Below are 109748 nucleotides of genomic sequence, written 5' to 3' on the forward strand. Positions count from 1 at the left end.
GCGATCGAGCTGCGCGCGGATCGCGCCGACCTCGGTGTCGAAGCGGTGCCACAGCACCGCGGCCTTCGAATCGAAGTAGCGGAAGAACGTGCGCCGGCTGACTCCCGCGACCGCCGCGATCTGTTCGACGGTCGTCTCCTCGAAGCCCTGCGTCGTGAACAGCCGCAGCGCGACGAGTTCCAGTTCGCGGCGGCTGGTGCCGCGGGGACGGCCCGATCTTGTTTCTGACACACAATGACATTATCGTAATTGGAGAACTATATTTCCATTTCGTCACTCCGTGACGAAAGCGCACTGCCCGGGAGTCCTCATGATCGACGACGCTGTGGAGACGGAGCGCGGTTCGGTACGCGACGCGGGGTCGTACCGGATCCGAACCCGGTGTGCGGGACGGCTGTCGCGGGTGCTGTCATGAGCCCGCGATACCGGCTGGCCGACCTGACGTGGCCGGAGATCCGCGATCGCGCGGCGGCCGGTGCGCTGCTTGCGGTTCCGGTGGGCGCCACCGCACCGCACGGACCGCATCTGCCGGTGTCCGCCGACACCGATGTGGCGTCCGCGTTGTGTGAGCGACTGGCGCGGTCCCGCACCGACGTGCTGGTCGCGCCGCCCGTGGCGTACGGGTGCGGCGGCGCGGCCGGTGCGCTGTCGATCGGGCAGTCGGCGTTGGAGGCGGTTCTCACCGAGTTGGGGCGTAGTGCCTGCGAGACGTTCGGGCGGGTGCTGCTGGTGTCCACCCATCACGGCAGCGCCGAACCGGTGGCCCGCGCCGTCGACCGGTTGCGGGCCGAATCGCGCGACGTGCGGGCCTTCGCCCCGCACTGGAACGGTGACCCCCATGCCGGGCGCACCGAGACGGCGTTGATGCTGGCCGCTCGTCCCCTGGCCGTGCGGGACTACCGTGCGGTCGCGGGCGGCGCTCGTTCCGCGCCGGAGCCGTGGCCGCCGTTGCGTTCCTGCGGCGTGCGCGCGATCAGCGACGCGGGCGTCCTCGGCGACCCGGCCGGTGCGACCGGAGCGGAGGGCGGCGTCCTGGCCGAGGCGCTGGTGCGGGCGCTGTCGGAGAAGATCGAGCGATGGCACGAGACGGCGGCGGCATGAGGGCGATCGGGGCCGGAAGCGAGGTAGCGCCGTGGCGCGGGCTCGAAATGTAGCCAATTCCAGCGGGCATCGCCGGGTCGCCGTGGTGACCGGCGCGGCCCGCGGCATCGGCGCGGCCACCGTGCTGGCGCTGGCGGACCGGGGGTGGTCGGTGCTGGCGGTGGACGTGGCCGCGGACGATCCGGTGCTGCCGTACGCGATGGGAACGAAACAGGAACTGCTCGCGGTCGCCACCGAGGCGGGCGGCCGGGTGAACCGGGTCGGGGCGGTGAGGCCCTTCGTGGCCGACGTCCGCGACCCCGACGCGTTGCGAGCCGCCGTGGCGGAGGCGGTCGATGCCTGGGGCGGACTGGACGCGGCGATCGCCGCCGCCGGTGTGATCGCCGGGGGAGTTCCCCTGTGGGACATGCCGATCGAGCAGGAGCGGGCGGTGCTCGACGTCTGCCTGGGCGGCGTGACCAACCTGGCGCGCGCGGCCGTCCCGGCGCTCCTGGACCGCCCCGCCCCGCGATCGGGCCGATTCCTGGCCGTGGCATCGGCCGCCGCGACGAAGGGGCTGCCGCAGCTGGCCGCCTACTGCGCCGCGAAAGCCGGTGTGGCGGGACTGATCCGGGCGCTGGGCGCGGAGCTCGGCGGCACCGGCGTCACGGCGAACGCGGTCAGTCCCGGTTCCACCGACACCGCGATCCTGGACGAGACCGCACGCCTCTACGGCTTCTCCGAATCCGATCGCTTCGGTCGGCAGCAGCCGGTGGGGCGGCTGCTCGAACCGGGCGAGATCGCCTCGGTCCTCGCCTTCCTCGCCGGGGCCGACAACAGCGCGATGACCGGCGCGGTGATCCCCGTCGACGGCGGGCTCGCGCTGTGACCGGGCGAGACAGGAGTCGTCATGGCGGGGCTGCCGCTGCTGCCCGGATTCGGTGAGCCGCTGCGCTATTCGGCCGTGGACGCGGCGGCGGCCGTCGGCATCCCGCTGGTGCAGGCACGCCAGTACTGGCGTGCACTCGGCTACCCGGCGACCGGTGACACCGCGGTGGCGTTCGGCGCCTCGGATGTGCAACTGCTGCGCACCATCAGCGGCTACGTGTCGGAAAACGTGCTGACCGAGGCGGATACGCTGCGCATGACCAGAGTGCTGACGCGGGCGATCGCGCATCTGGCGCACCTGCAGGTGGAGATCCTGGCCAGTCAGCGGGCGCGGGCGCGGGCCGGTGGGATCGATGTGGTGGAGCAGATGATGCACCGGATGCCCGAGGTGCAGCGGGTGCTGGGGCAGATCTGGGTACGTCAGTTGTCCGGCGGCGAGCTGACCCGCATCGTCGGGCGTTTCGAATTCCGTTCCACCCAGGTGATTTTCGAGTCGGGTGGCAGTGTGGTGAAGACGCTGGGCGACGAGGTGCTGTTCACCGCGCACGACGCGGCCGCGGTGGCCGACATCGCGACTCGGCTGATCGCGCAGTTCGCCGCCCACCCGGACTTCCGGCTGACCACCCTGCCCGACACCGAGATTCGTGGCGTCGGGACGGTCGCGCCCGTGGTGGTCGACCGGCGATGAGAGACAGCGAGAGGTGAATGGTCGAATTCTTTCTGTTCATTCCGCAGATCCGGCTCCCGATGGCCGACATCGTGGAGCGCGCGCGGACAGCGGAGTCGGTGGGCTTCGACGGGGTGGCATTCATCGATCACCTGGTCGCGCCGGGCGCGGAGCAGCAACCGCTGTGGGAGGCGATGACCGTGGCGAGCTGGGTGGCGGCGCGGACGAACCGGCTGCGGGTGGGGCACCTGGTGCTGTGCGACGCGTTCCGGCATCCCGCGGTGCTCGCCAAGCAGGCGGTGACATTGCAGGAGGCGTCCGGCGGCAGGTTCGAACTCGGGCTCGGGTCGGGTTCGATACCGGCGGAGCTGATTCGGTTCGACATCACCCGGGCGCGCGCGGCCGAGCGCCGGGAGCGGCTCGAGCGCACATTGGCGTCGTTGCGAGTCTACTGGGGTGCGACGGCGCAAGCCCAAGTCCCCCAACCTGCTACGCCGATTCCACTGGTGCTGGGCGGGACCGGGGCGAAGACGCTGGAGTTGGTCCGGGAGTACGCGACCTGGTGGAATCTGCCCGCGACGGAACTGGGCCGATTGCCCGATCTGCTGCCCTCGATCGGGTCGGCTGGTGCCTCGATTCAGCAGATGATCGGTTTCGTGGGGGCGGGGCGGTCCGCCGAGGAGGTGCGGGCGGTGAGTGCGCGGCGCTTCGGTTATCTCGGGGACGGGTTGCGGTGCGGGGACGCGGAGGATCTGGTGGAGCATTTCCGCGGGCTGGCGCGGCTGGGCGTGGGCCGGTTCTATGTGTGGTTCGCGGATTTCGCACCGCCGACGACGCTGGCGGAGTTCGGGGAGTCGGTGGTGCGGGCGGTGCGCGATTCCGGCATCGGCCACGCATCACGTCAGGCCCGGTAGACCGGCTCGCCGTCGACTACGGTGGCGGCTACGAGGTCGGCCGTGGGAGTACCGAGGACCTCGTCCGGGGGTGTGCGCAGCAGGGTCAGATCCGCGACCCGTCCCGGCTCGAGGGTGCGACGGCGGGCCGGGCAGTGCGCCGTTCCGAGGAACAGCGCGACGGCGGCGTCCAGGGGTACGGCTTCCGAGACGGCCGCGTCCGAGAAAATTCCTTCCGCGCCAGACGATTCCGTGCGTCGATCGACCGCGGCCCGGACGACGGCCCAGGGGTCAGCCGCACCGAACGGTGCGTCGGTGCCCGCGGCGACCGTGACACCGGCATCGAGCAGTGACCGCAGCCGCCACAGGTCGTGCTGTTCGTCGGCAGGCACATCCCGGGCGTACTGCTCGGCGCGCTCGACCGGGAAGTGTGGTTGCGTGATCACCGGTATCCTGCGGTCCCGCAGCCACGGCACGGTCTCCGCCGGGATGATCGCGCCGTGCTCGATACGGTCGCCTGGGCGCACCCCGGCGGCGTCCAGCGCGGCCATGGTCACCACCAGCTGTATCCGCGTGACACAGTGCACCGCAACAGATCTGCCCGCGGAGTGGGCGGCGCGGAACTGCTCGGCGAGGTCGTCGAGCGGCGGCAGCGCGGTGTCGTCGAGCAGGAACTTGGTGGGCCCCACCGTGAATCGCGGCCCGGAGGGTTCGGCCGTGCCGGGCGGGGCCATACAGTGCATCCGCTGCACGATGCGCCGGTCCGCGACCAACCCGGCGAACCCGTCGATATCGGCCTGCCGCAGCGCCGGGGTGGCGTCGGTGAAGCCGGTGATCCCGCACGCCGCCGCGGCGGCACTCACCGCCGCCGGGTCGGGCGGCACGGACCGCAGGCCGTCCGCCAGCCACGCGTCCATCCGCCACAACCGGCCCGTAGCGCGCCCGGCGGCATCGCGTTCCACACCCGGTAGCGTGCAGTCGTCCACACCCAGGAGTTCGCAGGCGCGGGAATTGAGGACCCACAACGCCCCCGAGCGATGCTGGACCCGCACCGCCCGGCCGCTCACCATCCGATCCAGTGCCCACCGGTCCAGCGGCTCCTCGCATCCTTCGTGATACCCGACGGCCCGAATCCACTTCTGCCCGGCGGTTTTCCGATCGGCCCGCCGCAATCGCTCGGTCAGTTGCGCGCGGTTGCGTACCGGAGGCTCGTCGAGCCGCACCGATTCCGCGAGGGCCGCCGTGGCCCGCAGATGCGTGTGATGATCGTGCAGCCCCGGCAGCAGCCATCCACCCCCCGCATCGATGTCCTCCTCACCCACTCTCGCCCGTAAGCCCCGCCCGCACTCGGTAATCCGCCCCCGCGACCACCGCACATCCGTACCCGCACTCCCGAAGACCGTCGCGTTGCGAATGAGCATGAGCGCTCACCTCTGGCCTTCGGTCGCGAAAGGCGTTGCGCAGGAGTGGTTCCCACGCCAAGCCTGCAGTGAGGTCGCCGTTGCGGACATGGCTCGGACCGCCGGTGCGCTGACGGGCGCCGGGATCGGCGGGGGGAGTACGGGTTGGGTGCGGTGGAGGTGTTCGCATTCGACGGTCCACGCGCCGTGGTGGCGTGCGAGGTGGTGTGGGCCGTGGGGCAGGACGGGCGCGGTGGCGAAGGCAGCGGCGCAAGCGCGCATGGACAGGTCGATGAGCAGGCCGCCGCCGGCGTGCACCGCACCCGCTACGGCCAGGGCGGCACACAGTCCGGAGAGCGGGTCGCCGATGGCGTCGGCGCAGAACACCGGCTCGCCGTCGTGCCAGCCGACCAGGCCGCCCGCGACCGCCGCGTCGTCACCGAACGCGACGCGCATCGGGTGGTCGCGGCCGTAGCCGGTGAGGCTCAGCCAGATCCGCCCGGGGCGGTGCGGACGGTCGGCGGGGCCCAGGCCGAGTTGTTCGAGCGCGCGGGGCCGGGATGCCTCCAGGACGATGTCGGCGGAGTCGATCAAGTCGGCCAATTCGTCTCGGCCGGAAGTGGTTCGGAAATCGAGGGACCTGAGTTCGTGACCGGCGTGCAGCCGGTCGAAGAACCGCGGGGTGCTCCGCCCCGCGTCGGGGCGATGGACGCTCTCCACCTTGATGACCCGCGCTCCGGCCCGTCCGAGCAGCTGCGCGCACAACGGTCCCGCCCACAGTGACGACAGATCGACCACCACGCGGTCGCCGAGCCCGCGTCCTCCCGCGCGGTCGGCGATGCGGCTGGTCCGCCACGGCACGCAGCGGCGCGCAGTGGCCGGCAGTGCCGCCGCCGGGACGCCCAGCAGTTGCGCTCGCTCCGCCAATTCCGTTGCGGTCCAGCGCGCAGCAGCGATCTCGAGAGCGGTCCACGCGTCCTCGTCGCACGGCTCACCGACGAGCGCGGGCACCGCCTCGACATCATCGGGCCGACTCAGCGAGACCGCACACCACCCGTCCCCGGCTCGCAACAGCCGCCCCGCCCCGCCCGCCGTCCGCTGCCCATCCCGCCGCAACCCGCGCAGTCCCGCCCGCTCGGCCAGGATCGATCCCGGATCCGCAGCCACCCGCCGCCCCACCCGCTCGGTCAGGTCCCCGAAGACCCGCGCAACCTCTCGCAAGAGCCCGTATGCCGGTGCGGGCGACAGCACCGGCGGACCGTCGGCGAACCCGGTGAGATCCATCGCACCCGACGCGGCCCACCCCAATGCGGCACAGTCGGCCGAGTCCGCATCAGCCGCCGCCGGGACGCGCGTCCGCCATTCGACCGCGCCGGTGCCTGCCCGAGCCTCGTGTTCGGTCGCCGATCGAGAATCGTGCGGTGCACTCAGCCAGCCGCGGACGACGTCGGCGGGCGTGTCGGGCCGCGGGTTCGCGGTCACCGGACCGCCCTCGACAGCAGGTTCCGTTCCGGTGGAATACCTTGTGGTCGTGGACATTCGGTGAGCCGGTCGGCCAGCCCCCACTCGACGGCGGTGTGGGCGGGCAGGGGCTCGCCGGTGAGCATGAGCCAGGCGGCGCGCCAGCGGCCGATGCGGCGGGGAACGCCCACCGTGCCGCCCGCGCCGGGGACCAGGCCCATGCTCAGTTCCGGGAACCGGAAATAGGTGTCGGGGGCGGCGATCACGGTTCCGGCGAAGGACGCCATCTCGGCGCCGGCGCCGATGCAGGCGCCGTGCACGCGGGCGGTGAGGCGGCCCGCGATGCGGTCCATCACCGCCCACGGTGCTCTGTCGAGCCGGACCAGGTAGGCGGCCACCAGGTCGGTGGCAGTGCCGAATTCGTCCAGGTCGCCGCCGCTGCAGAAGGCCGGCCCGGTGCCGGACAGCTCGACGGACGCGAGGGCCGGGTCGGCCTCGGCGACCGCCAGCGCCGCCAGCAGCTCCTCCCGCATCCGGGCGTTCAGGGCGTTGCGGCGGTGCGGCCGGTCCAGTGTGACAGCCAGCGTCGCGCCGTCCCGGTGCACGCGCACCGTGTCGCCACCGGGCGCGCGATCCGTTCGCGCCGGGCCTCTTTCGGTGAGCCAGCGGCCGAATTCGCTGCCGCCCAACAGCATCGAGTACACCGCCGCCTCCGCCGCGAGCGCGGGCGTGGTCGCCGGCAGCGTGGTCTGCCGCAGCAGCTGCCCGCAGGCGACGGCGGCGCGCGGTGCGTGGGTCACGGCGCGGCGCAAGGTCTCGAGCGCCGCATCGACATCCGGGACGGTGACGATCTGCTGCCAGCGTCCCGACACCGGCCGATCGACGAGAGTCAGGGTGGAAGCACTGAGCAGCGGCCGCAACTGCGGCGGGGGCGGTTCCCGCAATACCGTCACCACCAGGGGTACGGCTCGTTCCACCTCGGCCGCCAGCCGCACGGCCGCTGCCGCAGACATGTCGTGGGGCCGCCGAGGCTCCAGCACCACCAGCGGCTCGCCGGGCTGCCCGTCGGCACGGAGGTCGATATCGGTGAGTCCCGTCATGGGCGGGTATCCCACGCGTGGCCGGGTGGGCGCGGGCACGGGATCTGGGGGTAACGGCGGATTCCGAATCCCGTGCGCGCCCTGCTGTGGCGCCGATCGCCGCGACCCATAGGGGGTTGCACTGGAATGGCCGACGGCGATCGCTCCGTGGGGACTACCACAGCTGGTCCTTCATCGCCCGCGGGGCCGCGGACGGCAGGCGGCGGGTTCGCACGAGACAGGGCACGCCCACATCATAATGAGATCCTCCTTACCTGACTGTGAGAATGATATTCTCTCGATCGATGCGTGGCAATGCCGCCGGTTGCGGGAACGGCGGGCCGGAAGGAGTGGCAGCGATGCCGACAGGGAGCACGCGGGCCGACATGGTGGCCGCGCTGCGAGAGGAATTGCGGGTCCAGGCGACCCGCACGGTGGTCTTCCACTCGGCGGTCGCCGCGCGGCTGGGTATCACGGTCACCGACCTGTCGTGCCTGAATCTGTTGCGGATGCGGGGCCCGCTGACACCCGGCGAGCTGGCCGACCTGCTCGGCATCGCGCGCGGTGGGGCCATCACCACGGTGGTGGACCGCCTGGAACGCGCCGGTTACGTGCGCCGCAACCGGGACGCGCGGGATCGGCGGCGGGTGCGTGTGGAGCCGGTGGCGGTGCGGGCGGAGGTCGCGGTGGCCCCGCTGTACGGGGAACTGACCGCCCTCGGCGACAGCCTGCCGGGCGACGACGAGACGCTGGCGGTGCTGTTGGCCTTCGTGCAGGACTACAACGCCGCCCTCGCCCGCGCGACCGACCGGGTGTCCGAGGCCGACGCGGTATGAGCCACCTCGGTCGTAAATGAACTCTCCTTGTAAGAGAATGTTATTCTCTTACCCGGGTTGCATGTGAGGCTGCGAAGGAAGGGAGGCCGCGATGCTCTTCGAGTTCGACGCCGACCAGCGACTGTTGCGCGACACGGTGCGCGAGGTGACCGCCAGGGCGTGCCCGCCCGCGCTGATCAGGGATGTGGTCGACAAGGACGTCGAACCCGGCACGCTGTGGCGGACCTACGTCGATGTCGGCTGGACCGAACTGGCCGATCCGGCGCTGTCGGTCGAACTGGGCATCGTGTTCGAAGGGCTCGGCCGCGCCACCGACCCCACCCCGTTCCTGGCGACGATGTCGCAGTTCGCACCGCTCGCCGGGGAGACCGGCACTCTCGAAGAGCCCGGCGCCGCAGTGTATTCGGGCGTCACCGCGACCGCCGACGGGTCCGGCTGGCGGCTGGACGGCACGGCCCGGCACGTGCTGGACGGTGATCGGGCACAGCGGCTGGCCGTCGTGACCGAGGCCGGTGTGTTCGTGGTGCCCGCGACGGTCGTCACCGCGACCCGCACCTCGGTGTTCGATCCGGTGCTGCACATCGCCGACGTGGGTTTCGACGCGGTGCGCGTCACCACCGCCGATCGACGCGAGGTCGATGCCGAGCGAGCCCGCCAGCACGCGCTCACCGGGCTCGCGCTCACCACGGTGGGAGCCTGCCAGCGCATCCTCGACATGGTCCTCGACCACGTGCGCACGCGCCGCCAGTTCGATGCCGTCATCGGGTCGTTCCAGGCCGTGCAGCACAAGGCCGCCGATATGCACATCGCCATCGAACGTGCCCGCGCCCTGGGCTATTTCGCCGCGCTGTGCCTGGCGGCCGACGACCCGCGACGACGGCTGGCGGCCTCGATGGCCAAGGCCGCAGCGGGCGAATGCCAGTCCACGGTCTTCCGGCACGGTCTGCAGCTGTTCGGCGCCATGGGCTTCACCTGGGAAAACGACCTACAGTTCGCGCTCAAACGGGCCAAGGCCGGTGAGCTGATGCTCGGCGGCGCGGCCCAGCACCGGGCATTGATCGCCGAGGAGTACCGTGCAGCTCACGTTTGATCCCGACGTCGAGGCGTTCCGCGCCGAGTTCGTCGCCTTTCTCACCGAACACCTGCCCGACGCGTCGGAGACCGCCGAGCGCTCGCGCTCCAGTTCCGATGTGCCGCAATGGGCCAGGCGCTGGCAGCGGCTGCTGTTCGACAACGGCTGGCTGCTGCCCGCCAACCCGCCGGAGTTCGGCGGCCGCAATGCCTCGGTGCTGCAGCAGTACGTCCACCTCGAGGAACTGTCCAAGCGCCGGATCTACCACAGCTTCAACCCGCAGGGCGTCGGAATCGTCGCGGCGTCGCTGCTGACCTTCGGCACCGAGGAGCAGAAGCGCCGCTGGGCGGTGCCGATCCTGCGCGCCGAGATCACCGCGTCACTGGGGATGAGCGAGCCGGGCGCGGGGTCGGACCTGGCGTCGCTGCGCACGCGCGCGATTCGCGACGGGGACGAATTCATCGTCGACGGCCAGAAGGTCTGGACATCCGGGGCCCACGACGCCGACGTGCTGCTGACCTTCGTCCGCACCGATCCCGACGCGCCCAAGCACCGGGGGATCAGCGTGCTGATCATCCCCACCGACCTGCCCGGAGTCACCCGGCGGCCGTTCGCGTCGGTGGCCTCGCCGGACGACCTGGACTTCAACGAGGTCTACTTCGAAGGCGTCCGGGTGCCGGCGGAGAACTTGGTCGGCGAGCTGAACAAGGGCTGGTCGGTGGCCAATGGCTCACTCGGGCACGAGCGCACGATGCTGTGGCTGAGCTATGCCGACCGGTTGGACGACCTGTTGCGTGACTTCCGCCCGCGCGACACCCACGACAGGGACGCCTACGCCCGGTTGGTGATGGACACCGAGGCGCTGCGGCTGCTGGGCTCGGCGGCGCTGTCCCGCGAGGCCCGCGGCGAACAGGACGTCCCGTCCCTGTCGGTTCTCAAGGTGCTGGGCTCGGAAGCCATTCAGGCGGCCTCGGAGCAGGCGCTGAATTCCATCGGCACCGAAGGGCTCCTGCATCCGGCGCGGAGTTCGCAGCCGAGTCCGTGGACCCTGGATCACTACTGGTCCAGCTGGTTCGAGCGCTATATCCGCAGCTTCGCCGGCACCATCGCCGGGGGCACCTCCGAGATCCAGCGCACCATCATCGCCGAGCGGGTGCTCGGACTGCCACGCGGCTGAGTCGCCGCGGGTCACCACGGGCCGCGCGGCCCTCACCATCGGGACGGAAACCATGGCTGCTCACTCTGCCGCATCGGGCGCAGCGGAACTCGATGCACTGCAATCGGTTTCGGGCTGGCGGGCGCACTCTCGCGAACATCTGCTGCGCTACCGGCTCGCCGTGGTGGCCACCAACGCCGTCGAGGCCGTGCGGCATGTCGGCGGCTTGGTGTGCGACCGGACGATGGCGGGCTGGGAGGTGACCGTGCTGCTCGCCGACGCCACCGACGTCCGCGCCCTGCGGATACTCGGCGCCACCGTGCTGGATCTGGAGCGGTCGCTGGCCTCGCCGGTGCACGACACCTGGCCGCACGCCGTCGCGGTCGATCCGCGGATGTTCGTCGCCGACGCGCGGGTGCGGCGGGGCGTGCTCGAATGCCTCGACCACGAACTGATCGAGGTCGCGCTGTGGGGCGAGGAGCTGCCCCGCGAACTCGACAACAGGCTGGGCACAGTGCAGCACCGGCTCAGCGGCGCCGCGCGGGCGTTCAAGGGGGCGGCGCTGACGGCCGCGGGCGCCCCCGACGCCGAAACCGGTGGCGCCGAGGTGTTCCGGTGTGGCGAACTGCTGCTGACCGGGATGTGGGGCGGGTCCGACCTGGTCGCGGCGGGCTGAGCTACCGGTGAATATGATATTCTCTCTGAGAGAGAATGGCGATATCACAAACGCCGCCGACAAGTTTCCCGCCCGCCGCGCGGGTGGGGCGGAGGCTCGCGGAGAGGGTGCGAATGAGCCGACGGGATGAGCGAATCGCGTGGGACGGCGCGTGGCCGCCGCGGGCGAACGGGGCCGCGTCATGACCGTGTCGCTGCTGCTCGACATGGCGGTCTCCGGCGACCCCGAACGCACCGCCCTCGTCTGTGACGAAGTGCGCTGGAGCACAGGCGAATTGCAGACCCTGGCGCACGGCGGCGCGGGGGTCGTGGCGGCCTCGGGAGCGCGCAGCGTGGCCTACGTGGGGACCGGCGGGCACATGCTGCCGCTGCTGATCTTCGCGGCCGCGAGCGCCTCGGTGCCCGTCACGCCGCTGAACTACCGGCTGAGCGGTGCGGCGCTGGGGGAACTGGTTGCGCGCCTGGATGACCCGCTGCTGGTGTGCGACGACGAGTATCACGACGTCGTCTCCGGCTTCGGGCAGCGGGTAATGCGTTCCGGCGATTTCGTCGCGGCCGCCGCCGCGGCCGACCCGGTGTCGGAGTCACCCGATCCGGATCGGGTGGCCGTGGTGCTGTTCACCTCCGGGACCACCTCGGCGCCGAAAGCGGTCGAACTGTCGCATCAGAACCTGCTCAGCTACATCACCGGGACGGTCGAATTCGACTCGGCCGCACCCACCGACGCCGCGCTGATCTGTGTGCCGCCCTACCACATCGCGGGCATCGGCGCCGCGCTGTCGAATCTCTACGCCGGTCGGCGGATGGTGTATCTGCGCAGCTTCGACGCGGCGCGCTGGATCAGCCTGATCGGCCGCGAGTCGGTGACGACGGCGACGGTCGTGCCGACCATGCTGGACCGGATCGTGACGGAGCTGGAACGGACCGGGGCGACGCTGCCGACGCTGCGCAACGTCGCCTACGGCGGGTCGAAAGTGGCGCTGCCGCTGGTGCGCAAGGCGCTCGACCTGCTGCCGGAGGTGGGTTTCGTGAACGCCTACGGGCTGACCGAGACCAGCTCGACCATCGCGGTACTCGGCCCGGAGGATCACCGGGCGGCGCGCGCGGCCACCGATCCGGAGGTGGCGCGGCGGCTCGGCTCGGTCGGGCGGCCCGTGCCCGATATCGAAGTGCAGATCCGCGACGAGCGCGGGCGGGTGCTGCCGCCGGGGGAAACGGGTGAGTTGTTCGTGCGCGGGCCGCAGGTGTCCGGGCGCTACACCGGGATCGGCTCGGTGCTCGACGCCGAGGGCTGGTTCCCGACCAGAGACGTCGCGACGCTCGACGCCGACGGCTACCTGTACATCGGCGGGCGCTGCGACGACACCATCATCCGCGGCGGCGAGAACATCGCGCCCGCCGAGATCGAGGACGTGCTGGTGGAGCATCCGGCCGTGCGCGAGGTCGCGGTGATCGGCGTCGAGGACGTGCAATGGGGGCAGATCATCGTGGCGGTGGTGGTGCCGGAGCCGGGCGCGACGCCCGACCCGGCCGAACTTCGCGAGTTCGTCCGCGCCGCACTGCGCGGCTCCCGCACCCCGGACCGGGTCGTGTTCCGGGACTCGCTGCCCGCCACGCCGACCGGAAAGGTGTTGCGGCGCACCCTGGTCGAGGAATACGGACCCGCGGTGGACGCGGCGACGAGCAGATGATCGCCGCCAGGAAAGGATGACAATGGTCAAGAACGGCACGCGGCTGCGCAGCCAGGTGTGCGACACCGAGGTGATCGTGGTGAAGGCGACGGATGGTCTCGACGACCTCCGCGCGGGCGGTGTCCCGATGATCCCGCTCGACGGCGAACCCGCGGCGGGCGCCACCCCCGACCCGAACCTCACCGACGGCAACCAGCTGGGCAAGCGGTACGTCGACGAGTCCGGCGCCGAGGTGCTGGTGACGAAGGCTGGCGCCGGCACGTTGAGCGTCGGCGCCACCCCGCTCACGCTCAAGGAAGCCAAGCCGCTGCCCGCCAGCGACTGACCGGAAGGTGTTGCGCACATGGCGAACTCGAAAATGCTCGTCTTCTCCAACGCGGTAGCGGGACAGGACGACGCCTTCAACGAGTGGTACGACACCCGGCACCTCGCCGATGTGACCGCCGTCCCCGGCGTCCGCGGCGGCGAGCGCTACGACCTCGTCCCCGGCCCTGGCGACCCGCCCCACCGCTATCTCGCCGTCTACGAGCTGAGCGGCGACCCCGGCAAGGTGCTCGAGGCCTTCCGAGCCCGAGCCGCCACCGGCGAGATAGCCCTCAGCCCCGCCCTCGACATGTCCACTCTCGCCGTCTCGGTCTGGCGGGCAAGGGGTTCCGTGGACTGACGGCCACCTGTCAGCGCGTGGTCCGGAGCGGTGCGCGCTCGAGTTCGCGAAGAGCGGTGCGAAGTCCTCTGCGTCTGCCGTCGGGCCCGGGGCCGAAATGGGTTCGCAAACCCTCGCGGACGGCGAAGCGCAGTTCCGAGGCGGTCTCCGGGGCGTCGTCGGGGGTGGCGGCGAGCAAGGCGTTGGGGAGGGCGAGTTTGGCGATGGTGCGGAACGTCTGCAGGTATTGGTGGCCCAGCGAACCGGTGGTGTAGGGGAGATCGTATTTGTCGCACAGTTCGCGGACTCGGACGGCGATCTCTTCGTACCGGTTGCTCGGCAGATCGGGGAAGAGGTGGTGCTCGATCTGGTGGCTGAGATTGCCGCTCATGAAACGCATCAGCGGTCCGGCGCGGAAGTTGGCCGATCCCAGCATCTGTCGCAGGTACCAGCGCGGGCGGTCCTCGGCCTCGAACTCGGCCGTGGTGAATTTCTCGGCGCCGTCGGGGAAGTGGCCGCAGAAGATCACCAGATACGCCCAGTAGTTGCGGACGATATTCGCGGTGGCATCGGCCGTCAGCGTCGTCTTCCAATTCCGGCCCGACAGCGCGGGGAAGATCAGGTAATCCTTCGCCGCCTGCTTGCCGACCTTGGTGCCGATGATGCGCAGATCCTTGAGCGCCTGCCGCCAGGTCTTCTCCTTGTTGCGGAGCTTCTCGACCTCGAGATGGTGCAGTGCGACGCCCCACTCGAAGAAGGTCGCGAGCACCAGGTTGTAGATCGGATTGCCGATATTCCACCACTCCCACCGCTGGTCGCGGGTGATGCGCAGCACGCCGTAGCCCACATCGTCGTCCATGCCGACGACGTTGGTGTACTTGTGATGGACGAAGTTGTGCGAATGTTTCCACTGCACGCTGGGACAGGTGGTGTCCCACTCCCACGACGAGGAGTGGATTTCCGGGTCGTTCATCCAATCCCATTGCCCGTGCATCACATTGTGCCCGAGTTCCATGTTCTCGATGATCTTCGCCAGCGAGAGCATCGCCGTGCCCGCGAGCCAGGCGGCCCGGCGGTTGCTGAACATCAGGGTCGCGCGCCCGCCGACGGCCAGCAGGCGCTGCAGCGCGATGGCGCGCCGGATATAGGCGGCGTCGCGTTCGCCGCGGGATTCCTCGATATCGCGGCGGATGGCGTCGAGTTCGGCCCCCAGCGCCTCGACGTCGTCGGGAGTCAGGTGCGCGTAGGCGTCGATGTCGGTGATGGCCATTTACCCTCCTACAGATCGAGAGTGCAGTCGCCGGACACGCTGCTGATGCATGTCTGGATTCGTTCTCCTTCGCGCCGCTCCACACCGGTGCGCAGATCGCGCACATAACCTCCGGCCAGTGGGACGACGCAGGTTTGGCAGATACCCATCCGGCAGCCGAAGGGCATCGCGATGCCGAGCTTCTCGCCCGCTTCGAGAAGAGTGGTGGCGCCGTCGATCCGGGCCTCCTTGTGCGAGACGGCGAAATGGACCGTCCCGCCCTCACCGCCGTGATCGGTGCGGGCGATGGTGAATCGCTCGACGTGCAGGCGGTGGCGCAGCCCGCCCGCCTCGTAGTGCGATTCCAGCGCGTCCAGCAGCGCCGGCGGACCGCACGCCCAGCATTCGCGTTCGCGCCAGTCCGGCACCCATTCGTCGAGCCGCGCGGCGTCGAATTTGCCCATCTCCCTGGTGAGTTGGAGATTCAGGTGATAAGCGCTCGAGTCGTCGGCGAGGGCTTCCATCTCGTCGAGGAAGATGACGTCGTCACGGGTGGGGGCGGAATGGATGTGACAGATGTCGGGTGTCTCGCCGCGGGCGGCGAGCGCTCGCAGCATCGCGATCACCGGAGTGATGCCGCTGCCGGCCGTGACGAAGAGAATCTGTCCCGGAACAGGTTGCGGCAGATGGAAATCCCCCTTGGGCGCCGCCAGCCGGATGATGGTGTCCGGCTTGACGCCGTCGACCAGATGCGTCGACAGGAAACCGTCGGGATTGGCCTTGACCGTGATCGAGATGGTCTTGTCGCGCTCCGAGCCGATCGAGGTCAGCGAATAGGACCGCCAGTGCCATCGGCCGTCGATCTGCAGGCCGATACCGACGTACTGCCCGGGCTCGTACGAGGCCGGAAAGCCCCAGCCCGGACGGATTGTCACGGTGGCCGTATCCGTGGTCTCCTTGACCACGTCGACCACCTTGCCGCGCAACTCGCGGGCGGTCCACAGCGGGTTGGCCAGGCGGAGATAGTCGTCCGGCAGCAGCGGTGTGGTGGCGCGGGCCACCAGCCCGCGCAGGATGTTGACTCCCGGATTGCGCGCGCCGACCCCCGCGGCGGGACGCTTGCTCCACTTCAACAGGTCCAAGGCGATTCCTCCTCCTGTGTACGAACGTACACTGGAATCGCCGCGATGCCCAGTGGATCCCGACCGCTACGCCCGCAGAATGGGTGCACGATCGTTCACTCACCGGCGGGCGGATGTGGCTACCGCCGGGCCACCGCGAGCATCTCCTCGACGGAGACGAATTTGACGCGGGGCCGCGCCGTGGCCGTGCCTTGTTCGCGTTCGGCGGCGTCGATGGCTCGCCACTGGGGCCAGCCGATCGCAGGTACGCCGCGCTCGGACATGGTGGCCCGCAAGGATTCTCGATCACCGACCGGGCGGTGCAGGGTCCCGGCGGCGAAGTCGGCGAGAAGGGCGGTGACGGTCTCGGCGGCGCAGGCGCGGTTGGTGCCGATGACGCCGCGCGAATACGCGGCGACGGTCAGGTGAGGCCGTGCGCGCAGAAGCTCCACACCTCGTCGGCGGTGATGGGATGCGACTCCGACTCGATGACGGCCGGTTGCGCGATGAACATGACGGTCTGCATGGTGATCGCGGCAACGCGGCGGGGATTCGCGCCCGAGACCAGGCGGCCCGCGCCGTGCGCCTCGGTGAGCAGCTCGGTGAACAGGGTGAACAGTGCCGCGTGCGCCAGCCGGATCTGGGCGGGATGCGAACTCAGCAGCTGCGGCGCGAACTCGGTGAACAGCGGCCGCCGGGCGTGCGGATCCGGGCGGCACAGCTGGAACAGCAGCTCCACCGCGGTGCGGACCTTGTCCAGGGGATGCACGCTGTTGGCGGTCGCGGCGCGGATCTGATCGGTGGTGCGGCCCAGGGCATCCTCGTACAGCGCCAGCAGCAGGTCGTGTTTGCCGTCGAACTGCAGATAGAAACTGCGCAACGACTGCCGCGAACGGTCGACCACCTCCTGGACGGTGAAGTCGGTGCTGCCCTTCTCGGTGATGATGGCCTGCGCCGCGTCCAGGAACCGCTGCACCCGCTGTCCCGCCCGCGCTTTGGCGGAGCGCAGCGACCGGTCCACCGCCCGCTGCTTCCAGGCGGGTAGGTCGGCGGCGTCGGGCGGGCTGTCGTCGGGATCGGTCATGGAGTGGGCCCCCGTTCGGACGTCGGGGCGTCGGAAGGCGTTGTGGCGGCGTTCGATTCGGCGGTCGGCAGTTCGGTGATGGCGTGGACCGGGCAATCCAGCAGTGCACGCAGCACGCTGTCGCGGTCCGCCGGAGCGACGGTGCCGTCCCCGTCGATGGCCGCGTAGCCCCAGTCGTCGAGGGAGAAGTGCCGCGGCGCGTGCTTGGCGCAGATGCCGAAGCCGTCGCAGAGTGTCCGGTCGAGACGAATTTTCACGAGACCAGCACCGCCTGCGCGTCGAAGGGCCGCTCTGCCAGATAGATTCCGTCGCCGCAGGCGGCGCACCGCCCGCCGAGATGCGCGTCGACCTCGGCGGGGAACCGGGCGAGCAACGTGGCAGCGGTGTTGGCCGCGCCGTCCAGAGTGCCGCAGGCGCCGCGGCCGCGCAGCACCACCGACCAGCGCCGCAATCTCTCGACATCGGCCATGGTGGCCCGCCCGTCGCGCAGGGCCGATGCCGAGGCGGCCATGGCGGCGGTGCCGTTGAAGCAGGAGCCGCATTGCCCGGCATTCTCGCGATCGAAGTAGCTCAGCACGCCCGCCGCGACGGCGACCGGGCATTCGCGTGTGAGCAGCGAGATCGCACCGCAGCCCAGCCCGCCGCCGAGGCCGCGCATCGACTCGTGGTCGAGCGTGGCGCCCAGGACCGCGCGGTCCACCATGCCCGCGAAATAGCCGCCGGTGAGCGCGCCGCGCACGGCATCCGGCGAGACACCGTGCAGCGCGAGCAGGTCCGTGACCGGGGTGCCGTGCGGGAGTTCGTACAGGGCGGCGGGGCGGTCGCCGCCGGTGACCGTGGCGAGGAAGGTGCCGGGGGAGGCGTCGGTGCCGACGGCCCGGAACGCCGCGCCGCCGTACCGGTGCACGAACGGCAGATGCGCCAGGGTCTCGACATTGCTCACCACTGTCGGCGCGCCGCCGACGCCGTGCTCGAAGGGGCGCGGCGGTTTGTCCGAGGGTTTCGCCGGGCCGCCGTCGATCGCCCGGATCGCGGCGGTCTCCTCGCCCGCGACGTAACCTGGTGCGACCGTGACCAATTCGACCACGACGTCGGTGACCGCCGCCGTGTCGAGTTCGGTGAGCGCGGCGTCGACCCGGCGCGCGGACTCCGGGTCCGAGACATAGACGTACGCCCGCCGCGCCCCGGCGATCGCGGCCGCCAGCCGCAACCCGTCCAGCACCAGGTGCGGGCGGCGGCGCAGCAGCCACTTGTCCTTGACCGAGGCCGGTTCGCCCTCTTCGCCGTTGGCCACCACGACCGTCGCTCGACCACGCGACCACGCGTCACGGACGGTGGTCAGCTTGACCGCGAGCGGAAACGCCGCACCGCCACGCCCCCGCAGCCCGCTGTGCCGCACCTCGGTCAGCAGCGGATCCGGGGCGCCGAGCGGCGCGTACCCGCCCGCGGCCCGATACGCCGCCAGGTCCTCGACCGCGCCGCCCGGCCGCAGCAGCCGCGGCGCGCAACCGGGCAGCGCGCCCACGGTGAGCGACCCGATCGCGTCCGAAGTCTCTTGCATGGCAACCTCTTTCCGCTGAAGTCGACTCGCGGGAAGTGCACCCGTACCGCTACGCTGGCGAGCATGAGAACGGCGGTGGTGCGGATCGATGTGGATCCGGCCGGCGAATCGACCGCGGCGCGGCTGGCGGCGGGCGTGCGCGCGCTGCGGGAGAGTGCGGCGGCGCTCGGGGCCGAGGTGCTCGACAACGATGTGGCGGGAGAGCCGCCGCATCGCCGGGAGGTCCAGCTGCTGGTCACCACCGACGACCCGGAGGCGACCGTGCGCGCCGCGGTGCGGTTGTGCGCCGCGGCGTTCGGCACCGAGCCGGTGCCGGGGGTCGTGACTTTCGTCAGCCGCGGCACCGACGACGACGCGCACGGTGTGCTCGCCGGGTTCGGCCTCAGCGGCGAGGTGGTGCGCGAACCGGGCGGCGACGGCTTCGACATCGTCTATGTCACGCTGTCCGAGGCCGACCTGGCGCGGATACCGGAGAGCCGGATCCACACGGCCCTGGAGGCGTCGCTGAACTGCGAGGTCCGGATCCGCACTCGGTAGCGGGCGCCCGTCCATCAGCCGTCCAGGAACGACAGGATCGCCGGGGCGGCCAGCACCCAGGTGTCGAAGAGGTTGTAGCGCTGTACCTTTCCCGACCCGCGCGCCTCGACGGCCCGCTCCCAGGCGTCCTCCGGCCACGGCGGATCGATCAGTGTCGAGCCCTCGATCAGGCAGCTCACCTCGAGGGAGGTGCGCTTGGGATGGTCGATGTCGTGCTCGCCGCCGCGAATGATCAAGGTGGGCACCCGGATTCGATCGAACAGTTCGTCGTCCACCCCGGGGATGGTCTGTCCCGGCTTCGGCACGTAGGCGTTGAGCCACCGCAGCGACAGCTTCACGAACTCGTCCCGATCCAGCTCCAGCAGGCGCTGCTCGTTGCGCGGGTTGCGCTCGACGGCCTCTCGCCACTCCCGCATCCGCAGCAGCCCCGCGTTCCCGCCGCCACGCATGGCCTGCAGGCTGGGCAGCACGTAATACGCGCCGAGATTGAACATGCCGTAGACCCCGCCGACGATGTTCCACAGCACCAGCCTGGTGACCCGCTCGGGGTACAGGATCGTGGTCAGGATGGAGTCGCGCGCACCGCCCGAACCGCCCGCCAGCACGCACGGCCCGGCGTCGAGGGCGGTCAGCAGCCCGTCGAGTGTCTCGGCCCGCATATGCGACTCGGTCTGCCCGTAGAACTGCACATCGGACGCGCCGCAATTGGGCCGGTCCCACAGCAGCACCCGGTAGCCGCCCGCGACGATCGCCTCGGCCAGCGGGCGCAGTCCCGGCACGTCCATGCCGAACCGCCCGCCCGGCGTCAGGACGACGAGTTCCCCCGCGTCACCGACGATTTCGTAGACGACCTCGCCGCCGTTCACCCTCACGGTGGGCATGCGACCTCCTTCCTGTTCACCGGCTCGGATCAGGCCAGCACGACGACCGAGTCGCCGACGATGCGCACCGGATACGTGCGGATGCTCCATTCGGGCTTCACCGCGGTGGTCCCGGTCGCCAGCTCGAAACCCCACTGGTGCCACGGGCAGTAGATGAACTCCTGGTCGCGCACCATCACCTGGTCGCCGGGCACGGATTCGTCGACGACGGTCCGCCCCCGCGCGCGCCCGGCGCAGAGCGGCCCGCCCTCGTGCGGGCAGTAGTTCGCGATGGCGTAGAACGTCCCGTTGACGTTGTACACGCCGACGCCGTGCCGCCCGATCGGCACCACTTTCGAAGTGCCGGGCGGGATTTCGTCCACCGTGGCGACGACGTGCTCACGTCCCTGGGCGAGCCGGGGCTGTTCGGGGTCGGCCATCACAGCACCCGCCGCTGACCCTCGATGGCGGGCACCGACTCGGGCAGATGGTAGGTCTCGATGCCGTTCAGATACATGACCCGGTCGCGGGCGTGCACGGGCAGATGCTTCATCAGCCAGCGCGGGTCGTCGAAGGTCCAATGCGGGTAGTCCGAGGAGTACAGCAGGATCCGCTCCGCCGACATCCACTCGAACGCGCGGGTCAGCTCCGTCTTGTCGTCGGGGTAGTCCAGCGGCTGGGTGGTGAACTTGATGTGCTCCTCGACGTACTCCGAGGGCTTGCGGCGAATCCCGGTGAAGGAGCGGCGCGCCGTGTAGACCGCGTCCATCCGCCACATCAGCGGCAGAATCCAGGTGAAGGCGTGCTCCACGAACACGATCCGCAGTGTCGGGAACCGGTCGAAGACGCCGTCGAAGATCAGGCTCATGATCTGATTGGCCGCCAGCAGCGAGTAGGTGACCATGAAATCGTGGTTGTAGCTGGGGAATCCGACCGGCGGCATGGGCATGGTCTCGTACGCGCCGCGGCCCAAATGGCAGCTCACCACCAGATCGTGCTTGGTGGCCGCCGCCCAGATCGGATCGTATTTCGGGTCGCCCCACGACGGGCGCGGCTCGGCCTTGATCAGGATCTGCGCCATGAACGGGTGCCCGGCCCAGTGCTCGATCTCGCGCACCGCGCCGCGCGGATCATCGATGGCCGCGCAGATCGACCCGCGCCAGCGCTGATGCCAATTGTTCTTCGAGTCCAGCCAGTGGTTGGCGAGCCAGTGGTTGACACCGGTCGCCATCGCCGCGGTGGCCTCCGGCAACCGGGTCGCCTTCACCGTCGGTTCCAGGATCGCGATATCCGACCCGGCGTCGACGATCAGCTGCCGGAACGCCAATTCCGGGTCACTGCCGGGGAATTCGCCGCCCTCGGGGAACGTGTCGGCCCGCATGGCGTAGGTGTGCGCGTAGTCGGGGGCGTCGTAGATGATCGTGTCGCCGACGCGGTGGCTGAGGAAATAGTCGGTCCGGAACGGCTCGGGAATGTACTCCACGAGCTCCCCGCGCCGCGGCACGGGATGCACGTCCGAATCGACCACCCGGACGGCGACCTGCTCGGGTGCCGGGGCACGTTGCTGCCCGTGTGCCAGGGTCGTGCCGGGTGCCGGGGTTTTTTGTTGCCTGTGTGCCAGGGGCATGTCGGGTGCCGGGGTTTTTTGTTGCCTGTGTGCCAGGGGCATGGTCGTCTCCCTCTCGTGGACGGGCTAGGTGGTGGCCGCCGCGGCCGGGATGTCGATGCCGTAGAGCCGGGACGCGTTGCGCCACAACACCTTCTCGCGTTGTTCGGTGGTGAGCGCGGACGGCAGCGCGGTGGCGTCACCGCAATGCCAGTGCGGGTAGCTGGAGCCGAACATCACCATGTCCTCCTTGCCGGTGAAACCCAGCCATTCGGAGGCGAATTCGGTTTCGCCGGGCCCGTCCAGGCTGCCCTGTACGAAGTAGACGTGGCCCGGCAGGTAGTCGCTGGGCATGCGGGGCGCCCACGGGGTCTGCTCCAGATGCGGCCGGCCGAAGGTGTCCATCCGCCACGTGAACGGCGTGAGCAGGTCCGCCCCGCCGTCGGCCCAGACGAATCTCAGCTCCGGCATCCGCTCGAACACGCCCTCGGCGATCATGTTCATCAGGTGGTACACGTAGTTCAGCGACATGAACCCGAGGTACTGCTCGTAGGTGCGGGTGTGACCCGACGGGGTGGGCGGGAAGGCGATGCTCTCCCCGGTCTCGATGTGCGCGGCCACCGGCAGCCCGGCCTCGGCCGCCGCCTCCCACAGCGGCCAGAACTGCGGCTTACCGTAGAGCTCGCGCGACTGCAGCGGAATGCCGACCTGCACGATGCCGGGATGACCTGCGTACCTGCGGATTTCGCGCAGCGCCCCGGGAATGTCCTCGGGATTGACCCGGATCGTGCCGCGGTATCGCGCGGCGAATCGGTTCGACTCCAGCCAGCGCGTCACCATCATCTCGTTGTGCGCGGCCAGCACCGCGGTGGTGAGGTGCCGGTCGGGCAGGATGCCGCGGGTCATCGGATGCAGCACCGCGATGTCCACGCCGCGCTCCACGAACAGCTGCTCACCGACGAATTCCGGATCCGAGCCCGGATAGCCCCTGCCCGGCCCGCGGCTGCTCGGTCCGCGGGTGCCCGCGGCGTACTCCCCGCCCGGTGCGCCGTACCAATCCATCTCGGCATCCGGGATGCCGCGGCTGGCGAACGGCTCGCGCAGGAAGCCGCGCATATCCCGGTTCGAGGTGAAGAAGATGTGCACGCTGGCGTCGATGACAGGCGTGCCGGTGCCGACGGTCACCACTCGATGCGCGCTCGTTCGGGCCGCTCCGTCACCGGCGCGGCGAGTTCCTGCTTGTCACAGACGCGCTGCAGCTTCTCGATGGTCTCGTCCAGCCCGGGTCCCAGCCGCGGACCGGGCGTGAAGGTGGCGGGCAGTTTCCGCATGCCCTGGATGACGCCGATGGTCTCGTAGTGCACGGTCCCCTCGGGGTCGCAGCGGTAGTCGGGCATCCGGTCGAGCACGGCGGTGAGCATCGCCTTGAACACGGTGCGGGCCACGTTCGAGCCGATGCAGCGGTGGATGCCGAGCCCGAAGCTGAAGTGCCGGTTGCCCCTCCGATCCAGCACGACCTCGTTCGGGTCGGGGAAGACCTGCGGGTCCCGGTTCGCCATCGCCCACGACAACCACAGGCGCTCACCCTCTTTGAACCGGGTGTTCACCAATTCCATGTCCGCGGAGATGGTCCGGCCGTCGCCCGGCGCCGGGGTGAAGTACCGCAGGAACTCCTCGGTCGCGGAGTCGAGCAGGTGCTCGCGCTCTTCGCTGAGCAGTTCGCGCTGATCCGGATGCTCCGACAGCCATTCCAGTGAATGCGCGGTGAGCGCGGTCGTGGTGTCGAAGCCGCCGCCGATGATCAGGCCCAGCATGCCGAGCACCTCGAGGTCCGGCGCGGGCTCGCCGTCGATGCGGAGCTTGACCAGGCCGTCCACCAGACCCGGGCGCGGATTCTCCTTGATCTCGATCAGATTGTTCAGCAGATCCAGACCCATGGCCCGATGCATCTCCGCGACCCGCGGCGCCTCCGGCGAATCCTCGGGGGTGTACACCGCCGCGTGTACCGGCTCGCTGTACATCGACCACTGCCGCAACGGAATTCCGAGCATGGCCAGGGTCAGCACGGCCGGGACGATATTGGCGAGGTCGTCGACGAAGTCGATCCGGCCGCTCTCGATCTTCTCGTCGAGGGCGGCGCGGACGATCTCGTCGATCACCGGCTCCCAGCGGCGAACCGCGGCGGGTGACAGGTAGGGGTTGATCGCCTGCCGATAGATCCGGTGCTCGGGATCGTCCATCTCCAGAATGCCGCCGCGCACCGCCTGCACACGCTGGGCGGTGGGTATCGAGATGCCCTTGTAGCCCTTGCGTTCGCCGCGCAGATCGTGGTCGTTGGAGACGTGCGGGCAGCGGGCGAGCTCGAACACCTCGGTGCTGCCCGCGGCGACCCAGTGCCCGTCGTAGGTGTCACTCCAGGCCATCGGGCACTTGGCCTGCATCTCCTGGGTGATCTCCACGAACCGGTGCCGGTATTCGGGCGTGTGCCGGTCGAAGTGGTACCGATTCTTCTTACGGTCCTGGTCGGCGAGTGCGTCGTCGATGCTCACGATAGTCTTCCTGGGCTGCTCACGGATCTCGTTGCCGCGCCGCGGGTTTCCCCGGCGATCAGATGTGGTAGTCGTAGGACTTCAGATAGCCGCCGCCGTCGACGCGCATCTGCGTGCCGGTGACGTACCGCGACTCCTCGGAGGCCAGGTAGACCACCGCGTTGCTGATGTCCTCGGGCTCGACGTAGGGAATGCGCATGGCCTGCTGCACACCGAACACGGGCTCGGCGTCGGCGCGGGTCGGGTGCTCGAGGTCGGGGCGGAACGAGCGATACATCGGCTCGCTCTGCAGCATCGGGGTGTTGCAGTTGGTGGGATGCACGACATTGGCGCGGATGCCGCGCGGTGCCAGCTGCCGGGCCAGCTCGTAGACGTACGCGGTCAGCGCGCGCTTGGAGTGCACGTAGGCCATGCCGCCGGGATCGTTGCCCGGGTTGTCGATCTTGGAGATATCGATCAGCGAGGCGGTGGAGCCGGTCGCGATGATCGACGCGCCCTCCTTCAGGTGCCCGAGCGAGACCTGGATGGCGTTGATGGTGCCGATCAGGTTCGTGTTGATCACGTCGATCCACGCCTGCATGGCCGGCTGGCCCTTCATACCGGCGATGCCGGCCTGCGCGACGACGATGTCGAGCTTGCCGAGTTCGCGAATGCCGTTGTCCACCGCGGCCTGCAGCTGCTCGGCGCTGCGCACGTCGGCCTTCGCGGTGACCACGCGCCGGCCGGTCTTGCTGACCAGGTTCGCGGTCTCCTCCAGGTCCTCCGGGCGCGCGAGCGCGTATCCGATGGTCGAGATGTCCTCGCACAGATCGACCGCGATGATGTCGGCGCCCTCCTCTGCGAGGCGGACCGCGTGGCTGCGGCCCTGCCCGCGCGCGGCGCCGGTGATGAAAGCGACCTTGCCCTCGACACGTCCCACAGCTGACCCTTTCGTTCTTCTCGGTGACCACGGCGGCAGTGCCGCGGCGGATCGCGCGCCCGCTGGATGCCGTGGCGCCGACTGTGCACGACCGCGGTGTCGCGGCCGTGGCATGGAGCAAGAATTTTCCTTGCAGTAGATGAGAACGTTACTCTTGCACAACTCTCGCCGCAAGGTCGCGCGGCCCCGCGGAATCTCCGGCGCGCGCCTGGCTCGATCCGCCGAAAAGCGGATTCACCACGGACGATTCCGTCGAACCTCGGTGAATCTCATATTTCCGTTGGATGAGAACGGTATTTTCATCAATGGTCGAGGAGATCGTCGGGCGCGGCTGCCGCGGCCCGGGTACATCGAGGGGCGCGCAACGCGCCCACCTGCGGACACGAGTGAGGCCAGATGCGAACCGTCCCCGAGGAATTGCGCGACCGCTACGAGACCGCGGGCTGGTGGCGGCGAGAAACGCTGGGCGATCTGCTGAGTCGCGCCCTCGCGTCGGCGCCCTCGGCCGAATTCCGGGTGCACTCCGACGTGCGCCCCTGGTCGGGCAGCGTCGGGGAGGTGGAGCGGATCGCCCGGCGATTGGCGGCCGGGCTCCGGGCGCGCGGCGTCGGGCCGGGTGACGCGATCGCCTTCCAGCTGCCCAACTGGATGGAGGCCGCGGCGACGTTCTGGGCCTCCGCCTACCTCGGCGCGGTGGTGGTGCCGATCGTCCATTTCTACGGGCGCAAGGAGGTCGGGCACATCCTGACGACCGTGCGGCCCAAGGTCTTCGTCGCCGCGGAACGCTTCGGCCGCACGGCCTTCGATCCCGAGGTATGCGCGGCGGTGCCGATCGTCGGGGTGGTCGGCCGCGATTTCGACGACCTGCTGGCCGACGCGCCCATGCCGGGTGTGGTCGCGGCCGATCCGGCGGACCCGGCGCTGATCGCCTTCACCTCGGGCACGACCAGCGCGCCCAAGGGCGTGGTGCACAGCCACCAGACGCTGGGCTGCGAGGCGCGTCAGCTCGCCGCGCACAACGCGCTCGATCGCGGCACGATGCTCACCGCCACGCCGGTCGGGCACTTCATCGGGATGGTCGGCGCCTTCCTGTTACCGGTGCTGCACGGCAAGCCGGTGCATCTGCTCGACGTGTGGGACGCGGGCCGGGTGCTGGCGCTGATCAAGAGCGACGGGTTGACGGTCGGGGGCGGGCCGCCCTACTTCGTCACCAGCCTGCTCGACCACCCCGACTTCACCCCCGAATATCTGGACAACTTCCGCTTTGTCGGGCTGGGCGGCTCCACCGTGCCCGTCGCGGTCACCCGGCGGCTCGCCGGCCTGGGCTTGGTCCCGTTCCGCGCCTACGGCAGCACCGAGCATCCCTCCATCACTTCCTCCCGTTACGACGCGCCGGAATTCGAGCGCCTGTCGACCGACGGGCGGCCGATGCCCGGCGTGGAGATCCGGCTGGCCGACGACGGCGAAATCCTCAGTCGCGGACCGGATCTGTGCCTGGGCTACACCGACGACGCGCTGACCGCGCGGGCCTTCGACGCCGACGGCTGGTACCACACCGGCGATATCGGCGTCCTGCATCCGGACGGGCATCTGACCATCACCGACCGCAAATCCGACGTGATCATCCGCGGTGGCGAGAACGTCAGCGCGCTGGAGGTGGAGGAACTGCTCGCCGAACTGCCGGAGGTGGCCGAGGCCGTGGTGGTGGCCGTACCGGACGAGCGCCTGGGCGAAACGGTCGGCGCGGTACTGCGGTTGCGGCCCGGACACCGACTGCCCGAGCTCGCCGCGGTGCGCGAGCACTTCGCGGCCGCCGGAGTCGCGCGGCAGAAGTGGCCGGAGCGGTTGTTCCAGGTCGAGGACTATCCGCGCACCCCCAGCGGCAAGGTCCGCAAACATCTGATCCGCGAGCGGATTGCCACATCCACCTGACGAGAATATGATTCTTGTCATTCGCGAATGGAGGTCTCATGAATTCTCCCGCACCGTCCACTGCCACGGGGGACGGCGAGGTCGCTGTCGACGTCGTCGTGCTGGGTAGTGGTGCCGCGGGCCTGACCGCCGCGCTGACCGCCGCCGTCCGCGGCGCGTCGGTCGCTGTGTTCGAGAAGGCGGACACCGTCGGCGGGACCAGTGCGGTATCCGGTGGCATCGCGTGGATCCCGGCGCACGACCGGGCGCCGGACGGCCCGCTGACCGTGGCCGACGCGCTGGCCTACCTGCACGCGCAGTCGCTGGGCTCGATGGACGACGAACTGGTGGAGATCTTCGTCCGCACCGGCGCGGCGATGGTGGATTTCGTCGAGGCGCACAGCGGGACGCGATTCGAGATCGCCGATGGTTTCCCGGATTACAAGCCGGAACTGCCCGGCGGCCGTCCCGGCGGCGGGCGGTCGCTGAGCCCGGTCGCCTTCGACCTCACCCGCCTCGGCGAGTGGCGCGACCGCATCACCTCCTTCCCCGCCGACTGGAGCAACGTCGGCTTCGACGCTGAGACCCGCGCCCGCCTGCACGCGCAGACCGGCAGCGACTCGGCCGACTTCTGTGTCGCCGGAACGGCTCTCGTCGCCGGGCTGCTGCGCGGCGTGCTCGACGCGGGCGTGGTGCCGCGCACCGGGGCGCGTGCTGTCGAGTTGCTGTCCGAGGGGCGCACGATCACCGGCGTCCGGTTGAGCACGGCCGACGGCGAGCGAATCGTGCGCGCCCGCAAGGGCGTCGTGCTGGCCACGGGCGGTTTCGAATGGGATGCCGGCCTGGTCCGCGCGTACCTGCGCGGCCCGATGCACGGCCCGGTGTCACCGCCGAACAACACCGGTGACGGCCTGCGCATGGCGATGGCGCACGGCGCGGACCTGGGCACCATGAGCGAGGCGTGGTGGGTGCCGGTGGTACGGATTCCCGGCGACACCATCGGGGGCGAACCGCGCAGCCGCAGTGTGCGCCTGGAACGGACCCGGCCGCGCAGCATCATGGTCAATCGCGCCGGGCGGCGGTTCGTCAACGAGGCGTCGGAGTACAACTCGATGGCGGGGGCGTTCCACTATCTCGACCCCAAGGGCGGCTACGTCAACGATCCGGGCTGGATCGTCTTCGACGCCGAACATCTGCGGCGCTACGGCTTCCTCGGCATCGCGCCGGGCGACGCGGTGCCCGAATGGTTCTGCGAGTCGGCCGATTTCGCGGAACTGGGCGCGAAGACCGGCATCGACCCGGCCGGGCTCGCCGCGACGGTGGCGGCCTGGAATCGCACCGTGGCCGACGGCGTGGACCCGGACTTCGGCCGCGGCGCCAGCGCCTACGACGGCTGGTGGGGCGACGAGAACGCGGACACCGTCGCGGGCCGCACGCTCGGCCCGGTGGACACCGCGCCGTACTACGCCGTGCCGGTCACCGTCGGCGCCATGGGCACCAAGGGCGGACCGCGCACCGACCGCGACGGCCGGGTGCTGCACGTCGACGGCCAGGTCATCCCCGGCCTGTTCGCGGCCGGCAACGCGATGGCCGGTGTCACGGGCCGGGCGTACGGCGGCGCGGGCGGCACCATCGGCCCCGGCATGGTGTTCGGCTTCCGCGCCGGTCACGCCGCCGCGACCGGCAAATCGGCGGACATCTGAGCACGGTCCCGGGGTTTACGGAGGTGACGAGTTTGTCGGAGTACGAAAGCATCTGGAGCGATCTGCAGGGCGTCGCGTTCACGCAGGGCTACCTGGAGGCCGGTGGCGTGCGCACGCGCTATCTGCACGCGGGCGACCCGGGCAAGCCGGCGCTGGTGCTGCTGCACGGGTCCGGCGGGCACGTCGAGGCGTATGTCCGCAATCTGGAGGCGCACGCCGAGCACTTCTCGACCTGGGTGATCGACATGCTGGGCCACGGCTACACCGGCCGCCCCGGTCATCCGCTCGAGGTGAAACACTATGTGGCGCACCTGATCTCCTTCCTCGATGCGGTGGGCGTGCGGAAGGCGCACGTCAGCGGCGAATCGCTCGGCGGCTGGGTGGCCGCGCGCCTGGCGATCGACCATCCGGACCGGGTCGAGCGGCTGGTGCTCAATACCGCGGGCGGGTCGCAGGCCGACCCGGAGGTGATGCGGCGCATCGTCACGCTGTCGATGGCCGCGGTCACCGACCCGACATGGGAGACGGTGCAGGCGCGCATCAAGTGGCTGATGGCAGACAAGTCGAAGAGTTACGACGACGTGGTGGCGAGCCGCCAGCGGATCTACCGGCAGCCCGGTTTCGCCGTCGCCATGCGCGACATCATGGCGCTGCAGGATCCGCAGATCCGGCAGCGGAACCTGTTGGGGCCGGAGGATTACGGCCGCATCACCGCGCCGACGCTGGTGCTGTGGACCAGTGACGACCCCACGGCCGATGTCACCGAGGGGCGGCGGATGGCGTCGATGATTCCGGGCGCGCGCTTCGAGGTGCTGCCCGACTGCGGGCACTGGCCTCAGTACGAGGACCCCAAGGCGTTCAACGCCCTGCATCTCGACTTCCTGCTGGGTGGCTGACCGTGCCGAAGCGAAACGATTCCGCCGCAACGACATCGGACGTCGATGTCGATGTGCTGATCGTCGGCGCGGGCCCGGTGGGTTTGACGCTGGCGAACATGCTGGGCATGTACGGCGTGCGCACCCGGGTCGTCGAGGAGCGGCCGACGCTCATCGACTATCCGCGCGGCGTCGGACTGGACGACGAGGCGCTGCGGACCTTCCAATCGATCGGGCTCGTCGAGCGAGTCCTGCCGCACACGACACCGAACCAGATCATGCGGTTCGTCGACGGCAAGGGGCGGCTCCTCACCGAGATCGCCCCGAGCGACGCCCAATTCGGCTGGCCCAAGCGCAACGGCTTCGTACAGCCACTGGTCGACGCCGAACTGCTCGCCGGGCTGGACCGGTTCCCGCACGTCGAAGTGGCGTGGGGCACGGCCATGGTCTCCTGCGCCGATTCCGGTGCGCGGGTGACCGCGGAACTGACCACCGACTCCGGGTCCACCACCGTGACCGCGCGATACCTGGTCGGCTGCGACGGCGGACGCAGCGCCACCCGCCGGCAGCTGGGCGTGACCTTCGAGGGCACCACCTCACCGACGCGCTGGCTGGTGGTGGATCTGGCGTCGGATCCGCTGGGACACCCCAACAGTGAGGTCGGCGCCGATCCGGCGCGGCCGTATGTCTCGGTGTCGATCGCGCACGGCATCCGTCGCTTCGAGTTCATGATCCACGATCACGAATCCGACGAACTGGCCGAGGATCCGGCGTTCGTGGCGCGGATGGTGGCGCCGTTCGTCCCGCATCCCGACCGCCTGGAGGTGATCCGCCGCCGGGTGTACACCCATCATTCGCGCATCGCGGGCGCCTTCCGGAAGGGTCGCCTGCTGCTGGCGGGCGACGCCGCGCACCTGATGCCGGTGTGGCAGGGCCAGGGGTACAACAGCGGCATCCGGGATGCGGCCAACCTCGGCTGGAAACTCGCCGCGGTGGTGCAGGGCCACGCCGGTGACGCGCTGCTCGACAGCTACGACCTGGAGCGCCGCAAGCACGCCCGCGCCATGATCGACCTGTCGACGATGGTCGGCAAGGTGATCTCGCCGACCGACCGCACCGTCGCCGCCGTGCGCGACGTGCTGGTCCGGGCGGCCGCCGCGGTGCCGCCGGTGCGGCGCTACGTGCTCGGCATGCGGTTCAAGCCGATGCCGCGCTACGAACGCGGCGCGGTGGTGCACACCTGGTCCAGGTCCCCGAAGTCGGCGGTCGGCACGCTGTTCATCCAGCCCCGGGTGGACACTCGCGACCACGCCGACGTCGCGCTGGACGACGTGCTCGGCCCCCGGTTCGCCGTGCTGTGCTGGAACAACCGGCCCCGCGAGGTGCTCGGGGCGGCGGCGTTCGAGGCGTGGAAGGCGTTGGGCGCCAGGTTCTTCGAGGCGCGGCCCGCGACTCAGCTGCACTGGACCGGTCACGACGATCCGGACGTCGTGGTGCTGGGCGACCGCGGCGGCGCGCTGAAGCGGTGGTTCGACGGCCAGCGCGACTCCGTGCTGTTCCTGCGGCCCGACCGCTGCGTGGCGGGCGCGACCATCGCGCAGCTGGCCCCGGAGTTGAGCGCGGATCTGCTGCGCACCCTCGCCCTCCGGCCGGGAGGAGGACACGATGCCGCTGGCCCTGTGCTGCGTCTCGCACAGCCCTCTGCTTGATCTCCCCGGCCCCGACCGCGAGCTGCTCGACGACATCGAGTCGGCGCTCGACCGGGCCGCGGATTTCGTGCGCGAGTTCGATCCCGAACTGGTTGTCACGTTCTCCCCGGATCACTACAACGGCTTCTTCTACAAGCTCATGCCTCCGTTCTGCATCGGCACGGCGGCGGCCGGAGTGGGGGACTACGGCACCCACGCCGGGCCCCTCGACGTGCCCGCCGACCTGGCCCGCGAACTGGCCGAGTCGGTGCTCACGGCGGGAGTCGACGTGGCCGTGTCGATGACGATGGCGGTCGATCACGGCACGGTGCAGCCGTTGCAGCGGCTGCTGGGCGCGGCCACGGCCCGCCCGGTCGTGCCGATCTTCGTGAACTCGGTCGCGGCGCCGCTCGGTCCGCTGCCGCGCGCGGCCGTGCTGGGAGCCGCTGTGGGGCAGCACCTTTCGTCGCTCGGCCGCCGCGTGCTGGTACTCGGCTCGGGCGGTCTGTCGCACGATCCGCCGGTGCCAGCCCTGGCGACCGCGACCGGTCCGGCCCGCGAACGGATCGTGCACGGCGGCACGATGACGGCGGACCAGCGGCTTGCCAGGCAGGAGCGGGTGATCGAGGCCGCCCGCGAGTTCGCCACGGGCAGTGGGTCGTTGCGCCCGCTGAACCCGGACTGGGACCGGCGTTTCCTGGCCGCGCTCGACGAAGGCCGTCTCGGGGAATTCGACGGCTGGGACAACGCCTGGATCACCGAGGCCGCCGGGAACTCGGCGCACGAGGTGCGCACCTGGGTGGCGGCCTTCGCCGCGCTCGCGAGCCAGGGACCGTACCGGACCGGGGTGCGCTACTACCGGCCCGCGCCCGCGCTGATCGCCGGATTCGCCGTGCGTACCGCGCTGCCGGAGCGCGATACGGATTCGATCGGGAGGCAACCGTGACAGCAGGGGCGGACGGCGCGCCGGGTACCGCCGAAGAGTTCGACCGCACTGTCGACGTGCTGGTCATCGGGTCCGGCGGCGGCGGGCTGACCGCCGCGCTCGCCGCCGAGGCCGCGGGGCTGGACACGCTCGTGGTCGAGAAGTCCTCGCACTACGGCGGATCCACCGCGCTGTCGGGCGGCGGCATCTGGGTGCCGGGCGCACCGGCGCAGCGGCGCGACGGCTACGAGATCGACCCCGAGGGCGTGGTCGAGTACCTGCGCCGGATCACCGAGGGCCTGGTCAGCGAGGAACGGCTGCGCGCCTACGTGGAGCGCGCGCCGGAGATGATGGAGTTCCTCGAAAACCGCAGCGACTGGCTGGAATTCGTGTGGAAGCCCGGCTATGCCGACTACTACCCGGAACTGCCCGGCGGCTCGCCCGACGGCAGCACCATCAACGTGCCGCCCATCGACTTGCGCGAGCTCGGCCCGGACGAGGAACTGCTGCTGCGTCCGCTGGCGCTGGCGCCCAAGGGAATCTGGCTGGGCCCCAAGGACCTTCGGCTGTTCTACCAGGTCCGCCAGCACTGGCGCGGCAAGGTCGTACTGGTGAAGCTGGTGTGGCGGATGTTCCGCGCGCGGGTGTTCGGCGACCGGATCGCCGCCATCGGCCAATCCCTGGTGGCCCGGCTGCGACTGGCCTTGCGCGAGCGTGACATTCCGCTGTGGCTCGACGCCCCGATGACCACCCTGATCACCGGCGCCGACGGCGCGGTGGTGGGCGCGGTGATCGAGAAGGACGGCCGCGAACTGCGCATCCGCGCCGGGCGCGGCGTGCTTCTGGCGACCGGCGGCTTCGAGCACGACATGGCCCGGCGCAAGGAACTGGAACCGGTCATCGACCAGGACTGGAGTTTCGGCAATCCGGCGTCGATGGGCGACGGCATCCGCGCGGGGGAGCGGGTGGGCGCGGGCACCGACCTGATGGACGAGGCGTGGTGGTTCCCCGCCATCCAATGGCCCGACGGCCGCATGCAATTCATGCTCAACGAGCGCATGATGCCGTCCCAGTTCATCGTCAACGGCGCGGGGGAGCGGTACATCAACGAGGCCGCGCCCTACATGGACTTCGGGCACGCGATGATCGCGGGGCAGAAGTCGGGCGTCACGCACATACCGAGCTGGCTCATCACCGACACCCGTTCGTGGCGCCGGTATGTCGTGGCGGGACATCTGCCGATTCCCAAGGTGCCGTTCGCGCCCGTGCCGACCGGCCGCACGATGCCGCGCGCGTGGCTGGAGTCGGGCGTGGTGCGGACCGCGAACTCGTGGGAGGAGCTGGCGGCGAAGATCGACGTCCCGCCGGATCGCCTGCGCGCCACCGCCGAACGCTTCAACGAACTCGCCCGCAAGGGCCACGACGACGACTTCGCCCGCGGCGACAGCGTGTACGACAACTACTACGGCGATCCGACGCTGCCCAACCCCAATCTGTATCCGATCGGCGAACCGCCGTACTACGCGTTCCGGATCGTTCCCGGTGACCTCGGCACCTCGGGTGGTCTGCGCACCGACGAGCACGCCCGCGTGCTGCGCGCGGACGGCACCCCCATTCCCGGTCTCTACGCGACCGGCAACACGTCCGCGGCGGTCATGGGCCGCAGCTACGCCGGCGCGGGCGCGACCATCGGGCCCGCGATGACCTTCGGATACATAGCGGCCAAGCACATGACGTCTCGTTCCAACGGAGGAAGTACATGAAGATCTCGCTGTTCTACGAATTCGCGCTGCCGCGGCCGTGGACCCACGACGACGAGCGCGAAATGTTCCAGGACGGCCTGGACGAGGTGGAGGCCGCCGACAAGGCGGGGTTCTCCACGGTGTGGCTCACCGAGCACCACTTCCTCGAGGAGTACTGCCACTCCACCGCGCCGGAGATGTTCCTCGCCGCGGCGAGCCAGCGCACCAAGGACATCCGGCTCGGCTTCGGTGTGATGCACATGCCGCCCGCGATCAACCATCCCGCCCGGGTCGCCGAGCGGATCGCGACGCTGGACCGGATCTCCAACGGGCGCGTCGAATTCGGCACCGGCGAATCGTCGTCGGTCGGGGAACTGGGCGGGTTCAACATCGATCCCGCCGACAAGCGCGGCCAGTGGGAGGAGGCGCTCGATGTCGCCATCCGCTGCATGATCGAGGAGCCGTTCACCGGCTTCAAGGGCGACCACATCGAAATGCCCGCGCGCAACGTCATCCCCAAGCCGCAGCAACTGCCGCACCCGCCCGTCTGGGTGGCCTGCACCCGGCCCTCCTCGGTCCAGATGGCCGCCCAGAAGGGCATCGGCGCACTGAGTTTCGCCTACACCGGGCCCGGACCGCTCGCCGAACGCGTGCGCGGCTACTACCAGGAGTTCGAGGACAAGGCCGAACCGACCATCCCGCAGCTGAATCCGAACATCCTCGCCATCGGCGGCGACCTGTCGATGATGGTCGCCCCGACCGACGAGCAGGCCCTGCAGCGGCTCGACGTGGGCGGCGGCTTCTTCTCCTTCGGCATCATGCACTACTACATGACCGGCCAGCACACCCCCGGCCGCACCAAGGTCTGGGAACGCTACCTCGACGCGGTGCGGGAGGACGAGACACTGGCCTACGGCCCCGGCCGCGGCGCCATCGGCTCGCCGGACACCGTGCGCGAATTCCTGCGCGGTTACGAGGAGAGCGGTGTCGACGAGATCATCCTGCTGCTCAACCCGCGCAGCCACGAGGGCACGATGGAGTCCATCGAGCTGATGGGCAAGCACGTGCTGCCGGAGTTCATCGAACGCGACGAGAAGGCGGTCGCGGCCAAGGCCAAGCGGCTCGAACCGATCATCGAGAAGGTGGAGGCGCGGCGCAAGCCGCTGGCCTCGCCCGCCTTCGACGAGTCCTACGCCTTCGGCGGCCTGCCGACCGGCCGCGGCGGCAAGTTCACCGCCAGCGAGATCCCCGAGGCGATGGCCGAGATCAACGAGGGCCGGGTGCAGGCGGCGCAGCGCGCCAAGGACGAGCAGTAGCCCGAGGACGAGGTGCCCGACGTGGGACGTGTGGAGGAACTGTGGCGCTACGACGGCCGGCGGGTCGTCGTGACCGGTTGCGCCTCCGGGATCGGCGCGTGCGTGGTGGAGCAGGTCCGTGAGCTCGGCGGCGAGGTCGTGGGCCTCGATATCGCCACGCCCGCAACCGAACTCGACGGATTCCACCAGGTCGACATGTCGGACGCCGCGTCGATCGACCGGGCCGTCGAGGCGGTCGGCGGTCCGGTGGACGCGCTGTTCAACGTCGCCGGGGTCTCCTCGGGTATCGGGGACCCGCTGCGGGTCGTCACGATCAATTTTCTGGGTCTGCGCCGGTTCACCGACGCGCTCACCGCGGCGATGGCGCCGGGGTCGACGGTCGTGAGCGTGTCCTCGCTCGCGGCCGCCGGGTACCTCGAGCACCGGGAGCAGGCCCTCGGGTTGGTCGGCAGCACCGACATGGCGGACGGAATCGCTTGGTGCGAGGGCAATCCCGAGGCCCTCGCCGACGGCGGTTACCGGCTGTCGAAGGAAGCGATCATCTACTACACGATGCGGCAGGCCGTGCCCCTCGGGGCACGCGGCATCCGCATCAACTGCACGGGACCGGGTGTCACCGAGACGCCGATCCTGGACCAGCTGCGCTCGCGGTACGGGCCGCAGTATCTCGACACCATCCCCAAACCGCTCGGCCGGGTCTGCGAACCGGACGAGCAGGCGGCCGTCCTGGTGTTCCTCAACAGCCGGGCCGCGAGCTATGTGACCGGACAGGTGCTGTGGGTGGACGGCGGCAACGTGGCCGCGCGAATCACCGAAGGAGAACTATGGCCAGCCTGACCGAATTCCGGCGCGTCGCAGCGGAAGTGAGCAACTGGGGCCGGTGGGGCGCCGCCGACGAACTCGGCACGCTCAACTTCATCACCCCCGACAAGGTCGCCGCGGCGGCGGGGCTCGTGCGGCACGGGCGGGTGTTCCCGCTCGGCATCGACTTCGACTCGACCGGGCCGCAGGGTGCGTTCAAGTTCCGGCAGAACCCGGTGCACGTGATGACCGTCGACGGCGGCGACGCGCGGACGATGGCCGAGTACGGTCCCAAGTGGGCGGGCAACGGCTTCGGGCAGGAGTTCGGCGGCTTCTTCGCGGGCGAGGACAACCCGTTCCGGTTCAACGACGACATGATCATCATGCCGCTGCAGGCCGCCACGCAGTGGGACGCGTTGTCGCACGTGTACTACGACGAGCAGCTGTACAACGGCTTTCCCGCGGACTCGGTCACCAGCGCCGGTGCGTTCCACTGCGGTATCGAGAAGGTCGACGGCAAGGGCATCACCACGCGCGGGGTGCTGCTGGACCTGGTCCGGCACCGCGGCGCCGAGGTGTTCCTGGAGCCGGGCGATCCCATCACACCGGACGAGTTGGACGAGGTCGCGCGCGCCCAGGGCGTCGAGGTCGGCCGCGGCGACATCGTGCTCGTGCGCACCGGCTGGCAGGCCCGCTTCGCCGAGACCGGCGACGGCGCCGAGCCGTACTCGGGCCTGGACTGGATGTGCGCCAAGTGGTTGCACGAGCGCGAGGTCGCTGCGGTGGCGGCGGACAACCTCATGGTGGAGGACGTCGTCTCCGGGGTCGAGGGGACCTTCCTGCCCATGCACATGCTCTGCCTGCGCGACATGGGCCTGATGCTCGGCGAGTACTGGGACCTCACAGCGCTCGCCGCCGACTGCGCAGCCGACGGCGTCTACGAATTCCAGCTCGTCGCACCGCCTTTGCGCGTGGTCGGGGCCGTGGGTTCGCCGATCAACCCGATCGCCATCAAGTAGGCCAACCAGGAGGTTCCGGCTGTGATTGCAAGTACGACCAACGCGACCACCGCCGTCGGCATGGACGAGGGACGGCCGTTCGTCGTCGGCGTCGGCGGCACGTTGCGCGCGGACTCGTCGACCGAGCGGGCGTTGCGGCACTGCCTCACGGCGGTCGAGCGCCAGGGTGGGCGCACCGCGCTGTTCTGCGGGGCGGCCCTGGACCTGCCGATGTACAACCCCTACGACGCGAGCCGCACGCCGGGCGCGACCGAGCTGGTCGACGCGCTGCGCCGCGCGGACGCCGTGGTGATCGCCTCACCCGGCTACCACGGCGGCATCTCCGGCATGGTGAAGAACGCCCTCGACTACATCGAGGATCTGCGTGGCGATCCCACGGTCTATCTCGACAACAAGCCGTGGGGCTGCATCACCTGTGCCTTCGGCTGGCAGGCCGCCGTCGGCACCCTGGGCCAACTCCGCGCGATCGGCCACGCCCTGCGCGCCTGGCCCACGCCCCTGGGCGTGGCCATCAACTCCGCCGAACCGATCTGGGGACCCGACGGCGCCCTCACCGACGACACCGTCGGCGCCCAACTGGAAGTCCTCGCCACGCAGGTGCTGACCTTCGCCCCGACAGGCGGAGTGCGGGCGTGAGCGACCCGATCCCGGACTGTTCCGCGACCTCGGCACCCGGAGGCGCGGCCGCGTCGGCGACAGATCGCCCGAACTCGCCTGCGATCCCCGCCTTTCCGATGCAGCGCCCCGTCGGCATACCTGCGGTGGACGAGAACTCGGCGCGGTGCTCTACGGAGGTCTCTGCTGGTTCGGAGCGTGGCTGTGCGGAAGCGACCGCTGGTTCGGAGCGAGGCTCTGCGGAGGTGCCTGCTGGGACGAGGCGCGGGTGTGCGGAGGTGTCTGCTGGTTCGGGGTGTGGGTGTGTGGAGGTGCCTGCCGGTTCGGAGCGTGGCACTGCGGAAGCGTCTGCTGGTTCGGTCGGGGTGGCGGCGGGTTCGGTGCGGGCTGCTGTGGGTGCGCTGCGGGATGGGCGCATGGTGCTTGTGGTCGGTGCCGAGGGCGGGGGGTATCGCGGGCATCTGGTGCTGGCCGCGGAGCACGCCACGGCCGAGGCGGTCAATGCCATGACGACGGTCGGGCGTGGGCTGGTGCAGGTGGCCGTGCCGTCGGAAGCGCTGGACCGGCTCGAGATTCCGCCGGCCGATCCCACCGCGACGGGGCCGGGGCGGAAGTTGTTCCGCATGCCGGTGGGGCTCGCGGGCGCCGGTGCCGGGGTGCGGGCGTCGGAGCGCGCGAGAACCGTTCGGGCACTGGCCGATCCGGCCAGCCGCCCGGGGGACTTCACCCGGCCCGGCCAGGTCTTCCCGCTCGGCTGCGCGGACGGGGGAGTGCTGGCGGTGCCCGCGCCGCCGGAGGCCGCTGTCGATCTCGCCCGGTTGGCGGGAGTGGCGTCCGCTGCCGCGATGTGCGAGGTGTGTGCCGCCGACGGTGAGCCGGCGGAGTTGCCCGAGCTGCACGAACTCGGACGCCGCCATCGACTGCCGGTCGTCTCGATCGACGACGTCGTCGAGTATCGCCGCCGCGAACTGGCCCGCGTGCACCGCCGCGGCACCGCCCGTATCCCATTGCCGGCGGGCGAGTTTCGTGCGTACGGCTTCACCGATGGGCTGGGCCGCGAGCACATCGCCTTCGTGTACGGTCACCCCGTCTCCACCATCACCCCCCTGGTCCGAGTCCACGGTGAATGCCTGTTCGGCGATGCCCTCGGTTCCCTGCGCTGCGACTGCCGCACCGGCCTCGACCACGCCCTGCGCCGCATTGCCCGTGCGGGCCACGGCGTCCTGGTCTACATCCGCTCACGCGAGGGCTTCACCCGAGAGCCGACACGACCGCCGAGCAGCGGAACAGGCCACCCCGCAACACATCCCGTGGATTACTGGGACCTCCGCACCGCCTTCGACATCCTGGACGAACTCGGCATCCACGAGATCCGACTCCTCACCGACCCCGCGCTTGCCTCGCGTCCGTTGCGTCCGGCTGTCGAGCCGGTGCGCATCCTCGGACTGATCCCGCTGTGGGAGACCGTGTCCCGCGCGGACACCGAGCCTGTATCGCGCGTCGGCGGGATCGGTCGGGCTTCATGAACGCACAGCGCAGAACCCTGGTTGTCGACGGCTCGGCAACCAGCTACCTGGAGGCGGGATCGGGCGAACCGGTCGTGCTGCTGCACGGCGGCGAGTTCGGGGCCGGAGCCGAAATCGGCTGGGAACACACCATCGACGCGCTGGCCGAGCGCTATCGCGTGCTGGCACCGGACATGCTGGGCTTCGGCGGGTCGGCGAAGGTCGTCGACTTCACCGACGGCCGCGGCCTGCGCATCCGGCACATCGCGCGATTGCTCGCCCTGCTCGGTATCGAGTCGGCGCATTTCGTCGGCAATTCGATGGGCGCGATCAACCTGCTGGTCGACGCGACCTCGGACACGCCCCGCCTGCCGATGCGGAGCCTGGTGGCGATCTGCGGCGGCGGCGAGATCCAGAGCAACGAACACGTGCGCGCGCTCTACGACTACGACGCCACGCTCGACGGAATGCGGCGCATCGTCACGGCTCTGTTCCACTCCCCGTCCTACCCGGCCGACGAGACCTACGTGCGGCGGCGCTACGAGGCGAGTATCGCCCCGGGCGCGTGGGAAGCGTTGGCGGCGGCCCGTTTTCGCCGCCCCGGCGCCGAACAGCCGCCGACCCCGTCGAGCCGACGCGCCTACGAACGCATCACCGTCCCGGTCCTCGTCGTCGAGGGAGCCCGCGACAAGCTCCTCCCGCAGGGCTGGGCCGCGCAGATCGCCGAACAGATCGCGAACGCCCGCCACGCGGTGGTGCCCGACGCCGGGCACTGCCCCCAGATCGAGCAACCCGAGACCGTCAACGACCTCCTCCTGACCTTCCTCGCGGAACTCGAAAGGAACAACATATGACCGACGAACTGACCGGCAAGGTCGCCGTCGTCACGGGCGGCGCGTCCGGAATCGGCGCCGCCACGGTGGCGCGGTTCGTCGCCGCGGGCGCCCGCGTCGTCGTCGGCGACCTCGATCCCGAGCGCGGTGCCGCAGCGGTGGCCGGCTACGGCGACGCGGCGGTGTTCCACCGGACCGACGTCGCCGAACCCGAACAGGTCGAGCGGCTGGTAGACGTGGCGGTGCGCACCTTCGGCGGCCTGCACGTCATGTGCAACAACGCGGGCGTGCCGGGCACCATGCATCCCAGCCTGCTGGTCGACGATCTCGCCGACTTCCACCGCGTCCTCGGCGTGAATCTGCTGGGCGTGATGGCCGGCACCAGATTCGCTGCCCGGCACATGGCCGACCATGGCGGCGGCTCCATCGTGAACCTGTCCTCGATCGGCGGCGTCCAGGCGGGCGGGGGAGTGCAGACCTACCGGGCCTCCAAGGCCGCGGTGATCCACTTCACCAAATCCGCGGCAATCGAGTTGGCACAGTACGGCATTCGGGTCAACTGCATCGCCCCGGGGAACGTGCCGACCCCGTTTCTCGCGGCGTCGGCCACCACGATGTCGGCCGAACGCATCGAGCGGTTCACCCGGTCGGTCCGGGCCTCGATGAACGAGGACCGGCCGCTGCCGCGCGAGGGCACGCCGGAGGATGTCGCGGAGGCGGTGCTCTACTTCGGCAGCGACCGCTCGGCCTACGTGACCGGAACGGTGCTGCCCGTGGACGGCGGCACGGTGGCCGGTAAGCCGCTCAGGCCGCGCAAGAAGCCCGCGCAGTCCACCGAAGCCCGCACGTGATCATGCCCGCGTTAATTCAACTGCTTGACTTGAACGGCCGCGCGGCGTTGACTGGAAGTGCCGGTATTCGAAATCGAGAATGCGATTCTGACGCGGCCGCGCCCCTGATCGCACGGGCGGGCCGAGCCGGTCATCCGGAGGAACCAGAAATGGCTACTGTCGACAGATCCCGCGCCGGGCAGGCCACCACCACCCGGGAGGCGATCCTCGCCGCCGCGGAACGCCTCTTCGCCGAGCGCGGCATCGCGGCCGTGTCGAACCGGCAGGTGAGCGAGGCCGCCGGGCAGGGCAACAACGCCGCGGTCGGCTACCACTTCGGCACCAAGGCCGATCTGGTCCGGGCGATCGTGCGCAAGCACCACGCACACACCGAACAGCTGTGCCGGGAGCTGGTGGAGCGGATCGGCACGTCCCGTGACCTGCGGGACTGGGTGGGCTGCCTGGTTCGCCCGGTCACCGAACACCTTGCCGCCCTGGGCAATCCGACCTGGTACGCGCGGTTCAGCGCCCAGTTGCAACCGGATCCGGTGTTCCGCGATCTGATGTCGGACGAGTCGCTGGCCTCCCGGTCGCTGGTGCGCGTCGTGGACGGCCTGCAGCGCAGCCTGCCGGACCTGTCGCCGGAGCTGCGGCGGCAGCGAAACTCCATGGCGCGCTTGCTGATCGTGCACACCTGCGCCGAACGCGAGCGCGCACTGGCCGACGACACGCTACTGCGTCCCTCGAGCTGGGAAGAGACCGCGACCGGCCTGGTCGACGCGATCACCGGGCTGTACCTGGCGCCGGTGTCGCGATGAGCGCCGACACCGGGCAGAGAGAAAGGCCGCACATGACGAGAGCTCTGCCGCACCGGATGGCGGGTACGCGATGAGCCGCCGCACGGACGTGCTGATCGTCGGCGCCTCGGCCGCGGGCCTGGCAACCGCGGAAGCGTTGCGCCGCCAGGGCTTTCGCGGTGCCATCACGATGCTGGGCGCCGAGCCGCATCTGCCCTACGATCGCCCGCCACTGTCCAAGCAGATCCTGTCCGGCGCGTGGCGGCCCGAACGCACCCTGCTGCGCGCCCCGCGGATGCTGGCCGAGCTGCAGGTCGACCTGGTCCTGGGGCACCGAGCCCTCGCACTGGATGTCGCCGGTCGCACGGTGCGTTCGACGGCGGGCCTCTTCACCGCCACCGAGGCGGTCGTGATCGCCACCGGGGCCACGCCGAGGACGTTGCCCACCGTGCCCGGCCTGCGCGGCGTGCACGTGCTGCGCACCCTCGACGACGCCTTGGCGTTACGTGCGGAGCTGACGCCCGGTGGCTCGGACCCGGCGCGACCCCGCGTGGTCGTCGTCGGTGAGGGCGTCCTCGGTACCGAAATCGCCGCGACGACAAGGCAATTGGGAACCGACGTCACCGTTGCCGGTCCACTGTCCGCGCCGATGGTGACCCAACTCGGCGAATTCGCCGCGGCCCGGCTGGCCGAGCTGCACGCGAGCAGGGGAGTCCGGCTGCGGCTGGGCGCGGGCGTCGCCGGCCTCACCGACCGCGACGGCGCGGTCACCGGCGTGACGCTACGGACGGACGAGACGCTGCCCGCCGACGTGGTCGTCGTCGCGATCGGCGCCGGGCCCGCCACCGACTGGCTCGCGGGCAGCGGGCTGACCCTGGCCGACGGCGTCGTCTGCGACGACAGCTGCCGCGCCGCGGCGGGCGTGTACGCCGTCGGTGATGTCGCCCGCTGGCACGACCGAGACGCCAACGCCCCAGTGCGGCTGGAGAATCGGACGCACGCCGCCGAACAGGCGGGGGTCGTGGCGGCCAATATCGTCGGCGCCGATCGCGTCTACCGCCCCATCCCGTACTTCTGGACCGACCAGTTCGACACCAAGATCCAGGTGCACGGCACCATCACGCCCGACGCGCGGGTCGCGGTCGTCGACGGCGATCCAGCGACCGGCCGCTTCGTCGCCCGATACGAGCGGAACGGGGCGATCACGGCCGTGCTCGGCTGGAACATGCCCAAACAGGCTCGCGTGCACCGTGAGCACCTCGTCACCGCGCGGCGCCCGCACATCGAGTCCCGCACCCCAGCGCACTCCCCGTAGGAAGAAGGTCCCGATGAAGGTGACTGTCGAACAAGACAAATGCATTGCCGCCGGGCACTGCGTCATGCACGCGGCGGCGGTGTTCGATCAGCGCGACGACGACGGTGTGGTCGAACTGCTCGACGCGAACCCGCCCGCCGAACTCGCCGCCGACGTGCGAGAGGCGGCGGCGGTCTGCCCCGCCATGGCCATTCACGTCGAGGAATAGGAGTCATCGTGTCCGAAACTTTGACCGACGCCGGCGCCGCGACGGCGGGCATCCCCGACTATCCGATGCCGCGATCCGCCGCCTGCCCGTTCGCGCCACCGGAGCAGGCGCTGCGGCTGGGCCGGGACAAGCCGCTCAACCGCGTGCGGATCTGGGACGGCAGCACGCCGTGGCTGGTCACCGGGTACGCCGAGTTCAAGACGCTGATGTCCGACCCGCGGGTCAGCGTGGACGACCACCGGCCCGGGTTCCCGCACTGGAACGAGGGCATGCTGGCGATCAAGGACAGCCGCCCCAAATCGCTGTTCACCACCGACGGCGAGGAACACAGCCGGTACCGGCGAATGCTCACCAAGCCGTTCACCTTCAAGCGGGTCGAGGCGCTGCGCCCGGTGATCCAGCAGATCACCGACGAGCACATCGACAAGATCCTCGACGGCCCGCAGCCCGCCGATCTCGTCGTGGGACTGGCCCTTCCGGTGCCGACCCTGATGATCAGCGAGATGCTGGGCGTACCCTACGACGACCACGAGTTCTTCCAGCTGCACGCCACCATGAACGTCGACCGGTTCGCCACCAAAGAGCAAGCGGCGGAAGGCCGTTCGCAGCTGGCGCGATATCTGGTCGAGCTGGTCGAGAAGAAGCTGGACGAACCGGCCGAGGACGTGGTGACCGATATCGCCGAGCGGGTGCGCGCCGGTGAGATCGACATGCGCGAGGCCGCTCAGCTGGGTACGGGGTTGCTCATCGCGGGCCACGAGACCAGCGCCAACATGATCTCCCTCGGCGCCCTTGCCCTGATGGAGAACCCGGACCAGTTCGCGCTGCTGCGCGACACCGAGGATCCGAAGGTCGTGGCGGGCGCGGTCGAGGAGCTGCTGCGCTACCTCAGCATCATCCAGAACGGCCAGCGCCGGGTCGCGATCGGCGACATCGAGATCGCGGGTGAGACGATCCGCGCCGGCGACGGCCTGATCTTCGATCTCGCCCCGGCCAACTGGGACGAGAAGCAGTGGGACCAGCCGGACAAGCTCGACCTGCGCCGTCCGGCCAACCTGCACGTCGGCTTCGGCTTCGGCCCGCACCAGTGCGTCGGGCAGCAATTGGCCCGCGCCGAACTGCAGATCGTCTTCCACACCCTGGTTCGCCGCATTCCCACCCTGCGCCTGGCGATTCCGTTCGACCAGGTCGAGTTCAAACACGACCGTCTCGCCTACGGCATCTACGAGCTGCCCGTGGCCTGGTAACGGGGCGAGGGGTCGTCACCCCGGACCACTGCCGGGCGGCTGCCGCCCACTATTGCATCAAACTCATTTGATGTATTCTGCTCGGGTGGCAACCCAGACCCGAGTACCGGTGCCGCTGCTCATGCGGATGGCGGCGCATCCGTTGCGCTGGGCGCTGATGACCGAGCTGGCGCCCAGTGATCGACGGGTGCGGGAGCTGGTCGCCGCGGTCGACGAGCCGCAGAACTTGGTGTCCTATCACCTGCGGTTGTTGCGCACGGCCGGGTTGGTGACGATGCGGCGCAGTAGTTTCGACGGTCGCGACAGCTACTACCACCTCGATTTGGCTCGGTGCGCAACGGCATTCGGTGAGGCGGCGGCTGCTCTGCACCCGATGCTGGCAGCGGCCGAGCGCCGGTGGCCGAAAGGCAGGTCGGTGTTGTTCCTGTGCACCGGAAACGGCGCGCGCTCACCGATGGCCGAGGCGCTGCTGCGGCGTCGCAGTGGCGGACGCGTCGAGGTGACCAGTGCGGGCAGCCATCCCAAGCCCGCTATGCACCCGAATACCGGCCGAGTTCTGCGCGAGCACTTCGGCATCGAGTTCGAGCCCCGGCGGCCGCAGTCGCTGGAGGTGATCGCGGGCCGCCCCTTCGATGTCGTGATCACGCTGTGCGACAAGATCCGCGAGGTCCCTCGGGATCACGGAGCGGCGATCACGGCGCATTGGAGCCTGCCGGACCCGGCCGCCGCGGCCGCGACCGAGCAGGCGACGTATCCGGAATTCCGCCGTGTCGCAACCGAACTCGACACTCGCATCGGGTTCCTGGCTCTGTAGGGACAACAAGGAGGCCCGACCATGACCACCACCGCACCGAACGAACTCGCCCGCGTGCGTTACCTCGTCGACGATGTGCGCGAGGCAGTGGAGTTCTATACCACCCAGCTCGGCTTCGCCGTCGATTTCGATGCCGCACCCGCGTTCGCCGCCGTCGTCCGCGGCCCGCTGCAGCTGCTGCTCGCCGGGCCGAAGAGTTCCGCGGGCCGCCCGATGCCCGACGGCACCGTCCCGACACCCGGCGACGGCTGGAACCGGATCCAGCTCGTGGTCGACGACATCGCCGCCGAGGTCGCGCGGCTGCGCGCGGCCGGGGTCACCTTCCGCAACGACATCCTGAGCGGGCCTGGGGGACAACAGGTTCTGCTACGGGATCCCTCCGGGAACTTCGTCGAGCTGTTCCAGCCCGCGCCCCGTCCCGCGCGCTGACGGTGCCGGGATGGTTCTCTCGGCTCTGCGCACCACGATGGCGGGCGGGCCGGTTCGTCGCCCGAGTCCGAGGGTGATCGGAGCGCTGGCGCTGCTGGTGGCGTTCGCGGCGCTCGCGCTGTTCGCCCCGCGGCCGGAGGTCACGCAGCTGCGCGAGTGGGCACGGGCCGGCGGGGCATGGCTGCCCGTCCTGTTCTTCCTCGCACACGTGCTGGCAACCGTTGTCCTGCCGCGGGTTCCGTTCACTCTCGCCGCCGGGCTCCTGTTCGGTCCGGTTGTCGGGGTCGTCCTCGCGGTGTCCGCCACCACGGTCAGCGCGGCGCTGGCGTTCCTGCTCGTGCGTGCGATCGGTCGCGAGGCGATCGCCACCCGATGGACACACCCCGCGGTCGTGGCGGTGGATCGGCGGCTGGCTCGCCGCGGCTGGCCGGCCGTGGTGTCACTGCGACTGATCAGCCCGGTCCCGTTCTGGCTGGTCAACTTCTGCGCCGGGGTCTCGTCGATTCGGTTGCGGCCCTTCCTCGTCGCGACGGCCGTGGGTGTGCTGCCCGGCACCGTCGCGCTGGTCGCCCTCGGTGACGCGCTGACCGGGAGCACCGATCCCACGCTACTGGCCGTCTCCGTGCTCTGCGTCGCGATCGGCGTGGCGGGCCTGGTGGTCGACGCGCGTCTCGGCGGGCCGGAACCGGTGTAATCGAGTCGCTCAGTGGGCAGAGAACCTGGTGAAGGCGAATCGCCCGGTGGGGCAGCGTAGCCGGTGTAAGTGAATCACTCAGTGGGACAATGGAATCGGTGTAAGCGGATCGTTCAGTGGAACGGTGGAACCGGGGAGTGGATTGAGTAGTGGGACATAGGTATTCGGCGCGTCAGGGCTTGTTGGGAGGACACGGGTGAGCGAATCCGACTTCGCCGAGGCGGAGCGCCCTGATGAGTCGGGCCGGTTGCCTCGCCGTCTCGGACTCGCCGACGCGGTGGTGATCGGGCTGGGCGCGATGCTCGGCGCCGGGATCTTCGCCGCTCTCGCCCCGGCCGCTCGGGCCGCGGGTTCGGGCCTGTTGATCGGCTTGGGCGTCGCGGCGGCGGTCGCGTATTGCAACGCCACCTCGTCGGCGCGGCTGGCCGCTCGCTACCCGGACTCGGGCGGGACCTACGTCTACGGGCGCGAACGGCTCGGTGAGTTGTGGGGCTATCTGGCGGGTTGGGCATTCGTGGTCGGTAAGACCGCGTCCTGCGCGGCCATGGCGCTGACCGTCGGAATCTACGCCTGGCCCGAGTATGCGCACGCGGTCGCGGTCGTCTCGGTGGCCGGGCTGACGGCCGTCAACTATGTGGGAGTGCGCAAGTCGGCCTGGCTGACCCGCGGCATCGTCGCGGTGGTGCTGGTCGTCCTTGCCGCCGTGGTCGTTGCCGCGTTCGGCTCGGCCGACACCGACGGCGCCCGCCTGGAACCAGGGTCCGACGTCACCGTGGCAGGCGTGCTGCAGGCGGCCGGGCTGCTCTTCTTCGCATTCGCCGGCTACGCCCGCATCGCCACGCTCGGTGAAGAGGTGCGCGATCCGGCCCGCACGATTCCGCGCGCGATCCCGCTCGCCCTCGCCGTCACCCTGGTGGTGTACGCGGTCGTCGCGGTCGCTGCCCTGTTCGTGCTGGGGCCGGGCCGGTTGGCCGCGGCGGCGGCGCCCCTGTCGAGCGTGGTCCGCGCCGCCGGTGCGGGCTGGCTGGAGCCGGTCGTGCGGGCCGGTGCCGCGGTGGCGGCGCTGGGGTCGCTGCTGGCGCTGATCCTCGGTGTCTCGCGCACCACCCTGGCCATGGCCCGCGACCGCCACCTGCCGCGCGCGCTGGCGGCGGTCCATCCCCGATTCGGTGTGCCGCACCGCGCCGAGTCGGCCGTCGGGGTGGTCGTCGCCGCGGTGGCCGCCGTAGCCGATGTGCGCGCGGCAATCGGATTCTCCTCCTTCGGCGTACTGCTCTACTACGCCATAGCCAACGCCTCCGCGTACACCCTCACCCCCGCCGAGGGCCGCCCACCGCGTGTGATACCGATGCTGGGCCTGATCGGTTGTCTCGCATTGGCTTTCACTCTGCCGCTGACCGCGGTGGCGGCCGGCGCGGCGGTGCTGACGGCCGGAGCCGCCGTGTACGCACTCCGGCAACGCGCCGCACATCGGTCGGAGGACAACGCGGCCGACGCGAGGACGTGCTGAACGCCCAGGTCCGCTTCCCGGCTCACCGCAACCGACTCGGCCTCAGTTGTCGAATTGGCGGTTGACCTCGGCCAGCACCGTTTCATAGGCCATGTCGGCATAGGAGGTCGCTTCCATCACCGCCAAGCCTCTGACCCTGCTCGACAACAATTTTTCTTCCACCGTGGTGATCAGCGCGTCCTTGTCGAAGTAGTAGGCCACCTTGGTCTTGTCCGACGCTCCGGCAGGTAACCACGTGATCAAGCAGAACCGACACGTTCGTCCGTCGGGCGATTCATCCCGGAAGTTGTACAGCGCCCAGCGACAGGTGGAGTCCGGGAGATCTGCGAGGAGCGCGGCATAGCCTTGGCCCCAGTGGTATCCGGACCGGGTCAGTACAGGTTTGATCGCCTTCTCGTTGCGCGAGAGTTCGAGGAGCGAGTATCCGGACCCCCTGAGCAGCAGCAGGTCGGCCAAGACCGCCTCACACTCGATCTTCATGTGTCGGCTCCCGTCCCGAGTGGACAGCATCGATCATACTGTGCTCCTGCTGCACGAATAGCGCTCTGCCCCAGTGGTATCAGGTAGGGCGTCAACGGCCTTCGCGGGACCGCGTCGTTTGTCCGGCGGCGAGGGTTTCGGCGTGTGCGCGCAGGATGCGGTGGTGTTCGGGACAGTGGTCGAGCCGGTCGTGTCGACAGTCGAGCAAGTGCCGCAGCACATGTTGCGCCTGCCGGATCTGCGCGAGCTGCTCATCCAGCTCGCGCAGTTTGGCCGAGGACAGTGCGCGCCAATCGTTTCGGCTTTCCACCGCCGGTGCGACGAACACCGCGATCTCCGACAGCGTGAACCCGGCCGACTTGAGCAGATCGATGAACGCGATTCGTTCCACCGCGTCCGCGTCGTAGCACCTTTGGCCGCCGGTCCGCCCGGAGGAGCGCAACAGACCTTTGCGCTCGTAGAAGCGTAGGGCCGAGGACGCCAGTCCCGTGCGTGCCCGCAATTCCGATATCGATAACTTGCCCATTGACTTGAACCGTAGTTCAACCCGGATGCTGACGGAGGACGTCGGAGCGACCGACGCCGAAGGACGAGGAGGAGCCGGTGGCAGACACAGCACGCGTGGCGGTGGTGACCGGGGCGGGCCGCGGTATCGGGTTGGCGATCGTGCGCGCTCTGGTGGACGACGGCTTCGTCGTGGTGGCCGGTAGTCGCACGATCACGACGCCGCTGCGGTCGGCGACCAGCGACGTGGTCGAAGTGGACCTGACGACCGCCGCCGGGCCCGCCCATCTCGTCCAGCACGCGCTCGACCGCCACGGCGGCATCGACCTTCTCGTGAACAATGTCGCGGGCACGTCGACCCCGCCGGGCGGATTCCTCGCCCTCGACGACGACGCCTGGCGGTACACCCTCGACGCGACGGTCATGCCGACTGTTCGCGCGACGCGGGCGGCGCTGCCGGCGCTGCTCGAGCGCAGCGGCGCGATCGTCAACATCAGCTCGGTCAACGCCAGGATGCCGCAGCCGCGTTTGGTCGCGCAGTCGGCGGCGAAGGCCGCGGTATCGAACCTCGGTAAGGCGCTCGCCGAGGAGTTCGGCGCTCAGGGACTGCGCGTCAACACGATCTCGCCCGGCCCGGTACTCACCGATCTGTGGACGACGCCCGGCGGACCGGGCGACATCCTGGCCCGGAAAGCCGGTGTCCCGCAGGACCTCATCGTTGAGCGACTGCCGTCGATACTCGGCATGTCTACCGGCCGATTCACCACCCCCGACGAGGTCGCCGCACTCGTCGTCTTTCTCGTCTCGGGCAAGGCGTCGAACCTGAGCGGAGCGGACCTGGTGATCGACGGCGGCATGCTGAAGGCATTGTGAGCAGGACGAGTCGGCCGAGAATGTTCCTCTCGCATATGGAGAAGATTAGTTGCAACAGCATATTATTGCATTTACACTGAGATCACTTACCCCGAGGGCTCGGTGTCGGCTGAATCGTCCGCGAACCGAGAACGATGTAGTTCCTGCGAGAGGTGAATCTCTGTGACCACCAGCGCGGCCAGCGACGTCTACTACGATCCGTACGACGTCCGGCTCAATGCCGACCCCTACCCGATGTTCAAGCGGATTCGCGACGAGGTGCCCGTCTACTACAACGAGCAGCACGATTTCTACGCGTTGAGCCGCTGGCGGGACGTCAATGCCGCGCTGCTGGACCACAAGACCTACAGTTCCGCGCGTGGCGCGATCATCGAGCTGATCAAGGCCGACATCACGATGCCGCCGGGCGTGCTGATCTTCGAGGACCCGCCGATCCACGACATTCACCGGAAACTGTTGTCGCGCATGTTCACTCCGCGCAAGATTCGCGAACTCGAGGACAAGATCCGCGAGTTCTGCGCGCGCAGCCTGGATCCGCACGTGGGCACGGGCCGCCTGGACTTCATCGCCGACATCGGCGCGCAGATGCCGATGCGCACCATCGGCATGCTGCTCGGCATCCCGGAAGAGGACCAGGAAGCCATCCGCGACTTCGCGAACGAGCAGATGCGCACCGAGGAGGGCAAGCCGATGAAGGCCGCCGAGGAGGGCATCGTCGGCGGCGACATCTTCGGCGCCTATATCGACTGGCGCGCCGAGCACCCCTCCGACGACATCATGACCGAACTGCTCAACGTCGAGTTCGAGGACGAGACGGGCACGCTGCGGCGCTTGTCTCGCGACGAGCTGCTGACCTACGTGAACGTGGTGTCCGGTGCGGGCAACGAGACCACGACGCGGCTGATCGGCTGGGCGGGCAAGGTGCTCGCCGAACACCCCGACCAGCGGGCCGAATTGGTCGAGAACCCGCGGCTCATCCCCAACGCGGTCGAGGAACTGCTCCGATTCGAGCCGCCCGCACCGCATGTCGCGCGCTACGTCACCCGCGACGTCGAGATACACGGCCGGACGGTGCCGCAGGGCAGCGCCATGATGCTGCTCATCGGCGCCGCCAACCGCGACGAACGCCAATTCCCGCCCGACGGTGACGTTTTCGACATCCACCGCGACACCCGCCAGCACCTGACCTTCAGCGTCGGCACCCACTACTGCCTGGGTTCCGCCCTGGCCCGCCTCGAGGGCCGCATCGCCCTGGAGGAAATCCTGGCCCGCTTCCCACGCTGGGAGGTGGACCTCGACAACGCCAAACTCTCGCCCACCTCCACCGTGCGCGGCTGGGAAACCTTGCCCGCCACCACTTCCTGACCGAGCGGGCAGTCGGTAGCAGAATCCGGTCACGCCGAAACCGGCTGTGCGGTCGCGCGCCGCATCCGGGGTTGGCCGGACGCCGACGATCGTGACCAATGAACAAACCTGCTATTGATCGCCGCCGCAACGGGCCCGGACTCGGCGCCGCCCGCCGAGAATCAACGACTCGCGCTCGATGGAGTCACCGTGCCGTCTCGCTGGATTTTGCACATCATCGGCTCGAGTTCGGTCGGGTACTTGCTCCTCTCCCATACGACGGCGTATTTCCGCCTTCGTCGCGCGGGACGCAGCCGTGGGCATCGTCGTGCAGACCGGCGATCATGCTGATTGAACCGGTGCCCGGGACGGTTAGGGTTGGGCGATGGCGATGCTCCGGGAATCGGCTGGTCCGATTCGGCTGTATATGTCGATGTCGCTCGACGGCTTTATCGCAGGCCCGGACGATCGACCGGGCCAGGAGCTCGGCCGGGCCGGCGGACGGCTGTTCAACTGGCTCGACGACCGGGAATCGGACGGTCCCAGCGGGCAGGTTTATCGGGAGGCGCTGGCGACCGGCGCAGTGATCTCCGGACGTCGGACCTTCGAACTCGCCGGACGTTGGCAGGGCGACCATCACGACGGAGTGCCCATCCTCGTCCTCACCCACCAGGTGGGCGACGTGCCCCCGGGGCACGCGCGATATGTCACCGACGTCGAGGAGTGCGCTCGTCTGGCGCGGGCTGCCGCCGGGGACCGGCCGGTCATGGTCCATGGCGCGGGCGCGGCCCAGGCACTCCTTCGGGCCGGGGAGCTCGACGAGATGGAGATTCATCTGGTTCCGGTTCTCCTCGGGGAGGGCCGACGCCTCTTCGAGCATCTCGGCGGCGATCACATCGAGCTCGAGTTGGTTCGACGGCTCGAGGACCGAGACGTCACGCACCTCCGCTACCGTGTGCGCCGACCCGAGGAGGTTGCGTGAAGACGATCTTCGTCGCCTTCCGCGTCACCGACCTGGACCGCTCGCTCGATTTCTACACCGCGCTGGGCTATGTCGAGCTGGGCAGGGTCGAGCCGGGTGACGGGGTTCGCCTGGTGATCCTGAGGTTCCCCGGCGAACCGGCGGCATCGCTGGAGCTGGTCTATCGTCCGGGCGGTGGACGTATCGACGGCGGGGGCAGTGTCGATCACCTCGCGGTGCAGGTCGACGCACTGGCCACCACCGTGGAGCGGCTGATCGCCGTGGGCCTGGAGCCCGGACCCGTCCAATACCCGGGTGGGCCGGACGGCCCGAAGACGTCGTGGCTCACCGATCCGGACGGCTATCGAATCGAGTTGGTGGAGTGGCCAACTGGGCACCCGGACGGTCTTACCGACGCGGACTTCCCCTGAGATCGAACGCGTGGCACGTCATTCACCGGTCGAGAATGGTCCACGAGAGAGCACGCCGTCAGAACTTCCGTAATCCGTTGCGCAGCAATCCGAATGCCACCTCCGCGTCGGCAACGGCTCCGGGATGACGTTCGTCGGCGGACCGGCCGGCACCGAGGTGCCGCACATTGTCATCGGCCAGCAGGTGTTGTGTGGTGGCGAACTGTGCCGCCGCGAGGCGCGCGGGCAGGACGTCGGCGTTCGTCGTCTCCCGGAGCGCGTCCGCCAGCAGAGCGGCATCGCGCCGTCGAAGAGCCTGTAAACCGTTGGTGAGCACCGGATTCGCGTTGATCAGCCGGTACAGGGCGAGTACGTCCGCGTCGTCGCAGAGTCCGGTCACGGGGTCGCGCCGATCCAGCCCGGCCAGAAAGTGGGCTCGCAATGCGGCGAGTGGTGTCCATCGCGCGGGCCGGGCCCGTACGACGCGTGCCGCCTCTCCTTCGTGGTCGGCTACCCGATGCAGGACGAGGTCCTCCTTGGCGGGGAAGTAGCTGAACAGGGTTCGGCGCGACACCCCGGCCGCCGCGGCGACGGCGGCGACGGATGTCTGTTCGTAACCGGCCTCGAGGAACAGGGCGATCGCCGCCTCCGAGATCGCCTGCCGGGTGAATTGCTTCTTCTGTTCGCGGAGTCCGGGCACACAGTCATCCTAGGCGTTTCTGCACTCGAGCTACTATTGCACCGAGTGCAGATTTTGGGTGGTTCTACGGAGGTAGCGTGCCGAATCGACGTCGGAGTCTCGTGATCAATGCCCGGGCCGGTGGCGGGACGGGCACGGAACTGGTCTTCCTGCACGGCGGGTCGGGCAGTTGGCAGTTGGGCGCGGAGCTGTTCGAACAACTGCCGCCCGCGGTGAGCTGGTGGGGTGTCGACCTTCCCGGACACGGGGATTCGGCATGGACCGGGCATTACAGTCTGGAGAACGCCGCCGATGAACTCGCGAGCTGGGCGGCCGCGAATCTGGCAGGCCCGGCGTGGTGGTACGGCCATTCCTACGGCGGCCAAGTCGCGCTGGCATTGGCCGGTAGGCATCCGGACGCGGTGTGCGGGCTCGTGTTGGGGGATACGCCACTGTCGCTATCCGCCATGCTGAAGCTGTTGAAGCACAGCGGAATTCGGATGCGCAGGTGGCAAAGCTGGTGTGGGCGGCCGGAATCCGAGCTGCTGGCATTGCTCGGCGCCGAGCCGGTGGGCACCCAGACCGCCGCGGAAATGCTCGGCGCCGAACACCCCTACCTCCGCCGCATGGCCGCCGCCCTGCACCGGCACGATCCCGCGTACCTCGACGCGATCGTGGGCCGTACCCGCGAGGTCTACGGCGGTCTGGATTACGCGGCGACCTGGCTGAGTCGAGTCAACGGACCGGTCGTACTGTTGCGCGCCGACCCGGCGGTGTTCGCCCTGTCCGACGACAGCGACGAGATGCTCGTGCGCGAGAACGCCCGCGAGGGGGTAATCCGGCTGCTGCCGGGGGTGGGGCACGGGTTGCAGAACTTCGCCCCGACGGCAGTCGCGGACACGCTTGCCGAGCTGATGGCTGTCCGGCACGACGGCGATTCGGGCGTCACATCGGGCAAGCGTCGACCCACCGCTCACCGATGAGTTCGGCGACGTGATTCCGTCTACTCCTCCGAACCACAAACCGTAGCGAGAAGCGGAGTCACACATGTCGAACAACGAGCAGAGCGCCGGTCGCAGGGTGGCCGCCGAGGTCACCGTGTCGATGGATGGCTACAGCAGTACCGGGCCCGACGACGATATGAGCTGGTGCATGGAACACATCATGAGCGGGCAGAGCGAGCTGTATTACGAAGGCATTTGGCGCGGCGCGAGCACCGTAGTCCTCGGGAGAACCAATTGGGAGGGCTTCACGGCGGTGTGGCCGGGTCTGACCAGTGACCCGTCCAGCTCGGCCCGCACCCGCGACCTCGGCGAGTGGCTTGCCACCGTCGAGAAAGTCGTCTTCACCAAGACATTGGAGCAGGCCGATCTGGACAAGGCCGAATGGACCAACGCCAGAATCGGCCGCGACCTCGAGGCGGAGGTGCGTGCGCTCAAACAGACCCCCGGCCGCGACATCCTGGTGTGCAACAGCGCCAGTATCATTCAAGGTCTGCTCGAGGCAGGTCTCGTCGACGACCTCTACCTGACCATCGTTCCGAAAACCCTCGGCGGCGGCCTGCGGCTCCTTCCCGACAACTACGCATCGGGCTGGCGACTTGCCACCGCCACCACCTTCCCCGATTCCAGCACCATCTCCCTGCACTATTGCCGGGACTGACGGCTGGGCACTTCTGAACCGGCCGAGAGTTTGCAAAGACGCTTCGCTGGAACAAGAGGTGATATTCGACAGCCCTATCCCGCGCCGCAGGACTTCGCGCTCGAGCAGGAACGATTCCCACGCGCCGAGCAGTACATGCCGCCGTGGTTCAGGGCGGGCCTCGCCGCCGCCGGTGTCGACAATGGCCGAAACGAGAATCGGCATGCGTGATCAATGCCTGTTCTGCGGCATCGTCGCGGGCGGCCTCCCGGTGTGAAGGTGGCCGAGGACGGTACAGGCCAATCGATGCGCGGGGTTTGAGCATCGCCCGGCCGTCTACCCGGATGATGTGCCCCCTGCCGCGGACCGCCTCGCGCGACAGGGGGCGCGCTCACCGCTATTTCGGACATGTACGGACCGACGGCAGCTCCATGCCATCCTGCGGCGAGGGTGAATCCAGCGGTATAGCTGGAGGATTCGGCCGGGCGAAGCGTTGCGATCGGTCTAAGACGCCAGCCAGCGTTCGATGTGGTCGAGGGTGGGGGCGGCGAATATGGGGTCGCCGTGTTGGGCGTCGAGCAGGACCCAGTCGTGCGGTTGCCACGGCGCGCGGATGAGGTGATATCCGGCGCGCGTGGCGCGCATCGTGAGTTGTCTGGTTCGGAGGGGTATCGGGTCAGAAGTCATCGGAGCTCCAAAGCTTGTGGCGGCGTGAAGAATCCGGAGTGATACGTCCTGCGGCGACCAGGGTGCGGAACGCGGCGCGTTTGCGTGGGCAGTCGTGGTCGCGATGTAGTTGCATCGTGGTGTGCGCCTCGGTCGTGGAGAGCGCACTGGTCGGTGCGCGGCATGTCCAGGTCTCGGGCCAAGCCATGTGACCTGTGCGGCAGGGTGTTTCGGGCCGATGTGCCGAGGTCGGACGGTCCGGTGGAATGATCGGCCAAACGCATGCCAACCCGAGTGCGGCGAATACGGCAACGCCCGCGATCGCAAGGGCGCTCTGCGCTATCTCCCACGCGCACAATCGCTTTCACCGCTCGAATCGAGTGTTCCAGCCGGTAGGCGGCATCGCTAGCGCGGCGAGACCGTCGAGCACTTGCTGCAGCGTCGGCAATTCCGGCGCGTCCGCGATGCGCGCCGGACCGACCCCGCCGACCGGGAAATCGATGCCGCGTGCGTGCGCACGTTCCCGCGGACCGGTTCGCTGCGGAGCGATCCGGCCGTGGTGCACCAAGGTGCAGTACGCGACCCACTTCCATCCGCACCGGTCGATCCGGCACCCCCGATGCCGCTGCATCTGCTGATGTGCGAGAAGGACTTCCGCCAGACCGCAGATGCGTGGCGGAGTGACGGTCATGGCGCTGATCATCTCGTGCATGCGGTGCTTCCTTTCCTTCGAACTCTTGGTGAGCAGAACTGAGCACCAGTTTTCGATCCGTGGACGCCACGCGGAACGACTACTGGTGGGTGATTCGGGGGAGGATGTCGGGAGGTGGTCCGAATGGGCACCATGTCGGTGCCTCAGTTGCGAGGATGCGGCGTAGGGATCAGTCGAGCGTGGAGAGTGGGTGGGTTGATTGGCAGAACCGAACAGCGAGCTCGTAAATGCCCGGATGCGGGTTCGATCAGCTACGACCGGACATCCGTTGTCCCGCAATGAACTCGCCGAATCGGTAAACGCTTGGATATTCCGAGAGCGCGGCCGGATCGTCGAGTTGTCGGGAAACTACATCGGGAAGCTCGAGCGTGGCCTATTTCGCTGGCCTGGTGACGACTGTCGCGCTGGGTTGCGGGCCGTGCTCGGTACCGCAACGGATGCGGAACTCGGATTCCGTCGGCCGGACCGAGGGCCGGGGGCGGTTACTACGATGGTGGCGAACGAGCCATCCACCCCGGTATCGGCAGGTGCCAGAGAGGAGGTAGACGACGTGCTTCGTCGTACCTTCCTGGCGAACGCTTCGCTCGCTGGAGTAGGCACCGCGGTGAGCCTCGAAATGGCCCGCCACGGTCTCAACCAGGCCATGGCCGAGGGTGCGGCGGCCGACATCGCCGACTGGTACGAGATCGTCCGTGAATACGGTGAGATCCATGTGACGGACACGTCGAGTCGCCTGCACGAGCTGTTGCTGACGGACGTGCTGATCCTTCAGCTTGCTCTCGGACAGACTGCGAATCCTGCACGGCGGCGGCGGTTCTATGAGATAGGGGCACTTCTGAGCCATTACATGGCGCAGGCAGTGGGCGACCTTGGTCAGCGAAGGGAAGCCATGCGATGGTGGCGGACAGCGCGGCTGGCTGCGGATGCGTCCGGTGACCTGCGTACCATGTTGTACATCCGCGGCCGCGCGGCGATTCGGGAAATCTACGACGGCCGCTCGCCGACTTCGATTCTCGAATCTATCGGTGAAGCCGACGAATTGATGGCTACCGGTCCGGTAGCCGGGCTGCCGAGTTTGCTTGCAGCTCGTGCGCAGTCGTACGCCCTGCTCGGTCGTGCGGAGGAAGCCGAGTCCGACCTTCGAACCTTGCGCGATGTCTTCGCCGAACTTCCATCGGATATGACCGCGTGCCACGGTTGGCACTGCTGGGCCTACCCCGAAGAACGAGTGCGGTTCACCGAGAGTTTCGTCTACTCGCATCTCGGGAACGTTGCGGCGGCGGAAGCCGCACAGCAGGCGGCGCTGTGCCTGTACCCGCCGAACATCGTTCGCGGGCCGACACAGATCGAACTGCAGCGCGCCCTGTGTCATGTGCGAGACGGGGATTGTGCCGAGGGTGCCCGTCACGCGATCAATACGGTGAACCGGTTGCCTGCGGAGTATCGCACGCGGTTCGTGATGGGTCTCAGCGAGCAGGTTTACGAAGCGATACCGTCGGAGGAACGGGGTTCGGCAGCCGTCGCGGACCTGCGAGAGTTGATCCGTTCGGACGCGATTGCTCAGCAGCGCAGGGTGATTCGGTCATGACGGGCTCGGAGCTCACGCTTGAACGGTACGACGCGAACGGTGCGCTGGGCTTGGCCGATGAGTTGAAGGCTGTGTATCTGGCGTCGCACTTGGAGCAACAAGGGGATCCGTGGTACTCCCCGGACAGGTTCTGGGATCGTCTCGAGCAGTTGTATGCGCCGATTCCGGAGTTCGAGTTGGTGGGGGGCTGGGTCGACCACAGGCTGGTCGGGTATGCGTTCGGCACGCCGTACGGGCGGCCGAAGGGGGTGTGGGAGAAGGCAGTACGTGTCTTTCCCACGTTCGGTCCGGTGACCATGGATGATCCGGTCTACATCTTCCGGGAGTTCGCCGTGCACCCTGCGGCGCAGGGGAAGGGTTATGCCCGGAGTATTCATGACGCGCTGCTGTCGGAACGCCCGGAACCGCTGGCTTACTTGCTCGTTCGCGTGGGCAACCCGGCGCGCAAGGCGTACGAGTCGTGGGGCTGGCGGGTCATCGGGCAGACGCGGCCGTTCGCCGATTCGCCGGCTATGGACGAGATGGCGAGAGTTCTGTCCGCTCAGGCTGTATGGGGGCGCGACGGAGGGTCTGATGGTGTGTAGCCGTCCGTGCAGGTCGCGTTTCTCGACGAGGTTCGACGTCGTCACGGAGCATCGACAGCTGCGCGCATCGAGAGTTGGGAACGACTGTGTCGGAGGGAGCGGCTTCGTCGGCGGGAGCGAGTTCCTATTCCGACTTCACGGGCGTGCGGGCGACGGCGGGAGTACCGCCGATGATGCCCTCGTTCTCCAGTGCCGAGATTTCCGCTTCGGAAAGCCCGATCCCCGTGAGCAATTCGGTGTTGTGCTGGCCGAGCAGCGGGGCGGGCGAGCGGTGGAACCGGTGGGGGCCCGCGGAGAAGCGGGCGGGAACGGTGCTGTGCCGGGCCGTTTCGGCGACGGGGTGGGGGACGGGTTCGAAGAAGCCGCGGTGGCGTAGTTGGGGTAGCTCGGCCTGGCGGTGGGGCTGGATGACCTTGGCGACGGGAACGCCTGCGGCCCATAGGGTTCGGACGATCTCGTCGCTGTCGCGGGCGGCGCACCACGCGGAGAGATGCTCGTCGATCGACGAGTGGTGGCGGCGTCGCCCACCGGCCGAGGACAGCTCGGGCGTCAGCGCCCAGAAGGGATCACCGAGCGCCGCACGCAGCGCCCGCCACTGCGCGTCCGTCGCCACGGCGATCGCGACCCAGCAGTCCTCCCTGCCGAACTCGTCCACCCCGGCGGCCCGGTACAGATTCTGCGGCGCGGCCTGCGGCCCGCGATTGCCGTCTCGCTCCAGCAGCGCACCGTAAGCGGAATACTCGATCACCTGTTCCGCCGCGACGTTGAGAGCGGCGTCCACCATGGCGGCCTCCACCAGCGCCCCACGCCCGGTCTTCCGCCGCTGCTCCAAGGCCAGCAGCAGCGCGTTCAACGCATGCACCCCGGCATTCGGATCACCGATCGAATAGGGCTCCACGGGGTTCCGGTCGCGATGCCCGGTGAGCCAGGTCAGTCCGGAAGTGTCCTCGATGATGTACGCGAACGCCGGATTGTCCCGCCAGGGCCCGTCCAGACCGAAGCCGGGCATCCGGACCATGATGGTGTCGGGCCGCGACTCGCGCAGCGCCGGATAGTCCAGTCCGATCTGTTCCAGCACCCGCGGCGTGTAGTTCTCGACGACGACGTCGCAACTCGCCGCCAGCCGCTGCAGCAGTGCGCGCCCGCGCTCGGAACGGAAGTCGACCGTCAGCCCCTTCTTGTTGGTGTTGAGCCCGGAGAAGATCGGCGACTTCTCCCACCACTGCTCCTCCGACGCGGCCACACCGGCGATCAGCCGGGTGCCGTCCGGCCGCCCGGCCGACTCGACATGGACGACCTCCGCGCCCAGCATGGCGAGGAAGTGCGTGCACGACGGCCCGGCCCAGTACGTGGTCAGATCCAGCACGCGAAGTTCCCGGAACGGCAAGGGATCCGGGCGCACCCGCGCGGCAGCGGGCCGGTGCACGGGACGGGCGGCGCGATACCGCTCGGTGTGCTCACCGAGCCGGGGCGCGGCCGCCGGACCGCAGAGCAGATCGGGCCGGGTGCGATAGGGCGGACCGGGCTGGAGGAAACCGTCGCGCGGATTGACTGTGAAGGCGCGTCGCGCCACGTGATGATCCATGGTGGTGGCGTTGGCGCCGTGCACGACCGGCCCGTTCGGAATCCGGAAGGCGGTGGCGAGATCGCGGATCACCTCGGCGGGCTGCTCGGCCAGCCAGGCGAAGATGTCGGGCGCGTGCTTGGTGGCGCGTTCGGTGATCGACAGATCGGTGTCCTCGTCGATCCACTCCGCGTGCCCCACCATCGCGCACAGGTCGAACCACTGCTGCGCCGTTCCGCAGCCCAGCGCCACCAGCCCGTCGGCCGCCGCCGCGACGCCGGGCACGCTCAGCCGACGCTCGGTGCGGAACGGCCGCCCCAGCGCCTCGAAGAACGAGACCGGGAAGTAGGTGAGACCGAGGATCTGCGTCTCCAGCATGGACAGGTCGACGAGCTCCCCCGCGCCGGACCCGAGGGTGCGCAGCCGGGAGGTCATGGTCGCCGCCGAGGCGTACGCACCGGCGAACCATTCGCCGACCCGGCCGCCCACCTGCACCGGGGCCTGCTCCGGTGCGCCGCGCCCGAGCCCGACGATACCGCCGGACCACGCCTGGAGCGTGAATTCCGTTGCGGCACGGCCACTCCAGGGCCCGTCCAGCCCGAACGGGGTGACGGCGGTGACCACCAGGTGCCGGTGCGCCCGGCGCACGGCCGCGGGAGCGAACCGGGGATGCTCGGCCAGCCGCGACCCCGGCGACCAGATCACGACGTCGGCCGCCGCCAGCACCGCGTCGACCAGATCCAGGTCGGCGGGGACGTTCGGATCGGCGACCACACCGGCCTTTCCGCCGGCCAGGAATCCGAACAGCGCACCGTCACGATCGTCGGCGATCTCGGCGCCCGAAGCCGACCACCGCCGCAGCGAATCGCCCTCGGGCGGTTCGAGCTTCACCACCTCGGCCCCGCCGTCGCGCAGCAGCTTGGTGCAATACCCGCCCGCGATTCCCGTCGACAGATCGGCCACCACGCACCCGCGCAACGGCGGTTCGACGGGCTGCTCGGCGCGTGCGGAATTCCTCGATGCCATGTCTCCCACCGACTTTCTGCTCACCGATCCTCGAGCCGCTCACTCCGGCTGCTCGCGGCCCGACTTGCTCAGCCGGAACTCCGGCGGGAATTGCGCGTCGTTGTCCTTCACCGAGTTGTTCAGCCCGCCCTCGAAGGCGTTGCCCAGCATGAGATCACCGTCGTCGTCGGCGTGGATGTGGCCGCCCATCGACTCGAAGAAGCCGCTGAGCAGGCTGCCCATGTACTCGCCCTGATGCTGCTTCATCACCTCGAAGAAGACCTTCTGCATGAAAACCGTATCCGTGGGCCGGTTCCGGGCACAGGCCAGCGCGTACTTCGCGGTCTCGGCCTCCAGATCCGCACGGGCGACAACCTTGTTGAGGAAGTTGCAGTCGTACATCTCCTGCGCGCTGAACGCCCGCCCGGTGAAGACCATCTCCTGAAACCGCCGCAACCCCATGGTCTGCGCCCACGTCCACATCCGCGGACCCCAGCCGTAGTACCGGAAGGACGGGTGGCCGAACAGCGCGTCGTCGGAGGAGATCACCAGGTCCGCGTCCGCGGCCTGGTAGAAGTGCCAGCCGTAGCAGTAGCCCTTCACCTCGACGATGCTGATCTTCTTGAACTCCTGCAGGCTGCGGCACCCGGCCTGAGCGTTGGCGTACCACTGGCTGATGGTGGCTCCGTGCCGGAAGGACTCCTTCGGCGGATACCGCACCTCGTCGGGGCCGATCTTGTACTCGGCCAGCCGGGGCCCCTGCGCGGGCGAGTTCTGTACCTCCATGAACTCGGGCAGGTCCGCGCCACTGCCGAGGTCATCGCCCGCGCCGCGCACGACCAGCACCTTCACGTCGTCGTCCACGCTCGCGCGGTGCAGCAGGTCGGCGTAGCGCAGCCGGGCGGCGATGGTGGGCGCGTTGAGCTGGTCGGGCCGATCGAAGGTGATGGTCGCGATGCGGGTCGTCGGATCCTTGTCGTAGCGGATGATCTTCTCGGCCTCGGAACGGTCGGAATGCGCCGCGGACTGGTCGGAACCGGGCATGGTGGAGGCTCCTTTGCCGGAGAGAGGGGTTTGGTCGCTCCCGTCCCGGGCGGGGACGGGAGCGGGGGATCAGGGCTCCCAGTGCGGTGCCGTGGTCAGTACCTCGCAGCCGTCGTCGGTGATCAGCACCGCGTCACGGCCGAACACCGCGCCGACGCCGGACTGCCATACATACCCGGTGACCGACAGCACCATGCCCGGCTCCAGCCGCTCGGCCGCCGCGGTGGCCCGTAACCGCGGCGACACCACCGGCGGGTCGAAACCCATCCCCAGGCCCCGCGCGACCGGCATCGGCGGCAGCGGTTCGCCCGCGGACTCGTAGGCGGTGAGCAGGTCGGCGGCCGCCGCGCCGGGACGGCAGGCGTCGATCAGCCTGTCCCACAAAGCGTCTCGGCGCCGATACAGCTTCGCGGCCTCGTCGGTGGGGTCGACCGGGTACGTCCGCCCGACCTCACCGATGTACCCGTCACCGAGGACACCGGCGTTGACCGCCACCAGATCGCCCGGCCGCACCAGCCGGTCGGACGCGGCCCGCCGCCACGGATGCTCCGTGGACGTCACCCAGACCGAATCCTGCGAAGCCGGGGTACTGACGCCGCCGGCGGTCATCGCTTCCAGCAGTACGCCGATCAGCCCCGGCTCACTGCTGCCGGGCGCCAGCGCGGCGACCGTGGTCGCCAGGCCCGCCTCGGCCACCCGCAGCGTATTCCGCAGCACCGCGATCTCTTCGGCGGTCTTGACGCGCCGCGCGGTGCGCATGGCCTGTTCGCCGTCGACGAGTTCGGCGTGGGGGAACGCCAGCGGCAGCAGCTTCGCGAAGCCGGGCGAAAGCGCGTCCGTGCCCACTCGTTTCGCGGTGGCCGCGCCCTCGATGTCGCGCAGGACCGCGATGGTGGTCATCGGATTCCAGGCGAGGCCGTAGAGGTGCTCGTGCGGGATATCGTCGGGAATGCCCTCGTCCCAGGTGCTCAGCAGGTGTACCGCGCCCGTTTCCCGCACCACCGTCGCCACCGGGCCGAACGGGCGGGTCCCGGCGACCCACAGCTGGGGCGCTCCCGCGAGGTAGCGAGCGTTGGCCTGTCGGCCGAGGACGAGAATATCCAGGTCATGGGCTTTCATCTGTGCCAATGCGCGATCGCGCCGCCCATGCCGCAGGGCGCGATCGTCGGGCAGCACCTCAATTGCCATAGGGCGCGTAGGGGTAGTCGGTGAGGGCGATCGAGCCCTCCTCGGTGATCACGATGATTTCCTCGCTTCGGTAGCCGCCGGTGCCGTCCTCCCAGACCACCGGCTCCAGTACCAGCACCATGTTCGGCTCGAACACGAAGTTCTCGTCGAACTCCGGCCCGAGATCGGTGCCGATCATGGGCGTTTCGGCCGCGCTGACCCCGATCCCGTGGCCCAGGTAGAAATGCGGCAGCCACGGTTTCACGCCGTCGTTGGCGGCCGTCGCGGCCCGCGCCAGATCGGCCGCGGTCGCCCCGGCGCGGGCGACATCCAGTACGGCGGTGAGGATGTCGTGCCAGCGCTCGAATTGCTTGCGCTGCCGCGCATTCGGCTCCTGCCCGACCACCCAGGTGCGGCCGAAGTCGGAGCAGTAGCCGCCGTAGGTGATGCTGACGTCGGTCCACAGCACATCCCCGGCCCGCAGTTCGCGCTCGGTGGTGAGCAGCGGCAGGGCCAGGTCGCCGTGAGTGGTCCAGACGCCCTCCGCCTTGGTGTCGGGCATGACCTGCCAGATCGCCTCCAGCATGGTGGCGGTGGCGCCCAGTTCGAAGGCCTGGCGGATGAAGCGGGCCGACAGGTCGATCTGCCGTCGTCCGGGCGCCAGCGCCGCCTGCACGTCCACCATCGCCCGATCGGTGATGCGGGCGGCCGTGCGGATGCAGGCGATCTCGTCGGGAGTCTTGATCAGCTTGGCCGGGCCGACCACCAGCGCGGCGTCCGACGGCGGCCCGCCCGGGAACAGCCCCGCCTCGGCCCGGCGCATGGCGCCCGTGCACTCGTCCACCGCGACGGTCGATCCCGACGGGATCAGGTCGGCGAGCAGCCTCGCGAATTCCGTGACGCCCTCGTCGAATTCGAGATAGACCGGCCCGTGCAGATGGTCGGCGGGCAGGTCGGTCTCCTCGGCGGTGCCCTCCCTGAATGGCAGGAACAGGTGCGGCCACGGGTCACCCGCGACCACGACCGCGACCGGGCGCTCGACGTGCGACAGCCCGGCGTCGCCGAGCGGCCAGTTCGTCCCGGTGGCATACACGACATTGCTGTTGTTCAGCAGCACGAGCGCGTCGACGCCCTGCCGGGCCATGACCGACCGCAGCCGCGCCCCGGTCTCGCGCCGCAGGCGCGCCCGATCGGGTACCTCGGGTATCACGAGGGCCGGTGCGCCGGTGGTGGATGACGTCATGGCTGCAGGCCCAGGAAATCGGTGACATTGCCGCTGACGATCTTGGCCGCGTCCTCGGGACCGACCGCCGCCACCACACTCGCGAGGGACTTCTCCGAATAGCCCCAGGTACTTTCGTTGTGCGGGTAGTCCGACGACCACATGACGCGGTCGCGGCCGATGTGGTCGATGAGCGACAGGCCCAGCGGATCCACCATGAACGAGGCGCGCATGTGGTTGTCCCAGTAGTACCGCACCTCGTGCTCGATCGGCCGGTTGTACATGTGCTGGTACGACGCGTTCATGTGCTCGGCGTCCTGGATCGCCGAGGGCACCCAGTTGATGCCGCCCTCGAACCAGCCGATGCTCAGGCCCGGATGCCGGTCGATGATGCCACTGAACACGTACTTGGAGAACAACTCCCGGAACGGCGCGACATTGTGCATCATGCCGACCACCACGCTGTTGACCTCGCACGGCGCCGAGAGCGGCGACTCGCCGATGTGGTGGGAAACCGGCACCCCCGACTCCTCGATGGCGTCCCACACCGGGATCATCGCGGTGCTGCCGTAGTCGATGACATTGCCGTCGTCGTCCTTGCCCGCCGACAGTGGCAACAGGAATGTCTTGAGCCCCAGCGACTTCAGCTCGTCGAGGGTGCGGCGGGTGCCCGCCGGGTCCCACCAGTTGATCAGGCCGACACCGTAGAAGGAGCCGCCGGAGCGTTCCTGCAGACCGGCGATGTACTCGTTGTAGACCCGGAACGCCAGCTCCCGGACCTCCTTGTCCGGGTAGAACAGCAACGCCAGCAACGCGTTCGGGAACGCCAGCTCCTTGGCGATGCCGTCGGCGCGCAGATCCGCGGCCCGCGCGTCGAAATTGGCGCTGCCGGAACCGTCGAGCGGGTCGTACTGCATCAGCACGCTGCTGAAATCGCCGGGCAGGAACGACTTTCCCTTCCGGCCGATCTGATAGGCGCCGTCCTCGTACCAGATGCGCGGGGCCCGGTCCTTCATGTGCTCCGGGAACCGCTCGTAGAAGATGTCGTCGGCCAGCGAGATGTGATTGTCGGCCGAGAACACCTCGGTGCCGGCGGGCAGTCCGATCGAGCCCTCGGCGTGACCGCGGCGGTCCTTGGGCGGTCCGAAACCGCCGGGCGGGTACAACGAAGCACTGCTGGTCGAAACCGACATCTTGACCCTCCAATGGAGCTGTTCGTATCGCGGAAGTTCCCGTGCCGTCAGCGTGGATCGCGAGTGGCGGACCGCGCCGCGTCGATCCCCGGGATGACTGCGGCTTCCGCATGGGAATGAAGTTATCACAATGGGAGAGTCTCGTATACATACGTTGGTCTGGGTGACGATCTTTGACCCACTTCATCTGCGAGAATGACGTTACCGTCAGCATTCGCTGCCATTGCCGTCGCTGCGGTTTCGAGGGCGTGGCCTCGATGGATTGACGGAACGGGCATGAGACCCTTGTCACACCGGCAAAACCAACCTACTGTGTGTTCACTAGGTTTTGGAGAAGAGAGCAACACGTGACTACTCCTCGTCCCTACGCCTCCCTGCTCGCCAAAGGGGAAGACCGCCGCCAGCGCATCCTGCGGGTCGCCCAGCGGCTGCTCACCCAGAACGGCTGGCGTAGTACAACTTTGGCTCAGATCGCCCGCGAAGCGGGGGTGAGCCCGGCCGGGCTGCTGCATCATTTCCAATCCAAGGACCAGTTGCTGCACGCGGTGCTGGACGCGCGCGACGCCGCCGACCTCGCGGACGCGGACCTGAGCGGAGATCTGATCGTGGAGATCCGCAAGGTCGCCGAACGGATCGAAAGCTCCCCGGAGCTGGTGGGCACCTTCGTGGTCATGCTGGTGGAGAACCTGATGCCCGAGGCTCCGCTGCACGACCGCCTGCTCGACAGGTGGAAGGTCGCCGTGGGCATCGTCGCCGGCATCATCCGGCGCAACCAGGAGATCGGACGGTATCGGCCCGACCTCGACCCCGACATCCGGGCTATCGAAATCGTCGCTTTCATCAATGGAATGGAGATCTCATGGCTGCTCGATCACTCGATCCCGCTGACCGAGGTGTTCAACGAGTACACCCGGTCGCTGGCTCGCGACCTAAGCCCGGACGCGGCACGATGAGGTACCGCCTCGATGTCGTCGCCACCAGCATCGTGGACGTCGTCGAGCACGCCGGGGGCTGGCTGTTCGACCGCGCCGTCGCCGGATGGGACGTGACGGTGCTGCTGGCCGACCTGTCGGACTCCCGTCCGCTGCGCATCCTCGGCGCGGAGACGCTGGAGCTGGAGTCGGTACTGGCGGCGGGCGGACAGGGGCGGCGGCCGCACGCGCTGGCGGTCGCCTGCGACCTGTGCCAAGGTGACCCGCGCGCCCAGCGCGGTCTACTGAAAGCGTTGGGGGACGGCGGAATCGAGGTCGTCGTCTGGGGCGAGGGCTGGCACATGCCCCCGGAGCACCGCGTCGACCCGGTCCTGCACCGCCTGAGCGTCGCGGCGCAGGCATTCAAGGCCCAAGCCCTCACCGCCGCCGCGGTTCCCGCCACCGCAGTCGGCGCCACCGAGGTCTTCCGCAGCGGCCTCTCCGCCATCCCCTCCATCGGCGCAGACCTCAGCCCGGTCGGCTGACCCGACGCCCCGGAGGCGGGGCACTGCGCGCGATCACGAAGTACATCGCGGAGGGAGCAGGCCGGGAAAGTGGGTGTGCGCGTTTCGAATAGCGTTGCGGGAGAGGAGTTCTCCAATCATTCCCACAGTGCGCCGCAGGGGAGTGAGGGCAGGTCGGGGCGGACGTCGTCGTCGACGGTGACTACCAGGCCGACACTGGCGAGTTCGGCCATGATGTCGGCTATCTGCTCGGCGCAGGCCTGGTAGTCGAGGGCGAAGGCGCCGGTTTCGATGCGGATGTGCCTGAGCCGCCGCGCTTTTCGCGCGGGCGGGGCGCCCGCATTCGTGGGCGGAGTGGCTGCGTTGCCAACCGGCGCGGTCATATCGTCGTCCTGCCTCACCGGGGGAGCCGGGCGGCTCGCTTCCGACGCAGGAATGCCACGAGTAGGCCGGTGAGCGCCAGCAGGGCAAGGCCGCCGTAGCGGGTAGCGTTGTTCGCGCCCGCGGACGCGAGGATGTCGATCGGCTCGGCCGCCTTGCGCGGGGCCGCCGCCGGAGTGGTCGCGGGCGACGGTGCGGCGGTGGTGTCGCCGGCCCCGGGGAAGGCCGATACCTCGGCGGGCTCGCCGGCGGGGGCCGACGAGGTGATCTCGTCGGCGAGGTTGGCGGCGAACCGGCCGATCAACGTGCCCGCGACATCGGCCAGCGCGCCGCGCCCGAACTGCGCCGGTTTGCCCGTGATCGACAGGTCGGTGTCGACGAAAACGTCGGTGGCGCCGTCGGTTTCGACCAGCTTGCAGGTGATGGTCGCCTTCGCCGTGCCGTTGCCGCGGGTCTCCCGGCCGCGCCCCTCGAGCACCGCGATGCCCGCGGTCTCGTCCTGGGAGACGACCTTGATGATGCCGCTGTAACTCAGCCCGACCGGGCCCAGCTTGACCTTGATCTTGCCGTGGAAGTCGTCACCGTCGCGGGAGGTGATGGTGGCGCCGGGCACGCAGGGCGCGATGCGCTCCAGATCCAGCAGCACCGACCACGCCTGCGCGGCGGGGACCGGGATGCTGAAGGTGTTGTCGAGTTTCATGGGAAATCCTTCGGGGTCACGCTTGCTGCGTGCTGGGCGTGGCGGCGTCGGGGGCGGCGGACATCGTGTCGGCCGCGGCGCGGACCGCGCGGACGATGCCCTGATAGCCGGTGCAGCGGCAGAGGTTGCCGGAGATGGCCTCACGGATCTCGGCATCGGTGGGGTCGGGGTTGTCGCGCAGGAAGGCCGTCACCGACACGATGAACCCGGGAGTGCAGAAACCGCACTGCAGTCCGTGCTCGTCGCGGAACGCCGCCTGCACCGGCGACAGCTGCCCGTCGGCGTCGGCCACGCCCTCGACGGTGGTCAGTTCCGCGCCGTCGGCCTGCACCGCGAACACCAGGCAGGAGCGCACCGCCGCGCCGTCGAGCAGCACCGTGCAGGCGCCGCACACCCCGTGCTCGCAGCCGAGGTGGGTGCCGGTGAGACCGCAGCGTTCACGCAGGTAGTCGGCCAGCGTCAGCCGCGGCGGCACCCGGTCGGTGCGCCGGGCGCCGTTGATGCGGACCTCGATGTCGACGTCAGTCATTGCTCGCCTCCTGTACGGCGCGCCGCCAGGCGCGCGCCACCATTGCCGCCCCGACCCGGCGCCGGTAGTCGGCGGACCCGTGCACATCCGAGGAGATGGCATCCAGCCCGGCGGTCGCCGACCGGCCGACCTCCTCGGCGCCCACCGCGTCGAGCCGCCGCCCGGCCAGTTCCGACTCGGTGCCGCGCGCCCGCACCGGAGTCGGCGCCAAACCGAACAGGCCGATCGCACAACGGTCGATCCGCGAATCGGCATCCAGCCGGACCGCCACGGCCGCACCCGCCATCGCGAAATCGCCGCTGCGCCGGGCGAATTCCTCGATGGCGAACCCGCACCGGCCGTGCCAGGCCGGGAACCCGATCGCGGTGACGATCTCGTCCGGGGCCAGTTCGGTGGTCCACATCCCGGTGAAGAACTCGGCCGCGGGAATCGTGCGCGGCCCGCGCGGAGACAGGGCCTCGATCTCGGCGTCGAGGGTCAGCGCCACCACCGGATACTCGCCCGCCGCGTCGGCATGGGCGATGGCGCCGCCGATCGTGCCCCGGTTGCGAATCTGGAAGTGCCCGATCAGCGGGGTCGCCCGCGCCAGCAGCGGTACCGCGCGGCGCACCTCCTCGGCCGCGCCGACCTCGGCGTGGGTCGTGCCCGCGCCGATCCGCACGCCGTCGGGACCGGCGGTGATGCCGCGCAGTTCGGTCACGCGGCGCAGATCCACCAGATGGTCGAACACCGCCAGCCGCAGCGCCAGCATCGGGACCAGGCTCTGGCCGCCCGCGATGACCTTGGCCTCGTCGCCCAGATCCGCCAGCAGCGCAACGGCTTCCGCCGCGGTGGCCGGGGCGTGATATTCGAACGTGGCCGGTTTCATCGGGTCCCCTCCTCGGCGGCGCGAGCCTGCTCGATCATGGTCACGATCCGGGACGGGGACAGCGGCAGTTCGCTGATCTCCACCCCGAACGGGGACAGTGCGTCGGCGACGGCGTTGAGGATCGCCGGGGTGGAGCCGATCGCGCCGCCCTCACCGACGCCCTTGAAACTGCCGGGCCCCGGGCTCGGCGTCTCGACGTGACCGACCTCGATCGTCGGTACCTCGGCGGCGGTGGGCAGCAGGTAGTCGAGAAACGTTGTGGCGACCGGGTTTCCGCTCTCGTCGTAGGCGAGATGTTCGTAGAGCGCGCCGCCGATGCCCTGTACGGTCCCGCCGTAGATCTGACCCTCCACCACACTGGGGTTGATCATCGGGCCGCAGTCCTCGCTGACGATGTAGCGCAGCAGCCGCACCGCACCGGTCTCGATGTCGACCTCGCAGGTGCACACGTGGGTGGCGTTGGCCCAGATGGCGATCTGCGGGGTCTTGTACCGGCCCGAGGACTCCAGGCCCGGCTGCATGCCCGGGGGCAGCGAATCGGCCTGGAAGTAGGCGATATCGGCGATCTCCCGCAGGGTGAGGGTGGAATCGGGGTTGTCGCGCACGGTGGCCCGGCTGCCGGAGAACTCGATGTCGTCCGGCGTGGCGTTGAGCCGGTGGGCGGCGATGGCGCGGATCTTCTCCCGCAGCACCGAGGCGGTCTGCTCGATCGCGCCCGCGGTCATCGATCCGGAACGGCTGCCGCCGGTGCCACCGCCGAACGGCGTGATCGCGGTGTCGCCCTGGAGGGTTCGCACATCGGTGAGCGCCACACCGAGCGCGTCGGCGGTGAGTTGCACGACCGTCGTCTCGAGGCTGTTGCCCGCCGAACCGCCCGCGACATACACGTTGACCTTGCCGCTCGGCTCGATCCGGATGGTGGCGCCCTCGGTGGCCAGGAAGGGGCTCGCGCCGGTGGTCGGCTCCAGATAGGTGCAGGTGCCGACGCCGAGATAGCGGCCCTGGGTGCGGGCCACGCGCTGGTCCTCGCGGAACGCGTCGTAATCGAGCATCTCGATCGCCTGCTCCAGCGTCTCCAGCGGCGAAACATGGTCGTGCGGCATGCCGTTCGCGTTCGCGCGCGGGAATTCGTCGCGGCGCAGCATGTTTCGGCGGCGCAGCTCGATCGGGTCCATGCCCAGCTGCCGGGCGGCGCGGTCGAGCAGAACCTCGCGGCTGACCGACTCGAACTGCCACGGCCCGCGATAGGCGACCCGCCCGACCGTGTTGGAGTAGAGGAACTTGGCGTGGAAGGAGGCGTCCGTGACCCGGTACGGGCCGGGAAACAGCATCCCGACCGGAATGCCGCCGACCACCGGCGAGGGCGTCGGGTAGGCGCCGACGTTCTGGACGTGCGCGATGGTGGCGGCCAGGATGGTGCCGTCGGCGTCGAAGGCCATGCCCACCTCGGCGTGCTCGTGCCGGGACATGCCGGAGGCCATCAGGTTCTCCTGGCGGTCCTCGATCCACTTCACGGCCGAGCCCAGCTTGCGGGCGGCCAGCAGCGCGCAGGTCTCCTCGCGCAGCGGCAGCTGCTTGAGGCCGAACCCGCCGCCGGTGTCGCGGGCGATCACTCGCACCCGGTGCTCGTCGATGCCGAGCAGCCTGGCGCTGAACAGGCGCACCTCGTGCGGTGACTGGGTGGAGATCCACACCGTCATCTCCGCGGTCGGGGCCGACCATTCCGCCACGATGCCGCGGGTCTCCATCGGCACGGGGAGGTATGCCTGCTGAAAGATCTTCTGGCGCACCACATGTGCGGCCGAATCGAAGATCGGGGCGAGATCCGCGGCGGGGCGGCCGCCCATCTCGCCCGCCGAGTTGCCCGCGAAACCGGCGTGCACCAGGTTCGGGGACTCGTCGGCGGTGGTGTAGTCGACCACCGGGTCCAGCGGGTCGTAGTCGATGACGATCTGTTCCACCGCGTCCTCGGCGACGTACCGGTCCACGGCGATCACCAGCGCGACCGGGTCGCCGACGAAACGGACCTCCTCCTCGGCCAGCGGCGGCCGGGGGACCGGCGGCATACCGGCCATGTCGAGGTCGTAGGAGATCTCGTGTGCGCCGGGATTGAGGTCGGCGGCGGTGTAGACGGCCAGCACGCCGTCCATCTCCAGGGCGGCGGACACGTCGATCTCGCCGATCCGGGCGCGCGCCAGCGGGCTGCGGACGAAGCAGGCGTGTGCCATGCCGGGCCGGGTCACGTCGTCGACGAAGGTGCCCGCGCCGGTGACCAGGCGGGCGTCCTCGAGTCGGGGCACCCGGGTGCCGACAACGCTGGTTGGGGTGGTGGCCGTTTCCATGGAGCTCATCGGGCGGCTCGCTGACTGCGCCGACCGGTCTCGCCGGGCAACGGTGTGGTCGAAAACATCCGGCTGATCCTCTTGTTCGCCTCGGATACGGACGGAGCGCCTGCTGAGCATGTGTCTAGCATCAGCGTTCCCGCAGTGTCAATGTCATATATGTCGAATATGAGTATGACGCTAGAATATGATGAGAATAGCATTCTCGCCCAGGATCGAGCCCGGGTCGCCCGCATTCGATGGCGGAGCGGGCCGCACCGCCGGGCGGCCGTCGATCGCCGGGAGGTCACCGTGCGCGAACTCGCCGCGGAGCTGCTGCGCTGGCACGCCGCGAACACCGTCTATGCCCTCGCCACCATCGTCGGGGTGAACGGCAGCGCGCCCCGCCCGCTCGGCGCGACCATGGCGGTGGACGAGTCGGGCAATGTCCGCGGCAGTCTCTCGGGCGGCTGCGTCGAAGGCGCGGTCTACGAGCTGTGCCGAGAGGTCCTGTCGTCGGGCGCCCCCGCTCGCCGCACCTTCGGCTTCAGCGCCGACGACGCCTTCGCGGTCGGCCTGACCTGCGGCGGCGAACTCGATGTCTTCGTCCACCGCATCACCCCCGAGTCCTACCCGGCGATCGAAGCAGCACTGGACTCCGAGCACATCGCAGCTGTCGTGCGGGACCTGGACACCGGGGCGGTCACGACCCTGCGCTCCCGCACCGGCATCGGCGCCCGAAGCACTGTCGTGGATGCTGCGCAGTCGGCGGCCCACCGGAGTGCGGGAGATGCGTTTCATGGTGGTGCCGGAGGGGCGCCAAGCGACGGTGCGCAGGAGGTTGTCGGCGGTGGTGCGAATGAGACGAGCAGGCGGGGTGTGGGAGAGAAGGCCGGCGGTGGTGCGGAAGAGGTGAGAACCGGTGGTGCGGGTAGGTCGGCCGGAGGTGGTGGAGGCGCGCTTGGCGATCATGCAGGCGAGGTGATCAGGGACGGTGCGGGGAATGTCATCGAACGTGGTGGGGCTGGGGTGGCCGGTTGTGGTGTGGGAGAGGCGGCTGGTGGTGGGGGAGCTGACTGTGATGGGGAGGTTGTGGGAGCGGTGGTGGATGCGGCGGTGTTGCGGGAGGGGTGGGCGATGCTGGAGAGCGGGGTGAGTGGGGTGCGGGTGGTGGGGTGCGCGGATCGGGAGCGGAGGGTTTTCGTCGATTCTTTCGCGCCGCCGCCGCGGATGATCGTGTTCGGTGCCACCGATTTCGCTGTCGCGCTGTGCCGGGTGGGGAAGTTGCTGGGTTATCGCGTCACCGTGTGTGAGCCGCGGCCCGCGTTCGCCGATCGGGCGCGGGTGCCGGCCGCCGATGAGGTGGTGCGTGACTGGCCGCATCGCTACCTCGCCGCGACGCCGGTCGATGGGCGGACGGTGATCTGCGTGCTGACTCACGACCCGAAATTCGATGTGCCCGTGCTGAGTACCGCCCTGCGGCTGCCGGTGGCGTATGTGGGGGCGATGGGTTCGCGCCGCGCCGACCGGGAGCGCCGGGCGCAACTGCGCGCCGCCGGGCTCACCGATGACCGGCTGGCCCTGCTGCATTCGCCGATCGGCCTGGAACTCGGCGGCCAGACGCCGGAGGAGACGGCGGTGTCCATCGCCGCGGAGATCGTGGCCGTCCGGCGCGGCGGGTCCGCGCGTCCGCTGTCCGCGACCGAACGACCCATCCACCCGCAGGCACTCCGGCGCCTCGCTGCGGGATGAGGGGTTCGGATCGGCCCGCGAGATCGAGGCCGGACACCGACGCGCAGCAGACCCAGCCGGTGCCCCGCCCGTGCGACGTCAGTCGAGGAACAGGTCGCGGGTCGGATTCTTCCCACCGCCGTAACGGGTGAAGTCGGCGACGCCGGCGTACCGGGACAGGGCGTCCACGTCGAGGAAGCAGGCACCGGTGACCCGCTCGGCCGGCTGCGTGACGATCGCGACCGCGGCGTCGGCCATGATCTCGGGACTGCGGGCCGAGGCGAGCTGCTGTTCGCCGTCGCGCAGATTGGCGACGGCCGAGGTGGCGATGTAGGTCTCCGGCCACAGGCAGTTGAAAGCTATTCCGGCATCGGCGAATTCGGCCGACCAGCCCTGCGAGAGCAGCGTCATCCCGTACTTGGACAGGGTGTAGGCGGGATGCGCGCCGAGCCAGCGCGGCTTCAGGTTCACCGGCGGCGCGATGGTCAGCACGTGCGGGTTCGGCGCATGGCGCAGATGCGGCAGGCAGGCCTGGGTGAGCAGGAAGGTGCCGCGCAGGTTGATGTCCTGCATGAGGTCGAACTTCTTGGGGGACAGACGTTCCGTCGGTTCGGTGGCGATGGCACTGGCGTTGTTCACGCACACGTCGATGCCGCCGAAGCGCTCCACCGCCGTGTCCACCACCCGCCGCACGTCGGCCTCGTCGCGCACGTCGCCGACCACCGCGGCCGCTCGCCCGCCCGCGGCCTCCACCTCCGCGGCGGCGGTGTGCACGGTGCCGGGCAGGCGCGGATGGGGTTCGGCGGTCTTGGCGAGCAGGACGACGTTCGCGCCGCGCCGGGCCGCGGCGAGCGCGATCGCCAGCCCGATACCGCGGCTGGCGCCGGATATCACCATCGTGCGATCGGTCAGCGGCTGTTGCTGGTCGGACATGGCACTCCTCGGGGCCGGAACCTGCCGTTGAGCAGGCATTCGCTCTAAATGGTATTGGCATTCTCCGTTTGCGGAAGTAGCATATTCGATGATGGAAAACCAAGTGCACACCTCGTCCGGCATCCCGCTGGATCCGGTCTACGGGCCGGACCATCGGCGCGGCGACCCGCCCGCCCCGGGTGCCTATCCCTTCACCCGCGGCAACTTCGCGACCGGATACCGGGGGCGGCTGTGGACGTTCCGCCAGTACTCGGGGTTCGGTACCGCGGAGGAGTCCAATCAGCGCTACCGCTACCTGCTCGAACAGGGCGGTACCGGCCTGTCGGTGGCGCTGGACCTGCCCACCCAGTGTGGTTACGACTCCGACGATCCCGAGGTGAGCGAGGAGGTCGGCCGCGTCGGCGTCGCCGTCGACACGCTCGCCGACGCCGAGGTGCTGTTCGACGGCATCCCGCTGGACAAGATCAGCACCAGCTTCACCATCAACGGCACGGCCGCGATCCTGCTGGCGTTCTATGTGGCCGCCGCGGAGAAGAAGGGCGTGCCCCGGGCGAAACTCACCGGGACGATCCAGAACGACATTCTCAAGGAGTACGCCTCGCGCGGCACCTGGATCTGGCCGCCGGAGCCGTCGCTGCGGCTGATCGCCGACACCATCGAGTTCTGCGCGGCCGAGGTGCCGCGGTTCAACGCGATCTCGGTGGCGGGCGCGCACTTCCGCGACGCGGGCGCGAACGCGGTGCAGGAGATGGCGTTCACCCTCGCCGACGGAGTCACCTACTGCGACACCGTGATCGCGCGCGGCCGGATGACGATCGACCAGTTCGCCCCGCAGATCTCGTTCTTCTTCTACACCCACGGTGATTTCTTCGAGGAGGTCGCGAAATACCGTGCGGGACGGCGTCGTTGGGCCACCATCGTGCGCGAGCGCTACGGCGCGGCTACCGACAAGGCGTCGATGTTCCGGTTCGGTTGCGTCGCCGGTGGCGCGTCGCTGTATGCGCCGCAGGCGCAGAACAATCTGGTGCGGGTGGCCTACGAGGCGATGGCCGCGGTGCTCGGCGGGGTGCAGTCGATGTTCACCGCCGCGTGGGACGAGCCGTTCGCGCTGCCGAGCGAGGAGTCGGCGACCCTGGCGCTGCGCACCCAGCAGATCCTCGCCTACGAGACCGGGGTGACCCGGGTGGCCGATCCGCTCGGCGGCTCCTACTTCGTCGAGAGTCTCACCGATGCCACCGAGGCCGAGATCATCGCGATCATGCACGATCTGGAGCAGCACGGTGGCATGGTGCGCTGCATCGAGGACGGTTATCTGCAGGGCCTGATCGCCGACGAGGCGTATCGGTTGCATCAGGCGGTGGAATCCGGGGAGCACCCGGTGGTCGGGGTGAACCGCTTCGTCTCCGATGAGCCCGCACCCGACATCGGCACCTACGAACTCGACGCGGACGGCCGGGAGCGCCAGCTCAAACGCCTGGCCCGGGTGAAGGCGGATCGTGATTCGGCGGCGGTGCGCGCGGCGCTCGCCGACCTGTCGCGGGCCGCGGAGGGAGACGCCAATCTGATGCATCATCTGATCGACTGCGCCAACGCCTACTGCACGGTCGGCGAGATCACCGCGGCGCTGAAATCGGTGTGGGGCGAATTCCAGCAGCCGGTGGTGTTCTGATGACCGCGCCCGCCCGCGTGCTGGTGGCCAAGCCCGGGCTCGACGGGCACGACCGCGGCGCCAAGATCGTGGCCCGTACCCTGCGCGATGCCGGATTCGAGGTGGTATACACCGGAATTCGGCAGCGCGTGGAGGACATCGTGTCGATCGCGCTGCAGGAGGACGTGGCCGTGGTGGGCCTGAGCATCCTCTCCGGCGCGCACCTCGCGCTGACCACACGGGTGGTGGACGCGCTGCGCGCCGCCGGGGCCGCCGACATCGCCGTCGTCGTGGGCGGCACCATACCGCAGGCCGATGTGCCGAAGTTGCTGGAATGCGGTGCGGCAGCCGTCTTTCCGACGAGCACCCCGCTGGAGACGCTCGTCGGCGAGATTCGCGCCCTCACCGGGAGCGCCGCGCCGTGAGCGGGGGCGGTCCGAGGCGTAGCCGGAACTGCCACCTGCGCAACGTATTTCGCGGCCCGGTGCCGCGAGCCGACCGCCGCGGCGCCATGTCCGGGCGCAACAGGCATCTACGCGATCTGGAGGACATGTGCGCATCGGAGTGATGATCGGGCCGGAGAAGGGGGACTCCGCGCGCAAGCTGGACCGGATGCTCCGCGATATCGAGTGGGCCGAGTCGGCGGGGCTGTCGACGGCCTGGATCCCGCAGATACCCACCGATTTCGACGCCTTGATCACGATCGCGGCGATGGGGCTGCGCACCTCGCGCATCGAGTTGGGCACCGCCGTGGTGCCGTTGCAGGCGCAACATCCGATAGCACTCGCGCGCCAGGCGCTTTCGGCGCAGGCGGCTACCGGGGGACGGCTGGCGCTGGGCGTCGGGCCCTCCCATCACTGGATCGTCCGCGACATGCTGGGCCTGCCCTACGACAAGCCCGCCGCCTACACCCGCGACTATCTCGAGGTGCTGCGCGCCGGGCTGACCGGTCCGGGGTCGGTGGACGTGGAGAATGCGACGTTCACGGTGCACAATCCGCTCGACCTGGGGCCGGTGGGCCCGGTGCCGGTGCTGGTGGCCGCCCTGGGCCCGGTGATGTTGCGCATCGCGGGGGAGCAGGCCGACGGCACCGTGCTGTGGATGGCCGACGAGCGCGCCATCTCCGAGCACGTGGTCCCGAAGATCACCAAGGCGGCCGCCGACGCGGGCCGTCGGGCGCCGCGGGTGGTCGCCGGACTACCGGTGTGCCTGTGCGAGCCGGGGCGGGTGGACGAGGCGCGGGCGCGAGCGAACCGCATTCTCGGCGAGGCCGAGGTGTCGCCGAACTATCAGCGGCTGCTCGAGCAGGGCGACGCCCGCGACATCGGTGACCTGTGTCTGGCCGGCAGTGAGACCGAGATCGCGGCCGGGCTGCGGCGCTATGCCGACGCGGGCGCCACCGACATCTCGGTGCGGCTGCTGCCGATCGGCGACAACCGCGACGAGCTCGTGGCGTCCAAGCGGCGCACCCGGGAACTGATCGCGGGCTTGGCGCACGAACTGCGTTGAGCCACAAGCTTAACCATGGCCGGACCGTGCGGATGCCGCGCCGCATCCGGATGGCGGTGAAGGAGGAGCTGTGGGGTCGGACATGCCCGGAACCGATCGGGAGCGGCACGGCGGGACCGGCTCCGGCCCGCTGGCCGGGGTGCGGATACTCGAGGTCGGCACCATGCTGGCCGGGCCGTACGCGACCATGATGCTCGCCGATCTGGGTGCGGAGGTCACCAAGCTGGAACCGGCGGGCGGGGATATCTCCCGCAAGGTGAGCGACAGCTATTTCGCGAGCCTCAATCGCGGCAAGCGCAGCATCCGCATCGAGTTGGACAGCGAGCCGGGGCGATCGCGGCTGGGCGAGTTGGTGGCGCGATCGCATGCGCTGCTGGTGAACTTGAAGCCGTCGGCGATCCGGCGGCTCGGGCTCACCTATGACGCGTTGCGGCGATACAACGAACGGATCGTCTGTGTCGCCATCACCGGCTACGGTCTGCACGGCGGCGACGATCCGGCGTTCGACTACGTGATCCAGGCGGCGGCCGGAATCGCCGCGCTCACCGGCGATCCCGCGGGGCCGCCGACGCTGCCGGGGTACTCGTCGGCGGACAACTCGACCGGGCTCACCGCGGCGCTGGGCCTGCTCGCGCAGATCGTCTCCGGCCGCGGCGGGCAGATCGACGTCTCGCTGTACGAGGTGATGCTCTCGCAGCTGAACTATCACGCCGCCGCCTACCTCAACGACGGCAAGCGGCCGCAGCGGCGTCCCTTCGGCGCGCACTCGTATTACGTTCCCGCCCAGATATTTCCGACTGCCGCAGGGTTTCTGGCGCTGTTCGTCACGCATGACGGCTTCTGGAAGACCTTCGCCGCCGAGGCCGGAGTGGCGGGCTTCGAGCTGATGGCCGATCGGGTGTCGCGTCGCGACGAAGTCCTGGCCGCCGTCACCACCGCCCTCGCCGCCGACACCGCGACCCGCTGGGAAGCCCGCCTGCGCCCCCTCGGCATCCCCGCCGCCGCCGTGCGCGACCTGCCCGACGCCCTCGACACCAGCCCGGAGGCCGTGATCACCGCGGGCGGATACCGCCTGGTAGGCAACCCGATTCGCGTCGCGGGCTACGAACCCGAGTACGGCCCGCCGCCAGAGCTCGGCGAGCACGGACGCTGAACGCGGCCCGGCCCTCCTTCCCGTGGTGGTGGGGGCCGGCCGGGCGGATGGCTACTCGTCGTAGTTCACCGTGATGGAGTCGGTGTCGGGGACGGCCTGGCAGGTGAGGACGTAGCCTTCGGCCAGTTCGTCGTCGGTGAGGGCGTTGTTCTGGCGGAGGGTGGCGCTGCCCTCGGTGACCTTGGCTATGCAGGTGGCGCAATTGCCCTGTTCGCAGGAGAAGGGAGGCGCCAGGCCGGCGCGGCGGGCGCTTTCCAGGAGGGTTTCGCCGTCCTTGCGAGGGACGTTGTTCTTCCTGCGGTTCAGTTTGATCGTCACGGTGCCCGCCTCGGCGGGCGAGACCTGTTCGGCAGCAGGAGGATTCGCGGCGGCGGCCTGCTGGGGTGTTTCGCCCTCCGGAAGCGGCGGCGGTGCGCCGAAGCGCTCGCTGTACACCAGGCCGGGGCCCGGCACCGCCAGCTCGACCATCTCCATGAACGGTTCCGGGCCGCAGATGTAGGCGTCGGCGTGGGCGTCGTCGGCGACGAAGGCGCGGACGGCCGCGGCGTCGAGGAAGCCGCGATCCGCGTCGAGGTGCCGGACCACCTCCAGCCGGCCCGGGTACTGCCGCGCCAGCTCGGCCAGGGTCGTCTCGAAGATCATCGAATCGGCGTCGCGGTCGGCGCACAGCAGCCGGACGCGCCGCGCGGTGGTGGCCAGGGCGCACTTGGTCAGCGACATGATCGGAGTGATCCCGCTGCCGCCGCTGAACCCGAGCAGCGGCACCTCGGTCTCGCGCAGGCAGAACCGGCCCGCCGCACCGGACATCTGGATCACGTCGCCCTCGGCGAGGTTGTCCAGCATCCAGTTCGACACCTTGCCGCCCGGAACGCGTTTGACCGTCGTCATCAGCTCGTCGTCGGTCTCCGGCGCACTGGACATGGAATAGGAGCGGAAGAGCGCGGTGCCGTCCACGGGCACCCGGAAGGTGCAGAACTGCCCGGCGCGGTAGGTGATCGGCCCGTCGTGCGGGGCGAGCACGAACGTGCGGGCGTCCACGCTCTCCTTGACGATCCGGGTCACGGTCGCCGACTGGAACATCGAGGGTCTCGCCATGAACCGCATCCTCCTGGTAGGTAGATTCTAGTACTATGAGAATTATATTCTCACCTATGAGACGAGATCTCTCAAACATGTTCCCGAGCCGATCTCCCCGAGGAGCGCCATGGATGTCCGTCTGACCAGCGAACAGCGCCAATTGCGCGACGCCGCCGCCAAATTGGCCGACGACCTGGGCCCCGGCGCGGTCGCCGGCCTCGATGACGAGACCCGTCGGGCGCGGCTGGAGCGGGCGGTCGCGACGGCGGGCTGGCGCGAGCTGCGCAGCGACGGCGCGTCCGGGGTCGAGATGGCGATCGTGGCCGAGGAATTCGGCCGTGGGCTGGTCGACGTCGCCTTCCTCGGTCCTGCGCTGGTCGACGGGCTGCCGGGGCGGTCCGGCGAGGGGCGCGGCTGGACCCTCGCCGTCGGCGGTCGGGCGATCGACTCGCGGGGCAGCGATCATGCGGTGATCGTGGACGGCACCCGGATCCGGACCGCTGCCGTCGGTGCGGCGCTGCCCGGGACCGACCTGACCCGGCAGACGGCCGCGCTCACCGTCGAATCGGAGACCGTCGCCGAACTCGCGGCCGACGACGCCACTCGCTGGCATGCCCTGGCCGTCACCGTGACCACGGCCGACCTGCTCGGTGCCGCCCGCGGCGCGCAGCACCTCGCCGTCGACTACGCCAAGGTCCGCGAACAGTACGGCGCCACCATCGGCTCGTATCAGGCGGTGGCGCATCTGCTCGCCGAGAACCAGGCCCTGATCGAGGGCGCGATCAGCGTGCTGCGGCACGCGGCATGGGCGGTCGACGAATTGGACCCCGCCGGGGCGTTGCGGGCCGCGCGGGTCGCGAAGGTCTACACCGCGCGGATGGCCCGCGCGGTCTGCGAGGCGTCGATCCAGGTGCACGGCGGCATCGGCAACACCTGGGACTGCCTCGCGCACGTGTATCTGCGGCGGGCGCTGGTCTCGACCGAGCTGTTCCCCGCCCGTCTGAAGGAGATCGATCTTGGACTTTCGTGATTCCCCGCAGGAGGCCGAGTTCCGGGCGCGGCTGCGCGCCTGGCTGGCCGAGACGGCGGGCCGGTTCCCCACCTCCGGTGACGAATACTGGGCGCGGCAGGGCGAATGGCATCAGGCGTTGTACGCGGCGGGCTTCTTCGGCTCGTCCTGGCCGAAAGAGTTCGGCGGGCACGAACTTCCGCCGGTGTACGACGTGATCGTGGACGAGGAACTGGCCATCGCCGGTGCCCCGCCGCGGCCCAGTCTCGGCTACCTGGTGCAGGGCCTGGGCCGGCACGGCAGCAAGGAACTGCAGCGACGGTTCCTGCCCGGCATGATCAACGGCACCGAGCGCTGGTGCCAGGGCTTCAGCGAACCCGGCGCGGGCTCGGACCTGGCGTCGCTGACGACCACGGCCACCCGCGACGGCGACGACTACGTGGTGCACGGCCACAAGATCTGGACCAGCTACTCCGACGTGGCGGACTGGTGCCTGCTGCTGGCCCGCACCGATCCGGAAGCGCCACGGCACAAAGGTATCTCGGCGTTCATCATCGTTATGAAGCAGCCCGGCGTCGAGCAGCGGCCGCTGCGCATGATCAGCGGCGTCACCCGTGAATTCGGGCAGGTGCGCTTCGACGGCGCGCGGGTGCCCGCCGATCGGATGGTCGGCGCGCCCGGTGACGGCTGGAAACTCGCCATGACCGTCGTCGGGCACGAGCGCGAGCCCGCCACCCTGGGCTACGCGGCCCGTTACGGAAAACTGGTGCGGCAGTTGGCCGCCCGGCTCGACGGCCCCCCGCCGGACGATCTGGCGTGGGCGGCCGTGCAGACCGAGATGTTGCGGCTGCACGTGCGCCGGCGGCTGTCCGAGCAACTGGACGGCGTGGTGCACGGCCCCGACGGCTCCCTGGACAAACTCCTCATGACCTGGGTGGACCAGTCGGTTGGCCACGCCGCCCTGGCGGTCACCGGCACCGCCGACCCGGAGCTGCTCGGCAGCTACTTCTACAGCCGCGCGCAGAGCGTCATGGGCGGCACCTCGCAGATCCAGAAGAACATCATCGCCGCCCGCATCCTGGGACTAGGAGTCTGACCATGTACGACCTGCCGGACGTCGTCGACGTCCAGTCCGACGGCCCGATCCGGATCATCACCCTGAATCGGCCGGACGCGCTCAACGCCGTGAACGACGACCTGCACACCGGCCTGGCGCGGCTGTGGCCGCGGCTCGGCGACGACCGCGAGGCCCGCGTCGCGGTGCTCACCGGAGCGGGCAGGGCATTCTCCGCCGGGGGCGATTTCGCGTATCTGGCCGAGCTGAGCCGGGATTCGCAGCTGCGGGCGAAGACGATCGCGCACGGCCGCGACATCGTGCTCGGCATGGCGCGGTGCCGGGTGCCGGTGATAGCGGCGGTGAACGGACCGGCCGTCGGGCTGGGCTGCAGCCTGGTCGCGCTGAGCGACATCGCCTACATCGCCGAGACGGCGTATCTGAAGGACCCGCATGTTCAGGTGGGCCTGGTCGCCGCCGACGGTGGCCCACTGACCTGGCCGCTGCACACCAGCCTGCTGCTGGCCAAGGAGTACGCGCTCACCGGCGCGAAGATCGAGGCCGCGCGGGCGCGGGAGATGGGCCTGGTGAACCATGTGGTCGCCGACCCGCTGTCCGAAGCGCTGGCGTGTGCGAAACGCATCCTCGAGCTGCCTCGGCAAGCGGTGGAGAGCACCAAGCGGCTGCTGAATCTGCACCTGGAACGGGCGGTGCTGGCGACCTTGGACTTCGCCACGACCGCTGAGGACCTGTCGTTCCAGACCGAGGACTTCCGGGCGGTGATCGGCAAGCTGACCGCGGGTAAGGAGTAATCCACGCGGGAAGGTCCCGGAACCGCGCGTCGTTCCGGGACCCCGCCGTTGCTCCGGGGACTCCGCAGCTGTGCCGAGTGCCGTACCCGTGCGGCGGACGTGTCCGGAGGCGCGGAATTACTTGGGGGGGAAGCGGAGTGCGCCGTCGAGCCGGATGACCTCGCCGTTGAGGTAGTCGTTCTCGATGATCGAGGTGGCCAGCTCGGCGTACTCCTTCGAGCGGCCCATGCGCTTGGGGAAGGGCACCTGCGGGGCCCAGTAGGCCTCGAGTTTGTCGGCCGCCTGGCCGTAGGCGGGGGTGTTCACTGTGCCGGGCGCGATCGTCACCACCCGGATGCCCAGCGGCGACAGGTCGCGGGCCGCGACCAGGGTCATGCCGACCACGCCGCCCTTGGCCGCCGAATAGGGGATCTGGCCGGTCTGGCCCTCGAACGCGGCGATGGAGGCGGTGTTCACGATCACCCCGCGGGCGCCCTCCGCCAGCGGCTCGGTCTTGGCGATCGCGGCGGCCGTCAGGCGCAGCACGTTGAACACCGCGGTCAGATAGAACTCGATCGTGGTGCGGAAACCCTCGAGCGGCAGCGGCGAGCCGTCCTTGCCGACCAGCCTGCCGCCCGTCGCCGGGCCGCCGTGCGTGTCGACCGAGATGCGCAGCGGGCCGAGGGATTCCGCCTCCGCGACGGCGGCGAGCACCGAATCCTCGTCGGTGGCGTCGGTGTGCACGTAGCGGATACCCAGCTCGGTCTCCAGCTGTCGGCCCTTCTCGTCGGCGACGTCGGCGACCACCACCTTCGCCCCGGCGGCGTGCAGGCGTCGCACCGTGGCCTCGCCCAGGCCACCGGTGCCGCCGACTACGAGGGCGGAGCTTCCACTTATCTGCATGTGATAATCCTATCTTGCAACTACGGCTCTCCTATTGAGAAAATAGCATTCTCTCGGGTTTCGCTACCCGCCGCCGAATTGGAGCCACCGAAATGCCTGAAGCCGTCATCGTCTCCGCGCTGCGCACGCCCATCGGTACCGCCCGGAAGGGGACCCTGCGCGACACCAACGCCTTCGATCTGGCCCACCATGTGGTGAGCGCGGCCGCCGAGGGCCTGGACGCCACGCGCATCGATGACGTCGTCGTGGGGGAGGGCAGGTACGGCGGCGGCGTGGTCGCCCGGCACGCCGCCGTCACCGCCGGGCTGACCGGGGTGCCGGGCCTGGCGCTGAATCGACACTGCGCGGCGGGTATGTCCGCGGTGCAGACCGCCGCGGCCGGAATCCGGGCGGGGATGGACGAACTCGTCATCGCGGGCGGGGTCAATTCCGATTCCACCGCACCGCGTGCCAGGTTCCAGGTCGGGCCGGACGAGTGGATCGACCCGTGGGTGTCGCCGAGTCACCCCGACCGCCCGGACGCCCCCGCCATGGACATGTCCATCACCGTGGGCTGGAACGCGGCGGTGCGCGCGGGTCTCACGCGCGCGGAACTCGACGCGTGGGCGCTGCGCTCGCACCGCAACGCCGTCGCGGCCATCGACGAGGGACGCTTCAAGGAGGAAATCGTGCCGATCGAGACGCCGCACGGCCTGTTCGACACCGACGAGCATCCCCGCCGCGACACCTCGCTGGAGAAACTGGCCGGGCTGAAGGTCCTGCACCCGGAGATCGAGGGCTTCTCCATCACCGCGGGCAATGCCTGTGGCGCCAACGACGGCGCCGCCGCGCTGGCCGTCGCCAGCGACCGGCTCGGGCTGCCCGCGCTGGCCTACATCCGATCGTGGGCGTCGGTGGGCGTCGATCCGGCCGAGACCGGCCTGGCCCCGATCGAGGCGATCACGCGGGCCGTGTCCCGGGCCGGTATCTCGCTGTCGTCGGTGCGGGTGATCGAGATCAACGAGGCTTTCGCATCGGTGCCGATCGCGGCCATCCGCGCACTCGACCTGAATCCGGACATCGTGAACGTGAGCGGCAGCGGCTGCTCGCTGGGGCACCCGGTGGCCGCCACCGGAGCACGGATGATCGTCACCCTCGTGCACGAATTGCGCCGCCGCGGTGGCGGTTTCGGCATCGCCGCGATGTGCGCGGGCGGCGGGATGGGTTCGGCGACGGTCATCGAGGTGCCCGCTGCGTGAGCGCCGAATCTGCGCGGTCCGACTCGGGAGTGCGGGCCGGGAACGGGCGCGGTGCGGCGAGTTTCGGCGGCGCCGGGGTGGCGGGTGCGTCCGCGGCGGAGTTGCTCGCGCAGGCGCGCTCGGGGTCGGCGCGGGCGGTGGGGCGGCTGCTCAGTCTGGTGGAGGGCCAGCGGCGCGGGGAGGTGCAGGCGGCGTTGGACCCGGTACCGGTGCGGGTGGTCGGGGTGACCGGGCCGCCGGGCGCGGGGAAGTCGACGACCATCGCGGCGCTGGCGGGGGTCTATCGGGAGCGGGGTTTGCGAGTCGCGGTGCTCGCGGTGGATCCGTCCTCGCCCTATAGCGGCGGGGCGCTGCTGGGGGACCGGATTCGGATGGCCCGGCACATCGATGACCCCGACGTGCTGATCCGATCGCTGGCGACCCGCGGCCATCTCGGCGGGCTGTCCGCCGCCGTGCCTGCCGCGATCCAACTGCTCGGTGCCCTCGGCTACGACATCGTGCTGCTGGAGACGGTGGGCGTCGGGCAGTCGGAGATCGAGATCGCCGCCCTCGCCGACCCGACCCTGGTGATCCTGAATCCCGGTGCGGGAGACGCGGTGCAGGCCGCCAAGGCCGGACTGCTGGAAGTCGCCGACCTACTGGTGGTGAACAAGGCCGACCGGGAGGGCGCCGAGCAGACCGTCCGCGACCTGCGCGCCGAATCCGATGCCCCGATCCTCACCCTGGTCGCCGCACGCGGCGAACGCATCACCGAGCTGGCCGAAGCCATCGAGGCCCACCACCGCGCCGACACCCCGCAACGCCGCACGGCCCGCGCCCGCGCCCAGATCCTCTCCCTCGCCCAAACCCACCTCCGCGCCCACCCCGACCTCGACCGCCTCGCCGCCGCCGTGGCCTCCGGCGAGTGCGACGCCTACCAGGCCGCCCGAACCCTCCTGCCAGCGGAGCGAAGGCCCTGAGCCACGGCCACTCCCGCATCCGCGACGCATGACGGCCCTCGCCGCCCACCCCGGCGATGCCGAAACCGCCCCGCCGCCTACGAACACGACGTGTGCGCCCGCAGCAGCCGGGGGTCGCGGCCGAATCCGCGGAGTTCTTCGGCGATCGGTACGACGGCACGGGCTCGGAGTCCGGTCGCCGTGTTCACGGCACGGGAACGAATCTCGCGAGTGCGGGTGGTGCCGTTCACCGTTCGGGCAGGCGGACCATGGCCTCCTGGGCGTAGGAGGCGACGAGAGTGCCGTCTTCGGTGAGGATGTCGCCGCGGCCGTAGGCGCGGGCGTGGGCGAGCAGCGGGCTGTGCTGGCGGAACAGCAGCCAGTCGTCGGTGCGGAAGGCGCGGTGGAACCAGAGGGTGTGGGAGGTGACGGCGGAGAGGAAGGCCGTGCCGTTGCCGCTCTGGGTGAATCCTTCCTGCGGTAGCAGGGCGGTGCCGATCAGCGTGAGGTCGGTGGCGTAGGCGGCGAGCGCGGGCGCGAGCGCGGCGTCGACCGCGGGGGTGCGCATCCAGAACTCGAATTCCGCTGGGGCGGAACCGAAGTCCTCGAGGTCGATGGCGGTTCGGGTCTCCCACGGCAGCAGATCCCACTGCACCTTGTGTTCGGCCGACAGCAGCGCGGGGACCGCGGGCACGGTCTGCCGGTCCGGGCCCTGCTCCGGAGCGTGCAGCGAGACCGAGGCGGTCGCCACCACACCCTTGGACTGTTCGGCGACCACCGACACGGTTGCGAAGGAACGCCCGGCGTGGTGGCGGTGCACGCGGTAGTGGATCGGTTCGTCGGCGCTGCCCTCGCGCACGAAGATCGCGTGCAGCGACTTGATCGACTTGTCCGTGACGCCCGCGGTGGCCGCCCGCGCGAACTGGGCGAGCAGCTGGCCGCCGAACACGCGGTGGTAGGCCAGGTTCAGGTTGCGGCCCTCGAATACGGCGTCCTCGGTGAACGATGCCGCGCTCAGGTCGAGGCTGCTGACGAGATCACTCCACAAATCGGGCATACACCGAGTGTAAGTCAAACTCTCCAAGCACGAGAATCATATTCTCAGCGACTCGCGAAGCCGTGCGCGCAGAAGTCCCATGCCTCGGCGGCGGTGATGGGGTGCTGGGTCTCCCCGGCGGAGGAACCGGCGGACTGCGCGATGAACATCACCGTCTGCATCAGCATGGCCGACGTCCGGCGGGAGTTGACGTCCGCGCGCAGGCGGCCGGCGGCCTTCGCCTGGTCCATCAGCTCGGTGAACAGCGACAGCATCGGCACGTGCGCGACCTTGACGTGCCCGGGATGGGAGATCAGCAGCTGTGGTGCGAAATCGGTGAACAACGGCCGCCGGGCTGCGGGGTCGGGGCGGCACAGTTCGAAGAGCAGCTCCACGGCCACCCGCAGCTTCTCGAGGGGATCGGTCTGGCCGTCGGCGGTGGCGCGCAGCTGGTCGGCGGTGCGGCCGAGGGCATCCTCGAACAGCGCGAGCAGCAGTTCGTGTTTGCCGTCGAACTGCATGTAGAAGCTGCGCAGTGACTGCCGCGAGCGATCCACCACCTCCTGCACGGTGAAGTCGGTGGTGCCCTTCTCGGTGATGATGGCCTGGGCGGCGTCGAGGAACCGCTGCACGCGCTGCTCGGCGCGCAGCTTGGCGGTGCGCAGCGAGCGCTCCACGGCGCGCTGCTTCCAGGCGGGCTTCTCGCTCGGCGTGGTCACCGGTGCCCCGGTTCTCGGTCATTGGAAGAGAACATGAATGCACTGTACCGGAGAATGTCATGTTCAACGTTGGTTCGGAAGCAAAGCGGTCTCCCTATAGGAGACTTACCTTTCTCTACAAGAGAATGTTATTCTCGCCTCATCCGTGGACCGAGGCCGGCGCACAGCCCTGCCGACCCGGCGTTTTCGCCAGTTGAGGAGCTCGACGTGTACATCCGCTACGAGGCCGCCGATCGGATCGCCACCATCACACTCGACCGGCCCGAAGCGGCCAACGCGCAGAACCGGGAGCTGCTGGACGAACTCGACGCCGCCTGGGTGCGCGCCGCGCAGGACGAGGACGTGTCGGTGATCGTGCTGCGCGCGGAAGGCAAGCACTTCTCCTCCGGGCACGATATGCGGGCCACCGGCGGCGCGGAGATCACCGAGATCACCCTGCAACTCATCTACGAGACCGAGGCGCGCCGCTACCTGGAGTATTCGCTGCGCTGGCGCAATATTCCGAAACCGTCGATCGCGGCGGTGCAGGGCCGATGCATCGCGGGTGGCCTGCTGCTGTGCTGGCCCTGCGATCTGATCGTGGCCGCCGACGACGCGAAATTCTCCGACCCGGTGGTGATGATGGGCATCGGCGGCGTCGAATACCACGGGCACACTTGGGAACTCGGCCCGCGCAAGGCCAAGGAGATCCTGTTCACCGGGCGGTCGGTGACCGCCGAGGAGGCCCGGCAGGTCGGCATGGTGAACCAGGTCGTGCCGCGCGCGGAACTCGACGAGCAGACCAGGGCGCTGGCCGCGCGGATCGCGACGATGCCGCCGTTCGGGCTGCGCCAGGCCAAGCGCGCGGTCAATCAGACGCTGGATGTGCAGGGTTTCTACGCCGCCATTCAATCCGTGTTCGACGTGCATCAGACCGGGCACGGCAATGCGCTGAGCGTGAGCGGTTATCCGATCCTGGCCGCGCTGGACGAGATGAAGGCGAAGACCGACTAGATCCGGCGACATCGTCTGCCGGGCGACCGGCAGCACCCGCACGGTCCGTCTCGCCTCGCGGCAGGGGCACGGTGTCCGTCCGGGACCATCGGCGCTCCGGCGCCACCGCTGTTCCCTTTCGAAACGAGGAAATCCATGCGCGATTCCATCCTTCGCCGGGCCGCGATCTGTTGCGGCGCGGCCCTCGTCGCGAGCGTAGCGTTCACCGGCTGCGGCTCCGACGACGACGATTCCGCCGAGGCGTCGTCGTCCACCTCGGCGGCCACCAGTTCGGCTGCGGCCCAAGCGGACCCGGCCACGACCAAGGCCGTCACCGACGTCTACACGACCTTCTTCGCCGGCAGCACGCCGCCGCAGGACAAGGCCGCGGTGGTGCAGAACGGCGACGTCTTCCGCCCGATCCTGGACGCGCAGGCCGCCAACCCGCAGGCGCAGGGCACCACGGTGACCGTCGCCGCGGTGAAGCCGGTGGACGCCGACCACGCCGACGTCACCTACACGCTGCTCATCGGCGGCAACCCGATGCTGCCCGACCAGACCGGCCAGGCAGTACGGGAAGGCGGCAAGTGGAAGGTGGCCACCGCCACCTTCTGCGCCCTGCTGGCAATCCAGGGCGGCACGTCTCCCGCCTGCTGAACAGTACTCGAGTCCCGACAGTCCGGTGCCGCAACCCTTTCCGGCACCGGACTTCCGTGCCGCCGACCGCCTCCACAGTGGCTTTGACAGCAGCGATATGGATCGCGGCCAGGTAGCGGACGCAGGCGCGGGCCGCAGGGCCGAGGCGGGTGTGCGGGTCAGAGGTGGGCGAGGCGGGGGGCGGAGGCGGAGGTGCGGATGTGGGTGCCTGCGGCGTGGGTCAATTCTCTGGTGCTGCCTAGCAGGCCGTCGAGGACGAGGGTGCGGCGGATGTGGCGGTGGAGGGTGTGTTCGGCGGTGAAGCCCAGGCCGCCGAGGACTTGTTGGCAGTGGCGGGCGGTGATCAGTGCGGCTCGGCCCGCGGCGGCCTTGGCCAGGAGGGCGCCCAGGTCGGTGTCGGCGTGGGCGAGGGTGGCTTCGGCGCCTTCCAGGGCTACCAGGGTTTCGGCGAGGCGGTGGCGGACGGCTTGGAAGGAGGCGATGGGGCGGCCGAACTGCTTGCGCTCCAAGGCATGTCGCCGGGCCAGGGTCAGCATGGCGTGGCCGGTGCCGAGGAGCCACCAGCCGAGTGCGCGGCGTCCTGCGGCCAGGGCGGTGTCCGGGAGTTCGGTGCCGGAGTCGACAATTCGCAGTGGAAGGTCCTCGTCCACGGCGACCCCCGGTTCGGCCGTTCGGTCCCATACCACCCGGGTACCGCCTGAGAACGGCAGCGGAATCGGTTGCGGCCCTGGCCGTCCGGCGGCGTGCCGCACCACGTCGTCGAGCACGGCGGCGTGCGCCCCGGTCTCTCCGAGCAGCCGGAACACCAGCGGCACAGCGACATCCGGCATCTCCACGAGCAGTTCCGCCCAGCCGAGTTCGCCCAGCGCGGCATCGAGTTCGGTGGCGCTTCCGGTGGTCATCGCCTTGCGTAGGGTATCGGCGAGCAGATCCAGTTCGCCCGCGTCGAGAACGGTCATGCGCACTCCTTCTCCGCTGATGTCTCGCCCGAAGCGATTGCGGTGATCGGCCTCTCGTCATCCCGGCATGCCTTCGCCCGGAATCCAGCTGCCTGGCGTGGATCCCGGCCAAAAGCATGCCGGGATGATGGTGTGAGCCGGGTGGCGGGAGCGCGTGGGGATGGATGGCTGGAGCCGGGTGGGGGCACGCTTACTCCTTGCCCAGGCCGAGTAGGCGGCGGGCGATGATGTTGCGTTGGATTTCGGCGGTGCCGCCGTAGATGGTGGCGGCGCGGGAGTAGAGGAACTCTGTGCGCCACTGGGGATCGGTGAGTTCGACGGCGCCGGGGAGCAGGTCGCGGGCGGTGTCGAACAGTTGTTGTTCGGCGGTGGCCAGGAGGACCTTGTCGATCGAGGTTTCCGGGCCCAGCCGGTCGCCGGCGGCGAGGCGACGCTGAGTCGCGTGGGAGCGGCAGCGGACCGTGTGCAGTGCGAGGTATGCCGCGCCGAGGTCGGCGTCGTCGGGTCGGGTGGTCTGTTCGAGCACCTGATCCAGGCGGGTGAACAGATAGGCGATGCGATGCCAGAAGCAGGTGGAGCGCTCGTAGGGCAGCAGGTCCATCGCCACTCGCCAGCCGTCGCCGGGCCGGCCGAGCATGCGGTCACCCGGGACCACCACGTCGTCGAAGAAGACCTCGGCGAATTCGTCGACGCCGTGCATGGTGCGCAGCGGTCGCACCGTGATGCCGGGGGAGTCCATGTCGACGAAGAAGGCGGTGATCCCGTCGTGGCCCGTTCCGGTGCGGGTGAGCAGTACGCAGCGGGCGGCGTACTGGGCCAGGCTGGTCCACACCTTCTGCCCGCTGACCACCCAATCACCGTCGCGGGCAACCGCTTTGGTGCTCAGTGAGGCCAGGTCGCTGCCCGACCCGGGTTCGGAGAAGCCCTGGCACCACTGTTCGCGCCCGGACAGCAGCAGCGGCACCATCGCCGCGGCCAGCTCCGGGCGCGCGTAGCTGATCATCGTGGGCGCGAGCACCTCGATCATCGAGTAGATGCCGGGTTCGGCGAGGTCGCGGGAGGCGACCTCCTCGCCCAGCACCGCGCGCAGGGCGGCGGGCCCGCCGAGTCCGGTCACCTCGGCGGGCCAGCCGTAGCGCATCCAGTCCGCGGCGTACAGCGCGCGCCGCACCCGCAGCAGCTGCTCGATCTGCCCGTCCAGCGAGCGGTCCGGGCCGGGTGTCAGGTCGTTCGCGTCCAGCCAGTCGCGCAGGCCCGACCGGAATCGGGTGATCTGCTCGTCCGCGCCGGTAACCGTGCCCGGCACCGCTCAGACCACCGGCTCGCGGACGATGTCGAGGTAGGCCGCGCCGGAGTCGGGCACCCGCGGCTGCTTCCACACCTCGACCGGGAACGACACCATCACCAGCGACTGCAGCAGGTGGAACAGGTTGCGCACCTCGTCGGGCAGGTCACCCCATTCGTACTTGTCGCAGAACGCCATTGCCGCCTCGAGCCGTGGGAACACGGTGTCGTAGAGGTCCTGCATCTCCGCCATCGACGAGCTGAGCCGCTTGCGGTAGCGCTCGGGTTCGGTGGGCAGGATCCAGCCGGAGAACCGCGACCACTCGGCGAACTCCGCGGGGAGCTGTGGTCCGGTGCCGTTACTGTGCGCTGCCATTGCGGTACTCCTCGACGATTCGCTGGGCGGTCTTGTGCAGGTGGCGGAGCAGGATCTCCTGATCGTTGAGCGGGAACTCGGTGACCTCGCGGGTGGCGATCATGGTCTGGGTGGCCTCCAGGGTGTTCGCGTCCTGCAGCGCGTACTCCTTGAAGGTGACCGCGGCCAGTTCCTGGGCGAGCCGCTCGCGGGCGTTGCGGGCGGGCACGAAATACAGGCTCGCCTCGAAGATGTGGCGGTCCACCGCGGTCGGCCAGTAGTGGTAGGTGAGGAACCAGCCCGGCGCCCAGAACAGCAGCGAGAAGTTCGGGAAGAACTCGAACTCGTCCACGCCCCAAGCCCGGTGCTTGGCCGGGTTGATGCCCTCCGGCAGCGGATCGAGGCCCTCGATATCGGGCCGGTCCCAGGGGCCGAACAACCCGCTGCGCAGCACCCGCTCGATCGGCTTGACCATGTTCGGGTCCTTGGGCGGCGCCATGCCGCCCCACGACGACACCATCGAGTGCGGCGCGTCGATCTCGTAATGCAGCGCCTCGTAGCCGATATTGGCCAGCTTGTCGGCCTCGTCCTTGACCGCCTGCTTCATGTGCAGGATCGGCGCGTGATAGAACTCGGCGAACGCGTCGATGAACAGCTTCCAGTTGCTGCCGATGTCGGCGCGGTAGCTGAACACCTCGGTCATCTGCTCGAACGGGTAGCCCTCCAGGCCCTTGGCGAAGCCGCCCAGATACTCGGTGAGCGGCTTGGCGTTCTCGTCGAGGTTGACGAAGATGAACCCTTCCCACACCTCGCAGCGCACCGGCTTGAGGCCGAACTTGTCGGTGTCCAGGCCGAAGAATTCCTTCTCCTGCTGGACGAAGGTCAGCTCACCCTCGAGGCTGTAGCGCCAGGCGTGGTACTTGCAGGTGAACTGGCGGCAGGTACCGGCGGTCTCCTCGCCCGGGAAGTCGTCCCAGACCAGCTTGTTACCGCGGTGCCGGCAGATGTTGTGGAACGCCCGCACCACGCCCTTGGTGTCCTTGACGATGATCAGCGAGGTGCCGACGCAGGCCAGCTCCTTGGTGAAGTAGCTGCCGGCGCGAGGTAGCCGGTTGACCCGTCCGACGTTGAGCCAGTTCTTGCGGAAGATCGCCCGGCGCTCGTCCTCGTAGAAGGCGGGATCGATGGAGTCGGTGTAGTCGACCGGCTCGGTGCCCAGTTCCGGATAGTTCTGGGTCCAGCTCCCGGCGGCCGGTTTGGTGAAGTGTGCCAACGGATTACCTTTCGTAGTCCGGCTGGTGCGCCGAAGGTGTCGGTACGCGGACCTGCGAGAATCGCATTCTCATATTCGGCTATTAGGTTTCCACGCGGCTGTCATCGTGTCAACGATCCGTCGGCCGCGGCCTGCGAGGATCACACTCTCCAAACCGCGTGTATTGATTATCCAATTCTGAGAAGATAGTTTCCAAACTGGTCACAGAGCCCCTCCCGGGCGGCTCACGGAGGAGGAACCACGGTGAAACCGCAGCGCATAATCGTCGCCCTGCTGGCGCTCGCGCTCCTGGTAGCGGCCGGCTGCGCCCGAGAGGGCGGCAGCCGCGGGACCGAGGAGGGCGGCTCGGGCACGGCCGCCGCATCGGGCAACTTCGGCGACCTGACCGGCGTCTGCGGGCCGGGGAGCGCGAAAACCGCTTCCGCGCAGGGCGTGACGGCGAGTGAGATCCAGGTCGGGATGTTCTCCGACATCGGGTTCACGAAGAACCCCGACTTCGTCGATGCCGCCAAGGTGTTCACGTCCTGGTGCAACGCGGCGGGCGGCATCAACGGGCGCAAGATCGTCAACAAGCTGCGCGACACCAAGCTGATGGAGGTGCGCCAGCGCATGCTGGACGCCTGCCGCGAGGACTTCTTCCTCGTCGGCGGCAGCGCCGCGCTGGACGGCCTGGGCGTGAAGGACCGGCTGTCCTGCCTGCTGCCGGAGTTCCCCGCACAGGTCACCCAGACCGCGAACACCGGCTCCGACCTGCAGCTGGGCTCGGGCTCCTCGGCGTCGGAAGCGGTGAACCCGTACAGCGGATTCCAGGACTGGCTGATCAAGGAGGCCTACCCGGAGTCGGCCGGCGCGGTCGGCATGATCAACGGCGACTCGCCCATCACCAAGGTCATGGGCGACAAGATGGGCGAATCGCTCACCGCCGCGGGCGCGAAGATCGTCTACAACGAGCTCTACCCCATCGCGGGCGTCTCGGATTGGACGCCGTACGCGCAGGCGATCAAGTCCAACAACGTCAAGGGCCTGATCTTCTTCGGCGACTTCCGCTACCTGGCCAAGCTCGAGGACACGTTGACCAGCATGAACTACAGGCTGGACTGGATCGACGCGAACGCCAACTCCTACAACAAGATGTTCCTCGACGCGGCGAAGAGCTCGCTCGGCACGCAGAACAACGTGCTGGACATGAGCGGCACCGCCCCGCTGGACGCGGCCGCGAAGGTGCCCGCGGTGCAGCAGCTGAAGGATCTGTTCGAGCAGTACGCGCCCGACGCCGACATCACCTTCCAGGTGCTGCGCGCCTTCCAGTCGTGGTTACTGTTCGCCAAATCCGCGAGCGGCTGCGGCGACAATCTCACGCGCGCTTGCGTTTACCACGCGGCGGCGGCACAGACCGCGTGGACCGGCGGCGGCCTGCAGGCGCCGGTAGATCTGTCCAAGCCGTTGTCGGAGCAGACCCGCTGCTTCAACGTGCAGCAGGCCACCGCCGACGGCTGGAAGACCGCCGACTTCAAGCCCGACAACGGCGTGTTCCGCTGCGGCTTCACCGCGTACAAGTACACCCGGGACTTCGGCAAGCCGACCACCCTCGCCGATGTCGGCAAGAGCATGAGCGATCTGAAGTGACGGGGCTGTCGCACTGATGGAGCAGTTCCTCGCCTTCGGGATCGTCGGTCTCAGTACCGCCGCGATCTATGCCGTGATCGGCAGCGGGCTGGTACTCACCTACACCACCACGGGCGTGTTCAACTTCGCGCACGGCGCGGCGGGCATGATCTCGGCGTTCGTGTACTGGCAGATGACGATCGGGTGGGGCTGGCCGGTGCCGATCGCGGTCGTCGCGGTGCTGCTGGTGTTCGCGCCGCTGTTCGGCCTGGTGTTCGGCAAGGCCCTGGCCCCGACCCAGGGCCTCGGTGACGCCGAGAAACTGGTGATGACGATCGCGTTGCTGAGTGGTCTGATCGTCCTGGCGCGGTGGGTCTGGGACCCCAACAAGTCGCGGTCGCTGCCGCGGTTCTTCGCGGACAAGTCCTCGATCGACCTCGGCGTGGTGACGATCACCTGGCATCAGGCGCTCACCATGGGCGTCGCGGTGGTGGTGGCGGTGGCGTTGCGAATCCTGTTGTTCCGCACCAGGACCGGCGCCGAGATGCGGGCGACCGTGGACGACCGGGCGCTGGTCGGGCTCACGGGCGCCGATCCCGGCCGGGCCAACCGGGTCGCCTGGATCCTCGGCATCGAGCTGGCGGCGGTCGGCGGCATTCTCATCGCGCCGACCGTGGCGCTGGACGCCGCGCAGCTGTCGCTGCTGATCGTGAGCGCTTACACCGCCGCCATCTTCGGCCGCCTGCGCAATCTGCCGATGACTTTCGCGGGCGCGGTGGTGGTCGGCCTGATGGAGAGCTACCTGACCGGGTACCTGCCGCAGAACGAGTATCTGCCCGGCCTGCGGCTGGCGGCCCCGGCGCTGCTGCTGTTCCTGGCCCTGCTGATGTTCCCGCACGGGCGGCTGCGCGGCCGCGACCGGAAGCTGAAACCCGTTCCGCTGCCGACGATCAACGGCTCGATGGCGTTCGCCGCGACCATCGTGGTGTTCGGGCTGTTCCTCGCGACCATGCTCGGCGAGGCCGATCTGATCACCTACGGCGCCATGTTCGCCTGGGGTGTGATCGCGCTGTCGTACGTGCCGCTGCTCGGGTTCGCCGGGCAGATCTCGTTGTGCCAGCTCAGTCTCGCCGGGGTCGGGGCGGTGGCCTATTCGCACCTCGGGCCCGACGGCCAGTGGTGGGCGCTGCTCGCGGCGATGGCCATCGCCGGGGTGGTCGGCGCCGTGGTCGCGATTCCGGCGCTGCGGCTGTCGGGGGTGTACATGGCCCTGGCGACAGCGGCTTTCGCGGTGGTGCTGGACCGGTGGATCTTCACGCTGCCGTCGTTCGAACTGCTCGGTGTGCGCATCGCGCTGTTCGATCAGGGCTCGGTGTCGCTGGTCGGGCCGGATCTGTTCGGCTGGAAACTGAATACCACCGCGGAGATCACCGTGTTCGCGGCGGTGTGCCTGGCGGTGGCGGGCCTGGGCATCGCGCTGTTGCGGCGCAGTCGATTCGGGCGTCGACTGATCGCGCTGCGGGACAGCGAGGCCGCCTACGCCACGCTCGGCGGCAGTCTGCTGGCGGCGCGGGTGCTGGTGTTCGCGCTGTCGGCCGCCATCGCCGGACTGGGTGGCGCGCTGTATGGCATGCAGTTGCAGGCGGTGGCGCCCGATCAGTTCAATCTGGTGGCGGGACTGCCGATCTTCCTGATCGTCACCATCGCCGGGCTCGGCGCTGTCGGCGCGGGACTGTTCACCGGTCTCGTTTTCGCGGGGCCGCTCAACGTGATTCCCGTGCTGTGGCCCGGTTTGCAGAACCTGGCCCAGGTGCTGCCGTCGCTGGGCGGCATCGCCTTCGGCGGCGGCGTGCTCCGCGAGGGCGCCATCGGCCCGATGCGCAAGGACTGGTTCCCGATGCTGCGCGACCGGATCGTCGGTCCCGCACTGATTCTCGTGCTGCTCGCGCTGTGGGCCCTGCGGCTGCTCGACACCATCGACGGCTGGATGTTCACCGCGGGAGCCGTGGTGGCCGCCATCGCCGCCCGGCTCTGGCACCGGGCCAGGACCCGGCCGGAACCCGGACCGGCGGAGGTGCCGGTGGAGTGGTGGGGCATCAAGCGCCCGTGGAATTCGAAGGACGGGGAGGTGCTCGATCGTGCCGTCGCTACTGGAAGTTGACGATGTCACCGTCGTGTTCGGCGGCAATCGCGCGCTCGACGGCGCGGGGCTGCGGGCCGAACGCGGCGCGGTGACCGGCTTGATCGGCCCCAACGGCGCCGGGAAGAGCACGCTGTTCGACGTGATCTGCGGGCTGCGCAAACCGACCACCGGGCGGGTGGCGATCGGCGGCGCGGACGTCACCCGGCTCGGGCCGTCGCGGCGCTCGCGGCACGGGCTGGCGCGCACGTTCCAGCGGCTGGAGTTGTTCGGGCGCTTGACCGTTCGCGACAACCTGCTGGTCGCGGCCGAACTCGGGCGGCACCGGCGGCAGGCGGCCGGAATCGTCGGCGAGATCATCGAGCGGCTCGGCCTGCACGAGGTGGCCGATACCTCCGCCGACGACCTGCCCACCGGCACCGCGCGGCTGGTGGAGGTGGGGCGGGCCGTCGCGGCGCGCCCGAGCCTGATCCTGCTGGACGAGCCCGCCGCGGGCCAGGACCACACCGAGACCGAGCGATTCGGTGACCTGCTGCGCTCGCTCGCCGACGACGGCACCGCGGTGCTGCTCGTCGAACACGACATGGGCCTGGTGATGAACGTCTGCGACGAAGTGTTCGTGCTGGATCTCGGCAAGGTCATCGCCTCCGGCCCGCCCGCGGTGATCCGCGAGGACGAGGTCGTGCTGGCGGCCTATCTGGGGGACGTATGAACGTCCGGAGTGAGCTCGGAACCACCACGGCCGCAACGGGATCGGCCGCGCCGAACCTGGTCGCCCTGTGCGAGGCGCGGGCCGCCTACGACGCCATCACCGTGCTGCACGGTGTAAATCTGGAGGTCGCGTCCGGGCAGGTGGTCGCGCTGCTGGGACCCAACGGCGCGGGCAAGACCACCGCGCTGAAGGTGATCGCCGGTATCCACCCGATCACCTCGGGGCGGCTGCTGCTCGGCGGGCGCGATGTGACCGGCGCGCCACCGCGTGATCTCGCGCGGGCGGGGGTGTGCCTGATCCCGGAGGGCCGCGGCGTCTTCCCGAACCTCACGGTGCGCGACAACCTGCTGATGATGACCTTCACCGGCCGCCCGCGCGCCGAGATCGAGGAGATCGCGTTCACCCGGTTCCCCATCCTCGGCAAACGGGCGGGGCAGATCGCCGGGACCCTGTCCGGCGGTGAACAGCAGATGCTGGCACTGGCCCGCGGACTGGCCACCGATCCCGCGGTGCTGCTGCTCGACGAACTCTCAATGGGCCTGGCGCCCTTGGTCGTCGGGCAGCTCTACGAGCAGGTGGCCGAGATCGCCCGGCAGGGTGTCGCGGTGCTCGTGGTCGAACAGTTCGCCGCCGCGGTGCTGGGCATCGTCGACCACGCCGCCGTGCTGGTGCGCGGGCGGGTCTCACGGCGAGGACATCCGGACGCGATCCGCGACGAATTGGCAGCCCTCTACCTAGGAAGTTCGAGATGACCGAAGCACGCGCGGACCGGTTCGTCCGCGAATTGCGAGAACTGAAGATTCCCGATCCCGCCGCCGGGCGGTCCGGACTGTGGCTGCGCCTGGGCGTCGTGCTCATGGTGGCCGGGCCGGTGCTCGCGGTGCTGGCGTACGTCATGTCGCACGGCACCACCGATCCGCTGGCCCAGCGCGACGCCATCACCCTGGCCCTGGGCGGGGTAGCCGTGAGCGTGGTGGGTGCGGCGCTGTTCCTGCGCTATTCCCTGACGAATTTCCTGCGGTTCTGGCTGGCCCGGCAGTCCCACGATCTGGACGAACTCGGAAACCGAGTGGCGGGCAGCGAGATTCGGCTCGACGGCGTCACCTCGGCGTCCTGAGTCGCGCCGCCGGCCGGCGGCGGGTGTACCGAGATGGAGGTGTGGAGGTGTCCGATGACACGACCGCGGCGGGCATGAGTTTCGACCTGTCGGAGGACCAGGAGCTGATCCGGTCGTCGGTGGCCGAACTGTGCCGCAAGTTCGACGACCAGTACTGGCTGCAGAAGGACCGGGACCACGAATTCCCGACGGAGTTCTACCAGGCCATCGCCGCGGGCGGCTGGCTGGGCCTGACCATTCCGGAGGAGGACGGCGGGCACGGGCTCGGGATCACCGAGGCCACCCTGCTGGCCGAGGAGGTCTCGCGCTCCGGCGGCGGCATGAACGCCGCCAGCTCCATCCACATGTCGATCTTCGGGATGCAGCCGGTGGTGGTGCACGGATCGGAGGAACTCAAGCAGCGGACGCTGCCGCGGGTGGCCACCGGCGACCTGCACGTGTGTTTCGGCGTGACGGAACCCGGTGCGGGACTGGACACTCCGCGCATCACGACGTTCGCGCGCCGCGACGGCGACCACTACGTCGTCAACGGGCGCAAGGTGTGGATCTCGAAAGCCGTGGAGTCGGAGAAGATCCTGCTGCTCGCGCGGACGCAGAGCTACGCCGAGGTCACCAAGAAGACCGACGGCATGACGCTGTTCCTCACCGATATCGACCGCGCGCACATCGACATCCGGCCGATCGCCAAGATGGGCCGCAACGCCGTCACCTCCAACGAGGTCTTCATCGACGACCTGCGCATCCCCGTGGCGGATCGGGTCGGCGAGGAAGGCCAGGGCTTCCGGTACCTGCTCGACGGGCTCAACCCCGAGCGCATGCTGATCGCCGCCGAGGCGCTCGGGCTGGGCCGGGTGGCGCTGGACCGGGCCGTGCGGTACGCCAAGGAGCGAGTCGTGTTCGACCGGCCGATCGGCAAGAACCAGGCCATCCAGTTCCCGCTGGCCGACTCGCTGGCCCGGCTGGATGCCGCCGAACTCATCCTGCGCAAGGCGACCTGGCGCTACGACAACGGGAAATCCTGTGGGCGCGAGGCGAATACGGCGAAATACCTGTGCGCCGACGCCGGATTCACCGCCGCCGACCGCGCGCTGCAGACGCACGGTGGCATGGGCTACGCGGAGGAGTACCACGTGTCGCGCTACTTCCGGGAGGCGCGCGTGATGCGCATCGCCCCGGTCAGCCAAGAAATGATCTTGAACTATCTGGGTTCGCACACCCTGGGAATGCCGAGGAGCTACTGATGACCCAGCAGGGACTGTTCGACCTCACCGGGCGCTCCGCGTTGGTCACCGGCGCGGCCGGTGGCATCGGCTCGGCCGTGGCGCAGGCGCTGGCCACCGCCGGCGGGGGCGTGCTGGTCACCGACCGTGACGGCGATGCCGCCGCGGCCGTCGCGGAGAAGATCACCGGGAACGGCGGCACGGCAGCGAGTTTCGCGTTCGACGTGACCGATCGGGACGCGGCCGACGCCGCCGTCGAGCGGGCTGCCGCGCTCACCGGCGGGGTGCTGCACATCGTGGTGAACAATGCCGGGGTCACCGCGCCCGCGATGTTCCCCAAGACCACCGCCGAATCGGTGCGGCGGCTGTTCGACATTCACGCGCTGGGCACGATCAACTGCACGCAGGCCGCGCTGGCCTACCTGCCCACCGACGGCACCGGGCGGGTCATCAACGTCACCTCCGCCGCCGGGCTGGTGGGCACGCTCGGCCAGGTGAACTACTCGGCCGCCAAGGCCGCCATCATCGGCATCACCAAATCACTGGCGAAAGAGCTGGCGCGCAAGAACATTCTGGTCAACGCGCTCGCCCCGCTGGCCGCGACGCCGATGACCGAGACCATCCGCACCGACGAGAAGTTCTCCGGGCCGATGCTCGACCGGATCCTGTTGCGGCGCTGGGCCGAACCGGAGGAGGTGGCGGGCGCGTTCGTGTTCCTCGCCTCCGACGCGGCCTCGTTCATCACCGGGCAGGTGCTGCCGGTGGACGGCGGCACGGTGATCTGATGGGCGACCACACCGGTGGCCCGCTGGCCGGGATCACGGTCGTCGCCCTGGAACAGGCGGTGTCCGCGCCGATGTGCACGCGGACGCTGGCCGATTTCGGCGCCCGGGTGATCAAGGTGGAGAACCCGGCCGGTGGTGATTTCGCCCGGTACTACGACGACGTGGTGCACGGGCAGGCCGCGCACTTCGTGTGGGTGAACCGGGGCAAGGAATCGGTGACTCTGGATCTGAAAACCGAAGCGGGAGTGGGTCTGCTGCATCGGCTGCTGGAGCGGGCCGACGTGCTGGTGTCCAATCTGGCGCCCGGTGCGACCGCGCGCCTGGGGCTGGCGTCGGCCGATCTCGCTGTGCGTTACCCCGATCTGATCGCGGTGGAGATCGATGGTTTCGGGGCCGGTGGGCCGCTGTCCCACAAGCGGGCCTACGACTTGCTGGTGCAGGCGGAGTCCGGGGTGTGCGCGGTGACCGGCACCGCCGATGCCCCGGCCAAACCGGGACCGCCGGTCGCGGACGTCACCACGGGACTGTATGCGGCACTGTCGATTCTGGCGGCGCTGCACGGGCGCACGCGCGGGTCGGCGCACGGCGGCAGCATCGCGGTGAGCCTGTTCGACACGATGGCCGAGATGATGGGCTACCACCTGACCTACGCCCGGCACGCCGGAGTCGATCAGCAGCCGCTCGGAATGAGTTCGCCCGCCGTGGCGCCCTACGGGGCGTACCCGACCGCCGACGGCCGCACCGTAGTGCTCGGCACCACCAACGACCGCGAGTGGCAGCGGCTGGCGACCGAGATCCTCGCTCGACCGGAACTCGCTGCGGCGGAACGCTTCCGGACCAACTCCGGCCGCGTTCGGCACCGGGCGGAACTGGACGAGGCGATCGGCGCCTGGTGCGCGCGGCACGACCTGGCGCACATCCAGAAGACCGCCGACGACGCCGGTATCGGCAACTCCTGCTACAACCGCCCCAGCGAGGTACTCGACCACCCCCAACTGGTCGAACGCGGACGCTGGCGCACCATCGACACCCCCGGCGGCCCCATCCCCTCCCTGCTTCCCCCTGCCGTGCTCCCCGGATACGACCCGCCGATGGGGCCGGTCCCCGGCTTGGGCGCGCACACCGACGCGGTGCTGACCGAAATCGGCTGCACTGCCACCGAACTGGCCGAGCTACGCCGGACCGGTGCGATCGGAGCCGGATGACCTCCCGATGGGCCGGTCCCGGGCCGGGGCGCGCGCACCGGCGCGGTGCGGACCGAAATCGGTTGTACTGCAGCGGAACTAGCCGAACTACGTCTTTCCGGACTGATGGGAGCGGTGTGATGAGCGAGGTCGTGCTGACGTGGCGTGGCCGAACCCGGCGCCGCGGCAGCGTGGTCCGTCGCCGGTGCGCTGCCGTTGTAACAGTCCGCTGTCGCGGTGCGGTGGCGGACTGCGGGCACCGGGGCCGGATACGAAACGCGCAGTGCCGTGGTCTGTTTCGCCGTGGCGGGCAAGTTGCGCCGGTCCGATGCGATGGGGGGCGCGTGATGAGCCGGACAGTGGTGTGGCGTGGTCGAGGCCGCGCAGGCGGGGCGGCCCGGGGCGGAGGCGCGGGATGAGCGGGGAACCGGTGTTGCTGACTGAGGATCGTGACGGTGTTCGTACGCTGACGTTGAATCGGCCGGGGCGGAAGAACGCGATCGATGCGGAATTGTGGAGGGCGCTGGCTGATGCGTTGCGGGAGGTGGCGGGGGATCGGTCGGTGCGGGCAGTGGTGATTGCGGGGGCGGGAGGCGCGTTCTGCTCGGGGGCGGATATTTCGGTGCCGGACAACACGCATCCGATCTATCGGATGCGGGCGCTCACCGATGTCGCGGTGTTGCTGCACGAGGTGCCACAGCCGACCGTGGCGAAGGTGGCGGGTGTGGCGGTGGGGGCGGGCTGGAATCTGGCGCTGGGGTGCGATCTCGTGGTGGCCACGCCGGAATCGACATTCGCACAGATCTTCGCTCGACGCGGGCTGTCGCTGGATCTGGGCGGGTCGTGGCTGCTGCCTCGGCTGGTCGGTCTGCAGCAGGCCAAGCGGCTGGCGCTGCTGGCTGAGACCATCGACGCGAGGCAGGCGCGTGAGCTGGGGCTGGTGACCTGGGTGGTGCCCGCGGAGGAGATCGACGAATTCGTGACCGACCTGGGTGGGCGTCTGGCCGACGGGCCGCCGGTGGCCCTCGCGCAAACCAAGGCCCTGCTGAACGGCGGTGCGGACGCGACACTGCGGGAGGCGCTCGCGGCCGAAGCCCGCGCGCAGGGTATCAACTTCGCGACCGCGGACGTCCCGGAGGCGTTCGCGGCCTTCGCCGAACGGCGCGAGCCCCAGTACACCGGCCGCTGGACCGTGCGCCGTCCGCCGCTGCGCGCGAGCGACGAATCCGAGAATGGGAGATAGCAGATGCGTGAGGTAGTCATCGCCGGAGCGGTCCGCACCGCCGTCGGCAAACGCAACGGCGGGTTGTCGGGGGTACATCCGGCCGACCTGTCCGCGCACGTCCTCACCGCGCTCGCCGACCGCACCGGCCTGGATCCGGCCGTGGTGGACGACGTGATCTGGGGTTGCGTCGCACAGGTGGGCGATCAGTCCAGCAATATCGGCCGGTACGCGGTGCTGGCGGCGGGCTGGCCGGAGAGCATTCCGGGCACCACGGTGAACCGGGCGTGCGGATCCAGCCAGCAGGCAGTGGATTTCGCGGCGCAGGCGGTCATGTCCGGGCAGCAGGACGTCGTCATCGCGGGCGGTGTCGAGGTGATGAGCCGGGTACCGCTGGGCGCGGCCCGCGCCTCCGGCCAGCCGTACGGGCCGAAGGCGCTGGCGCGCTACGACGACTTCTCCTTCAATCAGGGACTGTCGGCCGAATTGATCGCGCAGAAGTGGGGTTTCGGCCGCACTCAGCTCGACGAGTACTCCGCGCGGTCGCACGAGCGCGCCGCCGCCGCACAGGACGCGGGCGCGTTTTCCGGCCAGATAGTCTCTGTCACAACCGATTCCGGCGCGGTGACCGAGGACGAGGGTATTCGCCGGGGTACCACGGCGGAGAAGCTCGCCGGTCTGAAGCCCGCGTTCCGGGAGGACGGGGTGATCCACGCCGGGAACTCGTCGCAGATTTCCGATGGTGCCGCCGCGCTGGTGGTGACGACTCCGGCGAAGGCCCGCGAACTCGGGCTGACGCAGCTGGTGCGGTATCGCGCGGGCGCGGTCGCCGGATCCGATCCGGTGCTGATGCTCACCGGCCCGATTCCCGCGACCGAAAAGGCCGTGCGGAAGGCGGGTTTGCAACTCGCCGAGATCGGCGTGTTCGAGGTGAACGAGGCCTTCGCCCCCGTACCGCTGGCCTGGCTGGCCGAGACCGGGGCCGATCCCGCGCTGACCAATCCGCTCGGCGGCGCCATCGCGCTCGGCCATCCGCTCGGCGGCTCGGGCGCGGTGCTGCTGACCCGGATGATCCATCACATGCGCGACAACGGGATCCGCTACGGCCTGCAGACCATGTGCGAGGGCGGCGGCACCGCCAACGCCACCGTGGTCGAGCTGGTTTCCTGAACGGAGGCAACGGCGTGCGACGAGAACTGTTCACCGGCGACCACGAGGCGTTCCGGCGGCTGGCCCGGGATTTCATCGACAAGCGCATCGTGCCGGACTATCCCGAGTGGGAGAAGTCGGGCGTCATGCCGCTCGAAATCTTCGCGGAGATGGGCGAACTCGGGCTGCTCGGGTTCGCGCTGCCGGAGGAGTACGGGGGCGCGGGGCTGCGGGACTACCGGTACAACGTGGTGCTGCAGGAGGAGGCCGCCCGCGCGCTGGTCACCCTCGGCACCGTGCGTACCCAGCTCGACGTCATCCTGCCGTACTTCCTCGAATACGCCGACGCCGCACAGCGCGAGCGCTGGTTCCCGGGGCTCGCGACGGGCCGGCTGCTCACCGCGATCGCCATGACCGAGCCGGGCACCGGTTCGGATCTGGCGGGGATGCGGACCAGCGCGGTGCGCGACGGGGACCACTACATCCTCAACGGCGCCAAGACCTTCATCACCGGTGGCCTGCTCGCGGATCTGGTGATCGTGGTCGCCCGCACCGCCACCGATCCCGACAACCGCCGCGCCGGACTCACCCTGCTGGTCGTGGAGGACGGGATGGCGGGCTTCACGCGCGGGCGCATGCTGGACAAGATGGGCTGCAAGGTGCAGGACACCATGGAATTGTCGTTCACCGATGTCCGCGTGCCGCTGGAGAACCGGCTCGGCGAAGAAGGCGCGGCCTTCGGTTACCTCGGCCACAACCTGCCGCAGGAGCGGCTGACCGTGGCGGTCGGCTCGGTGGCCCAGGCCCGCGCCGCCATCGCCGCGACCATCGATTACACCAAGCAGCGCAACGCTTTCGGTACCACGGTCGCCTCGTTCCAGAACACCAAGTTCGAACTGGCCGCCATGTCCAGCGAGGTGGAGGCGGCGCAGACGATGATCGATCGGGCGGTGCGCGATCTGATCGACGGCGTGCTGTCCGGCGCGGACGCGGCGCGGGTGAAGCTGTTCTGCACCGAGGTCCAAGCCCGCGTCGTGGACCGCTGCCTGCAACTGTTCGGCGGCTACGGATACATGATGGAGTATCCGATCGCCCGGCTGTACACCGATGCGCGGGTGGCACGGATCTACGCGGGCACCAGCGAGGTCATGAAGATGATCGTGGCTCGGGATCTGGGCCTGTAGTTCCGTGTCGTCGTGAGCTCACCCCCGGTTCAGCGGTGCTCGGCGACGGTCAGCACCAGTTTGCCGATGGTGCGGCCCTTGCCGACGAGTTGGTTGGCTGCGACCGCCTGCTCCAGCGGTAGTTCCTTGTCGACGTGGACCCGCAGGGCGGCGTCGCGGACGAGGGTGGCGAGTGCCTCCAGTCCCGCGTGGTCCGGTTCGACCAGATACTCGGTGGCTCGCACGCCCAGTTCCGCCGCGCGCCGAGCCATGCCGGGGGACCAGGCGCCCTGGGCGTTGACGAGAATGCCGCCGGGGCGCAGGCATTCGAGGGCGCGGAGGGCGGACTCGCCACCGAACATCTGAATCACTATGTCGGCGTCGCGGACCGCCGTGGTGATGTCGGTGGCGGTGTAGTCCACGACCTCGTCGGCGCCGAGGGCGGTGAGGAAGTCGTGTTTGGCGGCGCGGGCGGTGGCGATCACGTGGGCGCCGCGGGCCTTGGCGATCTGCACGGCCAGGTGCCCGACGCCGCCCGCGGCCGCGGAGATCAGCACCCGGTCGCCCGGTCCGACTCCGGCTACGTCGACCAGCATCTGCCAGGCCGTGAGACCGGCGAGGGGAAGTGCGGCCGCCTCGGTGAAGCTCAGTTCTGCGGGCATGTGGGCGAAGTGGCGGGCGGGCGCGCTCACGTATTCGGCGTAGGCGCCCGCGGCGCGCGGGAACCACGGCATTCCGAAAACCTTGTCGCCGGGGCGGAAACGGGTCGTGCCGTAGCCGACCTGTTCCACCACGCCCGCGACGTCCCAGCCGTTGACGAACGGCAGGTCGAGCACGTGGTTGTAGGCCATGCCGCGAGCGGTGTAGTAGTCGACCGGGTTCACCCCCGCCGCAACCACTTTGACCAGGACCTCGCCGAAAACCGGTTCGGGCCGGTCTATTTCGGCCAGCCGCATGTTCTCCGGGGCGCCCCACTCCTGCTGTACCACTGCTCGCATGTCCTATCCTTCCATCATGTATATGGACGACCGTACTATTAGTTTTTCGGCTATGTCCAGTGTCTATCCGCATATTGACCGCTGAATGCCGCTGACTTATAGTCCGGTCGTCCACATAGTTCGACACCGGAGTGCGATGATGACCCCCACCCCCCACCGAGACGATCCGGGCCTATGCCGAGGCCAAGTCGCGCGCCGACGTCGCGGCCGCCCTCGCCGTCTGCCACGACGAGGCGGTCTTCGAGACCGTCCCGTTCCAGGCCGTCGCCCACGGTGCGACCGAGGCCGCGGCCCACTTCGGCGGCTTCTTCCGCGCCTATCCCGATTACACGGTGGAACTCGAATACCTTTGCGAGGCGGGCGATCGCGTGATCGGATCCGGGTGGGTGCACGCCACGATGGCGGGTTCGCTCGCCGGGATGGCACCGACCGGGCGGCGCTTCCGCGTGCCCTTCGCCTGCCATTGGCGGGTGCGGGCCGGACGCATCGTCCACGAGCGGTTCTTCTTCGATTTCCACCAGATGTGTGAACAGCTCGGCCTGTCCACCGATGACGCGGCGGCTCACTTCGCCGCTTGGCGGGCGGCCGCGTAGCGTGCGTGTTGTCCGGACGCCCGTCCATTAGACTGGCCGGCATGGATAAGCGGGTCCTACGTGGTCTCCAGTCCCGGCAGCTCATCCTGGACCGGGCGATGGACATCGCCTCGGTGGAGGGGCTGGAGAGCCTGTCCGTGCGGCGGCTCGCCACCGAACTCGAGGTGAGCAAGAGCGGTGTGTTCGCGCAGTTCGGCTCCAAGGAGGAACTGCAATTGGCGACCGTGCGGGCGGCCATCGACGTGTTCACCGCGAAAGTCGTCCGCCCGGCGCGCAAGACACCGGCCGGGATTCGCCGGGTCCGCGCGCTGTCGGAGGCGTGGTTCCAGTACGTGCGGCAACCGGTGTTCGAGGGTGGTTGCTTCTTCATCGCGACGGCGCCGGAATTCGACTCCCGGCCCGGCCGCGTGCGCGACGCCATCGCCGCGGCTCGCCGTGACTGGCAGACCCTGTACGCGGCCACGATCGCCGAGGCGCAGTCGTCGGGTGAGATCCGTGCCGACGTCGACCCCGCCGACCTCGCCTTCGAACTCGACGCCCTGGCCCGCATGGCCGCCGAGGATGCCATCCTGTTCGACGACGACCGGCGCTACGCCCGCGCCGAGGCCCTCATCCTCACCCGCCTCCGCGCCGCCGCCACCGACCCCACCCTGCTCGGCGGCGCCTCCCGCTGAGTTCACCTACCGAATCTTCTCCTCCCACCTGATGTCCGGCCCCTTCACCTACTCATAGCGGTATCGCGCTGAGCCGTCCCTTGGCGAGGGGCTATGGCGGTGGCTGTGGGGGCTGACGGTCAACTGATCCAGGAACCGCCCACACTGGTCGGATGGAGATCAGGGTGGCGGGGCTGGATGATGTGTCTGCGTTCTCGCGCTTGGCTTCTCAGGTGGAGCATTGGTTCGGGCCGATGGTTGGTGAGCCCGAGTTCCAGGCGTCGGTGCGGCGGATCGTCGGGCGCGCAACCGCGCTCGTCGCCGTGCGGGAGTCGGACATTGTCGGAGGGTTGTTGTTCGGGGGACAGACGCCGGTGTTCCATATTCGCTGGCTTGTGGTCGCGGAAGCCCAGCGCGGGAAGGGGATTGGGGGCGCGCTGGTTGCCGAGGCGCGTAAGAGATTCGTCCGGACTCCGGCGACCATTGAGGTGATCACCTTCGGATCCGACCATCCGGGCGCGGCTCTCAGCGGGGCGCGGAGGTTCTACGAAGGGCTCGGGTTCGTCCCGGCGGAGACAGCGGCACCGGGGCCGGAAGGTGGTGCGCGGCAGGTGTTTCGGATGATTCTCGACTGAGGGTGCGAGGGGGGACTCAGGGGGTAGGGGGTTGTCGCTCGCCCTCCAAATCGTGGAGGAGGGATTCGATGAGGTGGATTATGTCGGCGTGGCCGGCGGCTATGTCGAAGGCTTCCTCCATGCGGAGGAAGCGGGAGATGCTGGACATGAGCAGGACTACGGCGGCGGGGGTGTAGGTGTCGGATTCGTAGCCGTAGTCGGCGAAGATCTTCGTGACGGCTTCGAGTTGGAGGGTGCGGAAGCGCTTGGAGGATTCGGCGATCTCGGTGCGGATCGTCTTGCGGTGGTTGGCCAGGGCGACGAATTCCATCGTCAGCGCGTTCTGGGACTGTTCGTGGATCGACTCCCACAGCGACCACAGTGGTTGCGGTGCGGCCAGCGCCTCCACCTGTAGCTGGTAGCTGCGTTCGGCGCCGCGGCGGAACAACTCGGCGAACAGGTTGTCCATGGTGCCGAAGTAGTAGTAGACGAGCGCGGAGTTGGCGCCCGCCCGGGCGGCCAGCCGCCGCGTACTCACCGCGGCGTACCCCTCCTCGAGCATGATCTGCTGCGCCGCGTCCAGGAGGGCGGCGCGGGTCGCGGAGTTCTCGGGGTCGGCGCTGCGGCCCGGTTTCATCTGGTGCCCTCCTGGTGGCGTCGGTGCAGCTCAGTGTACGGCCGCCCGGATGGGCGGCCTGCCGGGCGGTTGTGGGAAGTGTTCCGCGCGAAGGCTATTGACAGCCCCGAACGGCCTGCCGTATATCTTAATCACTCGCCTAAATTAGGCAGTCGATTAACATGGTCGGCCCGGTTCCCGGAGTAGAGGAGTCCGAACGATGAGCAGCCTCGCGGCCACCGCCCGCACCTCCGATTCCGGCGGGCCGTCGCGCGGCCGGGTCGCGGTCGTGACCGGCGGCGCCTCCGGTATGGGAGCGGCCATCTGCCGCGCCTTCGCCGGCCACGGCCACCGCACCGCCGTGCTGGACATCGACGCGGCCGCCGCGCAGCGGACCGCGGACGAACTGCGGGCCGCGGGCGGCACCGCGCTGGCGTGCGCCCTCGATGTGACCGACCGCGACGCGGTCGAGGAGGCGCTGGGCAAGGTCCGCGCCGAGTTCGGCCCGGTGGAGATCCTGGTGACCAGTGCGGGCGCGGTCGGATTCGCGCCCTTCACCGAGATCACCCCCGCGCAGTGGCACCGCATCATCGAGGTGAATCTGACCGGCACGTTCCATTGCGTACAGGCCGCGATCCCCGACATGGTGACCGGCGGCTGGGGCCGGATCGTGACGATCTCCTCGTCCAGCGCGCAGCGCGGCTCACCGGGCATGGTGCACTACACCGCGGCCAAGGGCGCCGTGGTCGCGATGACCAAGGGGCTGGCCCGCGAATACGCCACCCGGGGCATCACGGTGAACACCATCCCGCCCTCGGGCATCGACACTCCCATGTCGCGCCGCTCGCAGGACGCCGGGCACCTGCCCGACAACGCCACGATGGCGAAGGCGATCCCGGTGGGCCACCTGGGCACCGGGGACGATATCGCCGCCGCGTGTCTGTTCCTGTGCTCGGACGCGGCGGGTTACATCACCGGCCAGGTACTGGGCGTGAACGGCGGGGCGGTCATATGACCGCGCCCCGGCTGGCGCCGCTGCCACCCGAGCAGTGGGACGAGCCCG

The 109748-nt window shown here is 69.5% G+C and carries 112 protein-coding genes and 2 pseudogenes (2 of these 114 running past the window's edge); 72 read left to right on the forward strand and 42 right to left on the reverse strand.

The genetic code is table 11. The features are described from left to right. Positions 1-231: the beginning of a mycofactocin system transcriptional regulator gene (gene mftR, locus NWFMUON74_RS13395; RefSeq protein WP_187688125.1), read on the reverse strand. It extends 384 nt beyond the left edge of the window; only the first 231 of its 615 coding nucleotides appear in the window; it begins with the start codon at positions 229-231; its stop codon lies beyond the left edge, outside the window. Between the two features lie 180 nt (positions 232-411). Here mftR and mftE point away from each other — a divergent pair, with 180 nt between their 5' ends. From mftE to NWFMUON74_RS13415, 4 genes are read left to right on the forward strand one after another with little or no spacing between them, the layout of a single operon-like run. Then, a complete protein-coding gene (gene mftE / locus NWFMUON74_RS13400; RefSeq protein WP_187688126.1) occupies positions 412-1101 on the forward strand; it encodes a mycofactocin biosynthesis peptidyl-dipeptidase MftE in 690 nt (229 codons plus the stop codon). A 31-nt stretch (positions 1102-1132) separates the two neighbouring features. Then, on the forward strand, positions 1133-1969 hold the full coding sequence (locus tag NWFMUON74_RS13405; RefSeq protein ID WP_187688127.1) for a mycofactocin-coupled SDR family oxidoreductase: 837 nt from the start codon (positions 1133-1135) through the stop codon (positions 1967-1969). A 21-nt stretch (positions 1970-1990) separates the two neighbouring features. Further along, positions 1991-2656 carry a nucleotidyl cyclase domain-containing protein gene (locus NWFMUON74_RS13410; protein ID WP_187688128.1) on the forward strand — a complete coding sequence of 222 codons (666 nt, stop codon included), beginning with the start codon at positions 1991-1993 and terminating at the stop codon, positions 2654-2656. Positions 2657-2673: 17 nt separating this feature from the next. After that, the gene (locus NWFMUON74_RS13415; RefSeq protein ID WP_187688129.1) at positions 2674-3549 is read left to right on the forward strand and encodes an LLM class flavin-dependent oxidoreductase; all 876 of its coding nucleotides are present in this window, start codon (positions 2674-2676) and stop codon (positions 3547-3549) included. On the opposite strand, the gene NWFMUON74_RS13420 is transcribed toward NWFMUON74_RS13415, so the two are convergent. Genes NWFMUON74_RS13420 through NWFMUON74_RS13430 form a run of 3 tightly spaced genes read right to left on the reverse strand, consistent with a single transcriptional unit; the run spans position 3537 to position 7489 of the window. Then, positions 3537-4949, reverse strand: coding sequence for an amidohydrolase family protein (locus tag NWFMUON74_RS13420; RefSeq protein ID WP_187688130.1), 1413 nt, complete (start codon positions 4947-4949; stop codon positions 3537-3539). The two genes, NWFMUON74_RS13415 and NWFMUON74_RS13420, sit on opposite strands and share 13 nt — an antisense overlap. 6 nt (positions 4950-4955) lie before the next feature. Then, the gene (locus NWFMUON74_RS13425) at positions 4956-6410 is read right to left on the reverse strand and encodes a CoA transferase (protein WP_187688131.1); all 1455 of its coding nucleotides are present in this window, start codon (positions 6408-6410) and stop codon (positions 4956-4958) included. Beyond that, positions 6407-7489, reverse strand: coding sequence for an enoyl-CoA hydratase/isomerase family protein (locus NWFMUON74_RS13430; protein WP_187688132.1), 1083 nt, complete (start codon positions 7487-7489; stop codon positions 6407-6409). The genes NWFMUON74_RS13425 and NWFMUON74_RS13430 overlap by 4 nt, the downstream gene beginning before the upstream one ends. A gap of 338 nt (positions 7490-7827) precedes the next feature. Between NWFMUON74_RS13430 and NWFMUON74_RS13435 the strand changes: the two genes are divergently transcribed. The 7 genes from NWFMUON74_RS13435 (at position 7828) to NWFMUON74_RS13465 (ending at position 13562) form a co-directional block, all read left to right on the forward strand. Then, the gene (locus NWFMUON74_RS13435) at positions 7828-8304 is read left to right on the forward strand and encodes a MarR family transcriptional regulator (protein ID WP_187688133.1); all 477 of its coding nucleotides are present in this window, start codon (positions 7828-7830) and stop codon (positions 8302-8304) included. A 91-nt stretch (positions 8305-8395) separates the two neighbouring features. Beyond that, complete coding sequence (locus NWFMUON74_RS13440) at positions 8396-9394, forward strand: acyl-CoA dehydrogenase family protein (RefSeq protein WP_187688134.1); 999 nt, start codon at positions 8396-8398, stop codon at positions 9392-9394. Then, complete coding sequence (locus tag NWFMUON74_RS13445; RefSeq protein ID WP_187688135.1) at positions 9378-10553, forward strand: acyl-CoA dehydrogenase family protein; 1176 nt, start codon at positions 9378-9380, stop codon at positions 10551-10553. Before NWFMUON74_RS13440 ends, NWFMUON74_RS13445 begins: the two co-directional genes overlap by 17 nt. Positions 10554-10695: 142 nt before the next feature. After that, the gene (locus NWFMUON74_RS13450; RefSeq protein WP_187689129.1) at positions 10696-11208 is read left to right on the forward strand and encodes a hypothetical protein; all 513 of its coding nucleotides are present in this window, start codon (positions 10696-10698) and stop codon (positions 11206-11208) included. A 181-nt stretch (positions 11209-11389) separates the two neighbouring features. After that, positions 11390-12898 (forward strand): class I adenylate-forming enzyme family protein, encoded by a 1509-nt coding sequence (locus tag NWFMUON74_RS13455; protein WP_187689130.1) that lies wholly within the window; start codon positions 11390-11392, stop codon positions 12896-12898. Between the two features lie 22 nt (positions 12899-12920). Further along, positions 12921-13223 (forward strand): hypothetical protein, encoded by a 303-nt coding sequence (locus tag NWFMUON74_RS13460; RefSeq protein WP_187689131.1) that lies wholly within the window; start codon positions 12921-12923, stop codon positions 13221-13223. An 18-nt stretch (positions 13224-13241) separates the two neighbouring features. Beyond that, a complete protein-coding gene (locus tag NWFMUON74_RS13465; RefSeq protein ID WP_187688136.1) occupies positions 13242-13562 on the forward strand; it encodes a hypothetical protein in 321 nt (106 codons plus the stop codon). 10 nt (positions 13563-13572) lie between these two features. Here the strand turns inward: NWFMUON74_RS13465 and NWFMUON74_RS13470 are convergent, their stop codons facing one another. From NWFMUON74_RS13470 to NWFMUON74_RS13495, 6 genes are all read right to left on the reverse strand, one after another. Then, the gene (locus tag NWFMUON74_RS13470) at positions 13573-14811 is read right to left on the reverse strand and encodes a fatty acid desaturase family protein (RefSeq protein ID WP_187688137.1); all 1239 of its coding nucleotides are present in this window, start codon (positions 14809-14811) and stop codon (positions 13573-13575) included. 8 nt (positions 14812-14819) lie between these two features. Next, positions 14820-15932 (reverse strand): ferredoxin reductase, encoded by a 1113-nt coding sequence (locus NWFMUON74_RS13475; RefSeq protein WP_187688138.1) that lies wholly within the window; start codon positions 15930-15932, stop codon positions 14820-14822. Positions 15933-16051: 119 nt separating this feature from the next. Next, positions 16052-16363 (reverse strand): hypothetical protein, encoded by a 312-nt coding sequence (locus tag NWFMUON74_RS13480; RefSeq protein ID WP_187688139.1) that lies wholly within the window; start codon positions 16361-16363, stop codon positions 16052-16054. Continuing rightward, positions 16333-16995, reverse strand: a complete 663-nt coding sequence (locus NWFMUON74_RS13485; RefSeq protein WP_187688140.1) for a TetR/AcrR family transcriptional regulator — start codon at positions 16993-16995, stop codon at positions 16333-16335. The genes NWFMUON74_RS13480 and NWFMUON74_RS13485 overlap by 31 nt, the downstream gene beginning before the upstream one ends. Continuing rightward, positions 16992-17252 carry a ferredoxin gene (locus NWFMUON74_RS13490; RefSeq protein WP_187688141.1) on the reverse strand — a complete coding sequence of 87 codons (261 nt, stop codon included), beginning with the start codon at positions 17250-17252 and terminating at the stop codon, positions 16992-16994. Before NWFMUON74_RS13490 ends, NWFMUON74_RS13485 begins: the two co-directional genes overlap by 4 nt. Then, entirely contained in the window at positions 17249-18556 is a 1308-nt protein-coding gene (locus NWFMUON74_RS13495) for an NADH-ubiquinone oxidoreductase-F iron-sulfur binding region domain-containing protein (RefSeq protein WP_187688142.1), read from the reverse strand. The genes NWFMUON74_RS13490 and NWFMUON74_RS13495 overlap by 4 nt, the downstream gene beginning before the upstream one ends. Before the next feature lie 63 nt (positions 18557-18619). Here NWFMUON74_RS13495 and NWFMUON74_RS13500 point away from each other — a divergent pair, with 63 nt between their 5' ends. After that, positions 18620-19093 (forward strand): hypothetical protein, encoded by a 474-nt coding sequence (locus NWFMUON74_RS13500; RefSeq protein ID WP_187688143.1) that lies wholly within the window; start codon positions 18620-18622, stop codon positions 19091-19093. A gap of 14 nt (positions 19094-19107) precedes the next feature. Here the strand turns inward: NWFMUON74_RS13500 and NWFMUON74_RS13505 are convergent, their stop codons facing one another. The 6 genes from NWFMUON74_RS13505 to NWFMUON74_RS13530 all read right to left on the reverse strand — a co-directional run bounded on the left by NWFMUON74_RS13505 (position 19108) and on the right by NWFMUON74_RS13530 (position 25027). After that, positions 19108-19974 carry an alpha/beta fold hydrolase gene (locus NWFMUON74_RS13505; protein ID WP_187688144.1) on the reverse strand — a complete coding sequence of 289 codons (867 nt, stop codon included), beginning with the start codon at positions 19972-19974 and terminating at the stop codon, positions 19108-19110. Between the two features lie 29 nt (positions 19975-20003). Next, positions 20004-20393, reverse strand: coding sequence for a Rieske (2Fe-2S) protein (locus tag NWFMUON74_RS13510; protein WP_187688145.1), 390 nt, complete (start codon positions 20391-20393; stop codon positions 20004-20006). Beyond that, the gene (locus NWFMUON74_RS13515; protein WP_187688146.1) at positions 20393-21580 is read right to left on the reverse strand and encodes an amidohydrolase family protein; all 1188 of its coding nucleotides are present in this window, start codon (positions 21578-21580) and stop codon (positions 20393-20395) included. Before NWFMUON74_RS13515 ends, NWFMUON74_RS13510 begins: the two co-directional genes overlap by 1 nt. A gap of 66 nt (positions 21581-21646) precedes the next feature. Beyond that, positions 21647-22744, reverse strand: a complete 1098-nt coding sequence (locus tag NWFMUON74_RS13520) for an amidohydrolase family protein (protein ID WP_425300403.1) — start codon at positions 22742-22744, stop codon at positions 21647-21649. Then, positions 22741-24108: a cytochrome P450 gene (locus NWFMUON74_RS13525; protein WP_187688147.1), complete on the reverse strand. Its 1368-nt coding sequence runs from the start codon at positions 24106-24108 to the stop codon at positions 22741-22743. Before NWFMUON74_RS13525 ends, NWFMUON74_RS13520 begins: the two co-directional genes overlap by 4 nt. Positions 24109-24166: 58 nt before the next feature. After that, a complete protein-coding gene (locus tag NWFMUON74_RS13530; RefSeq protein WP_187688148.1) occupies positions 24167-25027 on the reverse strand; it encodes a mycofactocin-coupled SDR family oxidoreductase in 861 nt (286 codons plus the stop codon). Between the two features lie 396 nt (positions 25028-25423). Here NWFMUON74_RS13530 and NWFMUON74_RS13535 point away from each other — a divergent pair, with 396 nt between their 5' ends. The 21 genes from NWFMUON74_RS13535 (at position 25424) to NWFMUON74_RS13635 (ending at position 47804) form a co-directional block, all read left to right on the forward strand. Continuing rightward, complete coding sequence (locus NWFMUON74_RS13535; protein ID WP_187688149.1) at positions 25424-26959, forward strand: AMP-binding protein; 1536 nt, start codon at positions 25424-25426, stop codon at positions 26957-26959. 38 nt (positions 26960-26997) lie between these two features. Then, positions 26998-28641, forward strand: coding sequence for an FAD-dependent oxidoreductase (locus NWFMUON74_RS13540; RefSeq protein WP_187688150.1), 1644 nt, complete (start codon positions 26998-27000; stop codon positions 28639-28641). Positions 28642-28673: 32 nt separating this feature from the next. Continuing rightward, the gene (locus NWFMUON74_RS13545) at positions 28674-29537 is read left to right on the forward strand and encodes an alpha/beta fold hydrolase (RefSeq protein WP_187688151.1); all 864 of its coding nucleotides are present in this window, start codon (positions 28674-28676) and stop codon (positions 29535-29537) included. Between the two features lie 2 nt (positions 29538-29539). Beyond that, the gene (locus NWFMUON74_RS13550; protein WP_187688152.1) at positions 29540-31225 is read left to right on the forward strand and encodes a bifunctional 3-(3-hydroxy-phenyl)propionate/3-hydroxycinnamic acid hydroxylase; all 1686 of its coding nucleotides are present in this window, start codon (positions 29540-29542) and stop codon (positions 31223-31225) included. Continuing rightward, a complete protein-coding gene (locus NWFMUON74_RS13555) occupies positions 31182-32150 on the forward strand; it encodes a 3-carboxyethylcatechol 2,3-dioxygenase (protein ID WP_187688153.1) in 969 nt (322 codons plus the stop codon). Before NWFMUON74_RS13550 ends, NWFMUON74_RS13555 begins: the two co-directional genes overlap by 44 nt. Next, positions 32147-33892: an FAD-binding protein gene (locus NWFMUON74_RS13560; RefSeq protein WP_187688154.1), complete on the forward strand. Its 1746-nt coding sequence runs from the start codon at positions 32147-32149 to the stop codon at positions 33890-33892. Before NWFMUON74_RS13555 ends, NWFMUON74_RS13560 begins: the two co-directional genes overlap by 4 nt. After that, entirely contained in the window at positions 33889-35187 is a 1299-nt protein-coding gene (locus NWFMUON74_RS13565; protein ID WP_187688155.1) for an LLM class flavin-dependent oxidoreductase, read from the forward strand. The genes NWFMUON74_RS13560 and NWFMUON74_RS13565 overlap by 4 nt, the downstream gene beginning before the upstream one ends. A 21-nt stretch (positions 35188-35208) precedes the next feature. Continuing rightward, the gene (locus NWFMUON74_RS13570) at positions 35209-36024 is read left to right on the forward strand and encodes a coniferyl-alcohol dehydrogenase (protein ID WP_187688156.1); all 816 of its coding nucleotides are present in this window, start codon (positions 35209-35211) and stop codon (positions 36022-36024) included. Next, positions 36012-37007, forward strand: a complete 996-nt coding sequence (locus tag NWFMUON74_RS13575) for a cyclase family protein (protein ID WP_187688157.1) — start codon at positions 36012-36014, stop codon at positions 37005-37007. The genes NWFMUON74_RS13570 and NWFMUON74_RS13575 overlap by 13 nt, the downstream gene beginning before the upstream one ends. 60 nt (positions 37008-37067) lie before the next feature. Continuing rightward, positions 37068-37643: an NADPH-dependent FMN reductase gene (locus NWFMUON74_RS13580; RefSeq protein ID WP_187689133.1), complete on the forward strand. Its 576-nt coding sequence runs from the start codon at positions 37068-37070 to the stop codon at positions 37641-37643. 98 nt (positions 37644-37741) lie between these two features. Then, positions 37742-39148, forward strand: a complete 1407-nt coding sequence (locus NWFMUON74_RS13585; RefSeq protein WP_269475352.1) for a 3,4-dihydroxy-2-butanone-4-phosphate synthase — start codon at positions 37742-37744, stop codon at positions 39146-39148. After that, positions 39145-39981: an alpha/beta fold hydrolase gene (locus NWFMUON74_RS13590; RefSeq protein ID WP_187688159.1), complete on the forward strand. Its 837-nt coding sequence runs from the start codon at positions 39145-39147 to the stop codon at positions 39979-39981. The genes NWFMUON74_RS13585 and NWFMUON74_RS13590 overlap by 4 nt, the downstream gene beginning before the upstream one ends. After that, positions 39978-40811 (forward strand): SDR family NAD(P)-dependent oxidoreductase, encoded by an 834-nt coding sequence (locus tag NWFMUON74_RS13595; RefSeq protein ID WP_187688160.1) that lies wholly within the window; start codon positions 39978-39980, stop codon positions 40809-40811. The genes NWFMUON74_RS13590 and NWFMUON74_RS13595 overlap by 4 nt, the downstream gene beginning before the upstream one ends. A 149-nt stretch (positions 40812-40960) precedes the next feature. Further along, the gene (locus NWFMUON74_RS13600; protein ID WP_187688161.1) at positions 40961-41608 is read left to right on the forward strand and encodes a TetR/AcrR family transcriptional regulator; all 648 of its coding nucleotides are present in this window, start codon (positions 40961-40963) and stop codon (positions 41606-41608) included. A gap of 70 nt (positions 41609-41678) precedes the next feature. Further along, the gene (locus NWFMUON74_RS13605; protein ID WP_187688162.1) at positions 41679-42902 is read left to right on the forward strand and encodes an NAD(P)/FAD-dependent oxidoreductase; all 1224 of its coding nucleotides are present in this window, start codon (positions 41679-41681) and stop codon (positions 42900-42902) included. 13 nt (positions 42903-42915) lie between these two features. Next, entirely contained in the window at positions 42916-43110 is a 195-nt protein-coding gene (locus tag NWFMUON74_RS13610) for a ferredoxin (RefSeq protein ID WP_187688163.1), read from the forward strand. Positions 43111-43118: 8 nt separating this feature from the next. Then, a complete protein-coding gene (locus NWFMUON74_RS13615; RefSeq protein WP_187688164.1) occupies positions 43119-44357 on the forward strand; it encodes a cytochrome P450 in 1239 nt (412 codons plus the stop codon). Between the two features lie 85 nt (positions 44358-44442). Next, positions 44443-45171 carry an arsenate reductase/protein-tyrosine-phosphatase family protein gene (locus NWFMUON74_RS13620; RefSeq protein ID WP_232111008.1) on the forward strand — a complete coding sequence of 243 codons (729 nt, stop codon included), beginning with the start codon at positions 44443-44445 and terminating at the stop codon, positions 45169-45171. Between the two features lie 21 nt (positions 45172-45192). Beyond that, positions 45193-45600 (forward strand): VOC family protein, encoded by a 408-nt coding sequence (locus tag NWFMUON74_RS13625; protein ID WP_187688165.1) that lies wholly within the window; start codon positions 45193-45195, stop codon positions 45598-45600. Positions 45601-45610: 10 nt separating this feature from the next. After that, positions 45611-46294: a TVP38/TMEM64 family protein gene (locus NWFMUON74_RS13630; RefSeq protein ID WP_232111009.1), complete on the forward strand. Its 684-nt coding sequence runs from the start codon at positions 45611-45613 to the stop codon at positions 46292-46294. 196 nt (positions 46295-46490) lie between these two features. Beyond that, on the forward strand, positions 46491-47804 hold the full coding sequence (locus NWFMUON74_RS13635; RefSeq protein WP_425300384.1) for an APC family permease: 1314 nt from the start codon (positions 46491-46493) through the stop codon (positions 47802-47804). A gap of 42 nt (positions 47805-47846) precedes the next feature. Here the strand turns inward: NWFMUON74_RS13635 and NWFMUON74_RS13640 are convergent, their stop codons facing one another. Together NWFMUON74_RS13640 and NWFMUON74_RS13645 are read right to left on the reverse strand one after the other, a co-directional pair. Further along, positions 47847-48284, reverse strand: coding sequence for a hypothetical protein (locus tag NWFMUON74_RS13640; protein ID WP_187688166.1), 438 nt, complete (start codon positions 48282-48284; stop codon positions 47847-47849). A 91-nt stretch (positions 48285-48375) separates the two neighbouring features. Then, positions 48376-48810, reverse strand: coding sequence for a MerR family transcriptional regulator (locus NWFMUON74_RS13645; RefSeq protein WP_187688167.1), 435 nt, complete (start codon positions 48808-48810; stop codon positions 48376-48378). Positions 48811-48887: 77 nt separating this feature from the next. Here NWFMUON74_RS13645 and NWFMUON74_RS13650 point away from each other — a divergent pair, with 77 nt between their 5' ends. The 4 genes from NWFMUON74_RS13650 (at position 48888) to NWFMUON74_RS13665 (ending at position 52397) form a co-directional block, all read left to right on the forward strand. Continuing rightward, positions 48888-49661 (forward strand): SDR family NAD(P)-dependent oxidoreductase, encoded by a 774-nt coding sequence (locus NWFMUON74_RS13650; protein WP_197987014.1) that lies wholly within the window; start codon positions 48888-48890, stop codon positions 49659-49661. A 162-nt stretch (positions 49662-49823) separates the two neighbouring features. Beyond that, positions 49824-51026: a cytochrome P450 gene (locus NWFMUON74_RS13655; protein ID WP_187688168.1), complete on the forward strand. Its 1203-nt coding sequence runs from the start codon at positions 49824-49826 to the stop codon at positions 51024-51026. Positions 51027-51390: 364 nt separating this feature from the next. Further along, positions 51391-51987: a dihydrofolate reductase family protein gene (locus NWFMUON74_RS13660; RefSeq protein WP_232111010.1), complete on the forward strand. Its 597-nt coding sequence runs from the start codon at positions 51391-51393 to the stop codon at positions 51985-51987. Continuing rightward, on the forward strand, positions 51984-52397 hold the full coding sequence (locus NWFMUON74_RS13665; protein WP_187688169.1) for a VOC family protein: 414 nt from the start codon (positions 51984-51986) through the stop codon (positions 52395-52397). The genes NWFMUON74_RS13660 and NWFMUON74_RS13665 overlap by 4 nt, the downstream gene beginning before the upstream one ends. Before the next feature lie 58 nt (positions 52398-52455). On the opposite strand, the gene NWFMUON74_RS13670 is transcribed toward NWFMUON74_RS13665, so the two are convergent. Then, positions 52456-53076 carry a TetR/AcrR family transcriptional regulator gene (locus NWFMUON74_RS13670; RefSeq protein ID WP_187688170.1) on the reverse strand — a complete coding sequence of 207 codons (621 nt, stop codon included), beginning with the start codon at positions 53074-53076 and terminating at the stop codon, positions 52456-52458. Positions 53077-53153: 77 nt separating this feature from the next. On the opposite strand from NWFMUON74_RS13670, the gene NWFMUON74_RS13675 reads away from it, so the two are divergent. Continuing rightward, complete coding sequence (locus NWFMUON74_RS13675) at positions 53154-54038, forward strand: alpha/beta fold hydrolase (RefSeq protein WP_187688171.1); 885 nt, start codon at positions 53154-53156, stop codon at positions 54036-54038. Positions 54039-54102: 64 nt separating this feature from the next. After that, positions 54103-54717, forward strand: coding sequence for a dihydrofolate reductase family protein (locus NWFMUON74_RS13680; RefSeq protein ID WP_187688172.1), 615 nt, complete (start codon positions 54103-54105; stop codon positions 54715-54717). Positions 54718-55200: 483 nt separating this feature from the next. Here the strand turns inward: NWFMUON74_RS13680 and NWFMUON74_RS13685 are convergent, their stop codons facing one another. Together NWFMUON74_RS13685 and NWFMUON74_RS13690 are read right to left on the reverse strand one after the other, a co-directional pair. Then, positions 55201-55383, reverse strand: a complete 183-nt coding sequence (locus NWFMUON74_RS13685) for a hypothetical protein (protein WP_187688173.1) — start codon at positions 55381-55383, stop codon at positions 55201-55203. A gap of 343 nt (positions 55384-55726) precedes the next feature. Continuing rightward, the gene (locus NWFMUON74_RS13690) at positions 55727-56074 is read right to left on the reverse strand and encodes a hypothetical protein (protein ID WP_187688174.1); all 348 of its coding nucleotides are present in this window, start codon (positions 56072-56074) and stop codon (positions 55727-55729) included. 235 nt (positions 56075-56309) lie between these two features. Between NWFMUON74_RS13690 and NWFMUON74_RS13695 the strand changes: the two genes are divergently transcribed. After that, positions 56310-57662 (forward strand): NsdA family TPR-like regulatory protein, encoded by a 1353-nt coding sequence (locus tag NWFMUON74_RS13695; protein ID WP_483243799.1) that lies wholly within the window; start codon positions 56310-56312, stop codon positions 57660-57662. Then, entirely contained in the window at positions 57659-58246 is a 588-nt protein-coding gene (locus NWFMUON74_RS13700; RefSeq protein WP_187688176.1) for a GNAT family N-acetyltransferase, read from the forward strand. The genes NWFMUON74_RS13695 and NWFMUON74_RS13700 overlap by 4 nt, the downstream gene beginning before the upstream one ends. Positions 58247-58370: 124 nt before the next feature. Here the strand turns inward: NWFMUON74_RS13700 and NWFMUON74_RS13705 are convergent, their stop codons facing one another. The 5 genes from NWFMUON74_RS13705 to NWFMUON74_RS13725 form a co-directional block, all read right to left on the reverse strand. Continuing rightward, positions 58371-60836, reverse strand: a complete 2466-nt coding sequence (locus NWFMUON74_RS13705) for a CaiB/BaiF CoA-transferase family protein (RefSeq protein WP_187688177.1) — start codon at positions 60834-60836, stop codon at positions 58371-58373. Between the two features lie 39 nt (positions 60837-60875). Beyond that, positions 60876-61859: an enoyl-CoA hydratase/isomerase family protein gene (locus tag NWFMUON74_RS13710; protein WP_187688178.1), complete on the reverse strand. Its 984-nt coding sequence runs from the start codon at positions 61857-61859 to the stop codon at positions 60876-60878. A 69-nt stretch (positions 61860-61928) separates the two neighbouring features. Next, positions 61929-63047, reverse strand: coding sequence for a M24 family metallopeptidase (locus NWFMUON74_RS13715; protein ID WP_187688179.1), 1119 nt, complete (start codon positions 63045-63047; stop codon positions 61929-61931). After that, positions 63037-64269 (reverse strand): M24 family metallopeptidase, encoded by a 1233-nt coding sequence (locus NWFMUON74_RS13720; protein ID WP_187688180.1) that lies wholly within the window; start codon positions 64267-64269, stop codon positions 63037-63039. Before NWFMUON74_RS13720 ends, NWFMUON74_RS13715 begins: the two co-directional genes overlap by 11 nt. After that, on the reverse strand, positions 64266-65441 hold the full coding sequence (locus NWFMUON74_RS13725) for an amidohydrolase family protein (RefSeq protein WP_187688181.1): 1176 nt from the start codon (positions 65439-65441) through the stop codon (positions 64266-64268). The genes NWFMUON74_RS13720 and NWFMUON74_RS13725 overlap by 4 nt, the downstream gene beginning before the upstream one ends. A gap of 347 nt (positions 65442-65788) precedes the next feature. On the opposite strand from NWFMUON74_RS13725, the gene NWFMUON74_RS13730 reads away from it, so the two are divergent. Together NWFMUON74_RS13730 and NWFMUON74_RS13735 are read left to right on the forward strand one after the other, a co-directional pair. Next, positions 65789-66394: a TetR/AcrR family transcriptional regulator gene (locus NWFMUON74_RS13730; protein ID WP_187688182.1), complete on the forward strand. Its 606-nt coding sequence runs from the start codon at positions 65789-65791 to the stop codon at positions 66392-66394. After that, positions 66391-66897, forward strand: a complete 507-nt coding sequence (locus NWFMUON74_RS13735; protein ID WP_187688183.1) for a hypothetical protein — start codon at positions 66391-66393, stop codon at positions 66895-66897. Before NWFMUON74_RS13730 ends, NWFMUON74_RS13735 begins: the two co-directional genes overlap by 4 nt. Positions 66898-67013: 116 nt before the next feature. Here the strand turns inward: NWFMUON74_RS13735 and NWFMUON74_RS13740 are convergent, their stop codons facing one another. Genes NWFMUON74_RS13740 through NWFMUON74_RS13760 form a run of 5 tightly spaced genes read right to left on the reverse strand, consistent with a single transcriptional unit; the run spans position 67014 to position 71705 of the window. Continuing rightward, positions 67014-67259, reverse strand: a complete 246-nt coding sequence (locus NWFMUON74_RS13740; protein WP_187688184.1) for a hypothetical protein — start codon at positions 67257-67259, stop codon at positions 67014-67016. 14 nt (positions 67260-67273) lie between these two features. Further along, positions 67274-67957, reverse strand: coding sequence for an SRPBCC family protein (locus tag NWFMUON74_RS13745; RefSeq protein ID WP_187688185.1), 684 nt, complete (start codon positions 67955-67957; stop codon positions 67274-67276). Between the two features lie 16 nt (positions 67958-67973). Next, positions 67974-68486: a (2Fe-2S)-binding protein gene (locus NWFMUON74_RS13750; RefSeq protein WP_187688186.1), complete on the reverse strand. Its 513-nt coding sequence runs from the start codon at positions 68484-68486 to the stop codon at positions 67974-67976. Beyond that, a complete protein-coding gene (locus tag NWFMUON74_RS13755) occupies positions 68479-69354 on the reverse strand; it encodes an FAD binding domain-containing protein (protein ID WP_187688187.1) in 876 nt (291 codons plus the stop codon). Before NWFMUON74_RS13755 ends, NWFMUON74_RS13750 begins: the two co-directional genes overlap by 8 nt. Beyond that, complete coding sequence (locus NWFMUON74_RS13760) at positions 69351-71705, reverse strand: xanthine dehydrogenase family protein molybdopterin-binding subunit (RefSeq protein ID WP_187688188.1); 2355 nt, start codon at positions 71703-71705, stop codon at positions 69351-69353. The genes NWFMUON74_RS13755 and NWFMUON74_RS13760 overlap by 4 nt, the downstream gene beginning before the upstream one ends. Before the next feature lie 165 nt (positions 71706-71870). Between NWFMUON74_RS13760 and NWFMUON74_RS36065 the strand changes: the two are divergent. Together NWFMUON74_RS36065 and NWFMUON74_RS36725 are read left to right on the forward strand one after the other, a co-directional pair. Further along, a pseudogene (locus tag NWFMUON74_RS36065) lies at positions 71871-72209 on the forward strand (XdhC family protein); the annotation flags it as partial. A gap of 549 nt (positions 72210-72758) precedes the next feature. Further along, a pseudogene (locus NWFMUON74_RS36725) lies at positions 72759-73427 on the forward strand (XdhC family protein); the annotation flags it as partial. A gap of 78 nt (positions 73428-73505) precedes the next feature. On the opposite strand, the gene NWFMUON74_RS13775 reads toward NWFMUON74_RS36725, so the two are convergent. Beyond that, positions 73506-74339: an SDR family oxidoreductase gene (locus NWFMUON74_RS13775; protein WP_232111011.1), complete on the reverse strand. Its 834-nt coding sequence runs from the start codon at positions 74337-74339 to the stop codon at positions 73506-73508. A gap of 91 nt (positions 74340-74430) precedes the next feature. Between NWFMUON74_RS13775 and NWFMUON74_RS13780 the strand changes: the two genes are divergently transcribed. The 4 genes from NWFMUON74_RS13780 (at position 74431) to NWFMUON74_RS13795 (ending at position 78649) form a co-directional block, all read left to right on the forward strand. Next, positions 74431-76008 (forward strand): methylmalonyl-CoA mutase family protein, encoded by a 1578-nt coding sequence (locus NWFMUON74_RS13780; protein WP_187689140.1) that lies wholly within the window; start codon positions 74431-74433, stop codon positions 76006-76008. Continuing rightward, positions 76008-76412, forward strand: coding sequence for a cobalamin B12-binding domain-containing protein (locus NWFMUON74_RS13785; RefSeq protein WP_187688190.1), 405 nt, complete (start codon positions 76008-76010; stop codon positions 76410-76412). Before NWFMUON74_RS13780 ends, NWFMUON74_RS13785 begins: the two co-directional genes overlap by 1 nt. Before the next feature lie 127 nt (positions 76413-76539). Next, complete coding sequence (locus NWFMUON74_RS13790) at positions 76540-77496, forward strand: LLM class F420-dependent oxidoreductase (protein WP_187688191.1); 957 nt, start codon at positions 76540-76542, stop codon at positions 77494-77496. A gap of 82 nt (positions 77497-77578) precedes the next feature. Further along, complete coding sequence (locus tag NWFMUON74_RS13795) at positions 77579-78649, forward strand: CaiB/BaiF CoA transferase family protein (RefSeq protein ID WP_187689141.1); 1071 nt, start codon at positions 77579-77581, stop codon at positions 78647-78649. A gap of 51 nt (positions 78650-78700) precedes the next feature. On the opposite strand, the gene NWFMUON74_RS13800 is transcribed toward NWFMUON74_RS13795, so the two are convergent. Next, a complete protein-coding gene (locus NWFMUON74_RS13800; protein WP_187688192.1) occupies positions 78701-79744 on the reverse strand; it encodes a ferredoxin--NADP reductase in 1044 nt (347 codons plus the stop codon). Positions 79745-79853: 109 nt separating this feature from the next. Here NWFMUON74_RS13800 and NWFMUON74_RS13805 point away from each other — a divergent pair, with 109 nt between their 5' ends. Genes NWFMUON74_RS13805 through NWFMUON74_RS13815 form a run of 3 tightly spaced genes read left to right on the forward strand, consistent with a single transcriptional unit; the run spans position 79854 to position 82601 of the window. Then, the gene (locus NWFMUON74_RS13805) at positions 79854-80756 is read left to right on the forward strand and encodes an acyl-CoA dehydrogenase family protein (RefSeq protein ID WP_187688193.1); all 903 of its coding nucleotides are present in this window, start codon (positions 79854-79856) and stop codon (positions 80754-80756) included. After that, the gene (locus NWFMUON74_RS13810; RefSeq protein WP_187688194.1) at positions 80743-81831 is read left to right on the forward strand and encodes an acyl-CoA dehydrogenase family protein; all 1089 of its coding nucleotides are present in this window, start codon (positions 80743-80745) and stop codon (positions 81829-81831) included. Before NWFMUON74_RS13805 ends, NWFMUON74_RS13810 begins: the two co-directional genes overlap by 14 nt. A gap of 2 nt (positions 81832-81833) precedes the next feature. Next, the gene (locus NWFMUON74_RS13815; RefSeq protein WP_187688195.1) at positions 81834-82601 is read left to right on the forward strand and encodes an enoyl-CoA hydratase/isomerase family protein; all 768 of its coding nucleotides are present in this window, start codon (positions 81834-81836) and stop codon (positions 82599-82601) included. A 117-nt stretch (positions 82602-82718) separates the two neighbouring features. Here NWFMUON74_RS13815 and NWFMUON74_RS13820 read toward each other — a convergent pair whose 3' ends face one another. Continuing rightward, entirely contained in the window at positions 82719-83483 is a 765-nt protein-coding gene (locus NWFMUON74_RS13820; protein WP_187688196.1) for an SDR family NAD(P)-dependent oxidoreductase, read from the reverse strand. A gap of 92 nt (positions 83484-83575) precedes the next feature. Here NWFMUON74_RS13820 and NWFMUON74_RS13825 point away from each other — a divergent pair, with 92 nt between their 5' ends. Then, on the forward strand, positions 83576-84721 hold the full coding sequence (locus NWFMUON74_RS13825; RefSeq protein ID WP_187688197.1) for a thiolase family protein: 1146 nt from the start codon (positions 83576-83578) through the stop codon (positions 84719-84721). A gap of 77 nt (positions 84722-84798) precedes the next feature. Continuing rightward, positions 84799-85680: a methylmalonyl Co-A mutase-associated GTPase MeaB gene (meaB, locus tag NWFMUON74_RS13830; RefSeq protein WP_187689142.1), complete on the forward strand. Its 882-nt coding sequence runs from the start codon at positions 84799-84801 to the stop codon at positions 85678-85680. Positions 85681-85906: 226 nt separating this feature from the next. On the opposite strand, the gene NWFMUON74_RS13835 is transcribed toward meaB, so the two are convergent. Then, a complete protein-coding gene (locus NWFMUON74_RS13835) occupies positions 85907-86716 on the reverse strand; it encodes an acyl-CoA thioesterase (RefSeq protein WP_187688198.1) in 810 nt (269 codons plus the stop codon). A gap of 44 nt (positions 86717-86760) precedes the next feature. Beyond that, complete coding sequence (locus NWFMUON74_RS13840; protein ID WP_187688199.1) at positions 86761-87414, reverse strand: TetR/AcrR family transcriptional regulator; 654 nt, start codon at positions 87412-87414, stop codon at positions 86761-86763. A 207-nt stretch (positions 87415-87621) separates the two neighbouring features. Here NWFMUON74_RS13840 and NWFMUON74_RS13845 point away from each other — a divergent pair, with 207 nt between their 5' ends. After that, positions 87622-88407, forward strand: coding sequence for an enoyl-CoA hydratase (locus NWFMUON74_RS13845; RefSeq protein WP_187688200.1), 786 nt, complete (start codon positions 87622-87624; stop codon positions 88405-88407). Between the two features lie 135 nt (positions 88408-88542). After that, entirely contained in the window at positions 88543-89043 is a 501-nt protein-coding gene (locus tag NWFMUON74_RS13850) for an MTB12 C-terminal domain-containing protein (RefSeq protein WP_187688201.1), read from the forward strand. A 158-nt stretch (positions 89044-89201) separates the two neighbouring features. Here the strand turns inward: NWFMUON74_RS13850 and NWFMUON74_RS13855 are convergent, their stop codons facing one another. From NWFMUON74_RS13855 to NWFMUON74_RS13870, 4 genes are all read right to left on the reverse strand, one after another. Next, on the reverse strand, positions 89202-90002 hold the full coding sequence (locus NWFMUON74_RS13855; protein WP_187688202.1) for an acyl-CoA dehydrogenase family protein: 801 nt from the start codon (positions 90000-90002) through the stop codon (positions 89202-89204). A 190-nt stretch (positions 90003-90192) separates the two neighbouring features. Beyond that, positions 90193-91308: an acyl-CoA dehydrogenase family protein gene (locus tag NWFMUON74_RS13860; protein ID WP_232111012.1), complete on the reverse strand. Its 1116-nt coding sequence runs from the start codon at positions 91306-91308 to the stop codon at positions 90193-90195. Between the two features lie 3 nt (positions 91309-91311). Then, on the reverse strand, positions 91312-91662 hold the full coding sequence (locus NWFMUON74_RS13865) for a hypothetical protein (protein WP_187688203.1): 351 nt from the start codon (positions 91660-91662) through the stop codon (positions 91312-91314). Beyond that, on the reverse strand, positions 91646-92914 hold the full coding sequence (locus NWFMUON74_RS13870) for an aromatic ring-hydroxylating oxygenase subunit alpha (protein ID WP_187688204.1): 1269 nt from the start codon (positions 92912-92914) through the stop codon (positions 91646-91648). Before NWFMUON74_RS13870 ends, NWFMUON74_RS13865 begins: the two co-directional genes overlap by 17 nt. Positions 92915-93157: 243 nt before the next feature. Between NWFMUON74_RS13870 and NWFMUON74_RS13875 the strand changes: the two genes are divergently transcribed. The 11 genes from NWFMUON74_RS13875 to NWFMUON74_RS13925 all read left to right on the forward strand — a co-directional run bounded on the left by NWFMUON74_RS13875 (position 93158) and on the right by NWFMUON74_RS13925 (position 105232). Next, positions 93158-94540 (forward strand): ABC transporter substrate-binding protein, encoded by a 1383-nt coding sequence (locus tag NWFMUON74_RS13875; protein ID WP_232111013.1) that lies wholly within the window; start codon positions 93158-93160, stop codon positions 94538-94540. A 16-nt stretch (positions 94541-94556) separates the two neighbouring features. Then, positions 94557-96680: a branched-chain amino acid ABC transporter permease gene (locus NWFMUON74_RS13880; RefSeq protein ID WP_187688205.1), complete on the forward strand. Its 2124-nt coding sequence runs from the start codon at positions 94557-94559 to the stop codon at positions 96678-96680. Then, entirely contained in the window at positions 96658-97371 is a 714-nt protein-coding gene (locus NWFMUON74_RS13885) for an ABC transporter ATP-binding protein (RefSeq protein WP_187688206.1), read from the forward strand. Before NWFMUON74_RS13880 ends, NWFMUON74_RS13885 begins: the two co-directional genes overlap by 23 nt. Then, positions 97368-98123, forward strand: a complete 756-nt coding sequence (locus NWFMUON74_RS13890) for an ABC transporter ATP-binding protein (RefSeq protein ID WP_187688207.1) — start codon at positions 97368-97370, stop codon at positions 98121-98123. Before NWFMUON74_RS13885 ends, NWFMUON74_RS13890 begins: the two co-directional genes overlap by 4 nt. Beyond that, the gene (locus NWFMUON74_RS13895; protein WP_187688208.1) at positions 98120-98488 is read left to right on the forward strand and encodes a hypothetical protein; all 369 of its coding nucleotides are present in this window, start codon (positions 98120-98122) and stop codon (positions 98486-98488) included. Before NWFMUON74_RS13890 ends, NWFMUON74_RS13895 begins: the two co-directional genes overlap by 4 nt. 74 nt (positions 98489-98562) lie before the next feature. Continuing rightward, positions 98563-99729 carry an acyl-CoA dehydrogenase family protein gene (locus NWFMUON74_RS13900; protein WP_187689145.1) on the forward strand — a complete coding sequence of 389 codons (1167 nt, stop codon included), beginning with the start codon at positions 98563-98565 and terminating at the stop codon, positions 99727-99729. Further along, the gene (locus NWFMUON74_RS13905; RefSeq protein WP_187688209.1) at positions 99729-100493 is read left to right on the forward strand and encodes an SDR family NAD(P)-dependent oxidoreductase; all 765 of its coding nucleotides are present in this window, start codon (positions 99729-99731) and stop codon (positions 100491-100493) included. The genes NWFMUON74_RS13900 and NWFMUON74_RS13905 overlap by 1 nt, the downstream gene beginning before the upstream one ends. Then, positions 100493-101698: a CaiB/BaiF CoA transferase family protein gene (locus tag NWFMUON74_RS13910; RefSeq protein WP_187688210.1), complete on the forward strand. Its 1206-nt coding sequence runs from the start codon at positions 100493-100495 to the stop codon at positions 101696-101698. The genes NWFMUON74_RS13905 and NWFMUON74_RS13910 overlap by 1 nt, the downstream gene beginning before the upstream one ends. 394 nt (positions 101699-102092) lie before the next feature. Continuing rightward, positions 102093-102920 carry an enoyl-CoA hydratase/isomerase family protein gene (locus NWFMUON74_RS13915; RefSeq protein WP_187688211.1) on the forward strand — a complete coding sequence of 276 codons (828 nt, stop codon included), beginning with the start codon at positions 102093-102095 and terminating at the stop codon, positions 102918-102920. 3 nt (positions 102921-102923) lie between these two features. Then, a complete protein-coding gene (locus NWFMUON74_RS13920) occupies positions 102924-104069 on the forward strand; it encodes a thiolase family protein (protein WP_187688212.1) in 1146 nt (381 codons plus the stop codon). 14 nt (positions 104070-104083) lie between these two features. Further along, entirely contained in the window at positions 104084-105232 is a 1149-nt protein-coding gene (locus NWFMUON74_RS13925) for an acyl-CoA dehydrogenase family protein (protein WP_187688213.1), read from the forward strand. A 29-nt stretch (positions 105233-105261) separates the two neighbouring features. Here the strand turns inward: NWFMUON74_RS13925 and NWFMUON74_RS13930 are convergent, their stop codons facing one another. Next, entirely contained in the window at positions 105262-106209 is a 948-nt protein-coding gene (locus NWFMUON74_RS13930) for an NADP-dependent oxidoreductase (RefSeq protein ID WP_187688214.1), read from the reverse strand. A 164-nt stretch (positions 106210-106373) separates the two neighbouring features. On the opposite strand from NWFMUON74_RS13930, the gene NWFMUON74_RS13935 reads away from it, so the two are divergent. The 3 genes from NWFMUON74_RS13935 to NWFMUON74_RS13945 all read left to right on the forward strand — a co-directional run bounded on the left by NWFMUON74_RS13935 (position 106374) and on the right by NWFMUON74_RS13945 (position 108090). Beyond that, positions 106374-106802 (forward strand): ester cyclase, encoded by a 429-nt coding sequence (locus tag NWFMUON74_RS13935; RefSeq protein WP_187689146.1) that lies wholly within the window; start codon positions 106374-106376, stop codon positions 106800-106802. Between the two features lie 41 nt (positions 106803-106843). Next, positions 106844-107476, forward strand: coding sequence for a TetR/AcrR family transcriptional regulator (locus tag NWFMUON74_RS13940; protein WP_187688215.1), 633 nt, complete (start codon positions 106844-106846; stop codon positions 107474-107476). A 152-nt stretch (positions 107477-107628) separates the two neighbouring features. After that, positions 107629-108090, forward strand: a complete 462-nt coding sequence (locus NWFMUON74_RS13945) for a GNAT family N-acetyltransferase (RefSeq protein ID WP_187688216.1) — start codon at positions 107629-107631, stop codon at positions 108088-108090. A gap of 16 nt (positions 108091-108106) precedes the next feature. Here the strand turns inward: NWFMUON74_RS13945 and NWFMUON74_RS13950 are convergent, their stop codons facing one another. Beyond that, positions 108107-108706, reverse strand: a complete 600-nt coding sequence (locus NWFMUON74_RS13950) for a TetR/AcrR family transcriptional regulator (protein ID WP_187688217.1) — start codon at positions 108704-108706, stop codon at positions 108107-108109. A 199-nt stretch (positions 108707-108905) separates the two neighbouring features. On the opposite strand from NWFMUON74_RS13950, the gene NWFMUON74_RS13955 reads away from it, so the two are divergent. Further along, entirely contained in the window at positions 108906-109700 is a 795-nt protein-coding gene (locus tag NWFMUON74_RS13955) for an SDR family NAD(P)-dependent oxidoreductase (protein ID WP_187688218.1), read from the forward strand. After that, positions 109697-109748, forward strand: the start of a protein-coding gene (locus NWFMUON74_RS13960; RefSeq protein WP_187688219.1) for a carboxymuconolactone decarboxylase family protein. It continues 560 nt past the right edge of the window; the window shows 52 of its 612 coding nt (coding positions 1-52); its start codon is at positions 109697-109699; its stop codon lies off the right edge, out of view. The genes NWFMUON74_RS13955 and NWFMUON74_RS13960 overlap by 4 nt, the downstream gene beginning before the upstream one ends.

The organism is Nocardia wallacei (genome assembly GCF_014466955.1).
Lineage (GTDB): Bacteria > Actinomycetota > Actinomycetes > Mycobacteriales > Mycobacteriaceae > Nocardia > Nocardia wallacei.

What these genes read in the sequence shown, in the direction of transcription:
- mftE (WP_187688126.1), top strand. Translation starts at nt 412, where the DNA reads ATGAGCCCGCGATACCGGCTGGCCGACCTGACGTGGCCGGAGATCCGC.
- NWFMUON74_RS13410 (WP_187688128.1), top strand. Translation starts at nt 1,991, where the DNA reads ATGGCGGGGCTGCCGCTGCTGCCCGGATTCGGTGAGCCGCTGCGCTAT.
- NWFMUON74_RS13415 (WP_187688129.1), top strand. Translation starts at nt 2,674, where the DNA reads ATGGTCGAATTCTTTCTGTTCATTCCGCAGATCCGGCTCCCGATGGCC.
- NWFMUON74_RS13420 (WP_187688130.1), bottom strand. Translation starts at nt 4,949, where the DNA reads ATGCTCATTCGCAACGCGACGGTCTTCGGGAGTGCGGGTACGGATGTG.
- NWFMUON74_RS13430 (WP_187688132.1), bottom strand. Translation starts at nt 7,489, where the DNA reads ATGACGGGACTCACCGATATCGACCTCCGTGCCGACGGGCAGCCCGGC.
- NWFMUON74_RS13435 (WP_187688133.1), top strand. Translation starts at nt 7,828, where the DNA reads ATGCCGACAGGGAGCACGCGGGCCGACATGGTGGCCGCGCTGCGAGAG.
- NWFMUON74_RS13440 (WP_187688134.1), top strand. Translation starts at nt 8,396, where the DNA reads ATGCTCTTCGAGTTCGACGCCGACCAGCGACTGTTGCGCGACACGGTG.
- NWFMUON74_RS13455 (WP_187689130.1), top strand. Translation starts at nt 11,390, where the DNA reads ATGACCGTGTCGCTGCTGCTCGACATGGCGGTCTCCGGCGACCCCGAA.
- NWFMUON74_RS13460 (WP_187689131.1), top strand. Translation starts at nt 12,921, where the DNA reads ATGGTCAAGAACGGCACGCGGCTGCGCAGCCAGGTGTGCGACACCGAG.
- NWFMUON74_RS13465 (WP_187688136.1), top strand. Translation starts at nt 13,242, where the DNA reads ATGGCGAACTCGAAAATGCTCGTCTTCTCCAACGCGGTAGCGGGACAG.
- NWFMUON74_RS13470 (WP_187688137.1), bottom strand. Translation starts at nt 14,811, where the DNA reads ATGGCCATCACCGACATCGACGCCTACGCGCACCTGACTCCCGACGAC.
- NWFMUON74_RS13485 (WP_187688140.1), bottom strand. Translation starts at nt 16,995, where the DNA reads ATGACCGATCCCGACGACAGCCCGCCCGACGCCGCCGACCTACCCGCC.
- NWFMUON74_RS13495 (WP_187688142.1), bottom strand. Translation starts at nt 18,556, where the DNA reads ATGCAAGAGACTTCGGACGCGATCGGGTCGCTCACCGTGGGCGCGCTG.
- NWFMUON74_RS13500 (WP_187688143.1), top strand. Translation starts at nt 18,620, where the DNA reads ATGAGAACGGCGGTGGTGCGGATCGATGTGGATCCGGCCGGCGAATCG.
- NWFMUON74_RS13505 (WP_187688144.1), bottom strand. Translation starts at nt 19,974, where the DNA reads ATGCCCACCGTGAGGGTGAACGGCGGCGAGGTCGTCTACGAAATCGTC.
- NWFMUON74_RS13510 (WP_187688145.1), bottom strand. Translation starts at nt 20,393, where the DNA reads ATGGCCGACCCCGAACAGCCCCGGCTCGCCCAGGGACGTGAGCACGTC.
- NWFMUON74_RS13515 (WP_187688146.1), bottom strand. Translation starts at nt 21,580, where the DNA reads ATGCCCCTGGCACACAGGCAACAAAAAACCCCGGCACCCGGCACGACC.
- NWFMUON74_RS13535 (WP_187688149.1), top strand. Translation starts at nt 25,424, where the DNA reads ATGCGAACCGTCCCCGAGGAATTGCGCGACCGCTACGAGACCGCGGGC.
- NWFMUON74_RS13540 (WP_187688150.1), top strand. Translation starts at nt 26,998, where the DNA reads ATGAATTCTCCCGCACCGTCCACTGCCACGGGGGACGGCGAGGTCGCT.
- NWFMUON74_RS13555 (WP_187688153.1), top strand. Translation starts at nt 31,182, where the DNA reads ATGCCGCTGGCCCTGTGCTGCGTCTCGCACAGCCCTCTGCTTGATCTC.
- NWFMUON74_RS13565 (WP_187688155.1), top strand. Translation starts at nt 33,889, where the DNA reads ATGAAGATCTCGCTGTTCTACGAATTCGCGCTGCCGCGGCCGTGGACC.
- NWFMUON74_RS13575 (WP_187688157.1), top strand. Translation starts at nt 36,012, where the DNA reads ATGGCCAGCCTGACCGAATTCCGGCGCGTCGCAGCGGAAGTGAGCAAC.
- NWFMUON74_RS13580 (WP_187689133.1), top strand. Translation starts at nt 37,068, where the DNA reads ATGGACGAGGGACGGCCGTTCGTCGTCGGCGTCGGCGGCACGTTGCGC.
- NWFMUON74_RS13585 (WP_269475352.1), top strand. Translation starts at nt 37,742, where the DNA reads ATGCAGCGCCCCGTCGGCATACCTGCGGTGGACGAGAACTCGGCGCGG.
- NWFMUON74_RS13590 (WP_187688159.1), top strand. Translation starts at nt 39,145, where the DNA reads ATGAACGCACAGCGCAGAACCCTGGTTGTCGACGGCTCGGCAACCAGC.
- NWFMUON74_RS13595 (WP_187688160.1), top strand. Translation starts at nt 39,978, where the DNA reads ATGACCGACGAACTGACCGGCAAGGTCGCCGTCGTCACGGGCGGCGCG.
- NWFMUON74_RS13600 (WP_187688161.1), top strand. Translation starts at nt 40,961, where the DNA reads ATGGCTACTGTCGACAGATCCCGCGCCGGGCAGGCCACCACCACCCGG.
- NWFMUON74_RS13605 (WP_187688162.1), top strand. Translation starts at nt 41,679, where the DNA reads ATGAGCCGCCGCACGGACGTGCTGATCGTCGGCGCCTCGGCCGCGGGC.
- NWFMUON74_RS13610 (WP_187688163.1), top strand. Translation starts at nt 42,916, where the DNA reads ATGAAGGTGACTGTCGAACAAGACAAATGCATTGCCGCCGGGCACTGC.
- NWFMUON74_RS13625 (WP_187688165.1), top strand. Translation starts at nt 45,193, where the DNA reads ATGACCACCACCGCACCGAACGAACTCGCCCGCGTGCGTTACCTCGTC.
- NWFMUON74_RS13630 (WP_232111009.1), top strand. Translation starts at nt 45,611, where the DNA reads ATGGTTCTCTCGGCTCTGCGCACCACGATGGCGGGCGGGCCGGTTCGT.
- NWFMUON74_RS13640 (WP_187688166.1), bottom strand. Translation starts at nt 48,284, where the DNA reads ATGAAGATCGAGTGTGAGGCGGTCTTGGCCGACCTGCTGCTGCTCAGG.
- NWFMUON74_RS13645 (WP_187688167.1), bottom strand. Translation starts at nt 48,810, where the DNA reads ATGGGCAAGTTATCGATATCGGAATTGCGGGCACGCACGGGACTGGCG.
- NWFMUON74_RS13660 (WP_232111010.1), top strand. Translation starts at nt 51,391, where the DNA reads ATGGCGATGCTCCGGGAATCGGCTGGTCCGATTCGGCTGTATATGTCG.
- NWFMUON74_RS13680 (WP_187688172.1), top strand. Translation starts at nt 54,103, where the DNA reads ATGTCGAACAACGAGCAGAGCGCCGGTCGCAGGGTGGCCGCCGAGGTC.
- NWFMUON74_RS13685 (WP_187688173.1), bottom strand. Translation starts at nt 55,383, where the DNA reads ATGACTTCTGACCCGATACCCCTCCGAACCAGACAACTCACGATGCGC.
- NWFMUON74_RS13690 (WP_187688174.1), bottom strand. Translation starts at nt 56,074, where the DNA reads ATGCACGAGATGATCAGCGCCATGACCGTCACTCCGCCACGCATCTGC.
- NWFMUON74_RS13695 (WP_483243799.1), top strand. Translation starts at nt 56,310, where the DNA reads ATGCGGGTTCGATCAGCTACGACCGGACATCCGTTGTCCCGCAATGAA.
- NWFMUON74_RS13700 (WP_187688176.1), top strand. Translation starts at nt 57,659, where the DNA reads ATGACGGGCTCGGAGCTCACGCTTGAACGGTACGACGCGAACGGTGCG.
- NWFMUON74_RS13705 (WP_187688177.1), bottom strand. Translation starts at nt 60,836, where the DNA reads ATGGCATCGAGGAATTCCGCACGCGCCGAGCAGCCCGTCGAACCGCCG.
- NWFMUON74_RS13710 (WP_187688178.1), bottom strand. Translation starts at nt 61,859, where the DNA reads ATGCCCGGTTCCGACCAGTCCGCGGCGCATTCCGACCGTTCCGAGGCC.
- NWFMUON74_RS13715 (WP_187688179.1), bottom strand. Translation starts at nt 63,047, where the DNA reads ATGGCAATTGAGGTGCTGCCCGACGATCGCGCCCTGCGGCATGGGCGG.
- NWFMUON74_RS13720 (WP_187688180.1), bottom strand. Translation starts at nt 64,269, where the DNA reads ATGACGTCATCCACCACCGGCGCACCGGCCCTCGTGATACCCGAGGTA.
- NWFMUON74_RS13725 (WP_187688181.1), bottom strand. Translation starts at nt 65,441, where the DNA reads ATGTCGGTTTCGACCAGCAGTGCTTCGTTGTACCCGCCCGGCGGTTTC.
- NWFMUON74_RS13735 (WP_187688183.1), top strand. Translation starts at nt 66,391, where the DNA reads ATGAGGTACCGCCTCGATGTCGTCGCCACCAGCATCGTGGACGTCGTC.
- NWFMUON74_RS13740 (WP_187688184.1), bottom strand. Translation starts at nt 67,259, where the DNA reads ATGACCGCGCCGGTTGGCAACGCAGCCACTCCGCCCACGAATGCGGGC.
- NWFMUON74_RS13745 (WP_187688185.1), bottom strand. Translation starts at nt 67,957, where the DNA reads ATGAAACTCGACAACACCTTCAGCATCCCGGTCCCCGCCGCGCAGGCG.
- NWFMUON74_RS13750 (WP_187688186.1), bottom strand. Translation starts at nt 68,486, where the DNA reads ATGACTGACGTCGACATCGAGGTCCGCATCAACGGCGCCCGGCGCACC.
- NWFMUON74_RS13755 (WP_187688187.1), bottom strand. Translation starts at nt 69,354, where the DNA reads ATGAAACCGGCCACGTTCGAATATCACGCCCCGGCCACCGCGGCGGAA.
- NWFMUON74_RS13760 (WP_187688188.1), bottom strand. Translation starts at nt 71,705, where the DNA reads ATGAGCTCCATGGAAACGGCCACCACCCCAACCAGCGTTGTCGGCACC.
- NWFMUON74_RS13775 (WP_232111011.1), bottom strand. Translation starts at nt 74,339, where the DNA reads ATGTCCGACCAGCAACAGCCGCTGACCGATCGCACGATGGTGATATCC.
- NWFMUON74_RS13780 (WP_187689140.1), top strand. Translation starts at nt 74,431, where the DNA reads ATGGAAAACCAAGTGCACACCTCGTCCGGCATCCCGCTGGATCCGGTC.
- NWFMUON74_RS13785 (WP_187688190.1), top strand. Translation starts at nt 76,008, where the DNA reads ATGACCGCGCCCGCCCGCGTGCTGGTGGCCAAGCCCGGGCTCGACGGG.
- NWFMUON74_RS13795 (WP_187689141.1), top strand. Translation starts at nt 77,579, where the DNA reads ATGCCCGGAACCGATCGGGAGCGGCACGGCGGGACCGGCTCCGGCCCG.
- NWFMUON74_RS13800 (WP_187688192.1), bottom strand. Translation starts at nt 79,744, where the DNA reads ATGGCGAGACCCTCGATGTTCCAGTCGGCGACCGTGACCCGGATCGTC.
- NWFMUON74_RS13805 (WP_187688193.1), top strand. Translation starts at nt 79,854, where the DNA reads ATGGATGTCCGTCTGACCAGCGAACAGCGCCAATTGCGCGACGCCGCC.
- NWFMUON74_RS13815 (WP_187688195.1), top strand. Translation starts at nt 81,834, where the DNA reads ATGTACGACCTGCCGGACGTCGTCGACGTCCAGTCCGACGGCCCGATC.
- NWFMUON74_RS13820 (WP_187688196.1), bottom strand. Translation starts at nt 83,483, where the DNA reads ATGCAGATAAGTGGAAGCTCCGCCCTCGTAGTCGGCGGCACCGGTGGC.
- NWFMUON74_RS13825 (WP_187688197.1), top strand. Translation starts at nt 83,576, where the DNA reads ATGCCTGAAGCCGTCATCGTCTCCGCGCTGCGCACGCCCATCGGTACC.
- NWFMUON74_RS13835 (WP_187688198.1), bottom strand. Translation starts at nt 86,716, where the DNA reads ATGCCCGATTTGTGGAGTGATCTCGTCAGCAGCCTCGACCTGAGCGCG.
- NWFMUON74_RS13850 (WP_187688201.1), top strand. Translation starts at nt 88,543, where the DNA reads ATGCGCGATTCCATCCTTCGCCGGGCCGCGATCTGTTGCGGCGCGGCC.
- NWFMUON74_RS13855 (WP_187688202.1), bottom strand. Translation starts at nt 90,002, where the DNA reads ATGACCGTTCTCGACGCGGGCGAACTGGATCTGCTCGCCGATACCCTA.
- NWFMUON74_RS13865 (WP_187688203.1), bottom strand. Translation starts at nt 91,662, where the DNA reads ATGGCAGCGCACAGTAACGGCACCGGACCACAGCTCCCCGCGGAGTTC.
- NWFMUON74_RS13880 (WP_187688205.1), top strand. Translation starts at nt 94,557, where the DNA reads ATGGAGCAGTTCCTCGCCTTCGGGATCGTCGGTCTCAGTACCGCCGCG.
- NWFMUON74_RS13890 (WP_187688207.1), top strand. Translation starts at nt 97,368, where the DNA reads ATGAACGTCCGGAGTGAGCTCGGAACCACCACGGCCGCAACGGGATCG.
- NWFMUON74_RS13895 (WP_187688208.1), top strand. Translation starts at nt 98,120, where the DNA reads ATGACCGAAGCACGCGCGGACCGGTTCGTCCGCGAATTGCGAGAACTG.
- NWFMUON74_RS13900 (WP_187689145.1), top strand. Translation starts at nt 98,563, where the DNA reads ATGAGTTTCGACCTGTCGGAGGACCAGGAGCTGATCCGGTCGTCGGTG.
- NWFMUON74_RS13905 (WP_187688209.1), top strand. Translation starts at nt 99,729, where the DNA reads ATGACCCAGCAGGGACTGTTCGACCTCACCGGGCGCTCCGCGTTGGTC.
- NWFMUON74_RS13910 (WP_187688210.1), top strand. Translation starts at nt 100,493, where the DNA reads ATGGGCGACCACACCGGTGGCCCGCTGGCCGGGATCACGGTCGTCGCC.
- NWFMUON74_RS13915 (WP_187688211.1), top strand. Translation starts at nt 102,093, where the DNA reads ATGAGCGGGGAACCGGTGTTGCTGACTGAGGATCGTGACGGTGTTCGT.
- NWFMUON74_RS13920 (WP_187688212.1), top strand. Translation starts at nt 102,924, where the DNA reads ATGCGTGAGGTAGTCATCGCCGGAGCGGTCCGCACCGCCGTCGGCAAA.
- NWFMUON74_RS13930 (WP_187688214.1), bottom strand. Translation starts at nt 106,209, where the DNA reads ATGCGAGCAGTGGTACAGCAGGAGTGGGGCGCCCCGGAGAACATGCGG.
- NWFMUON74_RS13940 (WP_187688215.1), top strand. Translation starts at nt 106,844, where the DNA reads ATGGATAAGCGGGTCCTACGTGGTCTCCAGTCCCGGCAGCTCATCCTG.
- NWFMUON74_RS13945 (WP_187688216.1), top strand. Translation starts at nt 107,629, where the DNA reads ATGGAGATCAGGGTGGCGGGGCTGGATGATGTGTCTGCGTTCTCGCGC.
- NWFMUON74_RS13950 (WP_187688217.1), bottom strand. Translation starts at nt 108,706, where the DNA reads ATGAAACCGGGCCGCAGCGCCGACCCCGAGAACTCCGCGACCCGCGCC.
- NWFMUON74_RS13955 (WP_187688218.1), top strand. Translation starts at nt 108,906, where the DNA reads ATGAGCAGCCTCGCGGCCACCGCCCGCACCTCCGATTCCGGCGGGCCG.